Annotated in this window: 106 protein-coding genes, 5 tRNA genes and 2 pseudogenes (2 of these 113 running past the window's edge); 76 read left to right on the forward strand and 37 right to left on the reverse strand. The window is 71.1% G+C overall.

Annotated elements, in window-relative coordinates:
* From IF12_RS0102100 to IF12_RS0102135, 8 genes are all read left to right on the forward strand, one after another.
* Nucleotides 1-123 carry the 3' end of an ABC transporter substrate-binding protein gene (locus tag IF12_RS0102100; RefSeq protein ID WP_081912940.1) on the forward strand. Its footprint begins 1,584 nt before the window's first position, so the window shows 123 of its 1,707 coding nt (coding positions 1,585-1,707); its start codon lies off the left edge, out of view; its stop codon occupies nt 121-123.
* A 381-nt stretch (nt 124-504) separates the two neighbouring features.
* Entirely contained in the window at nt 505-2,208 is a 1,704-nt protein-coding gene (locus IF12_RS0102105; protein ID WP_030144614.1) for an ABC transporter substrate-binding protein, read from the forward strand.
* A 506-nt stretch (nt 2,209-2,714) separates the two neighbouring features.
* Entirely contained in the window at nt 2,715-4,448 is a 1,734-nt protein-coding gene (locus tag IF12_RS0102110; RefSeq protein ID WP_081912943.1) for an ABC transporter family substrate-binding protein, read from the forward strand.
* Between the two features lie 233 nt (nt 4,449-4,681).
* Nucleotides 4,682-5,707 carry an ABC transporter permease gene (locus tag IF12_RS0102115; protein WP_030144616.1) on the forward strand — a complete coding sequence of 342 codons (1,026 nt, stop codon included), beginning with the start codon at nt 4,682-4,684 and terminating at the stop codon, nt 5,705-5,707.
* Nucleotides 5,700-6,608 carry an ABC transporter permease gene (locus tag IF12_RS0102120; protein WP_030144617.1) on the forward strand — a complete coding sequence of 303 codons (909 nt, stop codon included), beginning with the start codon at nt 5,700-5,702 and terminating at the stop codon, nt 6,606-6,608. The genes IF12_RS0102115 and IF12_RS0102120 overlap by 8 nt, the downstream gene beginning before the upstream one ends.
* A gap of 2 nt (nt 6,609-6,610) precedes the next feature.
* Nucleotides 6,611-7,756, forward strand: coding sequence for an ABC transporter ATP-binding protein (locus IF12_RS0102125; protein ID WP_081912945.1), 1,146 nt, complete (start codon nt 6,611-6,613; stop codon nt 7,754-7,756).
* A 5-nt stretch (nt 7,757-7,761) separates the two neighbouring features.
* On the forward strand, nt 7,762-8,796 hold the full coding sequence (locus tag IF12_RS0102130) for an ABC transporter ATP-binding protein (RefSeq protein ID WP_030144619.1): 1,035 nt from the start codon (nt 7,762-7,764) through the stop codon (nt 8,794-8,796).
* Nucleotides 8,797-8,919: 123 nt separating this feature from the next.
* Nucleotides 8,920-9,405, forward strand: a complete 486-nt coding sequence (locus IF12_RS0102135; protein ID WP_133884149.1) for a hypothetical protein — start codon at nt 8,920-8,922, stop codon at nt 9,403-9,405.
* A gap of 42 nt (nt 9,406-9,447) precedes the next feature.
* Here the strand turns inward: IF12_RS0102135 and IF12_RS0102140 are convergent, their stop codons facing one another.
* Both IF12_RS0102140 and IF12_RS0102145 read right to left on the reverse strand, forming a co-directional pair.
* Entirely contained in the window at nt 9,448-9,786 is a 339-nt protein-coding gene (locus IF12_RS0102140) for a hypothetical protein (RefSeq protein WP_030144621.1), read from the reverse strand.
* Nucleotides 9,787-9,989: 203 nt separating this feature from the next.
* Nucleotides 9,990-11,765, reverse strand: coding sequence for an HNH endonuclease signature motif containing protein (locus tag IF12_RS0102145; RefSeq protein WP_030144622.1), 1,776 nt, complete (start codon nt 11,763-11,765; stop codon nt 9,990-9,992).
* Between the two features lie 545 nt (nt 11,766-12,310).
* On the opposite strand from IF12_RS0102145, the gene IF12_RS0102150 reads away from it, so the two are divergent.
* From IF12_RS0102150 to IF12_RS0102190, 9 genes are all read left to right on the forward strand, one after another.
* Nucleotides 12,311-12,393: transfer RNA gene (locus IF12_RS0102150), tRNA-Leu, on the forward strand.
* A gap of 444 nt (nt 12,394-12,837) precedes the next feature.
* Nucleotides 12,838-14,385: a sensor histidine kinase KdpD gene (locus IF12_RS0102155; RefSeq protein ID WP_051703854.1), complete on the forward strand. Its 1,548-nt coding sequence runs from the start codon at nt 12,838-12,840 to the stop codon at nt 14,383-14,385.
* Nucleotides 14,385-14,822, forward strand: coding sequence for a roadblock/LC7 domain-containing protein (locus tag IF12_RS0102160; RefSeq protein WP_035748032.1), 438 nt, complete (start codon nt 14,385-14,387; stop codon nt 14,820-14,822). Before IF12_RS0102155 ends, IF12_RS0102160 begins: the two co-directional genes overlap by 1 nt.
* A complete protein-coding gene (locus tag IF12_RS0102165) occupies nt 14,822-15,193 on the forward strand; it encodes a DUF742 domain-containing protein (RefSeq protein ID WP_030144625.1) in 372 nt (123 codons plus the stop codon). The genes IF12_RS0102160 and IF12_RS0102165 overlap by 1 nt, the downstream gene beginning before the upstream one ends.
* Nucleotides 15,171-15,767: an ATP/GTP-binding protein gene (locus tag IF12_RS0102170; RefSeq protein WP_030144626.1), complete on the forward strand. Its 597-nt coding sequence runs from the start codon at nt 15,171-15,173 to the stop codon at nt 15,765-15,767. The genes IF12_RS0102165 and IF12_RS0102170 overlap by 23 nt, the downstream gene beginning before the upstream one ends.
* 13 nt (nt 15,768-15,780) lie before the next feature.
* The gene (locus IF12_RS0102175; RefSeq protein WP_030144627.1) at nt 15,781-16,338 is read left to right on the forward strand and encodes a GAF domain-containing protein; all 558 of its coding nucleotides are present in this window, start codon (nt 15,781-15,783) and stop codon (nt 16,336-16,338) included.
* Nucleotides 16,339-16,570: 232 nt separating this feature from the next.
* The gene (locus IF12_RS0102180) at nt 16,571-18,322 is read left to right on the forward strand and encodes a bifunctional UDP-sugar hydrolase/5'-nucleotidase (RefSeq protein ID WP_030144628.1); all 1,752 of its coding nucleotides are present in this window, start codon (nt 16,571-16,573) and stop codon (nt 18,320-18,322) included.
* 158 nt (nt 18,323-18,480) lie between these two features.
* Nucleotides 18,481-19,287 carry a Bax inhibitor-1/YccA family protein gene (locus IF12_RS0102185; RefSeq protein ID WP_030144629.1) on the forward strand — a complete coding sequence of 269 codons (807 nt, stop codon included), beginning with the start codon at nt 18,481-18,483 and terminating at the stop codon, nt 19,285-19,287.
* 4 nt (nt 19,288-19,291) lie between these two features.
* A complete protein-coding gene (locus tag IF12_RS0102190; RefSeq protein WP_051703855.1) occupies nt 19,292-19,594 on the forward strand; it encodes a hypothetical protein in 303 nt (100 codons plus the stop codon).
* Nucleotides 19,595-19,601: 7 nt separating this feature from the next.
* On the opposite strand, the gene IF12_RS0102195 is transcribed toward IF12_RS0102190, so the two are convergent.
* A complete protein-coding gene (locus IF12_RS0102195) occupies nt 19,602-21,677 on the reverse strand; it encodes an FUSC family protein (protein WP_030144631.1) in 2,076 nt (691 codons plus the stop codon).
* 153 nt (nt 21,678-21,830) lie between these two features.
* Between IF12_RS0102195 and guaA the strand changes: the two genes are divergently transcribed.
* Together guaA and IF12_RS0102205 are read left to right on the forward strand one after the other, a co-directional pair.
* Nucleotides 21,831-23,375, forward strand: a complete 1,545-nt coding sequence (guaA, locus tag IF12_RS0102200; RefSeq protein ID WP_030144632.1) for a glutamine-hydrolyzing GMP synthase — start codon at nt 21,831-21,833, stop codon at nt 23,373-23,375.
* Nucleotides 23,376-23,406: 31 nt separating this feature from the next.
* Nucleotides 23,407-24,318 carry an NUDIX hydrolase gene (locus IF12_RS0102205; protein ID WP_051703856.1) on the forward strand — a complete coding sequence of 304 codons (912 nt, stop codon included), beginning with the start codon at nt 23,407-23,409 and terminating at the stop codon, nt 24,316-24,318.
* Between the two features lie 97 nt (nt 24,319-24,415).
* On the opposite strand, the gene IF12_RS0102210 is transcribed toward IF12_RS0102205, so the two are convergent.
* Nucleotides 24,416-25,666, reverse strand: a complete 1,251-nt coding sequence (locus tag IF12_RS0102210; RefSeq protein ID WP_051703857.1) for a phosphatidylserine decarboxylase — start codon at nt 25,664-25,666, stop codon at nt 24,416-24,418.
* A gap of 230 nt (nt 25,667-25,896) precedes the next feature.
* Here IF12_RS0102210 and IF12_RS0102215 point away from each other — a divergent pair, with 230 nt between their 5' ends.
* The 4 genes from IF12_RS0102215 (at nt 25,897) to pcrA (ending at nt 31,463) form a co-directional block, all read left to right on the forward strand.
* Nucleotides 25,897-27,018 (forward strand): thioester domain-containing protein, encoded by a 1,122-nt coding sequence (locus IF12_RS0102215; protein WP_030144635.1) that lies wholly within the window; start codon nt 25,897-25,899, stop codon nt 27,016-27,018.
* Nucleotides 27,019-27,412: 394 nt separating this feature from the next.
* The gene (locus tag IF12_RS0102220; protein WP_030144636.1) at nt 27,413-28,540 is read left to right on the forward strand and encodes a Cys-Gln thioester bond-forming surface protein; all 1,128 of its coding nucleotides are present in this window, start codon (nt 27,413-27,415) and stop codon (nt 28,538-28,540) included.
* 240 nt (nt 28,541-28,780) lie between these two features.
* A complete protein-coding gene (locus IF12_RS0102225) occupies nt 28,781-29,047 on the forward strand; it encodes a chorismate mutase (protein WP_035748033.1) in 267 nt (88 codons plus the stop codon).
* Nucleotides 29,048-29,192: 145 nt separating this feature from the next.
* Complete coding sequence (gene pcrA / locus IF12_RS0102230) at nt 29,193-31,463, forward strand: DNA helicase PcrA (protein ID WP_081912952.1); 2,271 nt, start codon at nt 29,193-29,195, stop codon at nt 31,461-31,463.
* Here the strand turns inward: pcrA and IF12_RS23660 are convergent.
* Nucleotides 31,460-32,251: a M23 family metallopeptidase gene (locus tag IF12_RS23660; RefSeq protein ID WP_051703858.1), complete on the reverse strand. Its 792-nt coding sequence runs from the start codon at nt 32,249-32,251 to the stop codon at nt 31,460-31,462. The two genes, pcrA and IF12_RS23660, sit on opposite strands and share 4 nt — an antisense overlap.
* A 251-nt stretch (nt 32,252-32,502) precedes the next feature.
* Nucleotides 32,503-33,492 carry a biliverdin-producing heme oxygenase gene (locus IF12_RS0102240; protein WP_081912954.1) on the reverse strand — a complete coding sequence of 330 codons (990 nt, stop codon included), beginning with the start codon at nt 33,490-33,492 and terminating at the stop codon, nt 32,503-32,505.
* A gap of 317 nt (nt 33,493-33,809) precedes the next feature.
* Here IF12_RS0102240 and IF12_RS0102245 point away from each other — a divergent pair, with 317 nt between their 5' ends.
* The 7 genes from IF12_RS0102245 to IF12_RS0102275 all read left to right on the forward strand — a co-directional run bounded on the left by IF12_RS0102245 (nt 33,810) and on the right by IF12_RS0102275 (nt 38,116).
* Nucleotides 33,810-34,106 carry a hypothetical protein gene (locus tag IF12_RS0102245; RefSeq protein ID WP_030144641.1) on the forward strand — a complete coding sequence of 99 codons (297 nt, stop codon included), beginning with the start codon at nt 33,810-33,812 and terminating at the stop codon, nt 34,104-34,106.
* 25 nt (nt 34,107-34,131) lie between these two features.
* A complete protein-coding gene (locus IF12_RS0102250) occupies nt 34,132-36,663 on the forward strand; it encodes a bifunctional diguanylate cyclase/phosphodiesterase (RefSeq protein WP_051703859.1) in 2,532 nt (843 codons plus the stop codon).
* 97 nt (nt 36,664-36,760) lie between these two features.
* Nucleotides 36,761-36,833, forward strand: a tRNA-Thr gene (locus IF12_RS0102255).
* An 84-nt stretch (nt 36,834-36,917) separates the two neighbouring features.
* A tRNA-Met gene (locus IF12_RS0102260) sits at nt 36,918-36,989 on the forward strand.
* Nucleotides 36,990-37,087: 98 nt separating this feature from the next.
* Nucleotides 37,088-37,258, forward strand: coding sequence for a 50S ribosomal protein L33 (gene rpmG / locus IF12_RS0102265; RefSeq protein ID WP_030144643.1), 171 nt, complete (start codon nt 37,088-37,090; stop codon nt 37,256-37,258).
* A gap of 16 nt (nt 37,259-37,274) precedes the next feature.
* Entirely contained in the window at nt 37,275-37,700 is a 426-nt protein-coding gene (locus tag IF12_RS0102270; RefSeq protein WP_051703860.1) for a MaoC family dehydratase N-terminal domain-containing protein, read from the forward strand.
* Nucleotides 37,697-38,116, forward strand: a complete 420-nt coding sequence (locus IF12_RS0102275; protein WP_030144645.1) for a MaoC/PaaZ C-terminal domain-containing protein — start codon at nt 37,697-37,699, stop codon at nt 38,114-38,116. The genes IF12_RS0102270 and IF12_RS0102275 overlap by 4 nt, the downstream gene beginning before the upstream one ends.
* Here the strand turns inward: IF12_RS0102275 and IF12_RS0102280 are convergent.
* Nucleotides 38,113-39,030 (reverse strand): 3-hydroxyacyl-CoA dehydrogenase family protein, encoded by a 918-nt coding sequence (locus tag IF12_RS0102280; RefSeq protein ID WP_081912957.1) that lies wholly within the window; start codon nt 39,028-39,030, stop codon nt 38,113-38,115. The two genes, IF12_RS0102275 and IF12_RS0102280, sit on opposite strands and share 4 nt — an antisense overlap.
* A 25-nt stretch (nt 39,031-39,055) precedes the next feature.
* On the opposite strand from IF12_RS0102280, the gene IF12_RS0102285 reads away from it, so the two are divergent.
* The 8 genes from IF12_RS0102285 (at nt 39,056) to IF12_RS0102320 (ending at nt 46,766) form a co-directional block, all read left to right on the forward strand.
* A complete protein-coding gene (locus IF12_RS0102285) occupies nt 39,056-39,637 on the forward strand; it encodes a cob(I)yrinic acid a,c-diamide adenosyltransferase (RefSeq protein ID WP_030144647.1) in 582 nt (193 codons plus the stop codon).
* Between the two features lie 160 nt (nt 39,638-39,797).
* Complete coding sequence (locus IF12_RS0102290) at nt 39,798-40,781, forward strand: ABC transporter substrate-binding protein (protein WP_030144648.1); 984 nt, start codon at nt 39,798-39,800, stop codon at nt 40,779-40,781.
* Between the two features lie 101 nt (nt 40,782-40,882).
* Complete coding sequence (locus tag IF12_RS0102295) at nt 40,883-42,397, forward strand: sugar ABC transporter ATP-binding protein (protein ID WP_030144649.1); 1,515 nt, start codon at nt 40,883-40,885, stop codon at nt 42,395-42,397.
* Nucleotides 42,390-43,508, forward strand: a complete 1,119-nt coding sequence (locus IF12_RS0102300) for an ABC transporter permease (RefSeq protein WP_081912960.1) — start codon at nt 42,390-42,392, stop codon at nt 43,506-43,508. Before IF12_RS0102295 ends, IF12_RS0102300 begins: the two co-directional genes overlap by 8 nt.
* Nucleotides 43,505-44,530, forward strand: coding sequence for a hypothetical protein (locus IF12_RS0102305; protein WP_030144651.1), 1,026 nt, complete (start codon nt 43,505-43,507; stop codon nt 44,528-44,530). The genes IF12_RS0102300 and IF12_RS0102305 overlap by 4 nt, the downstream gene beginning before the upstream one ends.
* A gap of 124 nt (nt 44,531-44,654) precedes the next feature.
* Nucleotides 44,655-45,587: an ABC transporter ATP-binding protein gene (locus IF12_RS0102310; RefSeq protein ID WP_030144652.1), complete on the forward strand. Its 933-nt coding sequence runs from the start codon at nt 44,655-44,657 to the stop codon at nt 45,585-45,587.
* A gap of 95 nt (nt 45,588-45,682) precedes the next feature.
* On the forward strand, nt 45,683-46,531 hold the full coding sequence (locus tag IF12_RS0102315; RefSeq protein ID WP_030144653.1) for an ABC transporter permease: 849 nt from the start codon (nt 45,683-45,685) through the stop codon (nt 46,529-46,531).
* A gap of 40 nt (nt 46,532-46,571) precedes the next feature.
* Complete coding sequence (locus IF12_RS0102320; protein WP_035748196.1) at nt 46,572-46,766, forward strand: helix-turn-helix transcriptional regulator; 195 nt, start codon at nt 46,572-46,574, stop codon at nt 46,764-46,766.
* An 80-nt stretch (nt 46,767-46,846) separates the two neighbouring features.
* Here IF12_RS0102320 and IF12_RS0102325 read toward each other — a convergent pair whose 3' ends face one another.
* From IF12_RS0102325 to IF12_RS0102360, 8 genes are all read right to left on the reverse strand, one after another.
* Nucleotides 46,847-47,284, reverse strand: coding sequence for a DUF2550 domain-containing protein (locus IF12_RS0102325; RefSeq protein ID WP_081912963.1), 438 nt, complete (start codon nt 47,282-47,284; stop codon nt 46,847-46,849).
* 2 nt (nt 47,285-47,286) lie between these two features.
* Nucleotides 47,287-47,568 carry a F0F1 ATP synthase subunit epsilon gene (locus IF12_RS0102330; protein WP_030144655.1) on the reverse strand — a complete coding sequence of 94 codons (282 nt, stop codon included), beginning with the start codon at nt 47,566-47,568 and terminating at the stop codon, nt 47,287-47,289.
* Between the two features lie 150 nt (nt 47,569-47,718).
* A complete protein-coding gene (locus tag IF12_RS0102335) occupies nt 47,719-48,396 on the reverse strand; it encodes a Crp/Fnr family transcriptional regulator (RefSeq protein ID WP_030144656.1) in 678 nt (225 codons plus the stop codon).
* 302 nt (nt 48,397-48,698) lie between these two features.
* Nucleotides 48,699-49,895: a MarP family serine protease gene (locus IF12_RS0102340; protein WP_030144657.1), complete on the reverse strand. Its 1,197-nt coding sequence runs from the start codon at nt 49,893-49,895 to the stop codon at nt 48,699-48,701.
* A 30-nt stretch (nt 49,896-49,925) separates the two neighbouring features.
* Nucleotides 49,926-50,594 (reverse strand): CoA pyrophosphatase, encoded by a 669-nt coding sequence (locus IF12_RS0102345; RefSeq protein WP_051703861.1) that lies wholly within the window; start codon nt 50,592-50,594, stop codon nt 49,926-49,928.
* Nucleotides 50,591-51,151, reverse strand: a complete 561-nt coding sequence (locus IF12_RS23665; protein WP_051703862.1) for a TlpA disulfide reductase family protein — start codon at nt 51,149-51,151, stop codon at nt 50,591-50,593. Before IF12_RS23665 ends, IF12_RS0102345 begins: the two co-directional genes overlap by 4 nt.
* Entirely contained in the window at nt 51,148-51,939 is a 792-nt protein-coding gene (gene nth / locus IF12_RS0102355; protein ID WP_231492291.1) for an endonuclease III, read from the reverse strand. Before nth ends, IF12_RS23665 begins: the two co-directional genes overlap by 4 nt.
* A gap of 52 nt (nt 51,940-51,991) precedes the next feature.
* Nucleotides 51,992-53,068: a S8 family serine peptidase gene (locus tag IF12_RS0102360; RefSeq protein WP_051703863.1), complete on the reverse strand. Its 1,077-nt coding sequence runs from the start codon at nt 53,066-53,068 to the stop codon at nt 51,992-51,994.
* Between the two features lie 294 nt (nt 53,069-53,362).
* On the opposite strand from IF12_RS0102360, the gene IF12_RS0102365 reads away from it, so the two are divergent.
* The 5 genes from IF12_RS0102365 (at nt 53,363) to IF12_RS0102385 (ending at nt 59,558) form a co-directional block, all read left to right on the forward strand.
* Entirely contained in the window at nt 53,363-55,873 is a 2,511-nt protein-coding gene (locus IF12_RS0102365) for an SseB family protein (protein WP_030144662.1), read from the forward strand.
* Nucleotides 55,874-55,875: 2 nt separating this feature from the next.
* Nucleotides 55,876-56,238, forward strand: a complete 363-nt coding sequence (locus tag IF12_RS0102370) for a hypothetical protein (RefSeq protein WP_030144663.1) — start codon at nt 55,876-55,878, stop codon at nt 56,236-56,238.
* A gap of 268 nt (nt 56,239-56,506) precedes the next feature.
* Nucleotides 56,507-57,661 carry a Gfo/Idh/MocA family protein gene (locus tag IF12_RS0102375; protein ID WP_030144664.1) on the forward strand — a complete coding sequence of 385 codons (1,155 nt, stop codon included), beginning with the start codon at nt 56,507-56,509 and terminating at the stop codon, nt 57,659-57,661.
* Complete coding sequence (locus IF12_RS0102380) at nt 57,553-58,749, forward strand: dihydrodipicolinate synthase family protein (protein WP_369807671.1); 1,197 nt, start codon at nt 57,553-57,555, stop codon at nt 58,747-58,749. The genes IF12_RS0102375 and IF12_RS0102380 overlap by 109 nt, the downstream gene beginning before the upstream one ends.
* A complete protein-coding gene (locus tag IF12_RS0102385; RefSeq protein ID WP_030144666.1) occupies nt 58,746-59,558 on the forward strand; it encodes a sugar phosphate isomerase/epimerase in 813 nt (270 codons plus the stop codon). The genes IF12_RS0102380 and IF12_RS0102385 overlap by 4 nt, the downstream gene beginning before the upstream one ends.
* Nucleotides 59,559-59,617: 59 nt before the next feature.
* Here IF12_RS0102385 and IF12_RS0102390 read toward each other — a convergent pair whose 3' ends face one another.
* The 3 genes from IF12_RS0102390 to IF12_RS25390 all read right to left on the reverse strand — a co-directional run bounded on the left by IF12_RS0102390 (nt 59,618) and on the right by IF12_RS25390 (nt 61,228).
* Nucleotides 59,618-59,962, reverse strand: a complete 345-nt coding sequence (locus IF12_RS0102390; protein ID WP_030144667.1) for a VOC family protein — start codon at nt 59,960-59,962, stop codon at nt 59,618-59,620.
* A gap of 67 nt (nt 59,963-60,029) precedes the next feature.
* Entirely contained in the window at nt 60,030-60,749 is a 720-nt protein-coding gene (locus IF12_RS25385) for a class F sortase (RefSeq protein WP_133884151.1), read from the reverse strand.
* Between the two features lie 5 nt (nt 60,750-60,754).
* Nucleotides 60,755-61,228 carry a hypothetical protein gene (locus IF12_RS25390; RefSeq protein ID WP_133884152.1) on the reverse strand — a complete coding sequence of 158 codons (474 nt, stop codon included), beginning with the start codon at nt 61,226-61,228 and terminating at the stop codon, nt 60,755-60,757.
* 176 nt (nt 61,229-61,404) lie between these two features.
* Here IF12_RS25390 and IF12_RS0102405 point away from each other — a divergent pair, with 176 nt between their 5' ends.
* From IF12_RS0102405 to IF12_RS0102415, 3 genes are read left to right on the forward strand one after another with little or no spacing between them, the layout of a single operon-like run.
* A complete protein-coding gene (locus IF12_RS0102405) occupies nt 61,405-61,878 on the forward strand; it encodes a 4Fe-4S binding protein (protein ID WP_051703866.1) in 474 nt (157 codons plus the stop codon).
* Entirely contained in the window at nt 61,875-62,366 is a 492-nt protein-coding gene (locus IF12_RS0102410; protein WP_030144671.1) for an NADH-quinone oxidoreductase subunit J, read from the forward strand. Before IF12_RS0102405 ends, IF12_RS0102410 begins: the two co-directional genes overlap by 4 nt.
* Nucleotides 62,367-62,416: 50 nt before the next feature.
* The gene (locus IF12_RS0102415) at nt 62,417-64,078 is read left to right on the forward strand and encodes a DUF885 domain-containing protein (RefSeq protein ID WP_030144672.1); all 1,662 of its coding nucleotides are present in this window, start codon (nt 62,417-62,419) and stop codon (nt 64,076-64,078) included.
* 159 nt (nt 64,079-64,237) lie between these two features.
* On the opposite strand, the gene IF12_RS0102420 is transcribed toward IF12_RS0102415, so the two are convergent.
* Both IF12_RS0102420 and IF12_RS0102425 read right to left on the reverse strand, forming a co-directional pair.
* Entirely contained in the window at nt 64,238-65,122 is an 885-nt protein-coding gene (locus IF12_RS0102420) for a CHAD domain-containing protein (RefSeq protein ID WP_081912973.1), read from the reverse strand.
* Nucleotides 65,123-65,248: 126 nt separating this feature from the next.
* A complete protein-coding gene (locus tag IF12_RS0102425) occupies nt 65,249-66,439 on the reverse strand; it encodes a lytic polysaccharide monooxygenase (protein ID WP_030144674.1) in 1,191 nt (396 codons plus the stop codon).
* A 218-nt stretch (nt 66,440-66,657) separates the two neighbouring features.
* Between IF12_RS0102425 and IF12_RS0102430 the strand changes: the two genes are divergently transcribed.
* The gene (locus IF12_RS0102430; RefSeq protein WP_030144675.1) at nt 66,658-67,116 is read left to right on the forward strand and encodes a peroxiredoxin; all 459 of its coding nucleotides are present in this window, start codon (nt 66,658-66,660) and stop codon (nt 67,114-67,116) included.
* Between the two features lie 70 nt (nt 67,117-67,186).
* On the opposite strand, the gene rdgB is transcribed toward IF12_RS0102430, so the two are convergent.
* Nucleotides 67,187-67,771 (reverse strand): RdgB/HAM1 family non-canonical purine NTP pyrophosphatase, encoded by a 585-nt coding sequence (gene rdgB / locus IF12_RS0102435; protein WP_030144676.1) that lies wholly within the window; start codon nt 67,769-67,771, stop codon nt 67,187-67,189.
* Nucleotides 67,768-68,496, reverse strand: a complete 729-nt coding sequence (gene rph, locus IF12_RS0102440; RefSeq protein ID WP_030144677.1) for a ribonuclease PH — start codon at nt 68,494-68,496, stop codon at nt 67,768-67,770. Before rph ends, rdgB begins: the two co-directional genes overlap by 4 nt.
* A gap of 170 nt (nt 68,497-68,666) precedes the next feature.
* Between rph and IF12_RS0102445 the strand changes: the two genes are divergently transcribed.
* Together IF12_RS0102445 and IF12_RS0102450 are read left to right on the forward strand one after the other, a co-directional pair.
* Nucleotides 68,667-68,748 (forward strand) — tRNA-Leu (locus IF12_RS0102445).
* 198 nt (nt 68,749-68,946) lie between these two features.
* Entirely contained in the window at nt 68,947-69,618 is a 672-nt protein-coding gene (locus IF12_RS0102450; RefSeq protein ID WP_133884153.1) for a hypothetical protein, read from the forward strand.
* Between the two features lie 37 nt (nt 69,619-69,655).
* On the opposite strand, the gene IF12_RS0102455 is transcribed toward IF12_RS0102450, so the two are convergent.
* Entirely contained in the window at nt 69,656-70,564 is a 909-nt protein-coding gene (locus IF12_RS0102455) for a DMT family transporter (RefSeq protein ID WP_030144679.1), read from the reverse strand.
* On the opposite strand from IF12_RS0102455, the gene IF12_RS0102460 reads away from it, so the two are divergent.
* Nucleotides 70,563-71,969 (forward strand): PLP-dependent aminotransferase family protein, encoded by a 1,407-nt coding sequence (locus tag IF12_RS0102460; RefSeq protein ID WP_030144680.1) that lies wholly within the window; start codon nt 70,563-70,565, stop codon nt 71,967-71,969. The genes IF12_RS0102455 and IF12_RS0102460 overlap by 2 nt on opposite strands.
* 77 nt (nt 71,970-72,046) lie before the next feature.
* On the opposite strand, the gene bcp is transcribed toward IF12_RS0102460, so the two are convergent.
* Nucleotides 72,047-72,517, reverse strand: a complete 471-nt coding sequence (bcp, locus tag IF12_RS0102465; protein WP_030144681.1) for a thioredoxin-dependent thiol peroxidase — start codon at nt 72,515-72,517, stop codon at nt 72,047-72,049.
* A 242-nt stretch (nt 72,518-72,759) separates the two neighbouring features.
* On the opposite strand from bcp, the gene IF12_RS0102470 reads away from it, so the two are divergent.
* From IF12_RS0102470 to IF12_RS0102485, 4 genes are read left to right on the forward strand one after another with little or no spacing between them, the layout of a single operon-like run.
* Entirely contained in the window at nt 72,760-73,461 is a 702-nt protein-coding gene (locus IF12_RS0102470; RefSeq protein ID WP_030144682.1) for an energy-coupling factor ABC transporter permease, read from the forward strand.
* A complete protein-coding gene (locus IF12_RS0102475) occupies nt 73,458-73,805 on the forward strand; it encodes a PDGLE domain-containing protein (protein ID WP_030144683.1) in 348 nt (115 codons plus the stop codon). The genes IF12_RS0102470 and IF12_RS0102475 overlap by 4 nt, the downstream gene beginning before the upstream one ends.
* Entirely contained in the window at nt 73,802-74,563 is a 762-nt protein-coding gene (gene cbiQ / locus IF12_RS0102480) for a cobalt ECF transporter T component CbiQ (protein ID WP_035748043.1), read from the forward strand. The genes IF12_RS0102475 and cbiQ overlap by 4 nt, the downstream gene beginning before the upstream one ends.
* The gene (locus tag IF12_RS0102485; protein WP_030144685.1) at nt 74,560-75,312 is read left to right on the forward strand and encodes an energy-coupling factor ABC transporter ATP-binding protein; all 753 of its coding nucleotides are present in this window, start codon (nt 74,560-74,562) and stop codon (nt 75,310-75,312) included. Before cbiQ ends, IF12_RS0102485 begins: the two co-directional genes overlap by 4 nt.
* A 45-nt stretch (nt 75,313-75,357) precedes the next feature.
* On the opposite strand, the gene IF12_RS0102490 is transcribed toward IF12_RS0102485, so the two are convergent.
* The gene (locus IF12_RS0102490; RefSeq protein ID WP_030144686.1) at nt 75,358-76,095 is read right to left on the reverse strand and encodes a thioredoxin domain-containing protein; all 738 of its coding nucleotides are present in this window, start codon (nt 76,093-76,095) and stop codon (nt 75,358-75,360) included.
* A gap of 69 nt (nt 76,096-76,164) precedes the next feature.
* Between IF12_RS0102490 and IF12_RS0102495 the strand changes: the two genes are divergently transcribed.
* On the forward strand, nt 76,165-77,856 hold the full coding sequence (locus IF12_RS0102495) for a copper resistance CopC/CopD family protein (RefSeq protein ID WP_081912976.1): 1,692 nt from the start codon (nt 76,165-76,167) through the stop codon (nt 77,854-77,856).
* Nucleotides 77,857-77,860: 4 nt separating this feature from the next.
* Here the strand turns inward: IF12_RS0102495 and IF12_RS0102500 are convergent, their stop codons facing one another.
* Entirely contained in the window at nt 77,861-78,718 is an 858-nt protein-coding gene (locus IF12_RS0102500) for a TatD family hydrolase (RefSeq protein ID WP_030144688.1), read from the reverse strand.
* A gap of 280 nt (nt 78,719-78,998) precedes the next feature.
* Here IF12_RS0102500 and IF12_RS0102505 point away from each other — a divergent pair, with 280 nt between their 5' ends.
* Nucleotides 78,999-80,120 (forward strand): hypothetical protein, encoded by a 1,122-nt coding sequence (locus IF12_RS0102505; protein WP_030144689.1) that lies wholly within the window; start codon nt 78,999-79,001, stop codon nt 80,118-80,120.
* A gap of 172 nt (nt 80,121-80,292) precedes the next feature.
* On the opposite strand, the gene metG is transcribed toward IF12_RS0102505, so the two are convergent.
* Nucleotides 80,293-82,086, reverse strand: coding sequence for a methionine--tRNA ligase (metG, locus tag IF12_RS0102510; protein ID WP_197034572.1), 1,794 nt, complete (start codon nt 82,084-82,086; stop codon nt 80,293-80,295).
* Between the two features lie 127 nt (nt 82,087-82,213).
* Here metG and IF12_RS0102515 point away from each other — a divergent pair, with 127 nt between their 5' ends.
* The 14 genes from IF12_RS0102515 (at nt 82,214) to IF12_RS0102575 (ending at nt 94,724) form a co-directional block, all read left to right on the forward strand.
* Entirely contained in the window at nt 82,214-83,011 is a 798-nt protein-coding gene (locus tag IF12_RS0102515) for a hypothetical protein (protein ID WP_133884154.1), read from the forward strand.
* A 263-nt stretch (nt 83,012-83,274) separates the two neighbouring features.
* A complete protein-coding gene (locus IF12_RS0102520) occupies nt 83,275-85,410 on the forward strand; it encodes a transglycosylase domain-containing protein (protein WP_166659560.1) in 2,136 nt (711 codons plus the stop codon).
* Between the two features lie 25 nt (nt 85,411-85,435).
* Nucleotides 85,436-86,986, forward strand: coding sequence for a dolichyl-phosphate-mannose--protein mannosyltransferase (locus tag IF12_RS0102525; protein ID WP_030144693.1), 1,551 nt, complete (start codon nt 85,436-85,438; stop codon nt 86,984-86,986).
* Nucleotides 86,987-87,074: 88 nt separating this feature from the next.
* Nucleotides 87,075-87,150, forward strand: a tRNA-Ala gene (locus IF12_RS0102530).
* Between the two features lie 277 nt (nt 87,151-87,427).
* Complete coding sequence (locus tag IF12_RS25395) at nt 87,428-87,811, forward strand: hypothetical protein (protein WP_133884155.1); 384 nt, start codon at nt 87,428-87,430, stop codon at nt 87,809-87,811.
* Nucleotides 87,812-88,385: 574 nt separating this feature from the next.
* Nucleotides 88,386-88,676 carry a hypothetical protein gene (locus tag IF12_RS0102535; RefSeq protein ID WP_133884156.1) on the forward strand — a complete coding sequence of 97 codons (291 nt, stop codon included), beginning with the start codon at nt 88,386-88,388 and terminating at the stop codon, nt 88,674-88,676.
* Between the two features lie 191 nt (nt 88,677-88,867).
* Nucleotides 88,868-89,701, forward strand: a complete 834-nt coding sequence (locus IF12_RS0102540; protein ID WP_030144695.1) for a CPBP family intramembrane glutamic endopeptidase — start codon at nt 88,868-88,870, stop codon at nt 89,699-89,701.
* The gene (locus IF12_RS0102545) at nt 89,698-90,852 is read left to right on the forward strand and encodes a histidine kinase (RefSeq protein ID WP_030144696.1); all 1,155 of its coding nucleotides are present in this window, start codon (nt 89,698-89,700) and stop codon (nt 90,850-90,852) included. Before IF12_RS0102540 ends, IF12_RS0102545 begins: the two co-directional genes overlap by 4 nt.
* Complete coding sequence (locus IF12_RS0102550; RefSeq protein WP_030144697.1) at nt 90,849-91,508, forward strand: response regulator transcription factor; 660 nt, start codon at nt 90,849-90,851, stop codon at nt 91,506-91,508. The genes IF12_RS0102545 and IF12_RS0102550 overlap by 4 nt, the downstream gene beginning before the upstream one ends.
* A gap of 89 nt (nt 91,509-91,597) precedes the next feature.
* Nucleotides 91,598-91,945 (forward strand): hypothetical protein, encoded by a 348-nt coding sequence (locus IF12_RS0102555; RefSeq protein ID WP_030144698.1) that lies wholly within the window; start codon nt 91,598-91,600, stop codon nt 91,943-91,945.
* 12 nt (nt 91,946-91,957) lie between these two features.
* Entirely contained in the window at nt 91,958-92,923 is a 966-nt protein-coding gene (locus tag IF12_RS0102560) for a hypothetical protein (protein ID WP_030144699.1), read from the forward strand.
* Nucleotides 92,920-93,963, forward strand: a complete 1,044-nt coding sequence (locus IF12_RS0102565) for a hypothetical protein (protein WP_030144700.1) — start codon at nt 92,920-92,922, stop codon at nt 93,961-93,963. Before IF12_RS0102560 ends, IF12_RS0102565 begins: the two co-directional genes overlap by 4 nt.
* A 33-nt stretch (nt 93,964-93,996) precedes the next feature.
* Nucleotides 93,997-94,320 (forward strand): YbaB/EbfC family nucleoid-associated protein, encoded by a 324-nt coding sequence (locus IF12_RS0102570; protein WP_030144701.1) that lies wholly within the window; start codon nt 93,997-93,999, stop codon nt 94,318-94,320.
* Nucleotides 94,317-94,724, forward strand: a complete 408-nt coding sequence (locus IF12_RS0102575) for a YbaB/EbfC family nucleoid-associated protein (protein ID WP_030144702.1) — start codon at nt 94,317-94,319, stop codon at nt 94,722-94,724. Before IF12_RS0102570 ends, IF12_RS0102575 begins: the two co-directional genes overlap by 4 nt.
* Before the next feature lie 3 nt (nt 94,725-94,727).
* Here IF12_RS0102575 and IF12_RS0102580 read toward each other — a convergent pair whose 3' ends face one another.
* The 7 genes and pseudogenes from IF12_RS0102580 to IF12_RS24635 form a co-directional block, all read right to left on the reverse strand.
* The gene (locus IF12_RS0102580; protein ID WP_081912982.1) at nt 94,728-95,639 is read right to left on the reverse strand and encodes an alpha/beta fold hydrolase; all 912 of its coding nucleotides are present in this window, start codon (nt 95,637-95,639) and stop codon (nt 94,728-94,730) included.
* 187 nt (nt 95,640-95,826) lie between these two features.
* On the reverse strand, nt 95,827-97,608 hold the full coding sequence (locus tag IF12_RS0102585) for an ABC transporter ATP-binding protein (protein WP_030144704.1): 1,782 nt from the start codon (nt 97,606-97,608) through the stop codon (nt 95,827-95,829).
* The gene (locus IF12_RS0102590) at nt 97,608-99,308 is read right to left on the reverse strand and encodes an ABC transporter ATP-binding protein (protein WP_051703868.1); all 1,701 of its coding nucleotides are present in this window, start codon (nt 99,306-99,308) and stop codon (nt 97,608-97,610) included. The genes IF12_RS0102585 and IF12_RS0102590 overlap by 1 nt, the downstream gene beginning before the upstream one ends.
* A gap of 5 nt (nt 99,309-99,313) precedes the next feature.
* Nucleotides 99,314-101,119, reverse strand: coding sequence for a thioredoxin domain-containing protein (locus IF12_RS0102595; protein WP_231492293.1), 1,806 nt, complete (start codon nt 101,117-101,119; stop codon nt 99,314-99,316).
* 77 nt (nt 101,120-101,196) lie between these two features.
* Nucleotides 101,197-102,003 (reverse strand): hypothetical protein, encoded by an 807-nt coding sequence (locus tag IF12_RS0102600; protein WP_051703869.1) that lies wholly within the window; start codon nt 102,001-102,003, stop codon nt 101,197-101,199.
* Entirely contained in the window at nt 102,000-103,121 is a 1,122-nt protein-coding gene (locus IF12_RS0102605; RefSeq protein WP_030144708.1) for a hypothetical protein, read from the reverse strand. Before IF12_RS0102605 ends, IF12_RS0102600 begins: the two co-directional genes overlap by 4 nt.
* Nucleotides 103,122-103,185: 64 nt before the next feature.
* Nucleotides 103,186-103,335: pseudogene (locus IF12_RS24635) on the reverse strand (DUF255 domain-containing protein); the annotation flags it as partial.
* A 268-nt stretch (nt 103,336-103,603) separates the two neighbouring features.
* On the opposite strand from IF12_RS24635, the pseudogene IF12_RS27115 reads away from it, so the two are divergent.
* A pseudogene (locus IF12_RS27115) lies at nt 103,604-104,083 on the forward strand (DUF998 domain-containing protein); the annotation flags it as partial.
* Nucleotides 104,084-104,176: 93 nt separating this feature from the next.
* On the opposite strand, the gene IF12_RS26450 reads toward IF12_RS27115, so the two are convergent.
* The 3 genes from IF12_RS26450 to IF12_RS0102635 all read right to left on the reverse strand — a co-directional run bounded on the left by IF12_RS26450 (nt 104,177) and on the right by IF12_RS0102635 (nt 106,984).
* A complete protein-coding gene (locus IF12_RS26450; protein ID WP_030144709.1) occupies nt 104,177-104,848 on the reverse strand; it encodes a hypothetical protein in 672 nt (223 codons plus the stop codon).
* 78 nt (nt 104,849-104,926) lie between these two features.
* A complete protein-coding gene (locus IF12_RS0102630; protein WP_030144710.1) occupies nt 104,927-105,631 on the reverse strand; it encodes a lytic transglycosylase domain-containing protein in 705 nt (234 codons plus the stop codon).
* A gap of 69 nt (nt 105,632-105,700) precedes the next feature.
* Nucleotides 105,701-106,984 carry a PhoH family protein gene (locus tag IF12_RS0102635; protein ID WP_030144711.1) on the reverse strand — a complete coding sequence of 428 codons (1,284 nt, stop codon included), beginning with the start codon at nt 106,982-106,984 and terminating at the stop codon, nt 105,701-105,703.
* A gap of 236 nt (nt 106,985-107,220) precedes the next feature.
* Here IF12_RS0102635 and IF12_RS0102640 point away from each other — a divergent pair, with 236 nt between their 5' ends.
* From IF12_RS0102640 to IF12_RS0102660, 5 genes are all read left to right on the forward strand, one after another.
* The gene (locus tag IF12_RS0102640; RefSeq protein ID WP_197034573.1) at nt 107,221-107,487 is read left to right on the forward strand and encodes a hypothetical protein; all 267 of its coding nucleotides are present in this window, start codon (nt 107,221-107,223) and stop codon (nt 107,485-107,487) included.
* A 12-nt stretch (nt 107,488-107,499) separates the two neighbouring features.
* The gene (locus IF12_RS0102645; RefSeq protein WP_030144713.1) at nt 107,500-108,267 is read left to right on the forward strand and encodes a hypothetical protein; all 768 of its coding nucleotides are present in this window, start codon (nt 107,500-107,502) and stop codon (nt 108,265-108,267) included.
* A 218-nt stretch (nt 108,268-108,485) separates the two neighbouring features.
* Nucleotides 108,486-111,275 carry an FtsK/SpoIIIE domain-containing protein gene (locus tag IF12_RS0102650; protein WP_030144714.1) on the forward strand — a complete coding sequence of 930 codons (2,790 nt, stop codon included), beginning with the start codon at nt 108,486-108,488 and terminating at the stop codon, nt 111,273-111,275.
* 12 nt (nt 111,276-111,287) lie between these two features.
* Nucleotides 111,288-111,950, forward strand: a complete 663-nt coding sequence (locus IF12_RS0102655; protein ID WP_030144715.1) for a hypothetical protein — start codon at nt 111,288-111,290, stop codon at nt 111,948-111,950.
* A gap of 102 nt (nt 111,951-112,052) precedes the next feature.
* Nucleotides 112,053-112,225: the 5' end (the start) of a hypothetical protein gene (locus IF12_RS0102660; protein ID WP_030144716.1), read on the forward strand. Its footprint extends 382 nt past the window's final position; only the first 173 of its 555 coding nucleotides appear in the window; its start codon is at nt 112,053-112,055; the stop codon falls past the right edge of the window.

The raw sequence follows: 112,225 nt of genomic DNA on the forward strand, positions 1-112,225 counted from the left end.
CTGCCGCTGTACTCCAGCCCGCTCTCGATCATCTGGAACGCCGCGCTCGTCGAGGGCCCCGGCGTCAACCCGGCCAGCCAGGCCGGACCGCTGTGGAACCTCCGCGAGTGGAAGAAGCCCTAAGGCTCAGGTCCGCATTCCGCTGATTTCGGCGGAATGCGGGTCTGGCCGGAACGGTCCGGAATCCGCGGGAATCGACGTAGTCGGTACGCGACGGTCCGTCCCGATAATTCACTGAATTCCCCCGTGGGGCCGATGCCACATCGGCCCCACGGGCCATTGGGGCCACAGGTCCGCAGGCGCAAAGTCACGAATGCATCACGAATAAACTCCAGTTGGGCCCGTGACCGTGTCAATCCCCTCACCGCTGTGCCAGTGTTTGTCACAACACCGCCGAGGGCGGTAAAGCCTTCCCTTTAAACCTGTTCACCCGGACGCGAGGCATCGGCGCCTTCGCGGCCTCGCGAAGGCCCCTCGGCATCGATATCTGGAGGAGAACACAACATGGCTCTGACCCGTAGAGCTCTCGGCGGCCTGACCATCGGCGGCTCGTCCGCATTCATGCTCGCCGCTTGCGGCGGCAACGACGACAACGGCGGCTCCGGCGGTGCCAAGGAACTGACCTGGGCGATCTCCTCCGCGTGGGAGTCCTGGAACGAGAACACCCTGGCCGGCAACAACTCGTACGGCCACCAGGCGATGTACCCGATGCGCCTCGGCGTCGACGGCAGCACCTCGGGCGACTGGGACGAGAACTCCACCTTCACCCTGAACGACGCCGTCTTCGCCGACGCGCAGGTCATCAGCGAGGCCCCGCTCCAGGTCGAGTACACCCTGAACGAGAACGCCCAGTGGTCCGACGGCGAGCCCGTGCGCCTGGAGGACTTCATCTTCCAGTGGTACGGCATCTCCGGCAACGAGGAGCACGCGAACCAGGAGCAGGCACTCCCGTCCTCCACCACCTGGGGCGCGGCCGTCGAGTCGATCGAGCTGACCGAGGCCGGCACCATCGTCTACACCTTCGTCGAGGGCTACCTCGACCCCGAGTGGATCTACAGCCCCACCCTGTACCTGCCCTCGCACGTCGCCGAGGCCGAGGGCTTCGCCGACTGGCAGACCGACCCGGCCGTCATGGGCAACGCCATCGAGTGGTTCGGCCAGAACCTCTCCGACGTCGTCCTCGGCCCGTGGAAGCCCGTCGACCACAAGCTCGGCGAGTTCGTGATCTACGAGATCAACGAGAACTACCAGGGCTCGGTCAAGCCGACCATCGAGAAGCTCACCCTCCGGGTCGTCGAGGGCACCGAGTCCATCGTCACCGAGCTGCGCCAGGGCACCATCGCCGGCGCGTGGCCGAGCGCCTTCGTGCAGGAGGAGTTCGACAAGGCCGCCGAGGACCCGAACCTCGCGCAGGAGGTCTACGAGGGCGGCGTGTGGATCCACGTCGACACCAACCTCAACACCCCCGCGCTCCAGGACGTGGCCCTTCGCCAGGCGATCTTCACCGCCATCAACGTCGAGGACTCGATCGCCCGCATCTTCCCGGGCACCGACGTCACCCGCCGCCTGAACCACTTCTTCGGCGTCAACAGCCCGCACTTCGTCGACTACCTCACCGAGACCGGCCAGGGCTCGGGCGACATCGACGCGGCCAAGGCCATCCTCACCGACGCCGGCTACACGGGCGCCGAAGAGGGCGAGACCCTGACCGACCCGTCGGGCAACCCGGTCAAGCTGACCATCCGCTTCGGCGACGGCGACGCGGCCCGCACCACTATCTCGGAGCTGGCCCAGGCCCAGTTCGCCCTGTTCGGACTCGAGCTTGAGCTCAAGGCCATCCCCGACGGCGCCCTCGGCACCGTCCTCTCCGAGGGCGACTTCGACCTGGTCGTCTTCGGCTGGTCCGGCAGCCCGAGCTTCGTCTCCGGCCCCGGCCAGTACTTCCAGACCGGCGTCAACTACGGCAACTACTCCTTCGAGGACATCGACGCCGGGATCGCCAAGGTCACCAGCACCACCGACGTCGACGAGTCGGCCGGGTTCGCCAACGAGGTCGAGGCCCTCGCGGTCCCGCTCGCGCTGACCCTCCCGTTCTACGACGAGCCCCAGGGCATCATCTGGAACGAGACCCTCGTCGAGGGCCCGGTCGCCAACGGCAACACGCAGGCCGGCCCGCTGTTCAACGTGGACGAGTGGAAGACCCTGTAAAGGCTCGATGAGCCGAGCGGCGGGGCCCTCGGGCCCCGCCGCTTCAGTGTTCTCCGGGGGTCGGTTACGGCGCGATGGCGTCGCCGTGACGGCACGGAGCGCACCGCCCCACCTTCCCCTCACGCCCCTCGGCAGCCGCAGCGTCGCGGCGGAGATTCCGGCGGCCGCCGGAGCCGGCCCAGCGCCGGCACGCGGCCTCGACGGCGAGGTTTTCCCTGGCAGACACCGAATTTTCCATCCTTCGGAGTTATTCAGGGAATGAACATCACGGGAACGTAACGAACGAAGCTCATCTCTGGTTCGGTCATTCGAAACCCGAGGTTCCCGTGGAAGGCTGTACCTCGCGTCACCCGACCGCCCGCTCAGGCGGTGCCCCCGGGCCCGACCGGCCCTTCGGCCGCGTCCGGATCCGAGCACCCGCCCAAGCCCCGGCTCGGCAGGACACCGCCCCCAGCAAGGTGCCCCGCCCGCCGGCGGTCCAGCGGCGCAAACCCACGAGAGGAACCATGAAGCGACACCACATGGCGGCCGTCGCCGCCTTCGCTTGCACCACCTTGGCGCTCGCCGGCTGCGGACAGGGCGACGTCCAGTCGTCCGGCCTGTCGGACTGCCTCACCGACCCCGCCGGCTGCAACGCCGGCGAGCGGATCGAAGGCGGCGAGATCACCTGGGCCCTCGACGGCTCCTGGTCCGCATGGAACCAGAACACCGCCGACGGCAACAACGCGTACGTCAGCACCGCCCTCGTGGGCATGTGGCCCTACATCGGCCAGTTCGACCCCGACGGCGCCTTCATCGTCAACGAGGGCATTTTCGCCGCCGACCCCGTGCTCATCAAGGAGAACCCCGTCACCGTCGAGTACGCCCTCAAACCCGACGCGAACTGGGGCGACGGCACCAAGGTCACGGTCGACGACTTCATCTACAACTGGTACGCCCGCTCGGGGAACCAGGACCTGTGCAAGGGCTGCACCCCCGCCACCACCACCTACGGCTCGCAGGTCGCCTCCATCACCGGCGAGGGCTCCAAGGTCACCGTGACCTACGTGGACGGCTACTACTCGGCCGAGTGGATGTACGAGGAAGTCCTCTCCGAGCCCGCCCACGTGGCCGAGGCCGCGGGCTTCGACTGGAAGAACGACCCCGAGCAGATGAAGGACGCCGAGGACTACTTCTCCGAGACCGTCCCCACCTGGTCCACCGGCCCCTTCAAGATCGACCAGGCCGTCGCCGGCGACTTCGTGCAGTACGTCCCCAACGAGGACTGGGCCGGCGACACCAAGGTCACCCTCGAGAAGGTCACCTTCAAGGTCTTCGACGGCCTCGACAACATCGTCACCGCCCTGCGCAACGGCGAGATCGACGGCGCCTCCCCGGCGGCGGTCACCTCCGAGTCGATCACGCAGCTCGAAGGCACCGCCGACGTGTCCTACGCGATCGCGGGCGGACCCAACTGGGAGCACGTCGACATCAACACCCGGCACGCGCCGCTGGACGACAAGGTCCTGCGCCAGGCGATCCTCACCGCCATCGACGTCGAGAACATCATCGCGCGCACCTACGCCTACGTGCAGTCGGACATCCAGCGCAAGAACAGCCACCTGTTCCGCAACGGCTCGGAGTACTTCACCGACTACCTCTCGGCCACCGGCCAGGGCTCGGGCGACATCGAGATGGCCCGCAGCATCCTGGTGAACGCCGGCTACGAGTGGGACGAGTCCGACCAGCTGTTCACCCCCGAGGGCGAACCGGTCGAGCTCGACTTCCGCTACTCGGCCTCCAAGGAGTCCCGCCAGGTCACCGCCGAACTCGCGCAGGCGAACCTCGCCGGCCTCGGCATCGACATCGACATCCGGGCGATCCCCGACGCCGACCTCGGCACCGTCCTCGCCGAAGGCGACTTCGACCTCATCGCCTACGGCTGGAGCTCGGACCCGCTGTTCGTCAGCTCGGCCTCCCAGTACTGGAACTCCGAGTCCCAGTCGAACTACGGCGGCCTCAAGGACCCCGAGCTCGACGACCTCATCGCGCAGATCAGCGGCACCCTCGACTACGACGAGGCCGCCGAGCGCGCCAACGCCGCCGTCAAGCACGTCATCGGCGACGCCTACGTACTGCCTATCGTGGACACACCGGTCGCGGTGATGGTCTCCGATAGGTTGGTCAACGTCCGCGACAATTGGGCTTCGCAACAGCGCGCGACGTACAACCTCGCGGAATGGGGGGTCAGCGGTGAATGACGGCCGCTCGGCCGCCCGCCCGCCGCGACGGCCGCGCGGGGCAGCAGGCGCCCCGCACCCGGCCCGCGGGCGGCGGAATGGGGAGTGGAGTGATTTCAGAAGAGTGCCAGGGGCTCACCGACCAGGCCGCAGAATGGGGAGTCAGTGAGCCGTAGGAGACGCCGCGCAGCAGCGCGGCCGGACCGGTCGGCAGGCGAACCGGTCCACAGCAGAGAAACCGTTAACGAGGCATTATGGTTGTATTCATAATCCGGCGCACCCTGATGATGATCCCGGTGCTGCTGGGGGCCACCATCTTGTGTTTTGTCCTGGTCGACGTCGCGAACGACCCCGTCCAGGACAGGATCTTCGAGATTCAGCAGTCCACCGGCGAGCCGGTGCCCCAGTCGACCATCGACGCCCTCGAGTCGGCGTGGTACTACGACCGGTCGGTCCCCGAGCGATATTGGATCTGGCTCACCGGCATCGGTGAGACCAACGACGACATCGGCCTGATCCAAGGCAAGTGGGGCCCCTCCATCGAGGGCACCGCGATGAACATCGGCGACGAGATCTCCGCCCGCTTCTGGATCACGCTCCGGCTGGTCCTGTTCGCCACGCTCGCCTCCATCGGCATCGCCATTCTCTCCGGTGTCGTCAGCGCCGTCAAACAGTATTCGAAGACCGACTACACGCTGACCTTCCTCGGCTTCCTGTTCCTGGCGATGCCCATCTTCTGGCTCGGCCAGCTGTTCAAGGAGGGGGCCGTCCAGCTCAACAAGCTGCTGGGGACCAACCTGTTCCAGACCTACGGCTCGGGCACGACCGGCTTCAGAGGGAACGGGTGGGAAGTCTTCGTCGACGCCCTGCCCTACCTGATCGTGCCCTCCCTGGTGCTCATGCTCGGCAGCTACGCCGCGATCTCGCGGTACCAGCGGGCCAGCATGCTGGAGGTCATGAACTCCGACTACGTGCGACTGGCCCGCGCCAAGGGCGTGCGCAACGGCACCGTCATGCGCCGCCACGCGCTGCGGACGGCGCTCATCCCGGTCGCGACCTTCGCGCCGCTGGCGCTCTCGGGCGCCATGGGCGGCGCCATCGTCACCGAGCGCATCTTCGGCTGGCGCGGACTCGGCGTCTACTCGCTCGACGCGATCAACTCCGGCGACACCTTCGCCGTCATGGCCTACCTGCTCATCTCCGGCGTCGTCGTCCTGATCGGCGTGCTGATCTCCGACATCCTGTACGGCGTGCTCGACCCGAGGATCCGCTATGAGTAACCCCGTTCCCGCGCTCGACGCGGAAGCCATCAACACCAAGGAACGCGGCCAGTGGGAGATGGTGGCCCGCCGGTTCTTCCGCCACCGCGCGGCCGTCATCAGCCTCGTCTTCTTCGTGATCATCGTGGCGTTCGCCTACCTCGGGCCGTTCGTGTGGAAGTGGGACTACAAGATCCACTCGGAGATCCCCTCGTGGGCCTCGCCGAGCCTCGACCACCCCTTCGGCACCGACAAGGCCGGGCGCGACATGCTCGGCGCGATGATGCAGGCGACCAAGCAGTCGCTCAACGTCGCCCTGACCGTGGCCATCGGGTCGACCGTCATCGGCGCGCTCTACGGCGCCGTCGCCGGCTTCTACCGCGGCTGGGTCGACGCGGTGCTCATGCGCATCCTCGACGTGATGTTCGTGATCCCGTTCCTGGTCATCACCGGTGCGCTCGCCGGCGCGATCGACTCCAGCGTCCGCTGGTACCACATGGCGATCATCCTGGCCGTGTTCGGCTGGACCTCGATCGCCCGCGCCGTGCGCGCCGAGGTGCTCAGCCTTCGCGAGAAGGAGTTCATCGAGGCCGCGCGCTCGGCCGGGGGCTCGGACTGGCACATCATCGTCAAGCACCTCATCCCGAACACGATGAGCGTCATCATCGTGTCGGTGACCCTCCAGATCGCGTTCGCGATCCTGTCCGAGACGACCCTGTCGTTCCTCGGGCTGGGCATCCAGAGCCCCGACACCTCGCTGGGCCTGCTCATCCAGGCCGCGGGCGCGTCGGCGTTCAACTCGCACTGGTACTTGTTCTACATCCCGGGTCTCATGATCATCCTGATCGCGCTCACCATCAACTTCATCGGTGACGGCCTGCGCGACGCGATGGACCCGCGACAGACGATGGTGAGGCGATAGCGATGTCGAACATCTCAGTCACCACGGGGAACGGCGCGAGCCGGGCCGTCGGCGCCAGAGGCGACGTCGTCCTCAAGGTCGACGACCTGAACGTGGCGTTCCCGTCCGAGGACGGCCTCGTCCACGCCGTGCGCGGCGTCTCCTACGAGCTGCGCCGGGGCCAGAGCCTCGGCATCGTCGGCGAGTCGGGCTCGGGCAAGTCGGTCACCTCGATGGCGATCATGGGCCTGCTGCCCAAGAGCGCGCAGATCACCGGATCGGCGAAGCTGGAGGGCGAGGAGCTCCTCGGCCTCGGCGACGCCGAACTCTCGCGCATCCGCGGCAAGAAGATCTCCATGATCTTCCAGGACCCGCTGACCAGCCTCAACCCGGTCTACACGGTCGGCTTCCAGCTGTCCGAGGCGATCCGCACGCACTACCGGGACGTGAACAAGGCCGAGGCGCGCAAGCGCTGCATCGACCTGCTCGACTCGGTCGGCATCCCGAACCCGCAGCAGCGGGTCGACGCCTACCCGCACGAGCTCTCCGGCGGTATGCGCCAGCGCGTGGTCATCGCCATCGCCATGGCGAACAACCCGGACGTGATCATCGCCGACGAGCCCACCACGGCCCTCGACGTGACCGTCCAGGCCCAGGTGCTCGAAGCGCTGGAGAAGGCCCGCGAAGAGGTCAACGCCGCGCTCATCCTCATCACCCACGACCTGGGCGTCATCGCCGGTCACACCGACGAGGTCCTGGTCATGTACGCCGGGCGCCCCGTCGAAGAGGGCAGTGTGGACGAGATCTTCTACGAGCCGCGGATGCCCTACACGCTGGGCCTGATCGGCTCGCTCCCGCGCATGGACGAGGACCGGGGCCACCGCCTCACCCCCGTCCACGGGACGCCGCCCTCGATGCTGAACATGCCGCCGGGCTGCCCGTTCCGGCCGCGCTGCCCGATGCATCAGGACATCTGCGCCGAGGTGGAGCCCGAGCTGCTGCCGATCAACGGGACCGGTCACGTGGCGGCCTGCCACTTCTCGGACCAGCTCGTGGACAAGGCGCCCGACGACGTGTTCGCCGCGGTGGCCACGGACCTGGCCGTAGAGGCGGAAGTCGAGGCCGCAGAGGCCGAGGCCGCCGCGATCGCCGAGGAGGAGGACAAGTGAACGCCATGCTCGACACTCCGCAGAACGCGGCCGCGCCCGTCATCGCCGGGAAGGACCTCGTCAAGGAGTTCCCCGTCCGCTCCAAGGGGATCCTGCGCCGCAAGGTGGGCGCGGTCCACGCCGTCTCCGGGGTGAGCCTGGAGATCGGCCAGACCGAGACGCTGGCCCTGGTGGGCGAGTCCGGTTGCGGCAAGTCGACGACCGCGCGCCTGCTGATGAACCTCATTCCGCCGACCGCCGGCGAGGTGATCTACGAGGGCAAGGACCTGACGAAGCTCTCGCGCAACCAGATGCGTCCGGTGCGCCGGGACATCCAGTTGGTGTTCCAGGACCCGATGGCCTCGCTGGACCCGCGCATGACGGTCTTCGAGATCATCGCCGAGCCTCTGCGGGTGCACGGCCTGTTCAAGAACGGCGGTCGCGACCGGGTGAACAGCCTGATCGAGATCGTGGGCCTGAACCCCGAGCACCGCAACCGGTACCCGCACGAGTTCTCGGGCGGGCAGCGCCAGCGCATCGGCATCGCCCGGGCGCTCGCGCTCCAGCCGCGGGTGCTCATGCTCGACGAGCCGGTGTCGGCCCTGGACGTGTCGATCCAGGCGGGCGTGATCAACCTCCTGGAGGACCTCCAGGACGAGCTCGGGCTGTCCTACCTGTTCGTGTCCCACGACCTTTCTGTGGTGCGCCACATCGCGGACAAGGTGGCGGTCATGTACCTGGGCAAGATCGTGGAGGAGGGGACCACCGACCAGCTCTTCGCCGGTCCGGCCCACCCGTACACGCAGGCGCTCATGTCGGCGATCCCGCTGCCGGACCCGCGCAAGGAGCGGACCCGGGAGCGGATCGTGCTCCTGGGCGACGTGCCGAGCCCGTCGAACCCGCCTTCGGGCTGCCGTTTCCGGACCCGGTGCCCGCTGTTCAAGGAGCTGTCGGAGGCCGACCAGTCGAAGTGCATCGACATCGAGCCGCTCCTGCGGTCCGACCACGCGGGCCTGACCCGCGCGGCCTGCCACTTCGCCAAGCCCAAGCAGCTCGTCTGATCCGGTGAAGCCTTTCGGGGCCGCCGCACCGATCCCCACCGGGACCGGAGCGGCGGCCCCGCGGTCTTCCCAGGTGTCGGAAGCGGTTTGCGGCCTCGCCCGCGGCGGTGCGAGACTGCGGTCATGACTGCACCTCCTCCTCCGTACGAACTGCAAGTGAACGCCCTCCTCGCCGAGTTCGGCGACCGGTGGGAGACGCCCGAGGCGATCGGCCGGGTCCGGGAAGGGCTCATCGCGAGGATGCCGGGCTGGCGGATTCCGGCCGCCTACGGGATCGGCACCGCGGACGCTTCGGACGGGTTCACGTTCGCCAAGACCAATGTCGGCGAGCACCCGCTTCCGGCGGCCGTGATGTCGACCGTGCTCGGCCACAAGGGCGGGACGGCCTCGTACCAGCTGCACCGCTGGACTCTGGCGCAGGCCATCCGCCTGCTCGAACCGGCCGAGGTCTGCACCGACTACCAGCACCCGAACCTGTGGGCGTGGCGGCCGATGCTCCAGGAGCTCATCGACGGCGCGACCGTCTACGCGGTGTTCCTGGGGGACCTCGCCGACGAGTCCGATGACCCGGGCGTGGCCGAACTGCGGAAGATCGCCACGCAGGCTTGAGCGAAGCGGCCGGGATGCCCAGTGGGGCGTCCCGGCCGCTCTCTAGTGCACGTTGTAGCGGTTGAGGCAGCCGGTGTGCGCGTACCCGGCTTGGTCGCCCCAGACCGCCCAGATCCAGACCTGCGAGTCATAGGTGCAGGTCCGGTGGTTCCCTCCGACGACGAACGGGACGCACTCGGTGCTGACCCAGGTATCGGCCGGGATCTCGGCGATCCCATCGGCGTTCGCGGACGGCAGGGTCCGGAGCACGGTCGTCCGGCTGAACGTGGCATCGCAGACCACGCTCTCCGGGTTCGCCTCGCCTGGACCGGCCGTCGCGGGAGCCGCCCAGGCCGCCCCGATCGCCAGGACCAGCGCCGCGCTGGAAACGATTCGTCGCATGTGACCTCCTCGTACTGTGACGACGATGCCGCCCCATGCTCGCAGCGGTGCCGTATCGACGTGGCGAAACGGCGGCCGTGTCGGATTCGCGATAGCGGAGCGCCGGTTCGCGGCGGAGGGACCCACGGTCAAAGAAGCGGCGACAAGGGGTGAGGTCTCGGGGCGGTCCTGGAGTTTGGCCGAAAGGGCCGATTCGGTCAGCCTTAAAGCGGCAGCGATGGAAGGGATTCGGGAACCTGACGCTTCGGGCTCCCGCTCAATCCTCGGTCGCTCTTACTGAAGGCAGCGACAAGGGGTTGGGTCCGGGGCGGGCTTTGCCTGTGGCATAGGGGATTCCAGGGCTCCGCCAAGCAAGAAACCGGCGGTGGACATGCTGAGGGGCCCGATCCCTCTCGGGAATCGGGCTTGCGCGGCCTCGATGGTGCGCTTCCCCTCAGCAGTCGCCCGCTGAGGCAGCCTAAGAACGGAGGAGGTCCGGGGTCTTCGCTGAACAGGACTCGTGGTCCCGATTCGCCTGTGTCGCTTGAAGTCTCAGCTACCGCACTGACCAGGACCCTCTCGGGTTCGCCGGTTCGAGCCGCCTCATCGACCACCTGGAACTTCGCTCGGGCCTTCGCGATCGCCGCGTCCATGCTCTTCTCGGCGTACCAGGTCGCGTAGTCCGTGAGTTCCCGCTTGAACGTGGGGGACCACTCGGCATAGTCGTGCCCGTTGGGCAGGTCCTTCTCTTCTTCCCACTCGGCATCGCTTGCGCCACTGGCGGTGTGCACGATCGAGGCGCGGCCGGGGCCGGTCTTCTCGATGCTCCACTTGCCGGTGTGGATGCGGGAGTGGTGGAAGCGGCACAACAGGATCAGGTTCTCGGCGACCGTAGCCCCGCCGTCCGCCCAGTGCTCCAGGTGGTGCGCCTCGGTCCAGGCGACGGGAGCCCGGCAACCGGACCAGGCGCAGCCTCCGGGTTGTTCCAGTTCCAGCTTGTGGCGCAGGGCCACGTTGGGGAGCCGCTTGGCGCGGCCGAGTTCGATCGCCTCGCCGGTGGAGTAGTCGAAGACCGAGGGGATGACCCCGGCCTCGCAGGCCAGCCGCCGGGCCTTCGACACCGAGACGGGCCGACCGTCGAGCATGGGCAGACGCCCGGTCTTCTCGCCGCGCAGGGTCGCCAGGTCGCAGGTCAGGTTGAGCGTCGCGGTGTGGCCGTGCCGCTTGGGCGCGCGAGGGTCGGTGCCATAGGCCGCCGCCATCTGGTGGAGCGCTTCGGCATTGCGGTTCGCGGCGGGAGGCAGCAGGCCGTCTTCATCGGCGTCCTCTTGGCGAGGAGGGGCCACCGCGGTCTTCAGGGCATTGCTGAGGAGCCTGCCGGTGTCGGCGGTGACGCGGCCGTCCACGTCCCACATGCCGTCGGGCCGCTCGTTGACCTCGAACCAGGCGAGGGACTGCTGGCTCATCTCGTCCAGCAGCGCCTGCCGGTCGAACAGCTCGGCGCAGACCCGGTCGAAGTGCTCGGCGAGTTCCGAACGAAGCGAGTGGACGCAGTACTCCCGGATGAGTTCTTCGGGGGTGGCGCAGTGAACCGAAGGGTCGTAAGGAGATTCGACGGGCTCGGGGTAGGGGACCCGGGAGTACACCGCCAGGCCCTCCCTTTCGAGGCGGCGCATCGCGTAGGCGATGGCGTCGATGCGGGCCGCTCCGGAGAGCGCGGCGGCGGTGAGGCGCTTGAACTTGGGGGCGAGCCGGGCGATCGAGGCCATCTGGCCCGCGCAGGAGGCGTTGAAGTCGAAGCACTCCATGATCCAGCCGCGGATGCCCGAGAAGCCGTCGCAGGCCTTGTGGTGACCGGCCGAAGTGTAGGCGATGACCGCTTCGAGAGTGTGAGCCTCGCGCGCTCGGGACTGGGCCGCAAGGGATTCGATCTGGGAGCGGAGGAAGGCGGCTTCGGCGTCCCGGTCTGATCCGTACTGGTTTTCAGACTTGTCCGACATCCTGCTCACTCCTCTCGGGGTTATCCGGTTTTGCAACCTATTGTTGGTTGCTGGCCTGATAAGTCAATGATGCCAGGGGAATGGGGGGATGGCATCACTCAAACGGGCGTAAGGGGGTTGGGGGAGACGTAAGGGATTTCGGGGCTGAGACGGGCACAACCTGAGGTCGGGTGCGGCGCAGGGTGCTTCAGGCGCCGTTGTCGCTGATCGGAAGGCCTCTAGCGTGATCGGACTGCAAGTCGAAGTGCGGGCCGGGTCGCCACTCGCCTCGTTGTCGCCGCCGATTGAACCTTGTTTCCGACGAAGCCGATTGACGGAATATTGACATCGAAACGTTTCAATGTCATTATCCAATTAGGACAAAACAGATAAAGTCAGTCAACGAGTCCCGATCGGCAGCCTGTCCGGTGCCCGAACACCTCCCTTTAGGAGAGCCGCAACTGTCGGGATACCGACACTTGTGTGTCAAAAGAACTGGTGGGGCCCTCGGGGGAATCTCGGGGGGACCATGTCGGCGTTTTACCCGCTAGCGTGGCACCATACGGGCCCGAGTGGTGGAATCTGGTAGACACAGTCGGCTTAAAACCGGCCGTCGTGAGACTTGCGGGTTCAAATCCCGTCTCGGGCACGGGAACGGGGACAACCTGCTGGCCAATGGGATCGGACGGAGTGGGGCCGTCCGGTCCTCGACTTCCGTTCGGGTGAACCTCGCGGTACCTCGGGCCGGGTCCCCTCAGTCCCACCTTCACCTGCGAACCCGTTCCCGCACAACGTGATCGTTGCGCACCACCGCACCGGTGACGCCGGTTGACCGAGTGACGCAGCCATGCTATCCAGTAGACGAGCGCTGCTACCATCCTGTCGAGCAGGGCGGGGGGAGAACGCCGTTTCGATTCTGCTGCAATACGTTTCAAATCTCTGCCATCGCGGAAGTCGATAGGCCCGTGTCGTGAGGACGGCGATGCCCGAAACAGCTCGGTCAACAACGCAAACCTATCAGTTCTCCCGGACTCCGGGTGTTCCTCAGGGCGAGGAGGCCATCGCGGTCGGGCTCAAGTCCCGACTGATCCGATTGGCGCTGCTGCCCATCGGCGTGGCCGTTTTCGCCGGCGCCGGAATCGCGATCTATCTGGTCGCAGCCGCGGCGGACCAACCGGCATGGATGAGCCCGGTGGTGTTCGGCTCCGCATCGGTCCTGCTGCTGCTCACCGGATTCCTCGCCTTCAGCTCGGCGACCAAGATCGAGTCCGATCTGCGGCGCCGGATCGGCGCCGTGCGAAGGTCTACTGTAGAGACTCACTATAAGGTCTGGCAGATCCTCGACGACCTCCAGCGCGCCACCCCTCCCGACCAGCGCTGGTCGGTGCCGCTGCCCAATCCCGGCGTCAGCGCCCGGAACGTGGACGAGACCATCGCCCTCCTCGCCGCCGAGGCCCGCCACCTGCGGGCCGCCGCCGAGTCCGTCGCCGCCCGCAACGTCCAGGCCGCGCCTGCGCAACCGATCGCTCCTGCGGCGCTCGTGTCGCCGCCTCCGGCCCCGATCGCCGCCGCCGCGAACGCCGCCGACGAACCGGGCGTGGGCATCTTCGTCAACCGGGCCCGGCGGCTCCAGGTCCTCGCGCACCGCGAGATCGTCGAACTCGACTTCCTCGAACGCCAGGTCGAGGACCCCGAACTGCTCAAGGGCCTGTTCTCGGTCGACCACCTGGCGACCAGGGTGCGCCGCCACGCCGAGAACCTCGCGGTGCTCGGCGGCGGCCCCTCGCACCGGCAGTGGTCGCGCCCGGTCAACGTCTACGAGGCGCTGCGCTCCTCGGTCGCCGAGGTCGAGCACTACGCGCGGGTCAAGCTCGCGCGCCCGATCGACGGCACCCTCAAGGGCCACGCGGTCGCCGACTTCATCCACCTGGTCGCCGAGCTGATCGAGAACGCGACGCTGTTCTCGCCGCCGAACTCCCAGGTGCTCATCCGCGTCGAGCACGTCAGCGCCGGCATGGCCGTCGAGGTCGAGGACCGGGGCCTCGGCATGGCCAAGGAGGACCGCGAGTTCTACAACGGGATCCTCTCCACCCCCGCGGAGGTCGATCTCGAAGCGCTGCTCGCGGACGGGCGCATCGGGCTCTATGTGGTGGCGCTGCTGGCCCGGCGCCACAAGTTCGCCGTCCAGTTGCAGTCCAACATCTTCGGCGGCACGCAGGCGGTCGTGGTCGTGCCCGAGGCGGTGCTCGGCGGCGAGCGCAGCGTCAACGAGCCCAAGGAGATCGAGGCCGTCGAGCCGAGCCCGCAACTGCCCTCGGTCCGCTTGGGCGGGACCGAGCAGCACTCCCGACCGCAGCCGGTCGCCGGCCCGCGCACCGGCCCGATCGACGCACCCGCCTACGCCCCGAGGGCGATCGAGCCGGCGCGCCCCAGCGAGCCCGACGACCGGCCCGCGCTCCCCAAGCGCAGCAGGCAGTCCCACCTCGCACCGCAGCTGCGCGACGGGTCGCAGCACGGCGGCGCCGGCTCCGAGTCCGGGCACGATCCCGGCCTCATGCGGGCGTTCCAGCAGGGCCAGCACCGCGCCGGCGACCAAGTTTCGGACAGTTCCGTCACTCCGTACCAAGACGAGGAGGCCTGATGGCAGGCGACGAGGCACCGGATCTCAATTGGCTGCTCGCGGGACTGGTGGAGAAGGTCCCGCACGCGCGCAGCGCCCTCCTGCTGTCGACGGACGGCATCAAGAAGGCGTACTCGGGGCTCGACGCCGACCAGGCCGACCAGCTCTCGGCGATCGCCTCGGGCATGTTCTCGCTGGCGCGCAGCGCCGGGGCGCAGTTCGGCTCGACCCCGGGCGTGCGCCAGGTCGTGGCCGAGCTCGACGACACGATGCTGTTCGTCTCCACCGCCGGTTCCGGTGCGGTGCTCGCGGTCGCGACCGATCGCGAGGCGGACGCGGGCCTGGTCGGCTACGAGATGTCCGTCCTCGTCAAGAGCGTCCGCCCGGCCCTGGAGACGCCGGTGCGCCGCCCCGTGGCGCCCAGCGGCGCGGTCGCCAGCGGTGACGCGGCGCTCTGATGGGCGACTCCGCGGACAGGCCGCTGCTCGACGACGAGGCGGGCCCGCTCGTCCGCCCGTACATGGCCAGCGGCGGGCGGACCGCGCCGAGCGCCGCGCTCGACCTGCTGACCCTGGTCTGGGCGACCGGCCGGCTGGGGCCCACGCAGTTGGAGGCCGAACTCGGCGAGGTGCTGCTGCTGTGCCGGGAGCCGATCTCGGTGGCCGACGTCGCCGCCCACATGCGGCTGCCGGCGATGGTCGTCAAGGTCCTGCTGTCCGACCTCATCGAACTCGGCGCGGTCGGGCTCCTCTCGCCCGACCCCGCCGTCGACACCACCGACCGATCCGTATTGGAGGCACTCCTCAATGGCCTACAACGGCGACTGTGACCCCGCCGCCCGCGCCGGGCCGGCGCGCACCGCGATCAAGCTGCTCGTGGCCGGCGGGTTCGGGGCCGGGAAGACGACCTTCGTCGCGTCGGTGTCGGAGATCGAGCCGCTGACGACCGAGGAGACCATCACCGCCGCCTCGGTCGGCACCGACGACCTCACCGGCGTGGGGGACAAGCGGACCACCACGGTCGCGCTCGACTTCGGGCGGCTGACGCTGGACGAGCGGCACATCCTGTACCTGTTCGGCACCCCCGGGCAGGACCGGTTCTGGTTCATGTGGAACGAGCTGTCGGAAGGGGCCTACGGCGCGGTGGTCCTGGCCGACACCCGGCGCCTGGAGGACTGCTTCCCGTCGCTGGACTTCTTCGAGCGGCGGGGGACGCCGTTCATCGTGGCGGTCAACGAGTTCGACGGCGCGCACCGGTACGCGCCCGAGGAGGTCCGGTCGGCGCTCGACCTCGACCCGGGTGTGCCGGTGGTCCTGTGCGACGCGCGCGACACCCGTTCGGCCACGTCCGCGCTGGTCACGCTGACGCAGCATCTGATCTCGGCCGCGTCGGCGGCCGTCTAGTTAGGAGAGACGCATGTCCGATCTGGAGAACGAGTTCCGCCTCACGGTGACCCCGGAGGACCCCGACGGCTCCAAGCGGGCCGCCCGGCTCGCGAAGCTCGGCGCGGTGGCGCAGGCCGATCCGGAGTACGACGACGTGGCCCGGCAGATCCTCACGCTGACCGGCGCGACCTGGGCGGGGGTGAACTTCGTGGGCGAGCACCAGCACCAGTTCTTCCCGGGCATCGCCGGGCCGGGAACGCAGTCGGTCGACGGGGCCGACCCCGAGATCGGGCGCGAGATGCCCGGCGACCACGGCTACTGCGTGTACGTGGTGGCGCGCGAGAAGGCCATGGCGCTCAACAACGTCATGGACTACGCGCGGTTCGCGGGCAACCCGGTGGTGGACGCGCTCGGCATCCGCGCGTACATCGGCGCGCCGCTGGTGGACGAGGAGGGCGCGACCATCGGCACCGTCTGGGCCATCGACGACAAGACCCACCAGTGGGGGACGGTCGACGTGGACGCCATGAAGGAGGTCGCGGCGAAGGTCATGGGCCGCATCCGCGAGAAGGCCGCGGCGGGAGCCTGACCGACCGGGGCGTCCCCTCACGCCCTGAAGCGAGCACGGCATCGACTGCCCTGCAACGACATCGGGGGAGGCGGCGCACCGCCTCCCCCGAACCGTTGTCCGGTCTTCGTGAAGACGTTATGCTGCGTTGATTCGTGTGCAATCGTCCCATGATCGGCTCTAGGGGTTCCCATACCGCCCCTAGGCGCAGCGGCCCGGCCCGCGCCCGATCCATCGACCCCAACGGAGAATCATGCTCAGCATCAGAGGCAAGCGACCGGTCGTGGCCGCCCTCGGCGCGGTGGCGCTCGCGGCGACCACGATCGCCGTCGGCGCCTGGTCCGGCCACGGCGGCCACTGGGGCCCCGGCGGGCCCGGAGGCCACGGCGGCCACCACGGCAAGCAGGTCGAGCTGCAACTGCTCGCCATCAACGACTTCCACGGCAACCTCGAGGCCGACTCCAGCCTCACCTACCCCGGCTTCGAGGAGCCCGTCGGCGGCGCCGAGTACCTCGCCACCCACCTCGCCCAGGCCCGCGAAGGCGAGAAGTACAGCACCACCGTCGCCGCCGGGGACCTCATCGGCGCCAGCCCCTTCCTCTCGGCGGTCTTCGACGACGAGCCGACCATCGAGTCGCTCAACGCCATGGGCGTCGAGGTCTCCTCGGTCGGCAACCACGAGTTCGACGACGGCTTCGAGGAACTCCAGCGCATCATCGACGGCGACGAGCACTTCGACGGCGCCGACTTCCCCTACCTCGGCGCGAACGTCGTCGACGAGGCGACCGGCGAGCCCGTCCTCGACCCGTACTGGGTCAAGCAGTTCAAAGGCGGCGTCAAGGTCGGCTTCATCGGCATGACCCTCGAAGGCACCGGCGACATCGTCTCCAAGGCCGGCATCGAGGGCCTCGAGTTCCGCGACGAGGTCGAGACCGCGAACAAGTACGCCAAGGAGCTCAAGCGCAAGGGCGTCAACGCCATCGTCGTGCTCCTCCACGAAGGCGGCGTGCCCGTCGCCGAGGACACCGGCCACGACTGCGAGTCCCTCGACGGCACCGGCACCGGCATGTCCGGGCCCATCGTCGACATCGCCGAGACCACGAGCCCGCTCGTGGACATCATCATCACCGGCCACACCCACAACGAGTACGTCTGCTCGGTGCCCGACCCGGCCGGCAACCCGCGCATGATCACCTCCGCCTCCTCCTACGGCAAGGTCTTCACCGAGATCGACGCGACCTACGACAAGCGCACCAAGGACATCGTGCGCTCCAAGGTCTCCGGCTCCAACACCGTCGTCACCCGCGACGTCGAGGCCGACCCCGCGCAGACGGCGATCCTCGACGAGTACGGGCCGCTCGCCGAAGAGGCCGGCAGCCGCGTCGTCGGCTACATCGCCGAGGACATCACCCGCGGCGCCACCCGCGCCGAGGAGTTCCCGCTCGGCAGCCTCATCGCCGACGCCCAGTGGTGGAGCACCGCCGCAGAGGACGCCGGCGGCGCCGACTTCGCCCTCATGAACCCCGGCGGCGTCCGAGCCGACCTCCTCTACGACCAGGGCACCCCCGGCGAGGCGACCTACGCCGAGGTGTTCACCGTGCAGCCCTTCGCGAACTACGTCGTCACCGTCGACCTCACCGGCGCCCAGATCCTCGAAGCGCTCCAGCAGCAGCTGCCCAGCGCCGACCGCGACACCACCCTGGTGCTCCAGGTCTCCGAGGGCTTCACGTACACGTGGGACACGACGCTGACCGGCACCGACCAGATCGTCGCCGACTCCCTGGCGCTCAACGGGGAGCCGATCGAGGCCGAGGAGACCTACCGGGTCACCATCAACTCCTTCCTCGCCGACGGCGGCGACTCCTTCTACGTCTTCGCCGAAGGCGAGAACCGCCTCTTCGGAGCCCTCGACGTGGACGCGTTCGAGGACTACCTCGCCGAGTTCGGCACCGAGGCCGACCCGATCGGCGCGCCCGAACTCGGGCGCGTCACCGTCATCGGCTGACCTTCTTCAGAAAACTCTGAACAGCGGCGGAGCAGGGAATGCTCCGCCGCTGTGTCGTGTTCGGTGCATTGACCGGATAGGGTTGGAGTCACCCTTGAACCTTCAACGGAGGACCGCAGGTCATGGCAATGCAGAGCAGAAACTCATCCCTTCGGCACATGGTGAAGACCCAGTACAACGAGCAGCACATGGGTGCCGCGTACGGGCCTTACGGACAGATGACGCAGGCCCCGCAGGTCCAGACCATGCGGATCGACGACGTCGTCATCCGCACCGTGGCCCTCGTCGCCGCCACCTTCGTCTCCGCGATCCTCACCTACTCGATGGTCGCGAACGCGTTCACCACCAACGTCCGCGGCGAGGTCGTCATCACCGACCCGTCGGCGGTCAGCACCGCGATGACCCTCGGCGGCGTCGGCATGTTCGTCGGCCTCGGCGTCATCCTCTTCTCGATGTTCAAGCCGATCACGAACCCGATCGTCTGCTTCCTCTACGCGATCGGCCAGGGCCTCATGCTCGGCGGCGTCTCGGCCTTCTTCGAGGTCCGCTGGCCCGGCATCGTCGTCAACGCCCTGGTCGCCACCATCCTCGTGTTCTTCGGGATGCTCGCGCTCTACAAGTTCCGCATCCTCAAGAACTCCCCGGTGTTCACCAAGGTCATGGTCGGCGCCGGCTTCGGCATCTTCGGCCTCATCATGGTCAACTTCATCGGCAGCCTCGTCGGCTTCGACCTCGGCCTGTTCGCCTCGGACGGCAACGCCAACGCCCTCCAGTGGATCATCGCCATCGGCATCACCCTGTGGGCCGCGTTCTCGTTCATCCTCGACTTCGACATGATCGAGTACTCCGCCAACAACGGCGCCCCCAAGAAGTACGCCTGGGCCGGGGCCTTCGGCCTCACCGCCGGGCTCATCTTCCTGTACTGGAACCTGCTGCGCCTCCTCAGCTACTTCCAGAGCAACTAGCCGGTTGAGCACCGAACTGGAGCGGGCGATCGGGCGCGTCGTCGAAGGCACGCGCCACTGGTCGCCCGCTCGCTGGTCCCCGCTGGCCCCGGCGATGCACGCCCTCGTCCAGGCCCTCGCCGACATCACGGCCGACGCCGAAGGCCGGCCCCGGCGCCCCGTCCCGCGCCTGAGCGGCGACATGCACCTGCCCGACCAGCTCCAGGTGATCGGCCTCGACCTCCTCGACGTCGAACCCGAACTCACCGAACCCCAGCGCCGCGACGTCGACGAGGCGATCCAGACCGCCCGCGCCGCCCTGTTCTAGGCCCCCGCTACGACCAGTCGGTCGAGAGCCGCGCCGAGTCGTCCAAGGCCTCCACCAGGTTGTCCGCCTCCCAGCGCAGCACGTTGCGCCGCGTGCGCGTCGCCCGGTCCTCGATCGCCGCCAGCCGCAGGTCCAAGCGGTGCACCGCCTGCGTCAGATCCACTCCGCTCGGCGCGGCCGTGCCCCGCGCCCGCGCCGCCAACCGCATGTACGCCGCGTCCACCGCGTCCGCGAACGCGTCCACCCCGTCCAGGCCGACGCCCTCCTCATCGCGCCCCAGCGTCGCGTTCACCGCCACCAGCGCCCGGCCCGCCCGCGACAGCGCCGCCTCCACGCCCAGCACGTCCGCCGACAACGGCCCCGGCCCCGCCACCGGCTCGGCCGCGGCCTGATCGGCCGAACTGTTCAACGCCGCCCGCCGCGCCCGGATCCGGTCGATCGCCGCGTGCATCACCTTCCGGTCGTAGTCCGCCGGATGCGCCTGCCGGTCCAGCGACAGCCGCGCGTAGTCGCGGTACGCGTCCACCAGATCCCCCAGTAGGTCGCCGAGCCGCCGGGTCTGCCAGGTCGGCACCAGCACGTAGAACCCGATCGCCAGCGCCGCCCCCACCAGCGTGCACGCGCCCCGGTCGAACGCCGCGAGCACCGGGCTCTCGCCCGACAGGTCGATCTGGAACACCGTGAAGCCCGAGACCGCCGCCGCGAACACCAGCATCGACACCGGCCGCGCCAGGTACGCCACCAGCGCGTAGGCGAGCACGACCAGGCTCAGCCACAACTGCTCGTGCGGCAGCACCAGGCCCAGCAGCGAGGCGAGGACCACGCCGCCGGTGGTCCCGACCGCCCGCGTCGTCCCGCGCGTCAGGGTCCCGGCGAAGTCCGCCTGGAGGACCAGCCACGCCGTCAAGGGCACCCAGTAGCCGTGCCCGGTCGGCCACAGCAGGCCGATGCCCATCGCCAGGGCGATGACGCCGGCGCGCCGCAGCGCGTGGTGGATCACCGGGTCGCGCCGGTGCAGGCGCGAGCGCAACTGCTCGTACGCCTGGCGGGCGGTGCTGGTCGCGTGCGCGAGGGCGGGGTCGCCGATGACTTCGCCGCCGCCGTCGGCGATCCGTTCGGCGAAGCCGCCGGTCTCGTGGAGGGTGCGCAGGAGGCCGCCGATGTCGCTGGGCATGGTGCCGGTGGTGGTGGCCATGGGGTTCTGGGAGAGGCCGTCGAGCAGTTCGTCCCAGTCGAGTTCGGCGGGGCGGCGGGCGGTGATGTTGGCGGCGAAGCGGTCGAGGAGGCGGGCGGCGAGTTGGAGGGCTTCGGAGTAGAAGGCGACGGTGTCGCGGTCTTGGGCGTCGGCGCGGGCTCGGGCGCTGGCGGTGCGGCCGATGGCGTTGGAGACGGCGTAGATCTGGCGGCGGGCTTCGAGGACGGCGGCGGGGAGTCGGCGGCGGCTGTCGAGTTCGCGGGCGGCTTCGAGGAGGGTCTCGGTGCGGAAGGGTGCGTTGGGGTCGGCGGCGAGTGATTGGGCTTCGGCGGCGAGGGCGCGCCAGGCGTCGGCGAGGGTGCGGCGGTCTTCGGCCCACCGGTAGTGGGGCGGGAGGAGGGCCATGGCGGCCTGGACGGCGCCGCCGGCGAGGACGGCCGCGGCGGCGATGAGGGGGGTGGTGCCGGCGGTGACGTGTTCGGAGAGGAAGAACATGAGGCCGGAGACGGTGAAGGTGACGCCGGCGACGTGGGTGACCGAGCCGATGAAGGTGAGGGTGAAGGCGTAGGCGGCCGCGGCGGCGATGAGGAGGAGGGGGTCGGCGATGGCGCCGAGGAGGACGCCGAGGGCGCCGGCGGCGCCGACGAGGATCGGGAGGGTGGGGCTGGTGCGGGTGCCGGGGGTGAGGAGGGCGACGCCGCCGAGCCAGGCGCCCATGACGGCGGCGGGTCCCCAGGCGGGGTCGTCGAGGAGGGCGAGGGCGCTCATGGCGATGGTGATGCCGAAGGCGGCGCGCACGGCGAGGATGGGGGCGGCCTCGCCCGGGGTCCACGCCCGCAGGTCCCGGCCGACCCGGCGGAAGGATTCGGCGACGCCCGGGTTGAGCACGTCGCAAGCTTAGGGCCTGTCGGGCCGGGTCTTCAGCCGCACGCTGTCGCCCGAATGCGCTGTCACTCGGGCCCGCCTTGACCGGGCGTCGCTCCGCACGGCGCCCGCGGGTGTGCGGCGGGTGTGAGGCCGACTACCGGTTACCCTGGTCCCATGCGACAAACGGTGCTGGTGGTCGACTTCGGGGCCCAATACGCGCAGCTCATCGCGCGGCGTGTGCGCGAGGCCAACGTCTATTCGGAGATCGTGCCCTCTTCGATGTCCGCGGCGGAGATGCTCGCGAAGGAGCCGGCCGCGATCATCCTGTCGGGCGGTCCTTCGAGCGTGTACGCCGAGGGGGCCCCGCAGGTGGAGGCGGCCTTGTTCGAGGCGGGGGTGCCGGTGCTCGGCATCTGCTACGGCTTCCAGGCGATGGCCCGGGCCTTGGGCGGGACGGTCTCGCGGACCGGCCTGTCCGAGTACGGCGGCACCGAGCTGGACGTGCTGTGTCCCTCGAAGCTCCTGGAAGGCCTTCCTGAGCACCAGTCGGTGTGGATGAGCCACGGCGATTCGGTGACCGAGGCCCCGGCGGGCTTCGACGTGGTCGCCTCGACCGCGGGAGCGCCGGTCGCGGCGTTCGAGAATCTCCAGTCGCGTCTGGCGGGCGTGCAGTACCACCCCGAGGTGGCGCACACGCCGCACGGCCAGGCGGTGATCCGGCACTTCCTGCACGAGATCGCCGGGATCAAGCCGAACTGGACGAATTCGGCGATCATCGACGAGCAGGTCGCGGCGATCCGCGAGCAGGTGGGGGACCGGCGGGTGCTGTGCGCGCTCTCGGGCGGCGTGGACTCCTCGGTGGCGGCGGCGCTGGTGCACCGCGCCATCGGCGACCAGCTCACCTGCGTGTTCGTCGACCACGGGCTCTTGCGCGCGGGCGAGGCCGAGCAGGTCGAGAAGGACTACGCGCAGTTGACCGGCATCGACGTGCGCTGCGTGGACGTCTCGGAGCAGTTCCTGACCGCGCTCAAGGGCGTGACGGACCCCGAGGAGAAGCGCAAGATCATCGGCCGGGAGTTCATCCGGACGTTCGAGGCCGCCGCGCGTGAGATCGCCGAGGAGCAGGGCATCGACTTCCTGGTCCAGGGCACGTTGTACCCGGACGTGGTCGAGTCCGGCGGCGGCACGGGCACGGCGAACATCAAGAGCCACCACAATGTGGGCGGGCTGCCCGACGACCTCCAGTTCGCGCTCATCGAGCCGCTGCGGACGCTGTTCAAGGACGAGGTGCGCGCGATCGGGCTCGAATTGGGCCTGCCGGAGTCGATGGTGTGGCGCCACCCGTTCCCGGGCCCGGGCCTGGGCATCCGCATCGTCGGGGAGGTCACGCGCGAGCGTCTCGACCTGCTCAAGGCCGCCGACGCGATCGCCCGCGCCGAGCTGACGGCCGCGGGGCTCGACCGCTCGGTGTGGCAGTTCCCGGTGGTGCTGCTGGCGGAGGTGCGCTCGGTGGGCGTGCAGGGGGACGGGCGCACGTACGGGCATCCGATCGTGCTGCGACCGGTGTCGTCGGAGGACGCGATGACCGCCGACTGGTCGCGCCTGCCGTACGAGCTGCTGGCGAAGATCTCCACGCGCATCACCAACGAGGTCGCCGACGTCAACCGCGTGGTGCTCGATGTGACCAGCAAGCCGCCGGGCACGATCGAATGGGAATAGGGATCGAATAAACACGCCGTACAGTTGAGGGATGCAATTCCGGATAGCTGCGTACGGGGAGGTACGTGACGAGAGCGGCCGGGTCCTGCTGACGCGCAGGAAGCGGGCGGGCCGCGAACCGGGCCCCTGGCACCTGCCCGGCGGGCTCATCGACCACGGCGAGCCGCCGAAGCGGGCCGCGGAGCGGCTGGTCGCCGAGCACACCGGTTTCGAGGTGGTCGTCGGATCGCCGCTGGAGGCGGTGGCCGTGGCCAGGCGCGGGGTCCACACGAACGCGATCATCTACGCCGCCGACGTCAAGGACGGCCCGGGCGCGGGCGAGACCGCCGAATGGGTCGACCCCGAGCGGGCGGCGGCCGAGTCGCACTCGCCGTTCGTCTCGGCGTGCCTGGGTCTGGCCGACGAGCGTCTGGCAGGGAGGGTCGAGAAGGCCCCGCAGGAGACCCGCCCGGTCCCGCCGGCGAAGGCGAAGAAGGGCCGCAGGCGGCGGGGGCAGCGCTTCGGCGCGTACGGGGTGGTCGCCGACGGCGACGGCCGGGTCCTGCTCGCCCGGATCGCCGAGGGCTACCCCGGCGGCGGCACGTGGCACCTGCCCGGCGGCGGGGTCGACTTCGGGGAGTCGCCGCGGGCGGCGGTGGCCCGCGAGATCTACGAGGAGACCGGCCAGGACGCCCTGGTCGGCGACCTGCTGAACGTGACGTCGTTCCGGCACCGGCGGGCGATCGGCCCGGAGGGCTACCCGCTGGACTGGCACGGGGTGCGCGCGATCTACTCGGCGACGGTCCCGGACCCGTCGCTGGCGCAGGTGGTCGAGGCGGCGGGCGGCTCCACGAGCGAGTCGCGCTGGTGGGCGGCGGCGGCGCTCGACGACCTGCCGCTGTCGGCGGCCGTCGAGGACGCCCTCCAAGTGGTGGACCTGAAGAACCTCTCCGCGCAGGCCTAGGGCGTGTTCGGGAATCCCGGGCGCTATCCGGCCCGCTTGCCCGCTCGCCGTGTTTTCGGCCTCGCCGATACGACCCCGGTATCGGGAGAGCCCTCCCTCAGTTCCAGCGGGCGATGACCGTCTCGCCGGCGCGCACGGCCTCGCCCGGTACGACCGAGGCTTCGGCGGCGCCGGCGGGCAGGTACACGTCGGTGCGGGAGCCGAACCTGATGAGGCCGTACCGCTCGCCCTTGGCGAGGGCCGCTCCGGGCTTGGTGCGGTTGACGATGCGGCGCAGGACCGCGCCGGTGCGCTGGGCGACGACCACGCGCCCGCGCGGGGTCGCCAGGACGGTGTAGCAGGCGGCGTTGTGCTCGGCCTCGGGCGCGCTGACCTTCGCGTAGCCGCCCTTCTCGGTGAACACGTCCACGACCTCGCCGGCGACGGGGGCGCGGTTGATGTGCACGTCGGTGACCGACAGGTGCGCGGCGATCCGCAGCCATTCGGCGCCGGCGGTGCCGGTCGCGGCCCCGAACCGCTCGTCCACGACCGTCTCGACGGCCATGATGCGCCCGTCGGAGGCGGCCAGGACCACTTCGGGTTCGTCGTCCTCGCCGCGCAGGTCGGCGTCGCGCTGCGGGTCGCGGAAGAACGCGGCCACGGGCGCGGCCGCCAGCGCGGGCACGATCCACGCCTTCGAGGAGGGGCGGAGGCGCTTGGCGGTCCAGGCGGCGCCCAGGAGGAGCCCGGCGGCGATGACGCCGTTGGAGTCGAGGTGCAGGTTCGGGGTGAGGGCCACCGACGAGGCCCGCCAGGCGGGGGCGAGGTCTTCGGCGGGGGCGATCGCGCGCGGCCCGCCCTCGTGCTCGGCCGCGGACCCGATGCGGAGCTTGTGGATGCGCACCGGCGGGAGCGAGCGGAGGATCAGGTCGGTGCCGATGCCGTAGTCGGCCACGAGTTCGGCGATCTCCTCGCGGGCGGGGGCGGTGAGGGTCGCGGCGAAGGAGAGGACGCCGCCGGGCGCGACCTTCTCGCGCAGGAGTGCGATGTCGTCGATGAAGGCCTCGGCCTCGACGGTGACGGGGGCGGCGAGCATGACCTCTTCGGCGGGCTCGGCCTCGGCCAGCGAGGCGACGGCGGTGACGTTCCCGGCCGTCCAGGAGCCCTCGGCGGCCAGCGACCCGCGGAGGTCCTCAATGGAGGCGGAATCGGCGACGACGGTGAGCCGGTCGGCCGGCATGAGCGCTTCGAGCGCGGCGGTCAGCACCGGGTGGCCCCAGGTCGCGCCCACGACCAGGCCGGTCTTCGGGCCCCTCCGGCGAGCGAATTCGTCGGTGATGCCGCGAGCGGCGGCTTTCGAGATCGGCATATCCCCGACTATAGAGCGCCGTCCGGGGCGGCCCGGTCCGCGCTCGCGTGTTGCGGCGTCGAGCGAAAGACGGTCTTGCCCCGTTTCGTCCTCGTACTTTCGGAGGGTTCTCCACATCGTTCGGTCGAGTGGCCGCGCCGCCGCGCGGGGTCCTCTCGTTTCCCCTCTTGTCAGGCGGCTCACGCTGACCCCACACACCTCAAGTCCGCTCCCAGGAGGACCGAAACACGATGAGACTCAAGACGTTCCGCACTCCGATCGCCGCGACCGCGGCGCTCGCCGCCGTCCTCGCGGGCGGCCCCGCCTCCGCGCAGGAGCCGGCCGCGCCGGTCACCGGCGACATCGTCACCTCGCCGGGCCTGGAACTGCGCGGCGAGTTCGACGGCGACCGGTACGACGTGTGGGCCAACGTCCTCGGCCTCAAGCCCCACGGCTCCGAGGAGACCCTGGTGGTCTACTGCATCGACATCCGCACGCCGCTCGACATCGAGCACCCGTACGCCGAAGGCGACTGGGAGGAGTCGGGGGTCGCGAACCTCGAGCAGGTCCGCTGGGTCCTGTTCAACGGCTACCCGAACCTCGGCGCCGCCTCGCTCATCGAGGCCGCCGGGGCCGAGGTGAACGCCGGCTGGAGCGACAAGCGGACCGCCGAGGTCGCCTACGCGGGGACGCAGGCCGCCGTGTGGCACTTCACCGACGGCTGGGACCTGTTGTCCGACAACCCGGTCAAGGGCGGCAACAACGGCGAGGACGAGGCCGTGCTCGCGATCTACGAGCACCTCACCGACGAGCCCGGGCGCGTGCCCGACCCGTCGGAGTTCGTCCTCGACCTCGAAGGCGCCGACGAGGCGACCTACGTGGACGGGCGCTTCGGGCCGTACACGATCCGCTCCAACGCCGGAGCGGTCGCGCTCGGCGCCGAGGGCGCGAGCCTGGAGACCGAGGGCGGCGACGCGGCCGAGTCCCTTGAGGACGGCGAGGAGTTCTGGATCGTCCTCGACGAGGGCAGCAGCGAGGTCACCGTCTCCGCCACCGCGGGCTACGACCTGCCGGTCGGGCGGGTCTTCCTCGCCACCACCGACGAGTCGCTCTCGGGCGACGCGGTCAACCCGGTCCGCGCCGGCGGCTCCCAGAAGCTCATCCTCGCCGAGCCGCGCGAAGGCGAACTGCCCGCCGAATGGCGCTTCGCGCTGGAGGCGCCGCCGACCGAGCGGCCCACCGAGTCCGGCCCGGCCGCCCAGCTGCCGACCACCGGATCGAGCCTGGCCGTGGCCTTCGCCGCGGGGCTCGCCCTCCTCATCGGAGGCCTGACCGCCATGGTCTTCACCAAGCGGCGCAGCGGCGCCCACTAGACCCGACGGACGCGGGCGGGCCCGACAGGGCCGCCCGCTGCCGCGGGAGCGTCCCGAACCACTTCGACCGGTTCGGATCCGGGCGCGCTCCAGCGGTTCCACACATCGCCCGGCGCATGGTGCGGCCGGGACCGGGGAGAGGCGATCAGCCCCGGTCCCGGCCACTCGTGTCCCACGGGAGTCCGATCGTCACAGTCCGCGATGTACGGCGGCGTCCGATATCGAATCGTTATATAGGCGCAGTTCATAGCGACTGCGCCTTTTCCGTTGCGCCGCACGGAAAATCCAGATCACAACCGAAGTGCGCCCCTGTTGCAACCTGCGGGCTGCCGCTAACGTGTCGGAAGAAGATTCAAAGCGACAATCCCTCGGATCAGCAAGGGGACTTCACAGCATGATGACCAAAGCCCTGAAAGGGTCGCTGGCCGCTGCCGCGGGCCTGGCGCTCGCCCTCAGCGGGGCGGCCGTAGGCCACGCCCAAGACGACGACGGAGGCGCCCACACCTCGGCCTCCGGCTCCGTCAGCACCAGCACGGGGATCCAGCTCCGCGGACACGTCGGCACCACCGCCCGGAGCCCGCACGCCTCCCTGATCAGCCTCGACCTGGGCGACGGCGAATCGCGCACCGTGTACTGCATCCAGTTCAACGTGCCGCTCCAGGACGCCTACACCCACGAAGAGCGCGCCTGGGAGGACGTGCCGGTCGAGCAGCTCCCGCTCGTGCTCGGCGTCCTCGTCAACGGCTTCAACGGCTCCAACGCCGCCGAGCTCCTCACCGCCGCCGAAGCCGACGGCGAAGACCTCGAGAGCTACACCGCCGAGCAGGTCGCCTACGCGGGCACGCAGTCCGCGATCTGGTCCCTGACCGACGGCTGGACGCTCAACCCGAACACCGGCGAAGGCAGCACCTTCGGCGGCCCCGGCGTCGACAACGCCGTCACCGCGATCCAGGACTACCTGCTCGCCGAGTCCGAGCCGATCGACGAGCCCGACTTCGCGCCCTACTTCGAGGTCGACGAGTCCGAAGCGGCCGTCGAAGGCACCAAGGTCGGCCCCTACACGGTCCAGACCAACCTCGACGAGCTCTCCTTCACCCAGCCCGACAACGCGACCGTCGTCGACGAGAACGGCGTCGAGCTCACCTCCTTCACCGACGGCCAGACCTTCTACGTCATCCTCGACGAGGAGGCCACCACCTCGGTGACCCTGGAGACCGACACCTACACCTGGACCACCCCGGCCGGACGCACCTTCGTCCCCGTCACCGACAGCGGTGAGAACGTCGAAGGCCAGCGCCTCATCCTCGCCGAGGAGTACCCCAGCACCTACACCCCGGACTTCGACCTCGAGATCACCATCGAGGAAGTCCCCTCCGAGTCGCCCAAGCCGCAGCTGCCGGTCACCGGCGCCAGCCTGACCATGGTCGCCTCCGTCGGCGGCGCGGTCCTGCTCGCCGGCGTCGGCGCGATGGTGCTCATGCGCCGCCGCGCCGCCCGCGCAGACTGGGGCTCGGACGCTTAACGACAAGCGAACACCGCGATAACCGCCACACGCCCGCTGGTCACACCGGCGGGCGTGTGGCATACTTGCCCCGTGACGCAGAGCGCGCGATTTTACTTTTACTACGGCCGGAACCGTCCGAGCCGTAGGTCGTCGCGCTGAACACAGACCTACAGGCCCCGGGCGAACAGCCCGGGGCCTTTTGCACGCCCAGGGCCACCGCCCGGAGTTCGATCCGCATCGTTCTGAGGAGAAGCCCTGATGACCACCACCACGACCGAGGTCGCGACCGAAGAGCTCGGCGAGCTGCGCCAGGAGATCGACGGCCTCGACGCCGAGATCATCCGGCTGTGGCGCCGGCGCGCCGAAGTCTCCAAGCGCATCGGCGAGATCCGCATGGCCAACGGCGGCACCCGCCTGGTCCTCGACCGCGAACGCGCCATCCTCGACAAGTACCGCGAAGCCCTCGGCGAGGACGGCACCCAGATCGCGATGCTCATCCTCCGCTCCGGCCGCGGCCCGCTCTAGCAGGCGCCGAGCGCCGTCGAGGCCCGGGCGGGCCGCCTGAGCGAGAACCACTGCGCGCCCGCTCGGCCCGCAAGCGTCGCCGAGTGCGGCCGGCCCCGTCGGATTTCCGCTCAGACGGCCCCGCCGGGCGGGGCCGCGCCGGAGGATGTCGTACCCGGCGCGGCATAATTGGGACCCTATGAATGACGCAGCGCAGGCACTACTGACCGGTCTCAACGAACCGCAGCGGCAAGCCGTCGAGCACGCCGGATCCCCGCTGCTCATCGTCGCGGGCGCGGGCTCGGGCAAGACCCGCGTCCTCACCCACCGCATCGCCTACCTCCTGGCCGAACGCGGCGCCCACCCCGGCGAGATCCTCGCCATCACCTTCACCAACAAGGCCGCCGCCGAGATGCGCGAGCGCGTCGACGAACTCATCGGCCCGCGCTCGCGGGCCATGTGGGTCCTCACCTTCCACTCCGCGTGCCTGCGGATCCTCCGCCGCGAGGCCCACCGGCTCGGCTGGAAGTCCAGCTTCACGATCTACGACACCGACGACGCCCGCCGGCTGCTCACCCAGATCGTCAAAGACCTCGGCCTCGACTCCAAGAAGCACTCCCCGCGCTGGCTCGCCGCCGAGATCTCCCGGCTCAAGAACGAGCTCATCGGCCCCGACCAGGCCGCCGCGAGCGCCGACGACGCCCGCACCCGCCTCGTCGCCGACGTGTACGGCCAGTACGACGAGCGGCTGCGCCTCGCGCAGGCGGTCGACTTCGACGACATCATCGGCGCCACCGTGCACCTGTTCCGCAGCTTCCCCGAGGTCGCCAAGTCCTACCGGCTCCGGTTCCGCCACGTCATGGTCGACGAGTACCAGGACACCAACCACGCCCAGTACACGCTGGTGCGCGAACTGGTGGGCACCGGCGACGACAAGGCCGAGCTGTGCGTGGTCGGCGACGCCGACCAGTCCATCTACGCCTTCCGCGGCGCGACCATCCGCAACATCATCGAGTTCGAGCGCGACTTCCCCGACGCGAAGACGATCCTCCTGGAGCAGAACTACCGCTCGACGCAGACGATCCTCGACGCCGCCAACGGGGTCATCCGCAACAACACCGAGCGCGGCCGCGAGAAGCGGCTGTGGAGCGACGAGGGCCCCGGCTCGGCGATCCTCGGCCACGCCGGCGACAACGAGCACGACGAGGCCGCGTGGGTCGCGAACCGGATCGACGAACTCGTCGACGCCGGGGACACGAGCTTCGGCGACAGCGCGATCTTCTACCGCACCAACGCCCAGTCCCGCGCGTTCGAAGAGGTGTTCGTGCGCCGCGGCATCCCCTACAAGGTCGTCGGCGGCGTGCGCTTCTACGAGCGCAAGGAGGTGCGCGACATGCTCGCCTACCTCAAGCTCACCGCGAACCCCGACGACACGGTCTCGGCGATGCGCGTGGTCAACGTCCCCAAGCGGGGCGTGGGGGACCGGGCGGTGGCCGAGATCGAGGCGCTCGCGGCGCGGCTGCGGATCTCCTTCCCCGCCGCGCTCCACCGCGTCGACGAGGCCCCCGGGGTCTCGGGGCGGGCGCGCACCGGCATCAAGCGGTTCTGCGAGATCGTCGACGCCGCAACCGAACTCGCCGCCTCGGCGCCGCCGGAGGAAGTGCTCGACAAGCTCATCGCCGACACCGGCTACCTCGAAGGGCTCGAGCAGTCCAGCGACCCCAGGGACGAGGGCCGGGTCGAGAACCTCCAGGAGCTCGTCGCCGTCGCCCACGAGTTCACCGAGCAGGTGGTGCGCGGCACGACCGAGGACGACGAGGCGGACCTCAACGCCGACGTGCCGTCCTTCCTAGAGCACGTGGCGCTCGTCTCCGACGCCGACTCGATCCCCGACCCCGAGGCCGAGGAGGGCGGGGTCGTCACGCTCATGACCCTGCACACCGCGAAGGGCCTGGAGTTCGACACGGTGTTCCTCACCGGCCTCGACGACGGCCTGTTCCCGCACGAGCGGTCCATGAACAAGCCGGGGGACCTGGAGGAGGAGCGGCGGCTCGCGTACGTCGGGCTCACCCGCGCCCGCAAGCACCTGCACCTGACGCGGGCCGGGACGCGGAACATCTTCGGGCAGCCGGAGTACTACGCCGCGAGCCGGTTCCTCGCCGAGATCCCCGGCGACCTCGTCAAGTGGTCCGAGTCGGCGCCGCCGGCGCGCGTGGTGAAGTCGAAGTCGCCCGCGTTCGGGCAGCCGATCGTCATGCGCAATGCCGCCGACATCCCCTCGCTCGACGTGGGCGACCGGGTCACCCACGACAAGTGGGGCCTCGGGCGCGTGGTCGAACTCAAAGGCTCCGGGCCGAGGGCCCAGGCCCGGATCGACTTCGGCGACGGCGAGCCCAAATGGGTGATCCTGCGCCTGGCGCCGGTCAGCAAGCTCTAACGCAGGTCGAGCCCGGCCTCCGCCAGGTAGTGCAGGGGCTCGACCGGCCGTCCGTCCACGTGCACCTCGAAGTGGACGTGGGAGCCGAAGGAGAAGCCGGTGTTCCCCGCGCGCGAGATCTGCTCGCCCGCGTCCACGTACTGGCCCGGCTGCACGAGCACCTCGGAGTTGTGGGCGTAGTAGGTCTCCACGCCCTCGCCGTGGTCGATGATCACGAGGTTCCCGAAGCCCGACTCCCAGCCGGCGTGCTTGACCGTGCCCGGGTAGGAGGCGTAGACCGGGTCGCCGGTGGCGGCGTCGAAGTCGACGCCGTTGTGGTTGCGGCCCCAGCGCTCCCCGAACAGGGAGGTGATGGTGATGTGGTCGAGCATCGGGGTCCACTCGATCTGCGGGGCCTGGACTGAGACCGGCGAGGTCCGCTCGGTCCGCACCGGCTCGGGGGGCGCCTCGGTCGCGGCCGAGGCCGGCGCCGCGTTCGCGGCCGGGGCCTCGACGGCGGTGACGGTCTCAGGGGCGCTCGACTCGGCGGCGAGCGCGGCGATGTCGGCGACCGCCTGGGACTCGGCGGCGGGGCCCTCCTCGGAGGGGAGCCCGGCGGCCGTGGCCATGGCGACGATGGACGCCCCGGCGACCGCCGAGCCGACCACCGCGCTGTAGCGGCGCTGCGATCCGGAGAGGATCGGCGCGAGCTCGGCCGCCCACGAGGCGCGGTGCTGGCCCCTCGTGCGGTGCGGCCGGTTGGCGTGGCGCCTGATCGTATAGGCGCCGACCGGTCCGGTGTCGGACAAGCTTTCCTCCCGCTTGACGGAGCCTGCGGGTCATCGAAGCGCCCCGCCCGGTCGGCGGGCCGTCGACGCGCTCAGGCCGTGGCTGCGCCCATCGGACGGGGTCGCGGGGCCGGGCCGCTGAGCGGCGGGGCTCCGGGGGGCCGACCGTGAGCTTGGCAACCGGGACACCGTAACGCCGCTTGCGCCGGACGGGCGAGATTCGTCACCGCCCGGCGTGTTGCGACAATCAGGGCATTTCGGGAGGGTAGTGCTCAGGCGTTCTCAAGCGCCTCTTTGGATTCGGTGAAGAGCCGGACGATCTCGGGGCGGACCTCGGCGCGCTCGGACAGCGGCGCGGCCCACCGGACGCGCAGGGGCACTTCAGTGCCGTCAACGAGGGCCGCGAAGTCGGCGCCCTCGCCGTCGAAGCCGGTCATGCGCGCCGACTCGGCCGCGCGCTGACCGCCCGCGCCCTGGCAGATGACGAGCGTGTCGGCGGCGTGGTCGGTGTTCATGTGGTGGCAGATCGCGGCGACGACCTTGGGCGCGAACGGGTTCTTGCCGAGACCGGCGGCGAGGCCGCCGATCATCGCGCCGTTGTGGTCGTAGGCGAGGAGGACCTCGTCGATGAGGCGCAGCCGCTCGTCCTCGGGCAGGTCGACCGCGTCGAGCCGGGCCCGGTACTCCTCTTTGAAGGCCTTGGGGCTGGCGATCCCCTCGAAGGAGTAGAAGGCCGCGCCGCGGTCCTCGAAGCCGTAGTTGCGCTTGGCGGCCTTGCCGAACGCCTGCCCGCCGGACAGGTCGCCGAGGTAGCGGGTGTAGGCGTGGGCGATGTAGCCGCCGGGCCAGTCGGCCGCGACCTCGTTGATGCGGTCCACATAGGCGCGGGTCTCGGGAAGCGGCTCGATCCCCGAACGCCACTTGGGGCCCATGAGGAACGCGAGGTCGGCCTCGATGGCGCCCAGGCGCGCGAGCTCGTCGAACACGAACGGCCCGGCCACCGGGTCGGCGGCGAAGCGCGCCCCGGCCGCCTCGATCGCCGCGTAGACGAAGTACTGCTGGGCGTGCCAGCGGGTGTAGTCGTCGACGCTGAGCGAGCCGTCGAAGAGCCGGTCGAACACGCCGGGGGTCTTCTCGGCGGCCTCCTCGGCCGAGGGGTCGAGCCCCTGGTGGCGCGACCACGAGGCCTCGCGGATCCGGGCCGAGAACGGCCGATTCCCGGTGTGCGCCGGGTCGTTCACGGCGGCGGTGTCAGCAGGCATGGGCGGGTTCCCTCTCGAAACGGCGGACCAGGGCAGGGGTAAGGCAAGCCTAACCTATAGGAGCGACCGAGGCCACGCCGACGAATTCCCGACCCGTGAGCGGGCGCTCCGGGCCCATCGGAGAGAATGGTGCGAGCCGCACCCGCCGGTACGGCCGAACCAGAAAGAGCGCGAGAATCACGGTCGCAAGCCTTCCCTACTGCGAGCCGACTGTGGCACCATGGGCTCCTGGTCCCCTTGACAGCACATACTCACACCTCACGGGAGGCCTCGTGAATCCGGTCAGACTACTCAAGAAGCTTGGCTCTGCCATCGCTGTGGGCCTCATCGCTCTCGGGCTGATCGCCGGTACCGCTGCCGCCGCCAACGCCGGAGGCTCCGGTGAGATCGCCCGTGCGGGCGGCGGATCCGGTGAGATCGCGTCGGTCGACTCGGGCGGCGGATCCGGTGAGATCGCCTCCGGCGACGACTCGGGCAGCTCCGGTGAGATCGCCGACGACACCGACGGCGGCTCCGGTGAGATCGCCGACGACATCGACGGCGGCTCCGGCGAGATCGCGGGCGGATCCGGTGAGATCGCTCGTGTGACCGGCGGCTCGGGCGAGATCGCCTGACGCAGCCCTCGAACGTGGACCAGGCATGCCGGTGAGCCGGGAGCAGCACGAGACGCTCTTTCGCGTCATGCCCCCGGTCGTCACCGGCCTCGTCTACGCCATCGGCCTCGGCGGCCTCGTCCTGTACGGCCCGCCGGACACCTTCCCCGCGGTGCAGCTGCTGCTGTTCGTGGCGGCCTTCGCGATGGCGCAGGGCCTGCTCGTCCAGCACCACGCCCGCGGGATGCGGATCTCGTTCAACCTCACCGACATCCCGCTGGTCATCGCGCTGTTCTTCCTGCCGCCGTTCTGGGTCGTGGCCACCAAGTGCCTCGCCTCGCTGCTGTTCTACGCCGGCCGCTACGTGCGCGAGGACATCGGGCTGCTCAAGCCGCTGTTCAACGCGGGGCTGACGACCGGCGGCACCGCGGTCGCGGTGTTCTACGTGCAGTACATGGGACTCGGCGCGGCGGCCGACCCGCGGACCTGGCTGGTCCTGGTGTCGGCCATCATCATCACCGGGCTGTTCACCACGGTGTTCATCTCGCTGATGCTGTACTTCATGTCCGGTTGGGACAGCGTCGTCAAGGCCTGGATCGGGTTCACGCTCACCTTGATCGGCCCGGTCCTCGCCGGCTGCGTCGGCGTCATGTTCCTGGTGCTGCTCGACGCCACGATCTGGGCGTCGCTGCTCATCGGCTTCGTCGTCGTCGCGTTCGTCTACCTCGCGCGCAGCTACATGGCGCTGCGCCGCCAGCGGCAGGTCCTGCGCGAGCTCAACGACTTCACCCAGCTCGTGGTCGACTCGGTGCGCTCCAAGCGGCTCATCGACGCCATGCTCGGGCGCCTGCGGGACATCCTCTCGGCCGAATCGGCCACGGTGTGGGTGCCGCCCTCGGGCCGCTACCCGCAGATCCGGCTCACCTCCGCGCTCGACGACGCCGGGCTCACCGACCTCGACCCGATCCCCGACGCGCTCCAGCGGGGCGTCATGGAATCGGGCAAGGGCGTGCTGCTGAGCCCCAAGAACGGCACCAAGGCCCAGAAGGAGACCCTGGAGGCCGCGGGCCTGCGCGGGGCGATGCTCGTGCCGCTGCGCTCGGGCGACGAGGTCTACGGGTGCCTGTCGGTCGCCGACCGCATCGGCGGTGAGCTCTCCCACTTCGTGCCGGTCGACCTGCAACTGCTGGAGACCATCGCCGCGAACGTCGGCATCGCGGTGCAGAACGAGCGGCTGCTCGACCAGCTGCGCTATGACGCCTACCACGATCCGCTCACCGGGCTCCCGAGCCGCAGGCGCTCGCTCGCCGCCCTCCAGGAGGCCCTGTCGATCACCGTGACCGGCGAGGTCGTCGCCGTGCTCATGTTCGATGTGGACTCGCTGCACGAGATCAACGACGCGCTCGGCCACGAGGCCGGGGACACCGCCCTGCTGGAGTTCGCCGGGCGGCTGAAGGCCCACGCGCCCGCCGGCTCGTTCATCGGCCGCATCGACTCCGACGAGTTCATCCTCCAGACCCGCCTGGCCTCGACCGAGGCCGCGGTGGAGACCGCCCGGCGCCTGCGCACCGAACTCCAGGGGCCCTTCGAGGTCGGCGGGGTCGCGGTGAGCCTCTCGGCCGCCGTGGGCGTGGTCACCCACCCCGACTTCGCCGCCGACGCCGACGAGCTGCTCAAGCGCGCCGACGGGGCGACCCGGCAGGCCAAGCACGCCGCCGACGGCGTGCAGCTGTACCACTCCGGGCTCGAATCGGAGAGCCTGCGGCGCATCGGCCTCGCCGCCGACCTGCGCCAGGCGCTCGACCGGGGTCGGCTCGAAGTGCACTTCCAGCCGAAGGTCCGCCTCGACCGCGCCCTCAGCGCCCCCGGGGCCGTCGTCGGCGCCGAGGCCCTCGTCCGCTGGCCCCACCCCACGTTCGGGCTCGTCGCCCCCGAGGAGTTCATCCCCATCGCGGCCTCGACCGGGCAGCTGGGGCAGCTCACCGAGACCGTGCTCGACGAGGCGCTGCGCCGCTCCGCCGAATGGGCGGGGGAGGACGGGCCGCTGCCGATGGCGGTCAACCTGTCCCCGCGCACCCTCGCGGACGCCGACTTCCCCGACAAGGTCGCCTCGCTGCTGGAGCGCCACGGCGTCCCGGCCGAGCGGTTGACCTTCGAGATCACCGAGGACGACGTGGTCTCGGCCGAGCCGCGCCTGACCCCGGCGCTCGACCGGCTCCACGCGATGGGCGTGCGGCTGTCGGTCGACGACTTCGGCACCGGGTACTCCTCGCTGGCGTACCTGCGGCGCCTGCCGGTCCAGGAGATCAAGATCGACCTGCGCTTCGTGCAGGGCATGGCCACCGACGCCGACGACCGCGCGATCGTGGAGGCCGTGCTGGGCCTGGCCCGGCACTTCGCCATCGACGTCGTGGCCGAGGGCATCGAGGCCCACCAGACCGTCGAGGAGCTGCGGGAGCTGGAGTGCGAGGCCGGCCAGGGCTACTACTTCTCGCGCCCGCTGCCGCCCGACCGGTTCGCCGCGTGGCTCGACGGCCAGGGCGGCGGCAGCGGCCGCAGCCGCCTGCGGGTGGTCTGAGGAGGCGCTGTGGCGCGCACCGCAAGCCGGGCCCCGGGTCGGCCGCACGGCCGCGATCATGTAGTCTTGTCAAGGCCGCGCGGGATACCGGGCGATCGCCCCAATAGCTCAGTCGGTAGAGCGTCTCCATGGTAAGGAGAAGGTCTGCGGTTCGATTCCGCATTGGGGCTCGGAAGCACTTCAAACCGGATTCGGTCGAGTGCTGTACTGCTCACCCGGTAATTTCCGCTCACACAGGGTGGCAGTGAGCGCACGGCGGTGTAGCTCAGTGGTAGAGCAAACGACTCATAATCGTTGTGTCGGCAGTTCGATCCTGCCCATCGCTACTTTTGTAAAGCGTCGACCACCGAGGTATGCTGGTCGACGCTTTTGTTTTGTTCGGAGAACGGGCCGACCGGCCGGTTCGGGTTAGAGGAAGGCACTCATCGTGGCCAAGGCTACCGACGTCCGCCCCAAGATCACCATGGCGTGCGTGGAGTGCAAGGAGCGCAACTACATCACGAAGAAGAACCGGCGGAACAACCCCGACCGGCTCGAGCTCAAGAAGTACTGCCGCCGCTGCAAGACCTCGCAGGTCCACAAAGAGACCCGCTAGTCTTCCCGCCCGGCACATGCTCAACGCTTCGTATGTGGGCCGGTCCTTGCCGACCACCGCGCCGGTGACGATCACCGACGAGTCGGTGACGCGTTTCGCCCAGTCCCTCGGACTGGCCGCCGCGCACCCCGACGGCACGCACGCGTCGCAGGCGGTGCTGCCCCCCACGTACCTGATCTCGCTCACGCTGCCCGCGGCGGACCCGCTCATCGAGGACCCCGAATTCGGGCTCGACTTCAGCCGGGTGCTCCACCGCGAGCAGCGTTTCGCGTACCACCGCGAGCTGACCGCCGGCGCCCAGGTCTCGTGCACCGTGACGGTCGAGTCGATCAAGACCGTGGCCGGGAACGACCTCCTCTCGCTGCACACCGCCGTGGAAGACGGCCTGGGCCTCGCGGCCGAGGTGTGGACCACCCTGTTCGTGGCGGGAGACCCCGCATGAGCCTCGGCGACCTCGCCTCCGACGCGACCGTGTTCACCGCGGCGTTCCACGTGGAGCGGACCGATCTGGCCGCCTACGCCGAGGCCTCCGGCGACCGCAACCCGATCCACCTCGACGAGGCCGCGGCGAAGGCCGCCGGGCTCCCCGACGTCATCGCCCACGGCATGTACACGATGGGCCTGGTCTCCCGGGCCGTCCTCGAATGGCTCGCCGCCTCCGGGACCGACGCGCGGATCACCGCCTTCTCCGCCCGCTTCGCCAAGCCCGTGGTCGTGCCCGCCTCCGGCGGCGCCGACGTCGAGGTCGAGGCGAAGGTGCGCAAGGCCGGCGCGGACGCGGCCGAACTGGCGATCACCGTCACCAGCGGCGGCGAGCGCGTCCTGGCCCCGGCCCGCGTGACCCTCACCGCGTACTAGACCGCAACGGAACGCGGCGCGGGCCCGAGGCCCGCGCCGCTTTCGCGTCGTCCACAGCCTGTGGATAACCCGTAGTCGTAGAAGCCCTTGCCGCTCTTGCGGCCGATCGCGCCCGAGGCGACCATCCGGCGCAGCAGCGCCGGCGGGAAGAACTTCGGGTCGGCGGTGTCCTCGTAGATGTTCTCGGTCGCGTGCGTGATCACGTCGATCCCGGTGAGGTCGGCGGTCGCGAGCGGCCCCATCGGGTGGCCGAACCCGAGCTTGCAGGCCGTGTCGAGGTCCTCGGCCGAGATCACGCCGTCCTCCACGAGCCGCGCGGCCTCGTTGACGAACGCGCAGATGAGCCGCGTGGTCGCGAAGCCGGCCACGTCCCGGTTGACGACCACGCAGGTCTTCCCGGCGGCCTCGGCGAACGCCCGGGCCCGCTCCAGTGCCTCGTCGCTGGTGTGGAGGCCGCGGACGAGCTCGCACAGGGCCATCATCGGCACCGGCGAGAAGAAGTGGGTGCCGACCACGCGCTCGGGACGCGTCGCGGCGGCGGCGATCTCGGTGATCGGGATCGCCGAGGTGTTCGTGGCGAGCACCGTCTCGGGCGAGCAGATCGCCGAGAGTTTCCGGAAGACCTCCTGCTTCACCGCGAGGCGCTCGAAGACCGCCTCCACGGCGATCGCGGCGCCGCCGGCCGCTTCGAGATCGGTGGACACCGCGATCCGGGCCCGCGCGGCCTCGGCCTCCTCGGCGCCCACCTTCCCTTTGGCGACGAAGCGCTCCAGCGAGTGCCCGATCGCCGCCTGCGCGCGCTCCAGAGCGCCCGCGTCCGTGTCGATCAACGTGACGTCGGCGCCGCCGAGGCTTGTGACCTGTGCGATGCCCGAACCCATGAGTCCCGAACCGATTACCGCGACTTGTGTCATGGGGGGAGGCTATATGGTCGGGAGCATGACGGTCAATCTCACCAGGATCTACACCAAGACGGGCGACGACGGCACGACCGGGCTCGCCGACTTCTCCCGGGTCCCCAAGACCCATGTGCGGCTCGCCGCCTACGGCGACGCGGACGAGGTGAACGCCGGGATCGGCGCGGCCCTGGCGCTCCACACCGGCGAGATCGGCGAACGGGAGGCGGCGATCCTCCTGGCGGTCCAGAACGACCTGTTCGACGTCGGCGCCGACCTCTCGACCCCGGTCGCCGAGGACCCCAAGTACCCGCCGTTGCGCATCGACGAGTCCTATGTGGTGCGACTCGAGGGCTGGATCGACGAGTGCAACGCCGACCTGGAGAACCTGCGCTCGTTCATCCTGCGCGGCGGCACGCCCGGCGCGGCGCTGCTGCACCAGGCCTGCACGGTCGCGCGGCGGGCCGAGCGCTCGGTGTGGGCGCTGCTCGACGCCGAGCCCGAGACCACCCACGCGGTGCCGGTGACCTATCTCAACCGGCTCTCGGACCTCTTGTTCGTGCTGGCGCGCAAGGCGAACCCGGACGGCGACGTGCTGTGGAGGCCCGGGGCCTCGAAGGAGTAGACGCCCGCCGCTGCGACGCGTTGTGAAATCGTTACGGCCCCCAGTGGGGCCCCGTGCTTGACGAGAACGGTCACACGGGCCAGGATATGAACGGTAACATGCATGATCGCAAATATCGAAAACCCTCATATCCCCGCGATTTCGAAAGGCGACACCCCACGTGCTCAAGAAAACCCTCGCCGGCATCGGCGCCGGCGCACTCCTGTTCGGCCTCTCCGCCTGCGGCGGGGGTGACGACGGCGACGGCGGCGACGGCCTCATCGTCGGCTTCGCCCAGGTCGGCGCCGAATCCGCCTGGCGCACCGCCAACACCGACTCCGTGAAGGCCGCCGCCGAAGCCGACGACCGCATCGCCGAACTCAAGTTCGTCGACGGCCAGCAGGAGCAGGACCGCCAGATCGAGGCCGTCCGCAACTTCATCACCCAGCAGGTCGACGTCATCGTGCTCGCCCCCGTGGTCGAGACCGGCTGGACCGACGTGCTCCAGGAGGCCGAGGACGCCGGCATCCCGGTCGTGCTCGCCGACCGCGGCGTCGAAGCGGCCGACGAGGACCTCTACGTCACGCGATTGGGCTCCGACTTCACCGAAGAGGGCCGCAAGGCCGGGCAGTGGACGGTCGAGACCTTCGCCGACGACGCCGACGGCACCCGCATCCTCGAACTCCAGGGCACCACCGGCTCGGCCCCGGCCAACGACCGCAAGACCGGGTTCTTCGAGGTCCTCGACGCCGAAGGCCTCGACTACGAGCTCGTCGACTCCCAGTCGGGCGACTTCACCGCCGAGAACGGCAAGTCCGTCATGGAGACCTTCGTGACCACCCACGGCCTCGACGGGATCGACCTGCTCTACGCCCACAACGACGAGATGGGCCTCGGCGCGATCCAGGCGATCGAGGAGGCCGGCTTCGAGCCGGGCGTGGACATCCAGATCATCATCGTCGACGGCTCCGCGGCCGGGTTCCAGGCCGGCGTCGACGGCAAGCTCAACTACATCGTCGAATGCAACCCCGCCTTCGGCGCGCAGCTCATGGACGTGGTGGTGCAGGTCGAGGCCGGCGAGTCGGTCGAGAAGTTCACCCCGGTCGAGGAAGGCGTCTTCACCGCCGACCAGTTCGAGGCCGAACTGCCCAACCGCCAGTTCTGACGGGCCCGCAACAGGTCCGGGCGGGCCGCACGGCCCGCCCGGACGCTCCGCATCCCCAGAGCCGCACCGACGCCGGTGCGCAGAAGCGAAGGTCGAAACCCATGCCCGACATCGTCCAGATGACCGGGATCAGGAAGGACTTCACCGGTGTGCGCGCCCTCGACGGCGTGGACTTCACCCTCAAGGCGGGCGAGATCCACGCGGTCATGGGGGAGAACGGCGCCGGGAAGTCCACCCTGATCAAAGTCCTCACGGGCGTCCACGCCCCCGACGCCGGCCGCATCCTCCTCGACGGGCGGCCGGTCCGGTTCCACAGCCCGGCCGGGGCCCAGGCGGCCGGGATCTCCACGGTCTACCAGGAGGTCAACCTCACCGACAACCTCTCGGTCGCCGAGAACCTCTTCGCCGGCCGCGAGCCGCGCCTCGGACCGTTCATCAACTTCAGGGCCATGCGCCGCAAGGCGAAGGCGCTCCTGGACGACATCGGCATCGACCTCAACGTGGCCGCGCCCCTGTCCTCGTACTCCATCGCCATGCAGCAGCTCGTCGCCATCAGCCGCGCGGTCGACATCAAGGCGAAGGTCCTCATCCTCGACGAGCCGACCTCCTCGCTCGACCGCGACGAGGTCGCCGTGCTCCTCGGCGTCATGCGCCGCCTCGCCGCCGAAGGGGTCGCGATGGTGTTCATCTCGCACTTCCTCGACCAGGTCTACGAGATCGCCGACCGGATGACGGTGCTGCGCAACGGGAGGCTCATCGGCTCCTGGGACACCGCCGACCTCGGCGAGAACGCCCTCATCGGACACATGCTCGGGCGCGAGGCCGCCGAACTCGAGCAGATCGAACGCGTCGCCGCCGCCCACCACGTCGAGGACGAGACGCCGCTGGCCGAGGCGAAGGGCCTGGGCCGCAAGGGCTCCATCGCCCCGTTCGACCTCGCGATCCGCCGCGGCGAGGTCGTCGGCCTCGCCGGGCTCCTCGGCTCGGGCCGCACCGAGACCGCCCGGCTCCTCGCCGGAGCCGACCGGGCCGACGCCGGCACGCTCGAATTCGACGGCAAGCGCCTCACCGGGCACAACCCGCGCACCGCCGCCGCCCGAGGCATCGCGTTCTGCCCCGAGAACCGCAAGACCGAAGGGCTCGTCGGCGACCTCACCGTCGGCGAGAACATGATCCTCGCGATGCAGGCCGCCCGCGGCTGGGCCCGCTCCGTGCCGCCGGCCCGGCGCGAACGGCTCGTCGCCGAGTTCATCGCCAAGCTCGGCATCCGCCCGGCCGACCCCGACATGCCCGTCAAGAACCTCTCGGGCGGCAACCAGCAGAAGGTGCTCCTGGCCCGCTGGCTGCTCATCGAACCGCGGCTGCTCATCCTCGACGAGCCCACCAGGGGCATCGACGTCGGCGCGAAGGCCGACATCCAGCGGCTCGTCGCCGAGCTCTCGGCCGAGGGCATGTCGGTCCTGTTCGTCTCCGCCGAACTCGACGAGGTCACGCGGCTGTCCGACCGGATCGCGGTCCTGCGCGACCGCGAGCTCATCGACGTGCTCGAAACCGAGTCCGAGCGGACGCACGAACGCATCGTGGACACCATCGTCGCAAGGGGCGGCCATGAGTAGCAACGGAAACGGCGGGCGCGCGGCCCTCACCGCGGGCCTCGCGCGCGTGCGCCGAAGCGCCTACCTCAAGCGCCTCATGTGGCCGCTGCTGGTGCTCGCCGCGCTCATCGTCGTCAACATCGCCGTCACCGGCTTCGACTTCATCCTCCCGAGCGTCAACGACGGGCGCCTCGGCGGCGCCTTCGTCAACATCCTGCGCCGCTCCGCGCCGCTGCTGCTCATCGCGCTCGGGATGACGCTCGTCATCGCCACCAAGGGGATCGACCTGTCGGTCGGCGCCGTCTACGCCATCGGCGCGGCCCTGGCCTGCCAGATGATCATGGAGTCGGGGAACCAGTCCTCGCTCGGGCTCGTCCTCACCGCCGTCGCGCTCGCCCTCGCCGTCACCGCCCTCATCGGGGCCTGGAACGGGGTCATGGTGGCGCGCTTCGGCATCCAGCCGATCGTCGCCACGCTCATCTTCATGATCGCCGGGCGCGGCATCGCGCAGCTCATCACCGGCGGCCAGATCCCGACCGTGGACGGCTCCAGCCCCTACACCCGGCTCGGGCGCGGCGCGATCCTCACCGTCCCGGTGCCGATCGTCATCGCCGTCGCGGTGCTCGTCCTGCTCGCTTTGCTCACGCGGCGCACCGCCCTGGGGATGCTCCTCGAATCGGTCGGCGGCAACCCCGAGGCCTCGCGCCTGGCCGGCATCCGCTCCAAGGGGATCACCGTCCTCGCCTACCTCGTGTGCGGCCTGTGCGCCGGACTCGCGGGCCTCATCGGCTCCGCGAACCTCGCCAGCGCCGACGCCAACAACGGCGGACTGTGGATCGAACTGGACGCGATCCTCGCCGTCGTCATCGGCGGGACCTCGCTGCTCGGCGGCCGGTTCTTCCTGCTGGGCACCACCGTCGGCGTGGCGATCATCGGCACGCTCGACGACACCATCATCAACGTGGGCCTGTCCAGCCAGTGGCAGTTCACGGCCAAGGCCCTCGTGGTCTTCGCCGTCGCGCTCCTCCAGAGCGCGCGGTTCCGGGCCTGGATCCTGGGGCCGTTCACCCGCGGGCCGTCCGCCGAGGCCCCACCGGAGACCGATGAACCGAAGGAGGTCGCGGCGCCATGAGCACCGTGCAGCTGACCGAGCGCCCGGCGCGCTCGACCCTCTTCGACGGCCTGTCGCGGTACCTGCCGATCAGCGTGACCGTGGCGCTGCTGGTCGCGCTCTACCTCGGCGGCGTCGCCAACTACCCGAACTTCGGCAACAGCCAGGTGGTAGCGAAGCTCTTCATCGACAACGCCCCGCTCCTGGTGATCGCAGTGGGGATGACCTTCGTGATCCTCTCGGGCGGGATCGACCTGTCGGTGGGCTCGGTGATGGCCTTCTCGACCATGGCGTGCGCGTGGCTGACCGTGGACGCCGGGATCGCCGCGCCCGTGGCGCTGGTGCTCGTGCTCGCGTTCGGGACCGGCTGGGGGCTGTTCATCGGGGCGGTGATCCACCGCTTCGAGGTGCAGCCGTTCATCGCGACCTTGGTGGGGCTCTTCCTGTTCCGGGGCCTGACGCTCCAGATCTCCGACACCGACGTGTCGATGCGCGAGATCGGGTTCTTCCAGTGGGGCATGACCCATGTGGACTTCGGGAACGTGCGCGAGGGCGGGTTCTGGCTGCCGTACCTGTCGTTCGTGGCGATCGCGGTGGTGATCATCGCGTTCGCGGTGCTGCACTACACGCGGTTCGGCCGCAGCGTCTACGCCGTGGGCGGGTCGGAGTCCTCGGCGCTGCTCATGGGGCTGGCGGTGGCGCGCACGAAGATCGGCGTCTACGCGGTGTCGGGGTTCTGCGCGGCCCTGGCGGGGGTGCTGGCGGCGTTCGCGACCAAGAGCGCGAACCCGCTGGCGAACGTCGGCGCCGAGCTCGACGCGATCGCGGCGGTGGTCATCGGCGGGACGCTGCTGACCGGCGGGGCCGGGTTCGTGCTCGGGACCCTCGCGGGGGTCCTGGTGTGGGGCCTGCTGAACACGCTCATCGCCTTCCAGGGGAACCTGTCCTCGTGGTGGGCGCGGATCGCCATGGGCGTGCTGCTGCTCGCGTTCATCCTGTTGCAGCGGGTCCTGGCGCGGTCGGGGGAGAAGCGCCGGGCGTAGTCGCACGTCAGAGGGCCGCTCACCGTTCGGTGAGCGGCCCTCGTCATATCCGGGTTGGCGGAGCACTTCGACAAGATGTAGCATGAGTGCTATCAATCGACAGACCATTGCAACGGAGATGCAGATGGGACACCCCCCGACTTCCGACGGGCCCGCCATCGCCGTATCCGACCTGCGGATGCGCTACGGCGACAAGGACGTGCTCACCGGGCTCGACCTGCGGATCGAGGCCGGCGGCGTCACCGCCCTCCTCGGGCCCAACGGCGCGGGCAAGACCACCACGATCGAGATCCTCGAGGGCTTCCGCGCCCGCTCCGGCGGCGACGTGCAGGTCCTCGGCGTCGACCCCGCCCACGGCGGCGAGGCCTGGCGGGCCCGGCTCGGCGTCGTGCTCCAGGAATGGCGCGACAACGGCAAGTGGAAGGTGCGCGACCTCGTCGGCCACTTCGCCGAGTACTACAGGCCCTACGCCGAGCCGTACGGCGCCGACGAGCTGCTCGACGTGGTCGGCCTCGCCGAGCAGGCCGGGCAGCGGGTCCGGACCCTCTCGGGCGGCCAGCGCCGCCGCCTCGACGTCGCCCTCGGCATCATCGGCAGGCCCGCGCTGCTGTTCCTCGACGAGCCCACCACCGGTTTCGACCCGCACGCCCGCCGCGAGTTCCACGAGCTCATCCACCGGCTCACCGACCTCGACGGGACCACGATCCTGCTCACCACGCACGACCTCGGCGAGGCCGAGAAGCTCGCCGAGCGCATCGTCATCCTCGCGGGCGGGCGCATCATCGCCGACGGATCGCCCGACCAGCTCGCCCGCGCCGCCTCCACCACCGCCGAGGTCAAGTGGGTCCAGGACGGCGCGCTCCAGGTCCACGCCACGGAGGACGCGACCGGCTTCGTCCGCAAGCTCCTGGCGACCGACGAGGGGGCCGTCACCGACCTCCAAGTCCACCGCGCCAGCCTGGAGGACGCCTACCTCGGCCTCGTGGCGGCGTTCGAGAGCGGCACCGCCGAAGCCGGCCAGGCCGAGAAGGCCGTCGACTCCTTCCTCACAAACTGATGGCTCGCAAGCGTCGCCAAGGGGCACAAACTGATGGCTCGCAAGCGTCGCAAGGGGACTCGCACACTTATGGCTCGCAAGAGAGAGGCCACCCGATGAACACCACTTTGCACGAGTACAGGACCGGCTGGAAGCGCGGGCTGATCGAGACGCGCATCTCGGCGACCACGCTCGGCGACGTCCTGGGATTCTTCCTGCCCACGGCCATCGCGATCACGGTCCTGTTCTTCCTGCGGGGCGCCGATTTCGAAGGCGCCCCGGTCTCGCTCGGGTCGATGAACATGCCGAGCCTCATCGGCATGAACATCGTCTTCGGCGGCATCATGGGCATCGTCGGCACCTTGGCGATGGACCGCACCAACGGGACGCTGCTGCGCGCCAAGTCGATGCCCGGCGGCATGACCGGCTACCTGGTCGGCCAGATGGTCTCGACCGCGCTGTACGTCACCGTGGGCGCCGTGATGCTGCTCGCGGTGGGTCTGGCGCTGTTCGAGGGCCTGGACTTCGCGAGCCCGGACCGGTGGCTGCTGTTCATCGCGGTGCTGGTCATGGGGATCGTGTCGGTCTTCCCGATGGGCGCGGTCCTCGGGGCGCTCATCGACAACCCGCGCAACATGGGGCTGGTGATGTTCCCGATCATGGCCATGGTCGCGATCTCGGGGATCTTCTACCCGATCGCCGCGCTGCCGAGCTGGCTCCAGGGCATCGGGCAGGTCTTCCCGATGTACTGGATGGGCCTGGGGATGCGCCATGCGCTGCTCCCGGAGTCCATGGCCGCGGTGGAGATCGGCGGCGAGTGGCGGACCCTTACGATGTTCGCCGTGCTCGCGTTGTGGGCCGTGGTCTCGATGGCGCTCGCGCCCCGGCTGCTGCGGCGCATGTCGCGGCGGGAGTCGGGCTCGGCGGTGGCCGCGAGGCGCGCCGACTTGCAGAGGGACTGGTGATCGAGCCGTGGCCGGGGACGAGGTCTACAACCGCATCGCGATGCTGCGGGCCGAACGGGGCGTCTCGCGCCGCCAACTGGCCGACGCCCTCGGGGTGCACTACCAGACCGTCGGCTACCTCGAACGCGGCGAGTACTCGCCGAGCCTGCACCTGGCCCTGAAGCTCGCCGAGTACTTCGAGGTCCCGGTGGAAGTGCTCTTCTCGACCAAGCCCTTCCCGCGCCTCGGCGCCTGAAGGAGGGGTTCCCGCCCCGCGCTCCGGAGACACCCCGGCCGAAAGGCCGTCCGCAGCGCGGGGCCTCTCCATGCGGAAGGTCAGTCGCGTTCGGAGTAAAAAGCCGCTCCCGGGGGAGCGGCTTCGAGCCAGGAGAGGAAGCCGGTGACGGCCGAGGTGGTCATGGCGAGTTCGACCTCGCCGGTGGCGCTCTTACAGCGCAGGACCGCCACTTCGGGCGGGAAGATCTGGGCCTCGGGCCCGATCGGCTTGCGGCGCTCGGAGACCTGGAGGTCTTCGCGCGAGAGGGTGTAGCGCGGCCCGAACGCCAGGGAGAACATCCGGTACCAGCGGAGGTTGCCGCTCTCGTACACGGCGAAGCCGGGCGCCCAACCGCGCCCTTCCATGTGCCGGGAGAGCCGGGCGGCCATCGCCACCGATCCGGCGCGCGAGAAGAACGAGCGCCGGACGTACGTGAGTACCAGGAACACCGCGACGGCCCCCGCCAGGGCGGCGACGACGAGCAGTGCCTTCAGCATGGTCAGGCCGAAGCGGGGGCGACCGCTTCGGCGGTCTCGGCGAGGATGGTGACGCCGTCGGTGGTCACCGACAGGAATCCGCCTTCGACCTGCCAGGCGAGCTCGCCGCCCTCGAGCGGCTGCACGCGCACGGTGCTGTCGATCCGCAGCTCGCCGAGCAGCGGCTGGTGGCCGGGCAGCACGCCCAGTTCGCCTTCGGTGGTGCGCGCGTAGACGGCCTTGGCCGTGCCCGACCACACCTTCGACTCGACGGCCACGACTTCGACGTTCAGTTGCCCTGCCACAACGCTCCTTCAGCAGACTGCGGGATGGTTACCGGAAGTCTAGACGGCTGCGGGCGCGAACGTCGAATCGCCTGGGGGTGGGGCCGGGGACGTCACCTTGGACGACGAAGGCCCCCGGCGCGGCCGGGGGCCCTGCGATCGATCGATGCCTCAGACGCGGGCGCGCCGAGCCAACCGCTCGGGGTCCATGATGATGACGCTCTTGCCGTCCAGGCGCAGCCAGCCGCGCCCGGCGAAGTCGGCCAGGGCCTTGTTCACCGTCTCGCGGGAGGCGCCGACCAGCTGGGCCAGCTCCTCCTGCGTGAGGTCGTGGGTGACGCGCAGGACGCCGCCGTCGCGAGTGCCGAAGCGGCTCGCCATGTGCAGCAGGGCCTTCGCGACGCGGCCGGGCACGTCGGTGAAGATGAGGTCGGCCATGGAGTCGTTGGTGCGACGGAGCCGGCGTGCTATCACCCGAAGGAGCTGCTCGGCGATCTCCGGCCGGTTCGCCAGCCAGGGCCGCAGCGCGGTCTTCGACAGGCGGGCCAGGCGGGTGTCGGTCAAAGCGGTGGCGGTGGCGGTGCGCGGGCCGGGGTCGAACAGTGCGAGCTCGCCGACCATGTCGGAGGGGCCCATCACCGCGATCAGGTTCTGGCGCCCGTCGGCGGAGCGGCGGCCGAGCTTCACCTTCCCGGACATGACGATGTAGAGACTGTCACCCGGCTCGTTCTCGGTGAAGACAGTCTGGCCCTTGTTGACGTCGATGTACTCCATCTCTTTGATGAGCGACTCGACAGCTTCCGGGTCGACACCCTTGAACAGGGCGGCCCTGGCCAATACATCTTCCATGTCCGTTCGCACCTTTCTTCAACGCACCGCTAGTGCAAGTACTGAGTCTATGCCTCTTGTCCGCATTGCGGGAGCGAGACCCCCGTAAATCCACATGCGCACCGCAGGCGCGGAAATCGACATTCGTATCCGAATGAATGTGTTCCGTCCGTTCCGAGCGTCACGACGTGAGACTCAACGCGCCGCTTCAGCAGGGTGTTCGCTCCGCGGAACGGAACGCGTCGGCGGCGACCGGTACAGCCTACCCGCAATGTGACGTCACGCCCAGCATCAGGCAATGGCGAAAGTCGCGCGGAGACCGCTCAGGTGCACGAACCGGTGCCGACCGGTCCGGTGGACCTGCGGCCGGCATCGAGGACGGATGCGGACTCGGCGATCGTGAGGGCGTATCCGGTCTCCGGATCGTCGACCGCGGCCGCGAAGATCACGCCGATCACCTCGCCGTCGGGATTGAGGAGCGGGCCGCCGGAATTGCCGCCGATGATGTGCGCGTAGAGCTGGTAGACCTCGCGGGTGACCGTGCCGTCGTCGTAGATGTCGGGTCCGGTGACGATCCGCGCCTCGCGGATGCGCGCGGCCGTCGCCGTGTAGGCCCCGCCGCCGGGGTAGCCGAGGACGACCGCGTCGTCGCCCGAGGCCGCGAGCGCCGTCCGCAGCGGCAGCGCCGGGGCGTCCAGGCCCGGGACCGACAGGATCGCCAGGTCCTTGTCGGGCTCGAACACGATCACCTCGGCGTCGTAGAAGTCGCCCTTCGACTCGACGCGGACCGAGTCGGTCCCGGCGACCACGTGGGCGTTGGTGGCCACGAGCCCGTCGGCGTAGACGAAGCTCGACCCCTCGATCTGGCGGTCGCACGAGGGCGCCGAGCCGTGGACCTTGAGCACCGACGCTTCGGCGCCGACCACCAGGCCCGAGGCCGCGAGTTCGGGATCGGGCGGCGGGACCTCGCGGGCGTCGGTCGGGTTGAGCCCGAAGAACACGTTCGGCATCCCCGAGGTGTTCAGCGAGTCGCGCATCGACTCGTAGACGCCCTTGACCGAGTCGGGCATGTACTCGTCGATGCCGCTGACGAGGCTCGAATTGCGCACCGCGCCCGCGACCGCGGGCATGGACGAGCTGGCCAGCGGCGCGGCGGTGACCCACGTGACCAGGAGGACGGCGATGATCGAGACGAGCGGGCCCAGCAGGTGGTCGAGCTTCTTGGAGCCGTTCGACTTCAGGCGCTTGCGCAGCCGGTACCCGATCGCCGTGGCCAGGGCCATGCCGCCGAGCGCGAGCGCGAAGACGACCACGAGCGAGACGACGAGCTTGGTGAGCGCGGCCGCGTAGAAGTCGGCCGCGAACGGGGCGAGCTGCGCGCCGAGGACCGCGCCGCCGAGGAACCCGAGGAAGGTGGTGGCCGAGGTGATGAAGCCCTCGCGGTAGCCGTTGATGGCGAACAGGAGCGCCAGCAGCACGATGACGACGTCGACCATGAGACCGGTGCCGGTCGCGCTCATCCGCCCACCCCGCCTTCTTCTCCGGGGGCGCTAGCGCCCTTCGAGCTCCATGGTCCGACCCGAGTCCCAGGGCCGGGACCAGCCGCCCAACTCCAGGAGCCATGACAGTACCCCGGCCGTGAAGCCCCAAATCAGGGGTACGCCCGGGATCCGGAAGCACGGGCCGCCGCGGCCCGACGGGTAGCGGACCGTGCCGCGCGCGTCCGGATCGGCCAGCAGTGCCAGCGGGACCTGGTGCGCCGCAGCGACTTCGGAGGCCGCCTGCGGGGCGACGGTGTGGGGCTCGCGCCACAGCCCCAGGACGGGGGTGACCGCGAAGCCCGAGACGGGGATCCACAGTGGCGGGAGCGTCGCGCCGACCGCGACGGTGCCGGGGTCGACGGCGAGCTCCTCGGCCGCCTCGCGCAGGGCCGTCGCGGTCGCGTCGGCGTCCTCGGGGTCGGCCGCGCCGCCGGGGAAGGCGACCTCGCCGGGGTGGTGGCGCAGCGTCGCGGCCCGCTGCTGGAGCAGCACCGAGGGACCCGAATCGGCTTCGGACTCCTTGAGCAGCACCAGGACCGAGGCCGAGCGCGCGTCCTCCTCGGCGTGCGGGTGGAAGTGGTCGGCGATGACGCGCATGACCGTCGGCGGTTCGGCCTCGGCCGCGGCCTTGAGCAGCGGCGGCCACCAGTCGGGGCGGGCTCCGTTCGCGCCGGTCACGGCAGCTCCAGACCGAACGCGTCGTTCGCGGTCGCGGTGAGGGCCTCGAAGGTGACGCCCGGTTCGACGAGCAGTTCGGCCACGGTGCCGTCGGGGGCGACGAACGCGATGCCGGGCAGGGCCGGGACGCCGAGTCCGATGCGGACGGCCTCCTCGGGGTCGAAGACCGACGGGTAGGTCATGCCGAAGTCCTCGGCGAACCAGCGGCCCTTGGCCCGCGTGTCGGCCGTGTCGACGCCGAGCACGTCGACCTGGTCGCCGTGCGCCTCGTAGAAGGCCTGCACTTCGGGGGCCTCGTCTTGGCACGGCCCGCACCAGCTCGCCCACAGGACCACCAGGAGCGGCTTGCCTGCGGTGGCGACCGCGGTGGCCGCCTCGTCGCCGAGGCAGTCGAGTTCGAGTTCGCCGACGCCCTCGATCGGGGTCGTGCCGGAGGCGCACGCGACCGACCAGGTCGGCTCGCCCTCGGCCGCCTCCGATGCCGGTGGGGCGTCCTCGGCGCAGGCGGTGAGCGCCAGGAGCAGCGCGGCCGCCGAGGCGGCCAGGGCCCGCTTCACGCGCTCACCTCGTCTCCGGCGAGGCGCAGCAGGTCGGGGATGTTGTCGCCGCGCAGCAGCTTCGCGGCCTCGGCCCGGTCGGTGGGGCCCTCGCCGAAGGACGGGCACTGCGTCGCCAGCAGGCACGCCCCGCACGCCGGCTTGCGGGCGATGCAGACGCGGCGGCCGTGGAAGATGATCCGGTGGGAGAACATGGTCCACTCGCGCGGCTCGATGAGCTTCTGGAGCTGGAACTCCAGCTTCACCGGGTCCTTGCCCTCGACGAGGCCGAGCCGGTTCGTAATGCGGATCATGTGCGTGTCGACGGTGATCCCCGGGATGGCGAAGGCGTTGCCGCGGATGACGTTCGCGGTCTTGCGCCCGATCCCCGGGAGCTTCACCAGGGCGGCCATGTCCTCGGGGAGGGTCCCGCCGTGGTCGGCGACCAGGGCCTTGCCGAGGCCGATGATCGACCGGGTCTTGTTGCGGTAGAAGCCCGTCGGCCGGATGATCGCCTCGACCTCCTCGGGGTTCGCCTCGGCGTAGTCCTCGGCCGTGCGGTACTTCGCGAACAGCGCGGGCGTCGTCAGGTTCACCCGCACGTCCGTGCACTGGGCCGAGAGGATCGTGGCGACGGCCAGTTCGAGCGGGTTCGCGTAGTCGAGCTCGCAGTGGGCGTCGGGGTGGGCCTCGGCGAGGAGGCGGTTGATCCTGCGGGCCCGGCGCTTCTTGGCCAGCTCGCTCTCGGCGGCCTCGCGGCGGGGCCCCCGAGTCGTGTTCCGGCTTGAGCGGGCGTCGGCGGCGGTCACCCCGTCCATGGTACGCGGGCCCGATCCCGGTCCCGGCCTTGCGCGTCGGCCCTCACACGCCGGGCCGCGCCGCGGCGCGCACCCGCGCGCCCCTGGGCCGCGACACGCTCCGATACCGCGCCCGCAGCCGCCGCCGGCCGCGCAGCAGCAGCGCCGACAGGCCCAGCAGCCCGCCTCCGGCCGCCGTCGCGGCCAGGCTCCACGCCGGAGTGAGCGCTGGGCTCGCCTCGGCGGGCGGCGGTGCGGAGACGTCGGCGTCGAGCGCCGCGGCCGCGTCCACCACGCCCGCGCCCAGGCCCGAACCGCCGGGCCGCGCGGTCGCGGTGAGCGCCCGGCGCACCTCGGCGGCGGTCCAGTCCGGATGCGCCGAGCGCACCAGCGCCGCCGCGCCCGACACGAGCGCCGAGGCGAACGAGGTGCCGGTCACCGCCTTGTGCCCGCCGCCGGGCTCGGGCGCCCACAGGTCCGCGCCGGGCGCGGCCAGGTCGGTCGCCTCGCCGGTGATCGCCGTCTGCCAGCGGCGGCCCTCCGCGTCGGTGCCGGTCACCGCGAGCACGTCCGGGACGCGCGCGGGGAACCACACCTCCTCCTCGGGGCCGTCGCCACGCTGGTTGCCGGTGCAGGCCACCACGAGCACGTCGTGGCGCTCGGCGTAGGCGAGGGCCTCGGCGAACTGCGCCGAGTCGTAGTTGCCGCCCAAGGAGAGGTTCACGATGTCCGCGCCGTTGTCCACCGCCCACTCCACGGCCGCGCCGACCATCGCCGAATCGTGGTAGCGGTTCTCGTCGTCGAGGACCCGCACGGGCAGGATCACCGCGTCCGGGGCCACCCCCGGGCGCCCGGAGACGGCGCGCGCGGCGATCAGGCCCGCCACGGCCGTCCCGTGGCCCACCGGGTCGGCCTGGCCGAAGGCCCGCTCGTACACCGGGTCCTGCTCCGAGCCGAAGGCCATGAGCCGCGGCTCGTCGCCCGGGTCGAGATCGACGTAGCTGCGGCCGGGGAGCACCGCCCCCGCCAGGTCGGGGTGGTCGGCGTCCACACCCGAGTCGACGACGGCGACCGTGATCCCCTCGCCGGTGGCCGCCTCCCAGGCGGCGGGGGCGTCGACCGCGGACAGATGCCACGCCACGGGCGAAGACGCCTCCGAAGGGGCACCGCACAGCAAGAGCCCCAGAAGCGTCGCGGCGGCGCCCGCCAAGGCGCGGGAAGCGGTTCGGTCCCTCATGAGAACGGGATCGTCACACAGCGACAGGCCCACAGCGTGGGAATGACACGCGTGCTTCTTTATGAATTCGTTATTCTCGGCCTACTGACGGAAACTTGACAGGCCGCGCGCGTTACGGTGACGATCGCGAGGGGACGCCGCGTTCGCTCGACACCGCCCCATCCAAGACCGGTAGGGGGGAAGGGCTGAGTGGGATCGATGTGGGAACCGAGTAACGAGATCGAGCACCGTCTCCGGGAGGCGCTGCGAGCCGAGGACCAGGACGGATACTTCAGAATCCTGGCGCAGATCGAACTCGTCCTCCCACTGTCCTATGAGGACTCCAATGGCGGGGGCGCGGACACCTGGGCCACGTGGACGACCGACGACCGCACGCACATCCTCGCCTTCACCTCTGAGAGCGCGCTCCAGGTGTGCCTGCGCGACAACGCCGGGGCCTCCCGCCGCGTGGGTTTCACCGCGCTGGCAGGGGCCTGGCCCGACGAGGAGTGGTGGCTCGCGGTCAACCCGGGCCTGCCGATCGAGGGCTACCTCCCGGCGTGGTTCGTCGCCCAGGTCGCCCAGGGCATGACGACCGTCCCGGCCGACCCGGCGCCGCCGACCCCGCCCGCCGAGCAGTACCCGCCGCAGGACCGCTTCTCGGCGGTCGCGCACTCCGACCCGTTCGCGAACCCGATGGCCCCGGCCCCGACCTCGCGCGGCGGCGGCTTCATGCCCCCCGCGTCCGCCCCGGCCCCCCGCGAAGGCGGCAGCTTCATGCCGCCCGCGCCGCCGGTGCCGGACGTCCCGCCCGCGCCGCGGCGCTCCTCCGACCTCAACGGCCCCACCGGCCAGCACTCGACCATCGCGGGGAAGACCTCGGCGGGCCTGCCGCTGCGCCAGCCCCCGGGCGAGAGCGCCCCCGAGCCCGAGGCGTTCAACGGCCACTCCTTCCAGGACGCGCCGCCGAGCCAGCCGCCGGCCGCCGCCTCGCCGCAGTACCCGCCGCAGGGCCCCGGCTCCCAGCCGCCGAGCCACGCCTCGCAGCCGCAGTCGTCCTTCCCGGCCGAGCCGCAGTGGCCCGGCGAGCAGGACCAGTGGCCCGACGCCCCGGACTGGCTGCGCGACCAGCAGCCGGACCCGCTGACGCTGCCGACGCGCGAGCCGGCCCCGCCGGCCGCGCACCCCGAGCCGTACTCCGCGGCCGAGGCCTTCGGCGGCGCCCCGAGCGGCGACGCGTTCGGACCGGCCAACGACGCCTTCGGCGGCTCTCCGGCCGGCCCGCGCAGCGAGGCCTTCGGCGGCCCGCCGCGCCGCGACCCGCAGGCCGCCGGTTCCTTCGGACCGCCGGGCGAGGGCTTCACCGCCGTGAACCGGCCCGGCGAGGAGCCGCCGCGCGACGCCGAGGCCTTCGCCTCCATGTCGAGCGCCTTCGGCCGCCGCGGCGCCGAGCCCGAGCCGGCGCCGAGCCCGGCGCAGCACGCGCCGCGCCCCGTGGAGCTCTCCGGCGAGGACGCCGAGCCGCTCCTGGCCGAGGCCGCCTCCTCGGGCGACACCGCGACTTTCCTCCAGACCCTGCTGTGCGCCAGCGTGGTCCTGCCCGTGGGCGACCCGGCCGCCGCGCACATCCGCGTCGGCGACCCGGCCTTCCGCTGGTCGAGCGACATCGTCGACGGCATCATCGGGATCACCGTCTACACCACCGTCGAGCGGATGGCCGAGCGCGCGGGGGAGGACACCCCGCACACGATCGTGCCGTTCGGCTGGCTCATCCAGCACTGGCCGGGCCAGGACTACGCGCTCTACGTCAACCCCGGGACCGAGGTCGGCGCGAACATGTCCGGCCCCGAGGTCGAGCCGCTCCTGAAGTGGGCCGAGGCCAAGGACCTGCTGACGTTCGCGACCGAGATGGAGCAGCGCCAGGCCGCGGCCGCGCGCCTCTCCCCGGCCCACCGGGTCCAGCCGGTCCTGTGGCAGAAGACCATCCCGCACCACCAGGTGCCGTTCTACCTCGAACGCGGCTACGACCGCGTCGGCGGCTTCGTGCACCCCGCGGACGCGGTGGACCACCTGCGCACCCCCGCCCAGCTCTACCTCGCGCTCGGGCTCATCCGCTCCAGCGAGGACTTCAGCCCCACCGACGACTCGGTGCACGTGCTCCGCTGGATCGGCTACCGCACCGACCTGTACCCGCAGGCCCTCGGCGGCAACGACTTCGCCACGGCCGAGTCCCGCGGCGGCACCATCGTCGAGGCCGGCCCGTTCCGCGGCGACGGCTTCGCGCCCTCGGAGTCGCCCGAGGACCGCATCCCCGAGCACAAGGTGGACTCGGTGCGGCTGCCGCACGCCGCGAAGATCCTCCGGATCGACTCGCGCGGCGAGGTCACCGACATCGCGCTCTACGACGCCGACACCCGCGAGTGGACGCCGGTCGACGGCGCCTTCGGCGGCCCGGCGGCGATCGAGGCGCCCTCGACCCCGGCCCTGCCGGCCGCCCCGGCCTCCGACACGCCGCCGCCGGCCGGACCGACGGGCGAGTCCTACGGCTACGCCGGAGGCGACGGCGCGGGCGGCCCGAGCGCCGGCTACGACGGCGCGGCCGGTTACGACAGCGCGCTCGGCGAGGCCTGGGGCGACGCCTCGGGCCACTACGACCTGGTGCGGCCGGCCCCCGAGGAACGGGCGGCCTCCGTCCTGGACCACAGGGACCGCGAATGGAAGGACGCCTAGCCATGAGGGACGGCTACATCGCCCGCTGGAAGGGCGCCGAGTACGACTCCAGTCCCGACGGGGCCCACGTGCGCCTGTACTCGCCGACCGGCGGGGACGGCTTCGTGGAGGTCGCCGAGGGCCGGTACCGGCGCGGCGTCCCGATCGGGGAGCTCGACGACTTCTTCTACGTGCGCACCGTCTGCACCTGGAGGGGCGAGCCGTTCTTCGTGCTCGGTGCCTCCGGCGACTGGGTGCGCCTGGAGTACCGGGGCGGGCGCGCCGACGTGGCCCGCTCGCTGGGCCTCGAACCGTACGACAACGGGGTGTACCAGATCTGGGCCCCCGCCGAGGAGGTCGGCGAGATCGCCGAGCAGTACCTCTAGACCTCTCGCGTGAACCCCGGTCGGCCTCGACCGGGGTTCCGCTGCACCCGGGAGGCCTTGCGGCGCAAGGCCTGAACACGTTGTATTCATTCTCGTAAATCTGTCGAGCGACCGCTTTCACACCGGAGGGGTTTTGCTGTATGCTTCAGGAAATATAAGAAAGCGTTTGCCTGACTTCAGCGGACGCTTGCGGAGCCGCAACGCGACCTCCCCGGCGAACGCCCGCGGAGCAGCGGACCGGACTAGCTGACTTCTGGAGCAGATCCCTATGGCAGAACGAATCACCGTCGGCATCGCCCTCAACGGGGTGACCGGGCGCATGGGCTACCGCCAGCACCTCGTGCGCTCGCTCCTGGCCATCCGGGACCAGGGCGGCGTGGAGCGCGCCGACGGCAGCGTCATCTGGCCCGAGCTCACCCTGGTCGGCCGCAGCGCCGACAAGCTCGCCGAGATCGCCGGGCGCCACGGGCTGGACAAGTACACCACCAGCCTCGACGAGGCCCTCGGCGACGACTCGATCCAGGTCTACTTCGACGCCCTCACCACGCAGCACCGCCTCGCCGCCGTCAACAGCGCGATCAAGGCCGGCAAGCACGTGTACACCGAGAAGCCCATCGCCACGAGCCTCGAAGACGCCCTCGGCCTCGCCCGCGCCGCCCGCGACGCCGGCGTCAAGAACGGCGCCGTCGCCGACAAGCTGTACCTCCCGGGCCTGCGCAAGCTCAAGCGCCTGGTCGACTCCGGCTTCTTCGGCAAAGTCCTGTCCGTGCGCGGCGAATTCGGCTACTGGGTCTTCGAAGGCGACTGGCAGGAGGCCCAGCGCCCCTCCTGGAACTACCGCGCCGAGGACGGCGGCGGCATGGTCCTGGACATGTTCCCCCACTGGTCCTACGTGTTCGAGGGCACGCTCTCCCCGGTCAAGTCCGTGACCGCCCACGTCACCACCCACCTCCCCGAGCGCTTCGACGAGCAGGGCCGCGCCTACGCCGCCACCGCCGACGACGCCGCCTACGCCATCTTCGAGCTCCAGGACGGCACCGTCGTCCAGATGAACTCCTCCTGGGCCACCCGCGTCGACCGCGAGGAGCTCGTCGAGTTCCACGTCGACGGCACCGAGGGCTCGGCCATCGCCGGGCTGCGCAAAGTCCGGGCCCAGCACCGCGCCCACACCCCCAAGCCCGTGTGGAACCCCGACATCGACCAGCCCATCCCCTTCCGGCGGCAGTGGCACGAGGTTCCCGACAACGAGGTCTTCGACAACGGCTTCAAGCTCCAGTGGGAGGAGTACCTGCGCCACGTCGTGGACGACGCCCCCTGGCACCACGACTTCCTCGCCGCCGCCCGCGGCGTGCAGCTGGCCGAGGCCGGCTACCGCTCGGCCCGCGAAGGCCGCCGCATCGACCTGGAGGACCTCGTCCTGTGACCCGGAAGTTCAACTCCCGCGTGATCTACTCGGCCGCCCACGTGGTCGCCGACCCGCTGGCCGACAACGGCCCCGGCCGCCCCGCCGCCGTCGACTGGGACGCCACGCTGGCCTTCCGCCGGCACCTGTGGGACCTCGGGCTCGGCGTCGCCGACGCCATGGACACCGCCCAGCGGGGCATGGGCCTGGACTGGGAGGCCACCAGGCAGCTCATCCGGCGCTCGGCCGAGGCCGCCGGACCCGACGACCTCCTCGCGTGCGGGGTCGGCACCGACCAGCTCGGCGCCGGACCGGCCACGCTCGACCAGATCCGCGCGGCCTACCTGGAGCAGCTCGCCGTGGTCGAGGACGCCGGAGCGGGCACGATCCTCATGTGCTCGCGGGCGCTCGCCGCGAACGCGAAGACCCCCGACGACTACCGCCGCCTCTACGGCGAACTCCTCGGCGAGGTCAGCGGCAAGGCGATCCTGCACTGGCTCGGCCCGATGTTCGACCCGGCCCTGGAGGGCTACTGGGGTTCGGCGGACCTCGCCGAGGCCGCCGACGTGTTCGTGGAGATCATCACCGAGAACGCGGCGAAGATCGACGGCATCAAGATGAGCCTGCTCGACGCCGAGGCCGAGATCGCCCTGCGCCGCAGGCTCCCCGAAGGGGTCCGCTGCTACACCGGCGACGACTTCAACTACCCGCGGCTCATCGCTGGGGACGAGTTCGGGCACTCCGACGCGCTGCTGGGGATCTTCGACCCGCTCGCGCCGCTCGCCTCGCGGGCCGCGATCAAGCTCGACGAGGGCGACGTGGCGGCCTTCCACGCGATCTTGGACCCGACGGTCCCGCTGGCGCGCAAGGTCTTCGAGGCCCCGACGTTCAACTACAAGACCGGCGTGGTGTTCCTGGCGTGGCTCTCGGGCTTCCAGGACCACTTCAAGATGGTCGGCGGCCTGGAGTCGGCCCGCTCGATCGCGCACTTCGGCCAGATCGTGGACCTCGCGCTCGAAGCGCGGCTGTTCCCCGACGAGGACCAGGCGATCGACCGGTTCAACGCGCTGCTCAAGGTGGCCGGGCAGCCCCCGAGGAGCCTCGCATGAGCGTCCTCGACCGGTTCTCCTTCAACCATGCGACCGCGAAGTTCTGGGACCAGCGCGAGGCCGTGGAGGCCTGCGCGCGCACCGGATCGAAGATCGGCCTGTGGCGCGAACCGGTCCAGGAGTTCGGCCTCGAAGCGACCGCGAAACTCGTCAAGGACGCCGGCGTGGCGGTCACCAGCCTGTGCCGCGGCGGGTTCTTCACCGACCCGACCCCGGCCGCGATCGAGGACAACCGCAGGGCGATCGACGAGGCCGCCGCACTGGGCGCTCCGGCACTGGTTTTGGTCTCGGGCCCGATCCCGGAGGGCGGCACGATCGACTCGGCGCGCGAAGGCGTCAAAGAAGCCCTCGCGCGACTCGCCCCGTACGCGGGGGAGCGGGGCGTGACGCTCGCGATCGAACCGCTGCACCCGATGTTCGCGAGCGACCGGTGCGTGGTCGCGACCCTCGGCGAGGCCCTGGATCTGGCCGCGCCGTTCCCGGCCGAGCAGGTCGGCGTCGTGGTCGACACCTACCACATCTGGTGGGACCCGCAGGTGTGGGACGGGATCGCCAGGGCCGCGGCCGAAGGCCGCATCGCCTCGTTCCAGCTCGCCGACTGGATCACGCCGCTCCCGGCGGGCGTGCTGACCGGGCGCGGTCAACTGGGTGAGGGCTGCATCGACCTGAAGCGGTACCAGGAGACCGTGGACGCGGCCGGCTTCACCGGTCCGATCGAAGTGGAGCTGTTCAACGACACCCTCTGGGCCCGCCCGGGGCAGGAGGTCTTCGACGAGACCAGGGCCGCGTTCGCTCGCGCCCTCGCATGAACTCCGCGGGTGCGGGACCGGGCCGGGGTCAAGCGCCCGGCCCCGCACCCGCGGCCCGCTCACTCTCCTGAGGACACGCAGAACTGGTTGCCGTCGGGGTCGGTGAGGACCGTCCAGGTGAAGGCGCCGCCGGGCGCCTCGTGGTCGCCCACGCGCCTCGCGCCCGCCTCGACGAGGCGGCCCACGGTGGCCTCGGCGTCTGCCGACACGAGGTCGACGTGGACGCGGCCGGGGATCGAGCCCTCGACGTACTGGAAGGACATGCCGGTGGACTCGCCGTCGCCGACGACGACGTACTCGCCCCAGTCCTTGCTGATCTCGGTGCCGAGCGCGGCGGCCCACCACTTGGCGAGCTCCTTCGGCCGCTCGGTGTTCACGGTGACGTTCACGATGCGAAGTTTCATGTCTTCGACGCTATCGGCAAGATGAGACATTTTCGGCCGCTTGGGTTATTCCGCGAGATCGAGCCGTTCAATCCAGGAAGTGCTCGCGGCCGTTGAGCGGGCGCCGCTCGTCCTGCTCGGTCGCCTTCCGGTGCGCCGCATAGCGAGCGAAGACCACGACGTTCTCGGCGTACCCGCCCCGGCCGAATTCGCCGCCGCAGGTGATCAGCCGCAGCGCGGGCACCGCCTCGACCCCGAACACCTCCTCGTACGGCAATCGCCGCTTCGGATACGACTCGGTCCCGGTCACCTCGTAGACCACCACGATCCCGTCCTCGCGGGTCACCTCGATCACGTCGCCCGCCTCCAGCTCCTTGACCGGGAAGAACACCGCCGGGCCGCTCCGGTCGGTGTCCACATGGCCCAGCAGGACCGTCGGCCCGAACTCCCCGGGCGTCGGCCCGTGCTCGAACCAGCCCGCCTCATGGGGCTTGCGCAGCGCCGGAACCTCGAAGTCCCCGTTGCGATCGAGACCGAGCCCGGTCAGCGGGGCGTGGACCCCGACCGCCTCGATGTCCACCCGCGTCGGCTCGGAGCGGCCGAGCCAGTCCCCGCCCGCCGGATCGGCGACCGCGAACGGGTCGTCGCCGAACTGCGGCAGCCGCAGATGCGGCATCGGGACCACACTGCCGACCACGAGACCGAGTCCCCCGGCGAGGAGGATCGCGAGCACCACGGCGGCCACCGGCCGGAACGCCGGCTCCGGCCGGTGGACCGCGGGTTCAGGAGCCCCGCCCGACTCGCCCATGCGGCCTAGGCCGCGGCACTGCTGCGGCGCTTGAGCAGCCACATCCCGGCCGCCGCCGCGAGCACGATCCCCGCACCCGACCACAGGACCGCCGAAGAAGCGTCCGACGCGGTCGAGCCGCCGCCGGTCGCCGCACCCGAACCCGAGGTCACCGTGAACTTCGCCGAGGCGCTGTCCGAACCACACGTCACCAGCACCGTGTACGTCCCGGTCTTCATGCCCTGCGGCACCGTGAAGTTCCCTTGGGCATTGTTGTTGTTGCGCGGCAAGGCGATGCTCACGTCCGTGCCCTCCACGACCGCCGTCGCGTTCTGGTTGCAGTTCGAGGCGAGCGCGTCCACGCGCGTGCCGACCGCTCCCGCCGTCGGCGAGAGCGTGACGGTGATGGCCGCGTTCGCCGGAACGGCCGTGGACAGCACGATCGCGGCGCTGAGCCCGATCGCGGCGAGCATCCCTCGGAAGGGCTGGGGCATTCGCATGGGCAAGGTTCCTCCCCGATCGGCACCGGGAGGCACCCGGTCCCACGTGACGTGTCAATGGCTCACGGTAATGGCCCCCGGCAGGGGCGCACACGGAATCGTGGGAAAACGGGCGCGCGAGCGCGCACGGCTCGTCGGGGCTGGAAAACATCGGTGTCATCTGCCACGATGAGGGCATGAGGCTTCCCGGGAGCGGACTGGTCAGCGGCCTCGCCGCGACCGCGCGAACCGCCGCGCGCCGCGCCGTCACCAGTCAGTACCCCGAGCACGAACCCGAACTGCCCGAACGCTCCCGGGGCGTCATCGCCCTCGAGGAGTCCAACTGCACCTCCTGCATGCTCTGCGCGCGCGAATGCCCCGACTGGTGCATCCACATCGACTCCCACAAGGAGACCGTCGAGGTCGAAGGCGCTGCCCGGCCGCGCCAGGTCAACGTCCTCGACCGCTTCGACATCGACTTCTCCCTGTGCATGTACTGCGGGATCTGCATCGACGTGTGCCCCTTCGACGCCCTCTTCTGGGCCCCCGACTTCGCCTACGCCGAAGGCGACATCCGCGACCTGCTCCACGGCAAGGAGCACCTGGGGGAGTGGATGGCGAACGTCCCGCCCTCGGCGCTGCCCGAGGCGGAGCCGGAGGACGCCGGGTGACGGTCGCCGACGTGCTCCTGATCGCCTTCGGGCTGCTCGCGCTCGGGGCGGCGCTGGCGGTGGTGACGACCGAGCGGATCGTGCGGGCCGGGCTGTGGCTCGCGGTCGCGTTCGCCGGGATCGCCGGGGCCGCCCTGGTGCTCGCCGCCGAGTTCCTCGCGTGGGTGCTCGTGCTCGTCTACGTCGGCGCGATCGTGGTGCTGCTGCTGTTCGCGACGATGCTCACGAAGGCCCCGACCGACCCGTCCGCCGACCTCGACCGGCCGCGCCTGCCGGGGGCCGTGATCGCCGGCGGGGTCGGGCTCGGGCTCGCGGCGGTCGTCACCGCCGCGTTCGGCTGGACCCGCGTCGATCCGGAGGGCGGGGCGGGCGCCGCGGCCGTCGGCGAGGCCGTGTTCGCCGAATGGGTGCTCCCGTTCGAGGTGCTCTCGCTCCTTCTGCTGGCGGCTCTGGTGGGCGCGGTGGCCGTTTCCACACGGAGAACTTGAGCAACAGTCGTGTAACGAAGGTTTGCTAGCCGCGCGGTAAGCTGACGGCCATGAGTTCACCCATCTTCGACCTGGCCGACGAGTACATCACCGCATACGCCCGCCTCCACCCCATGTTCGCCGGCATGGCCGGCATCAAGGGCGACTTCGGCGTCGCCTCGGACCTGGGACCGGACGCGGTCGAGGACCGCGCGCGGCTGGACCGCGAGACCCTCGCGCGCCTGCGCGCCCTGGAGTCGGCCGGATCGGCCGACGACCTGGCCCGGCTCCACATGGCCGAGCGCCTGGAGTCCGGCCTCGCCCTCCACGACGCGGGCGAGTGGCGCCGGGCCCTGCGGGTGCCCTACGGGTTCATCCAGACGCTGTGCTCGTACGTCGACCTCGCGCCCCGGCGCACCGAAGGCGAGTGGCGGGTGCTCGTCGCCCGCATCCGGGCGATCCCCGAGATGTTCGCGACCTGGCGCCAGACCATGAACGCCGGGATCGACGAAGGCCAGACCGTCGCGCTCCTCCAGGTCGTCGAGGGCGCCAAGCAGGCCCGGCGCAACGCCGAGGTGCGCGTGTTCGACAAGCACGTGGACGCCTACGGCGACGGCCCGCAGGCCCGCGACCTCCGCGAGGCCGCCGACGCCGCGTACGCCGCGTTCGCCTCCGCCGCCGAGTACCTGGAGCGCGCCTACGCGCCGCACGCCGCCGCGAAGGACGGCGTCGGCGAGGAGCGCTACCTGCTGCACGCCCGCGCGACCCTCGGCGCCGACCTCGACGCCCGCGACGCCTACGCGTGGGCCTGGGACGAGCTGCACCGCATCGAGGACGAGATGGCCGCCGAGGCCGACCACATCGCCGCCTCGGCGGGTCTGTCGGGCTCGGGCCTCGACGAGGTCATCGCGCACCTGGACGCCACCGAGACCCTCGCCGACCACGAGGCGTACCTCGCGTGGCTGCGCGAGAAGCACCACGGCGCGCTCGAAGCGCTCAACGGCGTCCACTTCGACATCGACCCGCGACTGCTCGAGCTCGACGTCGAACTCGTGCAGGGATCGTCTGCCGGGTCGGCGTACTACACCGGCCCCAGCGAGGACCTCTCACGGCCGGGCCGCACCTGGTGGCCGGTGGCCGAGCGCGAGCGCTTCGCCGTGTGGGGCGAGCTGACCACCGTCTTCCACGAGGGCGTGCCGGGACACCACCTCCAGATCGGGCAGACGAAGGTGGCCGGGGACGGCCTGTCGCGCTTCGCGAAGGTCTTCGGCTCGGTCTCGGGCCACGCCGAGGGCTGGGCCCTGTACGCCGAGCGGCTCTCCGACGAGCTCGGCTGGTTCACCGACCCGGGCACGCGCCTGGGGATGCTCAAGGGCTCGGCGCTGCGCGCCGCCCGCGTCGCCATCGACATCGGCTGGCACCTCGACCTGCCGCTGCCGGCGGCCGAGGCGAAGCGCCACGGCGAGCGGTGGGACTTCGACGTGGCCCTGGAGGTCCTCCAGCAGCGCGGGCGCATCGCCGGGCACCGCGCCCGGCCCGAGATCGTCCGCTACGCGGGCTGGCCGGGACAGGCGATCTGCTACAAGCTCGGCGAGCGGGCCTGGATCGCCGCCCGCGACGAGGCGAAGGCCGCGGCCGGGTCCGATTTCGACATCAAGGACTGGCACACCCGGGCGCTCAACCTCGGGCCCGTGGGCCTGGACAACCTCGCGGCGGTCCTGCGCGGGGAGTGAAGCCGGAGCTTCGGCGATCGGTGACGCGACGAGGCGGGCGCGTGAAAGGCGAGCGCCCGAGCGCGACAACGTGAACCGCGACCGCCGCGGCACCCGCCGGACCGGTCCGGACATGCGAAGGCGGGGCCGGAGTACGACTCCGGCCCCGCCTCCTTCCGTCTACCGCCAGCGGTCGATCATGCCGGTCGTGGTCCGGTCGATCTCCTCGCCGAGCTGGCGCAGGTGCTCCTTCTCCAGGTCCGCCAGGCTCGCGGTGAACCGGTCCGCCCGGTCGGCGCCCGGGAGCCGCAGCAGCCAGTTGCGGGCGATCACCGCCTGCCGGTACTCGGTGAGCAGGTGCTCCAGGTCGGCGACCGGGACGATGACCTCCTCGGCGGCCCGGCCGAGCGCCGGCTCGGCCGCCTCCGCGAGGAAGTGCGCCTCCCGGGCCGCGATGCGGGCCTCGTCGCGCGCCATCACCAGGTCGGTCGCGTAGCTGAGCCTGCCGTACGTGTCGAGCAGGTGCGTTTTCGCCTTCGAGAGCACCCCCATGAGCGAGGAGGCGGGCTTGTCGCCCTCGCGCGTGAAGCGCGCGTGCTCGGCGAACATGCGCACCTGGCCGAGCAGGGCCGCGACCCACGTCTGCGAGTGGACCCGCTCGATCTGCCGGTAGGAGGCGCGCATCTCCTCCTCCAGGGCGTCGAACCACCCCGGGTACTCCGGGACGGTGAGGCCGAGCTGGTCGAACCGGTCGGCGAAGTGGATCCGGAGGCGCTCCAGGTCCTCGGTGTGCTTGAGCGCGGCGAGGAACTGGTCGAGCTCGCGGCCGCCGTGCGGGGTCTGTGCGAACAGGTGCTCGTAGCCGCGGATCGTCGTGCGCAGCCGGTGGATCGCGGCGCGGACCGAGCCTGCCGATCCGGGCGCGTACCGCTCGGTGGCGGCGATCGCGCGGTTGAGCGCGTCGACCTGGTTCGCGATGTACGACCGGATCACGACGCCGGCCGGTGTGGACGCGGACATGGCCCCGGAACGCTCCCGTTCGGCCGCCGCTGCGGATGCTGACATGGCTCCTCCCCCCGAAAGACCTGCTGGACCAAGTATTCCAGCGGGCCCTCGGAGGGAGGAGCGAAGCGGTGAAAATTCGATTGTCGTTCAGGTTCGAGCCCTGCGGCCGTCACCTGCGCGGATCGACTAGCCCGGGATGCAGTCCAGCGCGGGCATGGTCGTCAGGTTGCCGGAGACGTTGAAGCCGAAGCTCTCCGACGAGCCCGAGCTGATGGTCGCGTTCCAGCCCGAGGGGCTGGCCATCTGCATGTCGCCCATCGAGCTGATCGTGGTGTTCCACGAGTTGTCGATGGTGATCCCCGAGTCCGGCGGCCACAGCCAGTGGATCATCCAGTCGCTGACGGGCGCGGTGCCCGTGTTGGTGACGGTGATGTTGACGGTCGCCCCGCCGTTCCACGAGAAGATCGAGGCCTCGGCGGTGCAGGTGGCGTTCGGGTTGCCCGTGGGGTCGTCGGTCGGGTCCTCGGTCGGGTCGTCCGTCGGCTCATCGGTGGGGTCGTCGGTCGGGTCGTCCGTGGTCGGGGGGTCGGTCGGAGGGTTGTTCACGCCGCCGTCGTTGCCGGGCAGGTTGGCGCCCGGGCGCACGCCGGTGACCTCGCCGTTGCCGCCGTCGAACTCGACGTCGGAGCAGGCGTAGAAGTTCTCGCTGGAGTCGGAGCGCACCCAGTGGGTGAAGACCACGTGGTAACCCGACTTCTGCGGGAGCGTCAGGTTGGCGTAGTAGTAGTGGTCGTCCGAGCCCGGGCCGCCGTTCTGCGGCGGGTTCGTGATGGTGGTGAACAGCTCCAGCTCGTCCCAGGTGATGGGCGTGTTCGGGTTCCAGCCGTCCTTGGTGATGTACAGGTCGAACTTGCCGGGGTGGTGCGCCCAGTTGTTGTAGCGCCACTCGACGTTCGCGCCGGCGGTCACGTGGGTCCGGGGCCAGTTGCCCGCGGCGTTGAACGCCGAGAAGTCGTACGGGCCGCGGCCGCCGCCGTTGCAGATCTCGCCGTCGGGGATGTAACCGACGGTCTGGCCCGCGCCGTTGGAGTCGAGGTTCCCGAACCAGTTGTAGAACGCGTTCGGGCCGCCCTGGTTCAGCGCCTGCTGGCACATCGCGTTGGACGGGTCGAGCGCGCCGTTCCCGCTCAGCGCGTCGAAATAACAGAAGTACTGCCGGGAGCCGGGGAACACGGTGGCGCCGTGGGCCTCGGCCTCCTGACCCTTGGTGAACAGCGTCGTGGCGAACATGGCCGCTACAACGGCCAAGACCAGCGACATGACGACGGCGATGCGGCGGCGTCTGCTGCCGAACGCCGTCGAGGCGATGGTGGACATGGAAAACTCCTCTGCCGGTCATGGAGCGCTCCCAACCTGGCCCTGCCGAGCCCGCGCCTACATGTGCGAAACCGTGGATAGTGATCGTGATATTTGAGTGTATCTATATAATGGGGCGGAGTGCAAACGGCCCGGTGCCCGAGGGGTCGCGGCCGTGGAACCCGCGACATCCGCGTCGTCGGAGCGCCTCCCGCTCTCCCGCGGATAGGGTGGGATCCATGGACATCGGAGACACCGCCCCGGCATTCACCCTCGAGGACGAGACCGGCACGCCGCGCGGTCTCGACGAGCTGCTGGAGGGCGGTCCGGTGGTGCTGTTCTTCTACCCGCGCGCCATGTCGGCCGGCTGCACCGCCGAGGCCTGCCACTTTCGTGACCTCGTCTCCGAGTTCAAGGCCCTTGGGGCGCAACCGGTCGGCATCTCCCGCGACGCCGTCGACCGCCAGGCCGCCTTCACCGCCGAGCATTCACTGGGCTACCCGCTCCTGTCGGACCCCGGCGGCGCGGTCGCCGAGGCCTTCGGCTCCCGGCGCAACTTCGCCCTCTTCCCCACCAAGCGCAAGACCTTCCTCATCGGCGAGGGCCGCAAGGTGATCGGCGTGGTCACCAGCGAGCTGAGCATGAACGCCCACGCGGACAGGGCGCTCGCGATCCTGCGCGAGAACGCCGCCGCATAGCGAAAGAGGCGGCCCGAAGGCCGCCCCGTGCAGGTGTCGCAGATGCGGTTCGCGAGTTCGCGGCTGCGATTCAGATTCCGCTCACAAGTTCTCGAAATGCCTTCCCCCGGTGGGAGATCGCGTTCTTCTCCTCGGCGCTCAGCTCGGCGCTGGTCTCCTCGCGCCCCTCCGGGACGAACAGGGGGTCGTAGCCGAACCCGTTGTCGCCCTTCGGGGCCCGGATGATCCGGCCGGGCATCTCGCCGTGGACGACCAGTTCGCGGCCGTCGGGCCACACGATCGCCGCCGCGCACACGAACTTCGCGCCGCGCGATCCGTCCGGCACGTCCGCGAGCTGGTCGAGCAGCAGCGCGTTGTTCGCCGCGTCGTCCTTGGCGCTCCCGGCCCAGCGCGCCGAGAGCACCCCGGGCATCCCGTTGAGGGCGTCCACGGCCAGGCCGGAGTCGTCGGCGATGGTCGCCAGGCCCGTGTGCTTCACCCCGTCGCGGGCCTTGAGCAGGGCGTTGCCCGCGAACGTCAGCTCGGTCTCGGGGGTCTCGGGGTAGTCCTCGACCGCGTCGAGTCCCACGAGTTCGACCTCGGGGGCGGCCGAGGCGAGGATCTGGCGCAGCTCGTCCACCTTGCCCGCGTTGCGGGTCGCCAGGAGCACCCTCACGGGGTCAGGAGGGTACGGGCCTGGAGGCCGGTGAGCTCCTTGCAGCCCTTGAGGGCCAGGTCCAGCAGCGCGTCGAGTTCGGCGCGGTTGAACACCGCCTCCTCGCCGGTGCCCTGGACCTCGACGAAGTCGCCCTCGCCGGTGCAGACCACGTTCATGTCGACCGAGGCCGCCACGTCCTCCTCGTACGGAAGGTCCAGCACCGGGACGCCGCCCACGACGCCGACGCTGATGGCGGCCACCGAGGTCGTGAGGATCTTGTCGGGCTTGCGGGCGAGCTTCTGCTCCTTGAGCCAGGCCACGGCGTCGTGCAGCGCCACGTAGGCGCCGGTGATCGAGGCCGTGCGGGTCCCGCCGTCCGCCTGGAGCACATCGCAGTCGAGCGTGATCGTGTTCTCGCCCAAGGCCTTGAAGTCGATGCAGGCCCGCAGGGAGCGGCCGATGAGCCGCGAGATCTCGTGGGTGCGCCCGCCGATCTTGCCGCGGATGGACTCGCGGTCGGAGCGCGAATGCGTCGAGCGCGGGAGCATCGAGTACTCGGCGGTCACCCAGCCCTCGCCCGAGCCGCGCCGCCAGCGCGGGACGCCGGGCGTGACCGAGGCGGTGCACAGCACGCGGGTGCGGCCGAATTCGACGAGGACCGAGCCCTCGGGGTGGTCGGTCCAGGAGCGGGTGAACTTCACGGGGCGCAGCTCGTCGGCGGCGCGCTTGTCAGGTCGAGTCATCCGCACCAGCCTACGGGAACACACTCGCGTGTGACACACTAGTTGCTGCTCGAATGAGAGCGTCGGCACGTGCGGCGACCGGGCCTACGGCCTGGGATCGCGCGTCCCGGGGCCGGCGGCGGTCCGCCTCCCGGCAGCGATCGGCCCCTCCCGATCGGACGCTCGGCCGCGCGCGAGTGGCGGAACTGGCAGACGCGCAGGATTTAGGTTCCTGTGCCTTCGGGTGTGGGGGTTCGAGTCCCCCCTCGCGCACGCGATGACGATCGGGGCCCGGCGGTGATGCGCCGGGTCCTTTCCCGTGTGCGGCATCGGCGTGGACGCTTCGGGGCGGTGCCTCGGTTGCACGAATCGTCTGAAAAGGAATGAAGGCCACAGATCCTTGCGGTAGGCAACGGAGCGGGCGCCCGAAAAGGTACTTCGAGTGTCAACGCCGACCGAAAGGTGATCTTCATGTCCGCTTTCAAGCGCACCGCACTGGCGGCCGCCGCCGCGGCCGCGGTGCTCCTGCCCGCCACCGCCGCCTCCGCCCAAGACCCGGAGATCCCCGAGGAGGGCTGGGAGTACTCGGCCGCGTGGGACTTCGTGCGGGACGACTACACCGCCGAAACGCAGGCCGCCACCGAGGCACAGCTCGCCGACCACTTCCCGGACTGGAAGTTCGCGACCACGCTGGAGTCGGTCCGGCTCCAGAACTACTTCATCGACGGGGAGAACGAGACGCCCGTCCAGCGCAAGTTCCGGGCCGACTTCGCCGTCCCCGAGACCGAGGAGGCCCTCGAGACCGCGATCTACCTGCCCGGCGGGATCAGCGAGGGCATCCAGGACCTCAGTGGCGGTGAGGAGGTGGACATGCACTACCTGCTGCACTGTTCCGCCGAGGACACCGAGTGCGTGACCGAGGTGCACGCCGACGGGCTGGTCCTGGCGTGGACCTCCGACGGGAGCTACGTCGAGGCCGCGGCGTTCTTCCCCGACGGCTCGGTCGGCTGGGTCTGGTGGGGCGAGGACTACCTCAACGGGACTCCCGACGGCTCCATCGAGGTGACCTCTGAGCAGGTCGCGAAGTTCGCGGCCAACCTCGACACGGCCCCGGTCTGGGCCGCGCTCGAAGACGAGGCGTAAGCGCGTCGACGGCCCCCGCCTTCCGGCGGGGGCCGTCTTATCGGCGGCGCACCGCCAGGCCCGTGCACGCGATGACGGCGAGGCCTCCGGCGACGGTGGTCCAGCCGAGCGGTTCGCCCAGGAGCAGCGCGGCCCACGCGAGGGTCAGGACCGGCTGCGCCAACTGCGTCTGGCTCACCTGCGCCATCGGCCCCAGCGCCAGGCCCCGGTACCAGGCGAAGAACCCCAGGAACATGCTCACCACCGCGAGGTAGCCGAACGCGGCCCACTCGGTCGCCGTGGCTCGCGGCAGTCCCGCCGCGAGCGAGGACGCCGAGGCGAGGACCATGACCGGCGAGGCGAGCACCAGGGCCCACGAGATCGTCTGCCACGGGCCGAGTTCGCGCGACAGGAGCCCGCCTTCGGCGTAGCCGATCGCGGCGGCGAGGACGGCGGCGAACAGCAGCAGGTCGGGCCAGCCGAGACCGCCGAAGCCCTCGGAGTTGAAGGAGGCGAACGCGATCGCGGCGACCGCGCCGAGTCCCGCGGCCGCCCAGAACGCGACCGGCGGGCGCTCGCGGGTGCGCAGCACCGAGGCGACCGCCGTCGCGGCGGGCAGGATCGCGATGACGACCGCGCCGTGGCTCGCGGGCGTGGCGGTGAGCGCGTACGAGGTGAACAGCGGGAACCCGGCGACCACGCCGCCGGCGACGACCGCGAGGCGGGCCCATTGGGTCCCGGTCGGGCGCCGCTGCCGCGTCAGGGCCAGTGCCGCCGCCGCTAGCGCGGCCGCGACGACCGCCCGTCCCGCGCCGATGAGCAGCGGCGAGAAGCCGCCGACGGCGATCCGCGTGAACGGGACGGTGAACGAGAACGCGAGCACCCCGAGCAGGCCCCACCACAGTCCCGCGGGGGTGCGCGATAGCACCGGCGGCGCTTCGAGAGTAGCGCTACTATGTTCCTTCATGTCCAACGATAGCAGTGAGCGGATCGTGCGGGAACTGCGCGAACTCGTCGCCCGATCCGCGCCGGGGGAGCGGCTGCCCTCGACCCGGGCGCTCGTCGCCCGGTTCGGCGCGAGCCCCGTGACCGTGCAGAAGGCCCTGCGGGCCTTGGGCTCCCAAGGCCTCGTCGAGACCCGCACGGGCGTGGGGACCTTCGCGCGCGGCGTGCGCACCGCCCGCCCGGCCGACTACGGCTGGCAGACCGCGGCGCTCGAATCCCCGCGGGCGCGCATCCCGAGGACCCCGACCGCGCTGCGGACCGTCCCGAACGACGTGATCGCCCTCCACTCGGGCTATCCCGACCGCGAACTGCTGCCCGAGCGGCTCGTGCGGGCCGCCTTCAACCGCGCGGTCCGCGGCCCCGCCGCGCTCGCCCGCCCGCCCGCCGCCGGATCGCCCGAGCTCCAGACCTGGTTCGCCGCCGAACTCGGCGACGCCGCACCGGCCGGGGTCGCGCCGCCCGCGCCGAACGACGTCGTCATCGTGCCCGGCAGCCAGAGCGGCCTGAGCTCGGCGTTCCGGGTCCTCGTCGGCCCCGGGCGGCCCCTGCTCATGGAGTCGCCGACGTACTGGGGCGCGATCGTGGCCGCCGCGCGGGAAGGCGTCGAGGTCGTGCCGATACCGGCCGGGCCGGACGGGCCCGACCCGGAAGTGCTCGACCGGGCCTTCGAGCGGACCGGCGCCCGCGCCTTCTACGCCCAGCCGAACTTCGCCAACCCCGGCGGCGCGCAGTGGACGGCGGACCTGACCGAGCGGGTGCTCGACGTGGTCCGCGACAGGGGCGCGTTCCTCATCGAGGACGACTGGGCCCACGAGTTCGGCATCGACGCCGAGGCGGTGCCGGTCGCCGCCCGCGAGGACGGCGGGCACGTGGTCTACATCCGCTCGCTCACCAAGAGCGTGTCCCCGGCGGTGCGCGTGGCCGCCGTCGTCGCCCGCGGACCGGCTCGCGAGCGCCTCCTCGCCGACGCCAGGGCCGAGGCGATGTACGTCAGCGGCGTCCTCCAGGCCGTCGCGCTCGACGTGGTGACCCAGCCGGCCTGGCGCACCCACCTCAAGGGACTGCGCCTGCAACTGGCCTCGCGGCGGGACCTCCTCGCCGCGAGCGTGCGCGAGCACGCCCCGCAGGCGCACCTGGAGCGGCTGCCGCGCGGCGGGCTCAACCTGTGGCTGCGGCTGCCGGACGCGACCGACCTGCCCGCGCTCGTGCGCGCCTGCGACGACGAGGGGGTCCTGGTCGTCTCCGGCGACGAGTGGTTCCCCGCCGAGCCCACCGGGCCGCACCTGCGGCTCAACTACTCGGGATCGGGGCCGGCGGCGTTCCCCGAGGCCGCGCGCGTCATCGGACGCGCGCTCGAACGGTACTGAGCACGGTGCTGAACGGCGTCGAGGCGCGCGGGAACAACCGGGCGCCCCTGCCGAAGCCCCGGGTGCCGCCTGCGCGGCTAGTCGAGTCCGAGGGCCTTCTTCAGGCGTCCCACGTGGCCGGTGGCCTTGACGTTGTACTGCGCCAGCTCGACCGCGCCGGTCTCGTCGATGACGAACGTGGAGCGGATGACGCCCTGCACGGTGCGGCCGTAGTTCTTCTTCTCGCCCCAGGCGCCGTACTCCTCGAGCACCTTGTGCTCGGGGTCGGACAGCAGCGGGAAGGTCAGGCCGTCGTTCTCCACGAACTTCGCGAGCGCCTCGGGCTCGTCGGGGGAGATCCCCAGGACCGCGTAGCCGGCGGCCTGGAGGCTCGCGAGGCTGTCGCGGAAATCGCAGGCCTCCTTGGTGCACCCGGGGGTCATCGCGCGCGGATACGCGTAGAGGATCACCTTGCGCCCCTGGAGGCTCGACAGGGTCAGCGTGTCGCCGGTGTCGGTGGCGAGCGTGAAATCAGGTGCCGTCTCACCAGGCTCAAGTCGTACGTTCACAGGTCGCAACCCTACCGGCCGTCCCTGACAATCGCCTGTGAGCACGCCAGGAGAACCCTGTCCGGCACCCGACTCCGCACTGACCCCGCTTGACGGCGGCACATGTGCTCTTGCAAAATGATTGCAATAGCCCAAAGGTGGGTTGTTGATTCCACGTGTGGGCGCCTTGCATCCGGTAGGGCGGCCGCCAAAACCCGCTCCCCGTGCCCCGCAACCTTCCAGTCGAAAGGCGGCACCCGCCCGTGTCAGACCTGGCGCTGCACATTCCCACCGACGTCGTCAACGGACCCGTCTCCCTCGCCTTCGCCCTCCTCGCGGCCGTCCTCGTCGGCGTCTGCGTCGTCGCGGCCCGGCGCCACCTCGACGACCGGCTCGTCCCGCTCGCCGGACTCGCGACCGCGTTCGTCTTCGCCGCCCAGATGCTCAACTTCCCCGTCGCCGCCGGCGTCTCCGGGCACCTGCTCGGCGGGGCCCTCGCCGCGGCGCTGCTCGGCCCCTGGCTCGGCGCCCTGTGCGTCACCGTCGTCGTCGTCATCCAGGCGCTCCTGTTCGCCGACGGCGCCGTCACCGCACTCGGGCTCAACGTCTTCAACATGGCCCTGGTCTCCACGTTCGTGGGCTACGGCGTGCTCGTCATCGCGCTCAAAGTCCTCCCGCGCACCCGCTGGGGCCTGGGCGCCGCGGCCTTCGCCGCCGCCGTCGTCAGCGTCGTGGCCGCCTCCGCCGGATTCGTGCTCCAGTTCTGGCTCGGCGGCGAAGCGGTCGGGCAGTCCTTCGGCGCCATGGCCGCCGCGATCCTCGGCACCCACGTCCTCATCGGCGTCGGCGAAGGCGTCATCACCGCCGGCGCCGTCACCGCAGTCGCACTCGCCCGACCCGACCTCGTCCACGCCCTGCGCGGCACCCCGCTCGCCCGCCCCGCCGCCCTGAAGGAGACCGCATGAAGACCAAGGGGTTCCTCATCGCCGGGGTCCTCGTGACCCTCGTCCTCGCCGGATTCGTCTCGCTGTTCGCCTCCGCCTCGCCCGACGGGATGGAATCGGTGCTCCTCACCGGCTGCGAGACCGAGGACGGCGAGATCACCGGCGGCGCCTGCGCGCTCCAGGCCGCCGGCGAGCACGAGATCGGCGGGGCCTTCGCCGACTACGGCGTCGCCTTCCTCGACAACGAGGTGCTCGGCGCCTCGCTCGCCGGGATCCTCGGCTCCCTGTTCACCCTCGCCGCCGCGACCGGCCTGTTCTGGCTCCTCGCCCGCGGCAGGCGCGCCCCGGCGGACGAGGGCGCGTGAGCCTGGCCGACGGGCTCTTCCGGCCGGGGGACTCACCGCTCCACCGGCTGCGCCCGCAGGTGAAGATCACGGCGCTCCTGGCCTTCACCTGCGCCGTCGCCGCCACCCCGCGAGAAGCCGTGTGGGCCTTCGGGGTCTACGCGCTGCTCCTCGCGGGGCTGTTCGCGCTCGCCCGCGTCCCCGCGAGCTGGGTCCTCACCCGCAGCCTCGTCGAATCGCCGTTCCTCGTGCTCGCGCTCGCCTTCCCGTTCATGGTCGAGGGACCCGAAGTCAGCCTCGGCTTCCTCACCGCCTCCACCACCGGCCTGTGGGCCGGCTGGAACCTCCTGGTCAAGGCCACCCTCGGCGTCTGGGCGGCCCTGCTGCTCTCGGCGACCACCCCCGTCGCCGGGGTCCTCGCGGGCCTGTCGCGGCTGCGGTGCCCCGAGATCCTGCTCCAGATCACCGCCTTCGCCATCCGCTACGCCCACCTGACCGTCGCCGAGGTGACCCAGATGCGCCTCGCGCGCCTCGCCCGCTGCGACGACCCGCGGTTCCTGTGGCAGGCCGGGGCCCTCGCCCGCGGCCTCGGCGTGGTCTTCATCCGCTCCTTCGAACGCGGCGAACGGGTCTGGCAGTCCATGGCCGCCCGCGGCTACACCGGCCGCCTCCCGCTCGAAGTCGGGCCCGCCGCCGCGAGCGCCCGTCAGTGGACCGCCGCCCTCAGCGTCCCGCTCCTGGTCGCCGCCATCGCCGCCTACACGGCGGTGATCGCATGAGCGCCCTGGAGATCGAAGGCCTGCGGCACGTCTACCCCGACGGGCACCGCGCCCTCGACGGCGTCGACCTCCACGTGCGGGAAGGCGAACGCGTCGCCGTCCTCGGCCCCAACGGCGCCGGGAAGACCACCCTCATGCTCCACTTCGCCGGGCTCCTCACCGCCACCGAAGGCACCGTGCGCGTCGGCGGCCTCCCGGTCGAGAAGAAGACCCTCGCCGAGATCCGCCGCCGCGTCGGCATCGTCTTCCAGAGCCCCGACGACCAGCTGTTCATGCCCACCGTCGCCGACGACGTCGGCTTCGGCCCCGCCAACCTCGGCCTGCGCGGGGCCGAACTGGCCGCGCGCGTCGCCGCCGCGCTCGCCGACGTGGGCCTGGCCGACCTCGCCGAGCGGCCCCCGCACCACCTCTCGGTCGGCCAGCAGCGCCGCGCCGCCCTCGCCGGCGTCCTCGCCATGCGCCCCGACATCGTCGTGTGCGACGAACCGAGCGCGAACCTCGACCCCGCCAGCCGCCGCGACCTCGCCCGCATCCTCCACGCGACCGCCCCGACCCTGATGCTGGTGACCCACGACCTGCCGTACGCGCTGCAACTGTGCGAACGGGCCGTCATCCTCGACGCCGGGAGAGTCGCCGCCGACGGCCCCACCGCCGAGATCCTCGCCGACGCGCCCCTGCTGGAACGCCACCGGCTCGAACTGCCCTTCGGGTTCTCCCTGGAGACGGCCCTGGCCGCCATGCGCGACTAACGCGAAGGGGCGCGGCCCGCAGGCCGCGCCCCATCTTCGCCTCACTCAGGCGGCGTCGACGGCCGCCTGGACCACGTCGGCGAACTTCGCGTTCTCGACCGCCTCGCCGTCCACCCACGCCGTCGGCGTCGCCGAGACGCCCGCCTCCGAAGCGGCGTACGCGGTGGCCTTCTTGACCCAGCCGCGGTACGTCTCCGCCTCCACGCACGAGCGCCACTGGTCGTCCAGACCCACCTCGTCGACGCCGATCGCGATCAGCTCCGCGTCGGTCAGGCCCGTCGTGTTCTCGGCGGGCTGGTTCTCGTACAGCGCCAGCGTGTAGTCGAGGAACTCCTGCTCGCCCGCGTCGGCCGCGCACACCGCGGCCGCCGCGGCCCGGCTCGAGTACTCCGAGCCCTCGCTGAGCCGGTCGAGGATCGCCAGCGGGTGGTAGTTCACCGTCACCGAGCCCTCGTCGAGCCACGCCTGGATCTGCGCCGCGTACGCCGACTCGAACTGGTTGCACGCCGGGCACATGTAGTCGATGAACAGGTCGATCTCCACCGGGCCGTCACCGAGCCGCACCCCGAACGAGTCGGTGACCTGCGCCGCCGGCTCGTTCAACTCGTACTCCGGCTCGCGGTTCATGAGGATGCCGACCACCAGGAGCCCCCCGATGAGCACCACGGCCGCGCCGATGGCCACCCCGAACACGATCTTGCGGCGAGCCGCCTCGGCCGCCTGCTGCCTGCGCAGCGCCTCGGCGGCCTGCCTGCGCTGGGTCTTCCGGTCCGAACCACCCATGGATCTCGTTCAGCCTTTCTCCGGTCCAACACTCGATTTGCGAGGCGGGTTCGAGTACGCTCAGCGGCGATGCAGCACCGTCCAACCAGCCGTACCACCCGTCGAAACCCCAGCGGTCGGCTCCCCGGCACCCGACTCGCACAGCGCCTCGCCTGGTCCGCACTCGCGGCGGCGCTCGTCGGCGTGCTCTGGGCCTCCTCGGCCTCCGCGCACGCCATGGCCACCAGGACCACGCCCGCCTCAGGGGCCGTCCTGGACGCCCCTCCGGGCGAGGTCGTCGTCGAGTTCAACGAACCAGTCACCCCCGTAGACGCGGCCACCGGCGTGGTGGCTCCCGATGGTGACCGAGCTGACACGGGCGTCGAGCGCAGCGAGGACGGCACCGCCATCACCATCGCCCTCGACAGCGCCCCCACCGCCGACGCCGAAGGCACCTACCTGGTGAGCTACCGGGTCGTCTCCGACGACGGCCACCCCGTCTCCGGCACCTTCACCTACTCGGTGGGCGCCGAGACCGAGCCGCCGAGCGCCGAGGCGCTCACCGCCGAGACCGACCCGCTCGTCCAGGCGCTCCTCTACGGCAACCGCTGGTTCGGCTACGGCGCGCTGGCGCTCGCCCTCGGCGCGGGCGTGCTCCTGGTCCTGGGGGCCCGGCCGCGCGACGCGGTGGCCCGGCTCGTCGCCGTCGGCCTGTCGGTGGTCGCCATGACCGCCGTCCTCGGCCTGCCGCTCCAGGCCGCCTACGAGACCGGCACCACCGTCTCCGGGCTCGACGCGGCCGGACTCCAGTCGGTCATGGAGTCCAACATGGGCCTCGCCGCGCTGCTGCGGCTGCTGCTGGTGCTCCTGGCACTGCCGCTCCTGCGCGTCGCCGTCACCGCGGCCGAGGCGCCCAAGCGGACGCTCGCCGCCGGTCTCGCCGCGGTCGGCCTCGGCCTCGCGGCCACGTGGCCGCTCGCCGGGCACCCGATGGCGACCGAGCCGAGGATCGTCGCGTTCATCGCCGACGGCGTCCACCTCGTCACCTCCCTGACCTGGGGCGGCGGGGTGCTCGTGCTCCTGCTGCTGGCGCTGCGCAGAGACGGCGCGATCCCCGACCGCGCGGCCGAGACCTGGGCGGCCCTGGTGCCGTGGCTCGTCGCGAACCTGCTCGTCGCCGGACTCGCCTCGGCGCTGCTGCACATCGACTCGATCGCCGCGCTCACCGACACCCGATACGGGCGCCTGGTGATCCTCAAGACCGCGATCTTCGTCGTCCTCGTCGCCGTAGGCCTGTTCACCCGCCGCGCGCTCCTGCGCGGGGCCGAAGGGCGGCGGCGCCTGCGGATCGCCGCCGGCGTCGAGGTCGCCTTCCTCGCCGTCGTGATGGCCGCGGTCGCGGTCCTCGTGCAGGCCGTGCCGGCCAAGACCGCGCTGCTGGAGACCGAGACGGCCGAGGCCGCCTCCACCGAGACGGCCACCCTCGTGACCACCGACGTCTACGCCGCGCAGGTCGTGCTCGAACCGGGCCGGCCGGGGCCCAACAGCGTCCGCATCCTCGCCGACGACCTCGCGGGCGGGCCGTTCGCGGCCGTCGAATGGGAGGCCGAGTACGGGATGGACGGCGAGGAGACCGAGACGCTGCGGCTCATCGAACTGCGCACCGGCATCCTCGCCGGCGAGGTGAGCCTGCCCGCGGCGGGTCGGTGGGTCTTCACGTTCACGCTGACCGACGCCGAAGGGAACTCCGCGACCGCCGAAGCGGCCGTGGACGTCTCCTGAGGCGTCACCAGCGGCCGAAGGCCGCCTCGGTGTTCGCCCACAGCCGCTCGCACCACGACTCCAGGTCCCGGCCGAGGTGCTCGGCGAGGAAGCGGGCCGTGTAGTTCGTCAGCGCCGGGTGGTTGCGGTACCCGCGCACCGGGACCGGGGCCATGAACGGCGCGTCGGTCTCGACGAGCACCAGCTCGGGCGGGGCCACGGCGGCCGCGTCGCGCAGCCGCTGTGCGTTCTTGAACGACACGTTCCCCGCGAAGCTCATGAAGAACCCGCGCCGCGCGCACTCCTTCGCGAACGCGAAGTCCCCCGAGAAGCAGTGCAGGACCACGCGGTCGGGCGCGCCGTCGGCGTCCAGGACCGCCAGGACGTCCTCGTGCGCGTCCCGGTCGTGGATGACGAGGGCCTTGCCGCGCTCCTTCGCGATCGCGACGTGCGCCCGGAAGGACCGCCGCTGCGCCTCCCGGCCGTCCTCGTCGGTGCGGAAGTAGTCCAGGCCGGTCTCGCCCAGGGCCGCCACGCGCGGCAGCGCCGCGACCGCGTCGATCGCCGCGAGCGCGGCGTCCAGGTCGGCCAGCCGCGGCGCCTCGTTCGGGTGCAGCGCGGCCGCGGCCAGGACCCGGGCGTCGGCCCCCGCGAGCTCGGCGGCCCACCGGGAGGAGTCCACGTCGGTGCCGACCTGCACCACCCGCGCGACCCCGACCGACTCGGCCTCGTCGAGGCGGGCGCGCACCTCGGGCGCGTCCGCCTCAGGTACCGGGACCTCCTCCTCGGCGCCGAAGGTGTCGACCAGGTCGAGGTGGGTGTGGCTGTCGGCGACGGGGAACGGCAGCGGCTCGGGCAGCGGCGCGGGTTCGGATCGGTACACGCCTCAACGATGCCACGGGCGGGCCCCGGGCCCGAACCGGCCGGTACCCGTGCCGCTTGTGGATCAGCGGATATCGATGCGGCCGGCCCGCGCTCCCGAGCCGCACGGGGCGAAACGGACCCGCCGTAACATCTATTTCATTTTCCGGACATCTGGGCCTGACAGCCGGAGCCTACGTTGGCGAGCAGCCGAATCACCGCCTGTGCACACCGACGCCTCCCGGCGAACTCACCTTCCGGCGACATCGCAGTCGCACCGCGCATGACGAATCGAGCCGCACATGACCCGCGACCTCGCGTCCCGCCGCAACCGCGCCGCAGCGCTCCAGCAACGCCGCCCCGCCGTCCCGGTCGACCTGACGCAGCCACTCCAGATCGTCACCGTCGAATGGCAGGGCGAGAAGTACCCCGGCGCGCCCTTCGCCGAGGGCGCCGCATGGGAGCTCTTCTCCGCCCTCCCGCGCCCCGACTTCCTGTCCAACACCAGGCCCGGCAGCGAATACCCGTACCGGCGGTTCGTGCACGCCGGGGAGGTCCTGCGCGACGGCGTGCCCGTGGCCGTGGCCGACGACCGGTCCCTGACCGTCCCGCTCGGGCCCGGCCTCGACCTCGAATACGTCCGGCGCCTCACCCAGACCCCGCACCTCGACCCGGCCGCGCGGGTCCTGCTCGACCGCGTCCGCCGCTCCTCGCCGCTCGCCGCCGGGGACGTGCTGGAGCGGCCGGTCACCGCCGCGCAGATCGTGCGGCTGCTGGAGACCGCCGCCGTCCCCGGCGGGTTCTGCTACCGCCGCAGGGACACCGCGCACCTGCGCACCCCCGCGACGCGCTCGGCGCTCGGCGGCGAGACCGAACCGGGGGACCAGTGGGCGTTCGCGCTGCGCTGGCCCGCGCTCGACCCCGAGGACTACCACGCGCCGGTCGCGCCCGACTACGAAGGCCTGACGGCGATGCCCTCCTCGGACCGGCGCGGGATGCCCGTGCTCGGCACCGGGTTCGCGATCTCGAACGCGCACCTGCTGCCCGAACACGTCACCGCCGACCTGACCGACCTGCCGCTGCCGGAGGGCGCGAAGCTCATCGGCTACACGACGAACGGCACCGAATGCGAGCTGTTCGTCTACACCGACCGGCAGTGGACGCCGCTCGCGCCGGAGGGCACGGTGGACCTGCCGGGCGTGGAACTCGGCCGCGTCCACCAGGTGCGCCGGGTCCTGCGCGAGGCCACGCGGGTGATGTGGAAGGGCGTGACCGGCTCGCTCGTGGACGCCGACGAGGACTGGGCGAGGTTCCGCCTCTCGCGCCCGAGCCCGGAGGTGCTCTCCCGGACCGGGGCCGAGGCGGTGCGACGGGGCGTCTACGAGAAATGGGTCTCCCGAGCCGAGATCGTCTCCGCCATCTGAAAGCACTGCCGTCCGAAAGCTCTGCCACCTGAAAGAAGCGTCTTCTGAGGGAAGCGGCACCGGCCCGGCGCGAGAGCGCCGGGCCGGTGCCGCGTGTCAGACCTCGCGGCCGAGATCACTCAGAAAACCTCGTAGGCGGAGCCCGCCGGGCTCCGCCTACGAGATGCACGCGTCAGGAGTTCAGGCGCTCGATCTCCTCTTCCACGATCGTCGGTTCGAGCTTGGTGAAGACCGGGACCGGCTTCGCCAGCGGCGTCCCCGGCTCCAGCGGGACCGACTCCCACTTCGGGACGTCGGAGTAGTCGCCGGTGAGGATCGGGTACGGCCCGTCCGTCGCGCCCTCGCCCTCGTCGAGGTCGGCGACCTCCTCGATGCGCGGCATCGGCGCGAACACGCCCTCGCCGCCGAGCAGCTCGTGCACCTTCTGCGAGGAGTGCGGCAGGAACGGGCTCATGATCGTCTTCAGGTCCGAGACGGCCTGGAGGACCGTGTGCAGCACCGTGCCCTGGCGCTTGGGGTCCTCCTTCATCTTCCACGGCGCGGTGTCGGCCAGGTACTTGTTCGCCGCGGCCACCGTCTTCATCGCCTCGCCGATCGCCGCGCGCACCTTGTTCTGCCCGATGAGGCCGCCGACCGCGTCGAACGCCCCCGCCGTGGCCGCCAGGAGCTCCCGGTCGACCTCCTCGAGCTCGCCCGGCTCGGGCACGGCTCCGAAGTTCTTCGCGGCCATCGCGACCGACCGGTTCACCAGGTTCCCCCAGCCGGCCACCAGCTCGTCGTTGTTGCGGCGCAGGAACTCCGCCCACGTGAAGTCCGAGTCCTGGTTCTCCGGGCCCGCCGCGCAGATGTAGTAGCGCAGCGCGTCCGGCGAGTACCGCTCCAGGAAGTCGCGCACGTAGATGACCACGCGCCGCGAGGAGGAGAACTGCTTGCCCTCCATCGTCAGGAACTCCGAGGACACCACCTCGGTCGGCAGGTTCAGCTTCCCGAGCGCGCCCGGTTCGCCGCCGCCGGCGCCCTCGCCGTTCGCGCCCAGCAGCATCGCCGGCCAGATCTCGGAGTGGAAGACGATGTTGTCCTTGCCCATGAAGTAGTAGGACACCGCCTCCGGGTCCTGCCACCAGCGCTTCCACGCGTCCGCGTCGCCCGAGCGCCGCGCCCACTCGATCGTGGCGCTCAGGTAGCCGATCACCGCGTCGAACCACACGTACAGGCGCTTGTCCGGGCGCTCGACCCAGCCTTCTAGCGGGATCGGCACGCCCCAGTCGAGGTCGCGCGAGATCGGGCGCGGCTGGAGGTCGTCGAGGAGGTTCTTGGTGAACCGCACGACGTTCGTGCGCCACCCCGTGCGGGTGTCCAGCCACGCGTTCAGCGCGTCGGCGAACGCCGGGAGGTCGAGGAAGAAGTGGTCCTCCTCCACGAACTTCGGCGTCTCGCCGTTGATCCGCGACTTCGGGTCGATCAGGTCGACCGGGTCGAGCTGGCGCCCGCAGTTGTCGCACTGGTCCCCGCGCGCCGAGTCGAACCCGCAGTGCGGGCACGTGCCCTCGATGTAGCGGTCCGGCAGCGTCCGGCCCGTCGACGGGCTGATCGCCCCGAGCGTCTTCTTCTGGAGGATGTAGCCGTTGCCGTAGAGCGTGGAGAACAGCTCCTGCACGGTCTTGTAGTGGTTGCCGGTCGTCGTCCGCGTGAACAGGTCGTACGACAGGCCCAGCGCGTCCAGGTCCTCCACGATGATCCGGTTGTACTTCGCCGCCGCCTCGGCCGGGCGCAGCCCCTCCGCGTCCGCCTGCACCAGGATCGGCGTGCCGTGCTCGTCGGTCCCGGAGACCATGAGGACGTCGTGACCGCGCATTCGCATGTAGCGGGCGAAGACGTCGGCGGGAACCCCGAATCCCGCCACATGGCCGATGTGGCGAGGGCCGTTGGCGTAAGGCCAGGCCAGCGCGGTCAGTACATGAGTCATGCGCCCCATGGTATCCGTCCGGATATCGAGACCGGCACGGTCCGAGGGCCGCCGCGCGACCGCGCCCGACACACTATCCCTGCGCGATTGCGCCCCGCTTCGCCGATTCGGTGATGCAATAACCGGTATGTCTGGAACACACCGCGAGGCCGGCCCCCACTCCCAGCCCCGTCGCCGCCCCGACGAGGGCGGCGAACCCGCCGAGACGGCCGTGCCCGAGGTCCCCGCCAACATCTACGGCCCCGCCGGCCCGGTCGAGGCCGACCCGGACTGGGACCCGTCCCTCCCCGGGGCCGTGCCCCAGCCGCCGCCGAGGGGCGTCGCGCTCTCGCCGCGCGGACCCCTCGGCTCCCAGACCGAGGGCATGGCCGCGATCCGCGCCGTGTGGGAACGCGCCGGCGAGTCCGAGTGCCGGCGCCCCGCCCGCCCCGGGCGCGCCCAGTCCCGCCGCGAGCCCAAGCGCCTCGCCCCGGCCCTGCTCGGCATCCTCGTGTGCGCCTGCCTGCTCATGTTCTTCGCCTGGACCGCCGCGCCCGCCCTGTGGCTCAGCGTCGGCCACGGCCACGAGGGCACCGTCGAGGTCCTCTCGTGCCGGGACGGCTTCGCGCCCTCGTGCGACGGGCACTTCACCGCCGAAGGCTGGTCCAAGGACCTCGCCCTCACCGGCGAGGTCTCCGCCGACGACATCGGCACCGAACTGCCGGCCCGCGCCACCGGCCCCGGCGCCCACAACGCCTACATCGGCGGCAGCGCCGGGCTCCTGCTGCGGTGGGCCCCAGCCCTGGTGCTGTTCATGGCCGCCGCGTTCGCGCTCGTCGCCGTCTCCGGCGCCTCCAGGCTCTACGAGGGACGCTCGGCCGCGATCGGCCTGTGCTGGGCCGCCGCCGGCGCCGTCCTCGCCGCCGCGCTCGCCTTCGCCTGGTGACCTTCCACCGAGGAGCGACGCACCCCCGGTCCGTCCCCGGCCCGCGCCGCCGGGGCATCGTGGGCACGGGTTTCGCGGGCGCGGAAGCGGCGCCGTCACCGGATCGGCTGTAATCGCCCCCACCCGGCCCGGGCGGCCCCGCGTCCGCGCCCGGCGGCGTCGTAGAGTAGGTCAGCCCCCCGGACTCCGCCTGACTCGGCGCTACGCCGCGCCCAATAGCAATGACCGTTCATTCCCCGTTGCGGGGCTTCTCGGGAGACAGCGTGAGCTCAACTTCGAAACCGGTGGCGCAGACCTGGTTCGGACCCATCACCGCGGTGCAGCGGCGCGCGATGTTCGCGCTCCTGCCCGTGGCGGTCGCCTTCGGTCTCGTCGTCGGCCTGGCGTTCCTGCCGATGGCCAGCGGCTTCGGAGGGCTCGCCAAGGTCGGCTCCGAGACGGTGCTGGAGCTGCCCGACGAACTCGTCCTCCCCCCGGCGCCGGAGTCGTCCACGCTGTACGCCTCCGACGGGACGACCGTCATCGCGACCTTCGGCGACCAGTACCGCGTCCAGCTCGAGTACGACCAGATCCCCGAGACCACGATCGAGGCGCTCGTCGCCACCGAGGACTCCAACTTCTTCGAGCACAACGGGGTCGACCCCGAAGGCGTCATGCGCGCCCTGGTCACCAACATCGCCGACGGCAGCACCTCCGAGGGCGCCTCGACCATCACCATGCAGTACGTGCGCCAGGTGCTCTCCTACACCGCGACCACCCCGGCCGAGGTCGCGGCGGCCAGCGAGGTCACCATCGACCGCAAGGTCAAGGAGATGGGCTACGCGCTGGCCCTCGAAGAGGAGATGTCCAAGGAGGACATCCTCACGAACTACCTGAACACGGTGTACTTCGGCAACGGCGCGTACGGGATCGGGGCCGCCGCGCAGGTGTACTTCGGGAAGGTCCCGGCCGATCTGACGGTGGACGAGTCGGCGATGCTGGTGGGGCTCATCCAGTCCCCGTCGACCTACGACCCGATCAACGGCTCCTCGGAGGCGGCGAAGGTCCGGCGCGACCACGTCCTCAACCGCATGGTCGCCGTCGGCTACCTCACCTCGGCCGAGGGCCGCGAGGCCAAGTCCGAGGACCTGAACCTCAACCCGCAGCGGGCGAACAACACCTCCGGCGGCGCGATCGACTCCGACTACGGCTTCTTCGTGGACTACTTCGAGAAGTGGTGGGAGCAGCAGGCGGACTTCGGCCAGACCGAGGCCGAGCGCACCGCGCGGCTCTTCCGCGGCGGCTACGAGATCGTCTCGACCCTCGACGTGGCGCTCCAGGACGCCGCGCAGGAGGCGGTCGAGAAGCAGCTGGCGACCGGTTCGGAGTTCGCGCTCGGGTCGGTGGTCGTGGAGCCAGGGACCGGCGCGATCCAGGCCATGGCCGTCAACCGCAACTACTCCAACGACGTCTCCGGCAACGGCCCCAACACCTCCGGCGACGGCAAGGGCTCCTACCCGAACACCACGAACCCGCTCCTGAGCGGCAACTCGGCGGTGCACGGCTACCAGGCGGGCTCCTCGTTCAAGATGTTCACGATGCTCGCGGCGCTCGAAGCGGGGATGCCGCTGGACACCACGATCTACTCGCCGTACCAGTACACGTCCAAGTACGTGGTCGGCGACGGCTCGGCCTCCTGCGGGAACTACTGGTGCCCCAAGAACGCCTCCGCCTCGGCGGTCGGGGACTACAACATGTGGACCGGGTTCGGCTCGTCGGTGAACACCTACTTCGTGCAGCTGGCCGAGCGGGTGGGCGTCGAGCACTCGATCGACGTGGCCCAGCGGCTCGGGATCCAGTTCCGCAACCCCGACGACCTCAACTTCGCGAGCAAGACCCCCGAGACCTACGGCCCGTTCGTCCTCGGCGTCACCCAGACCACGCCGCTGGACATGGCCGCGGCGTACGCGGCGCTGCCGGCGGACGGGGTCTACTGCAAGCCGAACCCGGCGGTCTCGGCGGTCACCGGCACCGGCGGGCAGATCGCGTTCGAGAGCGAGTGCAACCAGGCGATCAGCGTCGAGGTCGCCCGCGCGGCGGTGGACGCGGCTCGCTGCCCGACCGGGTACGGCGCGTCCAAGAGCAGCTGCTCGGGGACCGCCCCGCAGGTCGGCGCGGCCGTCGACGGGCCCGTCGCGGGCAAGACGGGCACGACGGACTCCAACTCCACCAACTGGTTCGTGGGCTTCACCCCGAACGCGGCGGTGGCCGCGTTCGTCGCCGACCCCGACGGGCCGCAGAACTACGTCGGCAAGTCGAACCTCGGCAAGCCCGCGAACGCGAGCGCGGACATCCTCGCCGCCCAGTGGGAGCTGAACGGCGAAGGGGACTTCACGCCCCCGACCGAGCTGGTGCACTGACCTCGGAGGCTCTAGACTCACCCCGGTGAGCGACACCGCAGTCCGGCCCGAGCTCCCGCCCGCCGATTGGCGGCCGACCCCGCTCCCCGGCCCCACCCCCGCCGTCGAGGGCCGCCTCGCGAGCACCCTCCCGGACGACGGCCGCCGCGCCCTCTGGGTGACCCTCGCCGTCACCGGGATCGCCGCGGTGCTGCGCCTGCTCGGCCTCGATCACCCCAAGGGCCTCATCTTCGACGAGGTCTACTACGCGCAGGACGCCCACTCGATGCTCGCCCACGGCGTCGAATGGGACCCCGGCGCGGACGGCTCGGCCTACGTCGCGCACCCGCCGTTCGGCAAGTGGCTCATCGGCCTCGGCGAATGGTCCTTCGGCTACGACGAGACCGGCTGGCGCATCGCCGCCGCGGCCGCGGGGGTCATCGGCGTCGCGATCCTCGTGCGCCTCATGCGCCGCCTCACCGGCTCGACCCTCCTGGGTGCGACCGCCGGGCTCCTCCTCGCCGTCGAGGGCAGCCACCTGGTGCTCTCGCGGACCTCCCTGCTCGACATCTTCATCGCCACGCTCATCCTCGCGGCCATGTACTGCCTGGTGCGCGACCGCGACTGGCGCCGCGCCGGATGGGCCGCCGCGATCGACGCGGGGCTCGACGTGCGCCGCGAGCGGCCCCGCCTGGGCGCGCCGTGGTGGCGGATCGGGTGCGCGGTGCTGTTCGGACTCGCCATGGGCACCAAGTGGAGCGCCCTGTGGTACATCATCGTCGCGATCGTCCTGTTCATCGTGTGGGACTGGCGTCTGCGCGCCGATGTGGGCGCCCGCAAGCCCTTCCGCGACACCGTCATCTACGAGTTCGGCCAGAACCTGTGGTTCGGGCTGCTGGCCATCGGCGTCTACACGCTGTCTTGGGCCGGCTGGTTCCTCAACGACACCGGCTCCTACCGCCACTGGCTCGCCGACCAGGGCCGGTCCGAGCCGCCGGTGGTCGGCGCGCTGGTCAACTGGTGGCAGTACCACGTGAGCGTGCTCAACTTCCACGAAGGGCTCTCGTCGGAGCACGCCTACCAGTCCTGGCCGTGGCAGTGGCTGCTGAACCTGCGGCCGGTGGTCTTCTACTGGACCTCCGACGTCGACTGCGGCGCGAGCCAGTGCGCCGGCGAGATCCTCCTGCTGGGGACGCCGCTGCTGTGGTGGACCTTCCTGCCGGCGACCCTCGCGCTCCTGCTGTGGGCGCTGCACAAGCGCGACTGGCGGGCCTGGTTCCTCCTGGCGGGCATCGGAGCGGGCATCCTGCCGTGGTTCTTCTACCCCGAGCGGACGATGTTCTTCTTCTACACCGCCCCGGCCGTCCCGTTCTTCATCGGAGCGGTCACCTGGGGACTGGGCGTCATCGTCGGCCGCCACCGGCGCGGCGAGCTCACCGTGGGGTCCCCTGAGCGGCGCCTGACAGGCGCGCTCATCGCAGGGGCCTTCGTGGCGGTGATCGTCCTGTGCTTCGCGTACTTCTGGCCGATCTACACCGGCGACGCGATCCCCCGCGAGGAGTGGAACGCCCGAATGTGGCTCGACTCCTGGATCTAGGGTTCGCGATCACCCCCCGGGCCGAGACCCGGCCCACACCGCACCCGCGCGGGCCCGCGGCGCCGCTGTGCTAACCTTGTCGCCGCTAGGGGCTTTGGCGCAGTTGGTAGCGCGTCTCGTTCGCAATGAGAAGGTCAGGGGTTCGAATCCCCTAAGCTCCACCATAAGGTCTGGCTTTGAACCCAGACCAAATGAACATCGTTGTCGTAAGCGGCACCAGCCTTCGGGCTGGTGCCGCTTTCGCGTGCCCGATCGCGGTGAGCTTTTCGGCGGGCCAGCCGGCGTGGCCGAGGCGTTCGATGATCTGGTTCTCAAACGAATCGAGTGCTTGTGCGGGGTTGTGAGGGGGTTGACCCTCACAACCTGACTGCTGCTCGGCACCACCGCCATGGTTGGCTGGTTCGAACCTCGAACTGCACTACGAAGGGGCAGAGCTTCACGATGACCGGACAAGACCGATCTGCGTTCGAAAGTGGTCACCCACTGCCGACGGAGGTCATCGCGACCCTTCAGGTGCTTCTCGCGGGAGCGGACCCCAGCTTCACCGCGCTGCGTGCCCAAATCCCGTTCGCCAGGGTCGTCGGCGGCTGTCCCTGCGGCTGTCCTTCCGTCGGCATAGAGGTCGATCGACTCGCGATCGGACCGGCACCATCGAGATCGAGTCCGATCGCATCCGGCTGGTATGGCGATCAAACACACGATGTAGTGCTGTTCACCGAGGACGGCTATCTTTCGAGTCTGGAACTGAACTCCGTCTCCGACGACGTGCCGACGACATGGCCGGCCCCCGCGATTCTCGAACCAGACACTCGCCGCCCTACTTGATGCTCGAATGTGTGGCCCGATCTCTGAGCAGGCGGTCGGTGATCTCTTCGAACGGCCCTGGTCAACGACGACGGCCCCGCAGGTGACATGCCCGGCGAGTCGCGTCCGGGTGGCAGGGGCTCGGTGCGTCGAGCGCGTCCAGAATTCGCCGAAGCCCTCGCCTCGCTCGAGCGGCAGCCGACCTGCGGTATCCAGAGTTCCGTCAGGGGCTGCGTCAACCTCTGGCGCATGATCGCTCATTAGGCTTCTGGGGAGCCGGCACCTCGAGCAGGTGAAGCGGAACGGCTAGTTTGACCGAGTGCTGAATCCCCCTCAAGAAGCTCGGCGGCGACGGCTTCGCTTCGCGGTCACGACCTGTCTGATACTCGCCTGGCTCGTGACTTTGATGTGGCTTTGGGGCGAGGCCGGTATGGCCTGCGCGTATCCCGACCCGCACCCCGGTGGTTGTCCCGATGACGAAGTTCGTGCTCGCCTTCGCTTCGATCGCTGGTTCGGACCAGTGCTGCTCGTTGGACCGGTCACGATGCTGGCGGTGTGGGCGTGGCTCTGTGCTCCTGGACAGAGGTACCAGCCCTTGTGGTACCTGCTGGCGATCATCCTGTTCTGCGCAGCGCCGGGCCTGCTTGTGGACGCTGCATCCTCGGGATTCGCTGCGGTCGACCATGCCGGCACGCCCACGGGTGCCGGGCAACTCGCCATCGAAGTGAAACTCGCTGTCGGGGCCGTCGCCGCAATCGCCGCTCCGGCGGGACTGGCGTTCATCACCGCTAGCCGAGGCCACCGGGTGTACGCCCAAGTTTGGACGACCGTTTCGGTTCTCATCGCGGCCATGGTGGTGGTGATGATGTTCTCCGTTTCCGTTTGAACAGAGCCGTGATCGCGATCAGCGAGCTGTACGGAGAAGGCGTTCGATGAGACTCGGCCGGGTTTCCGGGTTGTCCCCCGTGCGAGCTACGTGCTGGTGAGCACTTCACGGTGACGACGCCGGGCCCTGGGATCCGTAGCGTTCCTTTCAGCCGCGGCACCCCGGCCGCGGACCTGATGTAAGGAGTCTCCATGAGACTGGTTTGGCAGCTTCTGGCGGTCGCGGCGATCAGCCTCGCCGGCGGGTGGCCCATGATGGCCTTCGGCGACGACCCGTGGATCGCATTCGCCATCGGCACCGCCACCGCCGTGCTCGCCGTCGTCGTCTACCGGTGGATCGTGCGCCTCACCGAACGTCGCCCCGTGGTCGAACTCGCCCGCGAAGGCGCGGTCGCCAAGACCGGCTTCGGCGCCCTCATCGGCGCCATCATGTTCGCGCTCGTCATCCTCAACATCGCCTTCCTCGGCTCCTATCAGGTCGACGGCCTCGGCGCCCCCATCGGCATGATCGGCCTCCTCGGCTTCATGGCCGCCGCCGCCGTCACCGAAGAGCTCATGTTCCGCGGCGTCCTCTTCCGCGTCGTCGAGCAGTGGGCCGGCACCTGGATCGCCCTGACGCTCACCAGCGTCGTCTTCGGACTCGTCCACCTGGGCAACGAGAACGCCACCCTGTGGGGCGCCATCGCCATCGCCATCGAGGCCGGCGGGATGCTCGGCGCCGCCTACATCGCCACCCGCAACCTCTGGGTCCCCATCGGCGTCCACTTCGGATGGAACTTCGCCGCCTCCGCGATCTTCAGCACCGAGGTCTCCGGCAACGGCACCCCCAAGGGCCTCCTCGACGCCGCCACCTCCGGGAATCCGCTGGTCAGCGGCGGCGACTTCGGTCCCGAAGGGAGCCTCTACGCGATCGGCTTCGGCATCCTCCTCATGCTCGGCTTCCTCTGGCTCGCAAAGCGTCGCGGCCGCATCGTGCCCCTCCGACGCGCCGCCCGCGCCGAACTCCTCGCTACACTGCCCCGGTGATGGATCTCCGGCGGATCCCGGAGCGGTGGCGCCGACTCGACGTCACCCTCCGGGACCTCCCCCTCGGGCTCGCATTCGGCGCCGCCTCGTTCCTGCCGATGCTCCGCGGCCACGAGACGCAGGTCGGCGACCTGCCCGCGAGTCCCTTCGGCCCCATGACGATCGTGGTGCTCGCCCTCCAATGCCTCCCGCTCGCGCTGCGCCGGCGCGCACCCGCCGTATGCCTCGGCCTCGTGTCGCTCGGCTTCGTCATCGCCTCCCTCGGCAGCCACCACACGGCCGCCGCCACCGCGGTCCCGATCGCCCTGCTGAGCGCCGCCGCCCACATGGAACGCCACCGGCGGACCGCCATCGCCGTCCTCTCCGCCGCCTACGTCGCCCTGTCGTTCGCCCTGGTGCGGCTCGGATCGACGGAGGGCCCCGAGGGGTTCGCCACGTTCTACCTCCTGCTGGCCCTCTCCTGGGGCATCGGCGCCTGGCTGCGCTCGACGCGGGCCGTCGAGGCCGAGCGCCGCCGCCACGTCGCCGAGGCCACCCGCACCGCCGAACGCACCCGCATCGCCCGCGAACTCCACGACGTGGTCACCCACCACGTGACGGCGATGGTCGTCCAAGCCGAGGCCGCCCGGTACCTCACCGCCTCGCCCGACCGGCTCGACCAGGCCCTGTCCGCCGTCAGCGACACCGGCCGCAGGGCCACCGCCGACCTGCGCCACCTGCTCGGCCTCCTCAACCCCGACCACGGCACCGAGCCGAGGACCCCGCCGGTCGGCAGGCTGCTCACGCTCGTGGAGCAGACGCGGCGCGCCGGCCAGCCCGTCGAGTTCACCGAGGAGGGCAGCCCGGTCGAGACCACCGGAAGCGCCGACCTCGTGGCCTACCGGGTCGTGCAGGAGGCCTTGACGAACGCCCTCAAATACGCCCACGGCAGCCGCACCTCGGTGCAGGTGCGCCACCGCGAGAAGGAGATCACAGTGGAGGTCAGCACCGACGAGGCGCACGCGCGCGGCCCGGTCCAGGACGGCGGCGGCCGGGGCCTCGCGGGCCTGCGCGAGAGGGTCGATGTCCTCGGCGGCGACTTCAGCGCCGGAGCGCGCACCGGCGGCGGCTTCCTCGTGCGGGCCCGCATCCCCGCCGGGAGCGCGTCGTGACCTCGCCGATCCGCGTCCTCGTCTGCGACGACCAGATGCTGGTGCGCACCGGCCTGGTCACCATCATCGACGCCCAGCCCGACCTCGAGGTCGCCGGCGAATGCGGCGACGGGCAGGCCGCGGTCGACCTCGCCGGGAGACTGCGCCCCGACGTGGTGGTCATGGACGTGCGGATGCCGGTCCTCGACGGCATCGAGGCCACCCGGATCCTCGCCGGCGCCGGCGTGAGCGACCCGGTCAAGGTGCTCGTGGTGACCACGTTCAACCTCGACGAGTACGTCTACGAGGCGCTGCGCGCCGGAGCGAGCGGGTTCCTGCTCAAGGACGCGCCCCCTTCGCAACTGCTGCACGGCATCCGCACCGTGGCCACCGGCGCGGCCCTGCTCGACCCCGAGGTCACCCGCCAGCTCGTCGGCCGCTACGCCGCCCGCATCCGCCCCACCGACACCGCCGCGGGCGACCTGCCCCTGACCCCGAGGGAACTGGAGGTCCTGCTGCTCATCGCCGACGGCCTCTCCAACGGCGAGATCGCCGCGCGACTGGTCATCAGCCCCGAGACGGTCAAGACCTTCGTCTCGCGCATCCTGACCAAGCTCGGCTTGCGCGACCGCGTCCAAGCGGTCGTCTACGCCTACCGCCGCGGCCTGGTCGCCTGAGTCGCCGGGCGCGCACCGGTCCGTGGCCGAAGGTTCCTATGATGCAACGCAGGTGCCGATCGCACCGCAGTCAAGATTGGAGACTCCCCTTGGTAGTCCAGGACATCGAAGCGATGGACCAGTCCCGCGACCGCATGTACCAGCTCGCCGACGACGCCCTCACGCTCAAAGAGGCCGCCGCCGACGCCGACCCCGAGTTCGGCACCTGGGGACCCTTCCTCGGCGCCCTGGTCGGCATCGCCTACAGCGGCTTCGTCAGCTGGCAGGTCTCCTCCCTCATGGAGGACGTCCCGGCGGCCGTCGCCGCGCACGGCATCCGGCTCGACGCGTGCGCCCGCGCCTACCAGGAGACCGACGACGACATCGCCGCCCAACTCGACATCGTCTCCAGCTCGCTGGACGACGTCGCCGCCATGGTCCAGTCGCAGATCTGCTAGCGGGGACCTGACATGAGCGACCTCGGCTACGCCAACGAGGACTACAGCATGGACGGGATGGTCGGCGACCAGCCCGACACCGACTTCCTGTCCCTGAACTCCGTCGAAGACGGCATGGGCATGACCGCGTACGGCGCGGGCAAGAACCTCTACGACTCCTTCCAGGGCGAGGACGTCGACATCGTTAAGGCCTCGGCAGCGACCGTGGAACTCGGCGCTCAAGCGGTCGGCTGGATCGCCGACCCGATCGGGGCCCTCATCGGCAACGGCCTCGACTTCCTCATCGCCGTCATCCAGCCGCTGGAGGACATCCTCGGCTTCGTCACCGGCAACCCCGACCGCCTCCAGAACGCGATCGAACGCTGGAACAACATCGAGCAGGCCTGCTACGCGCTCGCGCAGGAGGTCCAGCACGTCTCCGACGCCGGCCTCGGCGAATGGGACGACCAGGCCTCGGTGATCGCCAAGCAGCGCATCAGCGAACTGGCCGACGCCATCGGCGGCATCGGCGTCAAGTCCGGCACCTGCCAGCACTGGCTCGCGGTGGCCCAACTGCTCGCGCAGACGCTCCAGGAGGTCATCAAGTCGATCATCTCCAGCTTCCTGTCGCAGCTCATCATGACCTGGCTGGCCGCGCTGGCCGCCGCCGCGGTGACCTTCGGCGGCTCGACCGCCGCGGCCGCGTCCTGGACCTCCATCATGTCCGCCAAGAACATCATGCAGGCCACCAAGACCATGAAGACCGGCGTGAACATCTCGGAGATGCTCATGAAGTCGATCAGCAGCGTCACCTCCGACCTCGCCAAGGCCGGCGGGGTCCTCGAGAAGATCAAGACCGTGGTGCCGATCGTGACGGCCACCGCCAACAACCAGGCCTCCCGCACCGAGAACAACCACTCGAACGCCGGGAACCAGCCCGACGGCACCGACTACGGCGGCCAGGGCTACAGCGATATCTCCGGCGCGATCCACTCGTGAGGCGTTTCAAGGTTCGCGCCGAAGGCTGGGAGGCGCAGGCGCATCCGCTCGCCGAGCACCGGGTGGTCGCCGGCGGCGCCGGCCGGCCCGGTCCGGACTGGGGCGTGCTGCGCCTGCGGCTCGGGAAGATCGGCGAGGGCGGTCCCGTCAAAAGCAACCACAGTAAGCCCGACACGTGGGTCTACCCGGGCACTCCCGTGGTGCTCGTGGACGGGAGGCCGTGCGTGCAGGGCTACGGCCTCGTCGACGTGGAACTGCCGGCCGGCCCGCACGATGTCGAAGTCCAGGGGGGCGGTTCACGCGGTTGGTGGCGCGTCGAGTCCGGTCCGAACTCGGTGACCGAACTCGACTTCGTCAACGACTTGTACTATGACCGCGCTTCGGGGAAGCACTGGTATTTCGGCCCGGCGCTGTCGCGTCACAATCGCAGGAAGATGCGTTCGGCCCGGCGCGACCAGCCGTGGCTGCCGCTCGGTGTGAACCCGCCGCTGGAGCGGGCAGCCTCGCTCGCGCCGATGGGGGCGTCCCGGCCCGAGGTCCCGGCCGGATTCGGTCTGCTCGTGCTCGACCTGCGCTGGGAGCTCGTGTGGCAGCGCCTGGCGCACCCCCAAGGCACCGGGCAGGTGCAGATGAAGCACTACGGCGAGCCGCGGCCCTCGAAGCGGCGCCCGTGGCTGGACCGGCCGACGCTGGTGATCGACGACGTCGAGGTCGAGGCCCGCTGGGCGCGGCTGTGCGTGCCGCTGCGGCCCGGGCGGCACCACCTCGACCTGGCCGTCCCCGACGGTTCGTCCGAGGACCACGGGTTCGCCACGCTCCAGGAGACCGTCGAGGTCGCCGCGGGCGAGGTCCGCCGGTCCACTTTCACCGCCGAGGTCGTGCAGCTCCACGACGACGAGAAGTACCGGCTCTACGTGATGGAGCTGACGAGCGAGGGCCACCGCCCGGCGAAGCGGCTCCCGCCGTACCCGGCGAAGCGGCCTCCCTTGCGCCGCATGGACGGCGAGGACCGCCAGCACCGCCCCTACAGCGTCATGTGAGGACCGCGAGCGCCGGTCGGATACCGTACTTCCATGAACCAAGAGCGGAGCTTCCCGGACCTGGGATTCATGAGGAGCCTGGTCGAACAGGCAGAGGCGGAAGCGATCTCGGAGGACGGCATGGTGCGCGTGGTCGCCGGACCCGGCGGCCAGACCAAGGAGATCGACCTGCGGAACCACGCGTTCGAGATCAGCGGCGTGGAACTGGGCGAGCTCATCGTCTCGACCATGCGCGCGGCGCACGCGAACCTCCAGCGGGACCTGTCCGAGGCCGTCAGCCGCGCGACCGGTTTCGACGTCAAACCCCAGGCCTTCGGCGGCGGGCTCTCGCCCGTGGCCGGCGAGGAGCGGTCATGAGCGACGGACGCGGACCCGCCGAGGTGCCGAACCTCGACCAGATGATGGCCAGGCTCGACCAGATGCAGCGCGAGGCCGAGCAGACCCTCGCCAAGTTCGAGGAGCTGCACGCCGACATGGAGGAGGTCGAGGCCGTGTCCGAGGACGGCCTCATCAGCGTCCGGCTCGACGCGGACGGCCAGGTCGTCCACATCGGCATCGACGAGCGGGCCATGCGCCACCGCCAGACGCTCGGCCGCGCCGTGCTCGCGGTCGTCGCCGAGGCGAACGCCGCGTACGGGGTGCAGATGTCGGAGATGGCCCAGGCGCTCAACGGCGGCGCGTTCGACGTCAAGGGCATGTTCGACCGGTACATGCCCGAGCACGTGCGCGACCGCGCCGACCGGACCCTCGGCCGCGACTGACGCTCAGGCCGCGACGGGGACCCTTGCGGCCCTGAGGTCCTCGGCCGCGTTCGCGTAGGGGAGGCCTTCGAGGGGCTCCTCGGCGAAGAAGCGGCTCATGAGGTCCACCAGCTCGGCCGGGCGCTCCAGGTGGATGAGGTGGTCGGCCCGGCTCATCTCCACGAACCAGCTCTCGGGGCACGTCAGCGCGAGTTCGCGGCACAGCCGGGGCGGCGTGAGCGTGTCGTGCTCGCCGGTGGTGAAGAGCGTCGGGACCATCGGCGGGATCGAGGTGTCGATGAGCTCGCGCGACAGCAGCCGGTTCGTGTTGGCGATGAACTTGGCGATGTCGCCCTCGTCGGCGGTGCCGAAGCGCAGCGACAGGATGCGCCGGACCACCGCCGCCGAGGCGATGTCGACGCCTTCGCCGTCGCTCATGAGGGCGTCCACCGCCGCGGGCCCGAAGCGCTCCCGCGGGCCCGAGACCGCCAGGTCTACCGCCTGGCGCATCATCGGGCGCGCCCGCGGCGGGATGCCGCTCATCGTCCCGGCCAGCACCATCCGCGCGATCCGGTCCGGGTGCGTCTGCGCCAGCCGGTAGCCCACCGACGTGCCGTAGGAGCCGGCGAACAGGTTCACCCGCTCGATGCCCAGGTCGTCGAGCATCCGCACGAGGGCGCGCGCGGGGACCTCCGGGCCGAGGTAGGGCGGCAGCAGGTCGGCCGCGCCCCAGCCGGGCAGGTCCGGGCAGATCACGTCCGCGGCCGCGAGCATCCCCTGCTCGACGCGGCCCCAGTCCTCCTTGCGGTGCAGGGCTCCGCCGACGAGGACGACCGGTTCGAGCCGCGGCGCCGCCGAAGGCGTCGCGCGCGACCAGAACGTGTAGCCGGCCATCCGATGCTCGTGGACGGCAGGGGGGAAGGTCGTGCGCGGCATGGAGGCTCCCGTTCGAGGTTCGCGGCGCCGAAGGAGGCGCCGGAGATACGGGACTCCACGCTAGTGTCTGAAATGCGAATTTCTGGTATTTTGTACGCCAGTGAGCGTATGTCGGCCGTTCGAGTGATACGCCGGAAAGGCGGAGGGCCCGGGGCGACGCCCCGGGCCCTCCGTAGATGCTGGTCCTCTAGGCGGCCACGCCCTTCCAGGCCCACCACAGGCTCGCGTAGGCGCCCTCGGCGGCCAGCAGCTCGGCGTGGCTGCCGGCCTCGGCGATGCGGCCCTCGCGGACCACCGCGATCCGGTCGGCCGACTCGGCCGCCTGGAGCTGGTGCGCGATCGCGATCACCGTGCGCCCGTTCAACGCGGCCGCGAGCGAGGCCTCCACGTTCCCGGCGCTGCCCGGGTCGATCCCCGCCGTCGCCTCGTCCAGGATCACCACGTCCGGGTCGGCCAGGATCACCCGCGCCAGCGCCAACTGCTGCGCCTCGGCCAGGTTCAATTCGTGGTGCTCCTCGCCGAGCATCGTGTCCAGGCCCTCGGGCAGGTCGGCGACCCAGCGGGCGTCCACGGTCGCCAGCGCCGCGTACAGGGCCGCGTCGCCCGCCTCGCCTTCGTCGCGCGCGTCCGGATCGGTGACGTCGAGCGCGAGGTTGAGGTTCTCGCGCAGCGTCGCGGTGAACACGTAGTGCTCCTGGGTCACCAGGATGACCTTGCGGCGCAGCACTTCCAGCGGGATGTCGGCCACGGGCGCGCCGCCGAGGGTCACCGATCCGCGGCGGGGCCGGTCGATCCCGGCGATGAGCCGCGCGATCGTCGACTTCCCCGCACCGGAGGGGCCGACGACGACCAGGCGCTCGCCGCGGCGCGGGTGCAGGCTCAGTCCGTGCAGCACGTCGGGCCCGTCGCCGTACCCGAAGGTCACGTCGTCGAGGCGCACTTCGGCGCCCTCGGGCGCGGCCTCGCGGACCTCGTCGGGCATCAGGTGCACGCCTTCGACGCGGGCCATCGCGGCCCCGCCCATCTGGAATTCGCTGAGCGACATCATCGACCGGAACACCGGCCCGTCCAGGCGCAGCGTCAGCATGGCCACGGCCACGACCTCGCCGACGGTCACCCAGTCGTTGAGGAACCACACGCCGCCCACGACGGTCACGACCACCGCCGGGGTCAGGAACGTGAGGTCGGTGGCCGGGAAGAACCAGGTCTGCAACCGGATGATGCCCTTGAGCCGGCCCATGTGGGTCTCGGCCCGCGCGTAGCCGGCCTCGCCGCGTTCGGCCTGCATCCGGTACGCCGCGACGGTCTGCGACCCGGCCGCCGAAGCGGTCAGGGTCTCGGCGATCTCGCTCATCGCGGCCCGCTCGGAGAGGAACACCGGGCTCGCCAGCCGCAGGTACCGCTTGGCGGCGATGATGAACGCCGGTGCGCCCGTGAGGAACAGCAACCCCAGCAGCGGGTTGACGATGAACGCCGCGACGGTGAGCACCACCAGTTCGATCGCGCCGATGGCGACCTCCGGGCCCGTCTTGCGCAGCAGCTCGGCCACCGCGCCCACGTCGCCGGAGGTGCGGGTGGCGAGGTCGCCGGTCCCGGCGCGCTCCACGGTGCCCAGCGGCAGCCGCAGCACCCGGGCGATGAACGACTCGCGCAGCTTCGCGGCCGCGCGCTCGCCGAGCCGGTAGCCGAGTTTGCGTCCGGTGCGCAGCAGGAGGAGCTGCACGATCACGCAGCCGACGATCGCCCCGCACACCAGGTCCACCCGGGAGGCGGTCCAGCCCGTGCCGATGCCGTCGATGACGTCGCCCAGCATCACCGGCAGGGCCGCTCCGGCCCCGGCCGCGAGCACGTAGAGGGCGACCACGCCGGCGAACGCGGCCCGGTCCTCCACGATCAGGCGCTTGACCGCCCCGAAGATGGCGGCCCGGTCGGCCACTGGCAGGCGACCGGCGGTCTCGTTGGCGCTCATCAGGACTCCTGTCGCGAAGTGAGGCTGCGGTACTCGCCGTGCTCGGCGAGCTCGGCGTGGGTGCCGGAGGCGCGGACCTTCCCGTCGACCATCCACACCACCCGGTCGGCCCGGCTCAGCCACAGCGGCGAAGCGGTCACGACCGCGGTCGTGCGCCCGGCGCGGGCCGCGGCGACGCGCTCGGCGATGAGCGACTCGGTGTGGGCGTCCACCGCCGAGGTCGGCTCGACGGCGAGGAGGATCTCGGCGTCGGCCGCGAGCGCCCGCGCCAGGCGCAGCCGTTGGCGCTGGCCGCCGGAGAGGTTGCGGCCGCCGTTGGTGATCTCGCCGTCGAGGGTCGATCCGAGGCTGGAGTAGACGTCGGCGGCGCAGGCGTCCTCGATCGCGGCGAGCGCCTTCGCCTCGTCGATGCCGGCCGAGCCGACCCGGAGGGTCTCGCCGAGGCTCTGGGCGAACAGGTAGTCGTCGCGCAGCAGCAGGACCCGCTCGCGGACCTCCGCCAGCGCGAGCGAACCGAGCGGCGAGTCGCCCCATCGGGCCTCGGAGTCGCGGTAGCGCGCCAGGCGCTCCATGGCGGCCTCGGTGGGCTTGGCCTCGGCGCTGACGACCACCGACAGCAGCCCGGGCGTGATCGACAGGCCCGAGGCGGGATCGACCAGCGGTCCCCGCGCGCCCGCGCCGGTCCCGTCGTCGGCGACGTCGCTGCGGGTCTTGAAGAACGCGGTGAGCCGCCGGGAGGCGACCTGCGCGGCGATCACCGACTGCGCCATGCCGATCATCGCCCCCGAGTGCTGGGCCACGAGCGCGGTGATGCCGAACGCCGCCGAGAGCTCCCCGACGGTGATCGACCCCGTCAGCGCCAGGCGCGCGCCGACCCAGGTGACCGCGGCGATGAGCGCCAGCGGCAGGCTCGAACGCAGGCCCTGCACCCACGAGTCGGCCCGCGCCACGCCGTAGCCGGCGTCGCGCAGATGCGTCGAGGCGACCTTGTACCGGCGCGAGAACTGCGCCTCGCCGCCGACGCCGCGCAGGACCCGCAGCCCGCCGACCACGTCGCTCGCCTGGCCCGTGAGCGTCGCGACCGAGGAGCGGTAGGCGATCTGGTGGTGCTGGAGCCGGCTGAGCACGGGCCCGACGACGAACCCGATGAGGACCACCCCGACCAGCGCCGTGACCCCCAGCGCCGCGTCGGCCCGCCACAGCAGGACCGTGCCGACCGCCGTCATCACCAGGCCCATCCACCCGAACCCGAGCTGGAAGATGAACGAACCGGTCTTGTGCGCGTCCTCGGTCGAGAGGTTCACCATCTCGCCGGGGGAGATCGCGCCCCGCACGCCCGTCCCGGCCCGGTTGAGGTGGTCGGTCAGGTTCCGCACCGTGCGCACCCGCGCGTGCGACTCGGCCATGAACAGCGCCCGGTAGCCGGCGACGAACACCCACGAGGAGGCGATCGCGACCGTGCCGAGCACGATCGACCACGGCAGCAGCGGCTCGGTCGTGCCCGCCAGCAGCACCTCGTCGATGACCTTCGCGATGGCCCAAGGCAGCAGCACCCAGGCCGTGCCCGAGACGCTGAGCAGCCCGAACCCGAGCATCACCAGGCCGGTGTGGGCCCGCGCGACCGAGACGAGGTACCGCCACGGATCGGCGGGCATGTCCCGGACGGACGGTCGGGGCGGGCGCAGCGGGTTCGGGTTCACAACTCTCAAACGTAAGCGGCGCGCTTGCCGAGCGGCAAGGCGATTTCCCACCCGGGCCGGTGTGATTCGACCCGCAGATTCCCGTGCCCGGCGGGTAACTCGCCGCTCTGCGCGCGCACCAGCGCCTCGGCCGCCGAGTGCAGACCCGCGGTGAAACGCGGATTCGCCGTCATCACCGGCTCGGCCCGCGCGATCGCCCGCCACGCGTCGTCCTTGTACGTCTCCTCGCCCGTGACCTGCCAGGCCTCCAGCAGCGCCGACGCCGCCAGCGCCCAACCCGAGGCCGTCGGGCCGTCGTGCACGTCCGCCGGGCGCGTCACCAGCGACTCCGCGTCCGAAGCCGTGTCGTGGAACCCCCCGAGGCCGTCGCCGAAACGCTCCCGGACCTGCTCCAGCAGCGCCCGCGCCGGAGCGATCCACGCCCCGCCGAGGCGCAGGAACCCGATCGCCACCGCCGCGTAGTCCTCCAGAATCCCCGGCGCCTCCGAGACCGCCCCGTCGAGCGAGACCCGCGCCAACCGGCCGTCCTCGCCCAGATGCAGGCGGACCAGCAGCTCAGCGGCCCGCTCGGCCGCCAGCAGCGCGTCCCGCGCGCCCGTGCGCGAGCCGTACTCCGCCAGCGCCGCGATCGCGAGCCCGTTCCACGCCGCGACGACCTTGTCGTCGCGGCCCGGCTGCGGGCGCTCGCGCCGCACCGCCGCGAGCCGGTGGCGCACCGCCGCCCACCGCGCCCCGTCCTCGGGATCCTCAGGCAGCTCCAGCACGTTCGCGCCGTGCTCGAAGTTCGGATTCGCCGCCTCCACCCCGAACACCCCGGCCGCCCAGGCCGCGTCCTCGCCGAGGACCTCCTCGAGCTCGGCGTACGTCCACGCGTACGTCAGGCCCTCCACGCCGTCGGTGTCGGCGTCGAACGCCGCCGCGAAACCGCCCTCGGCGGTCGTGAAGTGCTCCAGCAGGAACGCCGCCGTCTCATCGGCGACCCGCGCGAACAGCTCGCCCTCCCCGTACAGCCGCGAGTACAGCCACAGCAGCTCGGCGTTGTCGTACAGCATCTTCTCGAAGTGCGGCACGCTCCAGGCCTCGTCGGTGCTGTAGCGCGCGAACCCGCCTTCGAGCTGGTCGTAGATCCCCCCGCGCGCCATCCGCTCGGCCGTCAGCCGCACATGGTCGAGCAGTGAGCCGTCGCCGGAGCGCACGTACGCGTCCAGCAGGAACCGCAGCGCCGGCACGCTCGGGAACTTCGGGGCCGTGCCGAACCCGCCGTGGACGGTGTCGGCCGAGGCCAGGAGCGTCGCGGCCGCCGCGTCGAGCATCCCGGTGCGGATCGGCGGCGCCGGCGGGCACGGCCCGTCCAGCGGGCATGCCACCGTGACGTCGGCGAACGCCGGACCGCCCTGCGCGCTCGCCTCCACGATCGCCGAACCCTGATGGCGCAGCTCCTCGCGCTGGCCCGTCCACGCGCTGTGCACCGCGTCGAGCAGCCGCAGGAAATGGGACTTCGGGAAGTAGGTCCCGGCGAAGAACGGCGTCCCGTCGGGGAAGGCGAACACCGTCATCGGCCACCCGCCCTGGCCCGTGATCGCCATCGTGGCCTGCATGTAGACCGCGTCGAGGTCCGGGCGCTCCTCGCGGTCGACCTTCACCGCCACGAACCGGTCGTTGATCGCCGCGGCGACCACCTTGTCCTCGAACGACTCGTGCGCCATCACATGGCACCAGTGGCAGGTGGAGTAGCCGATCGAGATGAGCAGCGGCACGTCCCGGCGCTCGGCCTCGGCCAGCGCCTCAGGACTCCACTGCCGCCAATCCACTGGGTTGTCAGCGTGCTGGCGGAGGTAGGGCGACAAGGCTCCGGCAAGGTGGTTCATCCCACCAGCCTCCCACAGCTTCAATCAAGCGTCCCAAGGCTCTCCAAGAGGTCCTCGACCAGGGCGCGCATTGATTCGGCCACAATTTCCGGGTCCTCCACTCCCGCTGTGGCCGCGATTGCGAGGCGAATGAGGACCTCCTCTGGGTCGGTCCGCAGGAATTCGACCGCCGCTCGAGTGACACCCGCTGTCAGCACATGATCGACGAGCTTGCGGAGCATGTCCGCGAGCATTTCCGGCTCTGACGTCTGGAGGAGACGGAACACGTCGAGCCCGTCCTTCGGCTGCAGGCGGTCAGCGGTGGCTGCCCGCTCGCGAATCTTGGTCAGCTTTGCAATGAGAAGAGCGGTCGGCCCGGCCGCCCGGATGGTGAACACCCGGGGGTCGGCTTCGGGTTCGAATGAGCGGATCTCGACCGGATCGTTGTCGATCAGCGCGGGTTCGAGACCGGCGGTCTTCCGTGCCGCTTTGTTGCCGTGCACACCCAGTCGCGCCCCTCTCCGGCCGCCGGTGTTCGACATCTGCTCCGCGGCGACCATCAGATCGACGCGCACGCCGTCGGTCCAGCTCCAGGTGCCGGGTATGACGAGGAGTTCGAAACCGGCGTCGACGAGTGCCTCGCCGATTCGCGGGTCGTCGCTCAACAGCGTCGCGTCGATGGCCAGATCGGCATCGGTGGTCGTCGGCGCGATTGCCGAGCCGGCGCTCCCGGTAAGGAGGTAGACCGCTTGGGCGCCGACGAGCACGAGCGCGTCGAGCTGCGCTTCGAGGGCTTCGAGCGCGTTGAGGAGCGCGCGTCGGGCCGCTGTGTACTCCTTGCTCGTCACAGGGTCCACTCCTCGTCCTGCTCCGCTAGGACTTCGATGAGCTGGCCGGCTTCCTCGGGGCCGCGGCCGGGGCTGGTGAGCAGGTCGACCACGGTCTGGCTCGGCGCGGTGTAGGTATGCCCGCCGTCCTTTCGGGCGCCTCGGAGGACGAGACGATCGAACGGTTCCAAGAGCAGGGCATTGGCGGTTCGTCCGGCATCACGCAGGCGAAGCTCTCGCTTGAGGCGGGGCACTTCGCTTGAATACACCGCGAGCAGCGACAGCGGTGTCACCGCCGTCGTGCGTTCCGGCAGGTAGTGGCGGAGCGCCGCGGATCCACCCAGAACATGCGGCAGGTTTCGCTCGGCGAGTTGCTCAATCAACCAGTCGAGACCGCGGGGGACGAGAACCGACGTCGAATGGTTGGTCGTCGTCACGCCGTAATCGCGGGCCCACGCCTGTGCGAGCGACTGCTTGTGGACACGGCGGACCGTAGCCTGCTCATCGCGGTCGACCAGATGTTGCTCAGCGAGGTATGCGAGCACCCGGGCGCTGGTCGCGGTCCCCACACCGGCATGTTCGGCCAGGGGTCGCACTCGCGTGTCGGGGGCCCCGTCCAGCAACGCCCGGACGACGCGGGCCGCGCTCGGCCCGCGGAGCGATTTGAGGCGTCTGTGGTCGGTTCTTGGAGAAGGGTCTCGCTCCGCCCCGCTGCGGCTGATGAACACTGCCGGCTCATCAAGTTCGAGACGCATGTTCCCACTGGCGTCGTACCAGCCGACGCCGTGCTCTAGGAGCAGCTCTCGAGCACGTGGCGACAAGAAGTTCGACACCACGACCCGGTTGAGTCCGTTCGGAAATCGGTCCTGAAGCGCCGTCGCCAGCGATTCCAGCTGCGCTACGGCGCCGAGGACTGTGCGTGGATCGGCGTGGTGCTTCACCTCGACCAGGAGGGCCACGTGTGTTCCGGCGGGAGTGGCGATGGTGAGGACCAGGTCGGCACGTCTGGCAGACTCCTGGTGCTCCAGTCTCGCTTCACGGTGCGCCTCCAGCGTCCAGGTCGCGGGGAGCAGCGTTCGAAGCTCCTGCTCGAAGGCGTCAAGCAGCGATGTCTCGCTTTCAGGGCTGATCCGCGTCATGCGGATCAGTATATATTGCGGATCAGCTCAGATGGTGGGGCCGGAACGGCAGTCTCGACTACCGGTGGCAGGTGGAGTAGCCGATCGAGATGAGCAGCGGCACGTCCCGGCGCTCGGCCTCGGCCAGCGCCTCAGGACTCCACTGCCGCCACGCCACCGGATTGGCGGCGTGCTGGCGCAGGTACGGGGACAGGGCTCCGGCCAACTCGTTCACCCCCCAAGCCTCGCACACCGCGTCGGCCCGCGGCCTCCGGCGCAGGCGAAGGTAGGGCCAGCCGTACCGCCGACCGGGTGCAGGCTGGGGTGGGGATTCGGGTGCGCGCGTCACTGATTTCGGGGCCTGAAATCGCGAGTCTTATTGCATGGTTTCATTTGCCCCCGCGGGGAACAGGGCCGACCGGGCCCAGGCACCCGATCCGACGTCAGTCCTCAATGGATTCGCTTTCGCCGGGTACGCGGCCCTCGCCGCCGGACTCGTCGCCATGCTCGTCCTCCACGCGACCTCGGGGCTCAACCCCCTCTACGCGGTCGTCAGCGTCCACCTCTACACGCCGCTCGGCTGGCTGCTGCCGGTCGCACTGGGCCTGTTCGCCCTCGGCGGCTGCTCGTTCGCGCTCTGCGCCCGCGTCGCCGGCGCCCCGCGCTGGCTGCCGTGGACGCTGTACACGTGGGCCGCGTTCATCAGCGTCGTGGCGATCGTGCCCTCGGACCCGATGGGCGTGGAGCACTTCTCGGCCGGCCACTTCGTGCACCGCTACGCGGCGTTCGCCGCGTTCTGCACCATGGCGGTCCTCGGGATCGTCCTGGGCCGGTGGCTGCGGCGAAACGAACCGGGGGAGCGGCGCAACGCGCTCGCCTCGGAGGTCTGCGGCTGGTTCTCGATCGCGGTGCTGACCTTCACCTCGGCCCCGTACGTGCTCGAGTGGTTCGGCGTCGGCCGCCCGTGGTGGCTGGAGATGGGCGGGCTGCTCCAGCGCCTGACCGTGGCCTCGGGGCTGGTCGCGCTCGTGGTCGTCGGCCGCTACCTCCAGCGCCGCACCGCGGCCGAGCCTCCGTCAGTAGAAGCCCTCGGCCTCGGACTTCGCCCAGGCGCCGCACGGGTTGCTGTAGCGGTTGGCGATGTAGCCCAGGCCCCAGCGGATCTGGGTGACCGGGTTGGTCTGCCAGTCGTCGCCTTCGGAGGCCATCTTGGACCCGGGGTAGGCCTGGGGGATGCCGTAGGCGCCGATCGAGTTCGCCGCGAGCTCGTTCCAGCCCGACTCCTTGGTCCACAGCCGCTCCAGGCAGGCGAACTGCTCCAGGTCGAAGCCCCAGTCGAGGGTGATCGCGCAGCCGGTGGCGCGGTTCCCGGAGTACTCGCCGCAACTGGACGGTATATCCACTGAGGTCGGGTTGGTGTTCCTCGCGGCCTCCTCGGCGGCCCGGTCGGCGTCGGCCTGGGCGTCGTCGAGGCCCGCGGCCTTGTCCATCGCGTACTCGGCGACGGCCTCGGCCTTGACCGACACGTCGGCGCCCGCGGTGGCCGCGATGTAGTCGAGGTGGTGGCCGCGGATCTCCTCGTAGGCGGCCTCGGCCTCGGCCTGCTGCTCGGCGGCGGCCTGGCTCGAGTGGGCGGCGTCCTCCTCGGCCGGGTCGTCGGAGACGGCCATGACGGCGATGACCGCGCCGAGCGCGAGGACGAGGACGGCGGCGATCCTGGCGGCGTGCCGGGTCAGTCGGGGGAGCATGTGCGACTCCGGGGTGGGAGTTGGGGGAGGAGCGGACCGGGGCGGACGGTGGGCCCGCCCCGGCTCGGTGCGTTCAGGCTAGTACCAGCCGACTTCCTCGGAGTGGTTCCAGGCCGAGCAGGGGGTGCCGTAGCGCCCGGCGATGTAGCCCAGGCCCCACTTGATCTGCGTGACCGGGTTCGACTCCCAGTCCGAGCCCTCGGAGGCCATCTTGGAGCCGGGGAGGGCCTGGGGGATGCCGTAGGCGCCGATGCCGTTGGCGGCGTACTCGTTCCAGCCGGACTCGCGGTTCCACAGGGCCACGAGGCAGCCGACCTGCTCGAGGTCGAAGCCGCGCTCGACGGCGAGCGCGCAGCCGGTGGCCTTGTTGCCGGAGTACTCGTCGCAGCTGGAGGGGATGGCGACCGAGGTCGGGTTGGCGTTCGCGGCGGCCTCGGCTTCCGCCGCGGCGGCGGCCTCCTCGGCCGCTTCGGCCGCCTGGTCGGCGTCGGCCTGGGCGCCGTCGAGGCCTTCGGCCTTGCTCAGCGCGTACTCGGCGACGGCCTCGGCCTTCACCGACACGTCGGCCCCGGCGGTCTCGGCGATGTAGTTGACGTGCAGGTAGCGGACCTCCTGGTACGCCGACTCCGCCTCGGCCTGCTGTTCGGCGGCGGCCTGGCTGGGGTGCTTGGCGTCGAGCTCCGAAGGGTCGTCGGTCACGGCGTTGACGGCTATGACGGCCCCCAGTGCGAGGACGAGCACGGCGGCGAGTTTCGCGCCGTAACGGGTCAGCAGTGGGATCATTCGCTCTACTCCTGTGTCCCGGGCGTCCGTCCACAGACGCCCGGGACACAGCATGCCAGAGCTGCCCGGTCAGCCTTCCAGCAGGTTGGTGACCATCTCGGCGATCTCGGAACGCTCACTGCGCGTGAGCGTCACGTGGGCGAACAGTGGGTGGCCCTTGAGCACGTCGATGACGCTGGCGACGCCGTCGTGGCGCCCGACGCGCAGGTTGTCGCGCTGGGCCACATCGTGGGTGAGCACGACCTTCGACCCCTGCCCGATGCGCGAGAGCACCGTCAGCAGCACGCCGCGCTCCAGCGACTGGGCCTCGTCGACGATCACGAACGCGTCGTGGAGGCTGCGCCCGCGGATGTGGGTGAGCGGCAGGACTTCGAGCATCCCCCGTTCGAGCACCTCGCTGATGACGTTGTCGTCGGTGACCGCCCCGAGCGTGTCGAACACCGCCTGGCCCCACGGGCTCATCTTCTCGCCCTCGGTGCCGGGCAGGTAGCCCAGCTGCTGGCCGCCGACCGCGTACAGCGGACGGAAGACGATGACCTTCTTGAACAGCTCGCGTTCGAGGACCTGCTCCAGCCCGGCGCACAGCGCCATCGCGGACTTGCCGGTGCCGGCCTTGCCGCCGAGCGAGACGATCCCGATGTCGGGGTCCAGCAGCAGGTCGATGGCGACGCGCTGCTCGGCCGAGCGGCCGTGGATCCCGAAGGCCTCCCGGCCGCGCACGAGCTGGATCTTCTTGTCGACGGTGACGCGCCCGAGCGCCTTGGAGCTGTTGCCGTTGAGCACGAGCCCGGTGTGGCAGGGCAGCTCCACGTCGTGCGGCAGGTCGGCCTCGCCGCCGTCGAAGAGGACGTCGATCACCTCGTCGGCCACCGACAGCTCGGCCATGCCCGACCAGGTCGGGTCCACCGCCTGCCCGTGGCGGTACTCCTCGGTGGGGATGCCGACCGCGGAGGCCTTGACCCGCAGCGGCATGTCCTTGGTGACGAGCACCGCGTCGGCGCCCTCCAGGCCCAGGGCCCGGGTGACGGCGATGATGCGGGAGTCGTTGGTGTCCACGGCGAAACCGGCCGGAAGCCCGGAGGTGTCGACGTGGTTGAGCTCGACCCGGATGGAACCGCCGTGGTCGCCGATGGCGATCGGCTGGTCGAGGCGCCCGTGCTTGATGCGCAGTTCGTCGAGGCGCCGGAGGCACTCCCGGGCGAACCAGCCCAGCTCGGGATGGTGACGTTTGGCCTCAAGCTCGCTGACTACGACGAGCGGGATGACCACGTGGTGTTCGTCGAACCGTGAGAACGCTCCTGGATCTGATAGCAGAACCGAGGTGTCGAGGACGTAAGTGCGCTGTGTAGACACGGTCGCCTCCCGGGTGTCGATGTTTGGGGGCGTCGCCCGGTTACGGCTCGTAAGCGTCGCCGAGGCTACCCCGTTGGTACTCACACTCTAGTTGGGAGGTGCGTCACTTCGCCACCGCTAAATGCATCGAAAGCAACACTGGTTGTCACGGCAGCGTCGGAAATCCGACAAAGCAGACACGCCGCGTTATCTCACGATCACGGAAAGTGGACGGTTTCTCAGTGAGAATGAGCATCGTGTCAACCGTGAGCGTCGCCGAACTCAAGTCGGCCATCGCCGCCGCCCTCCAGCAGGTCCGCGACGGCCAGGCCGCCATATCCGCCGCCAGTCAGAACATCGAGTCCGCCCAGGGGAGCCTGGGCGCGGTCACCGCCGGGTCGGGCCACGACGCCGTCGCCACCGCCCAGGCCGCGCTCGCGCAGGCCGCCACCGAACTGGAGCAGTCCCTGGCCGCGACGTTCGCGGCCGCCGAGCAGGCCGAGGCGTACGCCGCGACCCTCTAGAACGGAGACCCTGTGGACGTCGCCGCCCTCGCCGGGACCCTCAAGGCCTTGGCCGCCGACCTCCCCGCGCCCGCCTTGGACACCGCCGACCAGTGCTTCGAGGCCGCGGAGGCCGAACTCAAGGAGGCCTCGCGCGAGTCGAGCGGCGAGATCGGCCTGCACCGGCTCGGCGCCGCCCGGGAACGCCTCGGCAGCGCGCGCACCCGCCTCGGGGAGGCCGCCGAGGCGATCGAGGACTACCTGGAGGCGATCGGGGCCGGAGGCGCCGCGGGCGCGGTCGCGCAGTCGGCGCCGAGGACCGGGCCGGCGCCGAAGGCCGCGCCGGTCGACCCGCGCCAGTGGTGGACCGACCGGATCAACCACCTGTGCGACCGCACCGGCTCGCCCGACCCGCAGCAGGTCCCGCCCACGCGCCTGTTCAACGAACTGCTCAAAGCCGCGGGCGACGGCAACGCCGAGGCGTACTGCAAGCGCCTGCGCGACGCCGGACCGCAGACCGGGGTCAAGCTCCCTGGCCTGGCCTGGCCGCTCGTGCGCACCATGGCCGCCGAGCACCTCGGCCGCACTCCGACCGCCCGCGACGTGCCGGAACTGCGCGACAAGTGCGCCGCGAAGATCCGCTCGCTCGTCCCGAAGGCCGAGTCCGACCAGATCGGCGCGGCCCTCGCCTCGGCCTGCACGCTCGGGCGCGGCGCCGAGTCGAACGACGCCGCGGTCACCGCGGCCGTGGGCCCGGCCCTGGTGGCGGCCCTGCACCGCCTGCCGCGAGAAGGACGGTGAACCGTGCCCGCCGAACGACCGACCGGACCCGCGCCGCTGCGTTCGCGACCCCGCGAACCGAGGGAGCGGAGCGGCCTCGCGGAGTCCGAGGAGCGCTCTGACGCGGGTCTCCGCGAACGGCGAAGCCCGGGCCATGCGGCGCGCCGATGGTCGCCCCGGACCGCGCGGACCGGTGGACGGCCCATGACCACTCACGGAACCGAGCGGAAGGCCCGAACATGAGCAGTTGGCGCAGACGACTGGTGGCGGCCATGGGCGACGAACTCGCCCGCGCCCGCGGCGAGGCCCGACTCCTCGCCGAACGGACCGCCGCCGCGGCCGAGGCCGAACACGCCAATGCCAAGCGCGCCATCGACGAGGCCGACCGCAAGCAGACGCAACTGCGCGGCATCCACCAGAAGATGATGGACACGCTCGAGTCCCGCAAGTCCGCCGCGGTCCGAAGCGGCCACGAGGCAGCTCAAAAGGCGGCAGCGGCCGCCGCCTCCGGCGCAGCCGGTGCGAAGTGGACCGACTGGCGGCCCGAATCCGCCCTCGGCCGGGGCCCCGCCCCGAGGCTCCGCATCGGCGAGATCGCCGACAGAGCCTCCGAAACTCCCGGCCCGGCCTCCTCGCTCCTACCTTCTTTCCCTCCATCCAGCACTAACGCCACTGTCGACACCGCAGTCCGGATCGGAACCGCCATCCCGGAAGACGAAGCACCGGACGCGTTCGCCGGTGCCGGACCCTTCCCGGCCTCGGGCGCACCGAGCATGGAAGCGACTGCGCTCCCGGCGCTCGTGCCGCTGCTCGACCGGGCGCATATTCGCATCGATTCCGATGCGGCCCAAGCACTTCCGGGTCTGCTGCTGCGCGCGGTCGGGTCCGTGCCCGCCGGGCTCGTGCGCCTCCACGTCTACGACCCCGAGCAGCTCGGCGGGTCCCTGTCGGCCTTCGCGGCCCTCGGCAAGGCCGGACTGCTGTCCTCCGTGGGCCCCTCCGGGCTCCGCGAGGCCCTCGACTCCCTGGTCGAGACCGTGCGCCGTGTCAACGCCGATGTGCTCGCCGGCGAGCACGCCTCCCTCGCCGACCTCGCCGCCGCCACCGGCCGCCGCCCCGAGCCCTGGCGCGTCCTCGTGCTCCTCAATGCCGACCTCGCCACCTGGCCCGCCCACGACCAGGCCCAGCTGGCCCGCCTGCGCCGCACCGGCGTCGCCGCCGGCGTCCACCTCGTCATCGTCGGCGACGACACCGCCGGACCCGCCGACCTGCCCCGCCTCACCGCGAACCGCTACACCGGCCTGCCCGACACCGCCCTCCGCCTCGACCCCCCGCCGCCCCTGCCCGCCGTCACCGAGACCTCCAAGGCCATCGCCGAGAAGCACCGCGCCGGAAGGGAGCCCGCGCGCCTGGTCGACCTCCTCCCGCAGCGTCTGTGGTCGGCCTCCTCCGCCACCGGCCTCAGCGCCGCCATCGGCGAGACCCCCGCCGGCGACGTCGCCCGGCTCGCCCTCGGCGACAACCCGCCCCACGCCCTCGTCGGCGGCCCCTCCGGCTCCGGCAAGACCAACCTCCTCTACGCCTGGATCGCCGGACTCGCCTCCCACTACAGCCCCGACGAACTCGCGCTCTACCTCCTCGACTTCAAAGAGGGCGTCTCCTTCGCGCGCTTCGCGTCCGGGCGCCGCGACCCCACCTGGCTCCCGCACGTGCGCCTGGTCGGCGTCAACATCAACGACGACCGCGAATTTGGCCTCGCGCTCCTGCGCCACCTCAAGGAGGAGCTGCGCCGCCGCGCCGAGGCCGCCAAAGCCCACGAGGCCACCAAGCTCGAAGAACTCCGCGCCGCCGACCCCGAGGGCCACTGGCCCCGCATCGTCGCCGTCGTCGACGAGTTCCAGGTCCTGCTCGAAGCGCGCGACGCGGTCACCGACGAGGCCGTGCAGCTCCTCGAAGACCTCGCCCGCCGCGGGCGCAGCCAGGGCATCCACCTCGTCCTCGCCTCCCAGGACATCGCCGGGATCGAGGCCCTGTGGGGCCGTCCGAGCCTGGTCGCCCAGTTCACCCTCCGCATCGCCCTCCCGAAGGCGCGACGGGTCCTCGCCGAGAACAACCACGCCGCCGACACCGTGCCCCGCTTCCACGCCGTCGTCAACGACGAGTCCGGCCACACCGGCGCCAACAAGACCGTGGCCCTGCCCAACGCCGGGCACGCCGACGCCTGGGAGCCCCTCCAGCAGCGCCTCTGGGAGGCCAGGCCCGCCGCCAACCGCCCGCCCGCGCTCTTCGACGGGGACCTCGTCCCCGACCTCACCGACGCCGCCCCGCCGCCCGAGACCGCCCTGCTCGGCCAGACCATCGACGTCGCCTCCCGCGGCGCCGCCCTCGCCCTCCACCGCGCCCCCGGCCGCAACCTCGCCGTCCTCGGCACCCGCGCGACCGAGGCCGCCGACGTGCTCGCGGCCGCGGCCCTCACCGCGGCCCGGGGCCAGCGCGTCGGCGTCGACCTCTGCTGCCTCGAACCCGACGCGGCCTCCTCCGCGCTCGCCCTCGCCGCCGCCCTCGAAACCGAAGGCGCCGAGGTCGACTGGCACGACGACCTCGGCTCGCTCTGCAAGGACTGGGAATCGCGCTGCGACGGGACCCTGCGCCTCAACCTCGTCTACGCCGTCGACGCCGGCTCCGCGCGCCTCGACGCCCCCGAGAGCGCCGGGCTGCGCGCCATGCTCATCGACGGGCCCGAACGCCACCTCCACACCCTCGGCTGGTGGCGGTCGGTGCCGCGCCTGCGCGAGGACCTCGGCGGCTTCTCGGCCCGCTTCGACGCCGTGGACGCCTGGCTCGCCCTCGACGTGCAGGGCCCTGAACTCGCCCCGCTCTCGCCGGCGAGCGGCGGCCCCGCCTGGTACCCGCGCGAGCGGCGCGGCCTGTACTTCGACCGCGCCCGGCACCGCGCCCCGCAGGTCGTCATCCCGTACCGCACCGCCGCGATGCTGCCCAGGCCCGAGGCCGTCCTCGACCTGCCATAGAGAAGAGGCGCCATGCCGACCGACACCGACTACCAGGACGCCCTCGCCGCCTACCTGAAGGAGCGCGCCGACGCCGACGCCGAGATCCGCGCCGCCGACGCCGCCTACCGCGCCGAGACCGAACGCCTCGCCGCCGCGGTCGCCGCCGCCAGGGCCGCCCGCGACGGGGCCGACCGGACCGCGGCCGAGGCCGCCGCCCTGGTCAAGGAGACCGACGCCGCGGCCGGCGGCCTCTGGCGGTCCCTCGGCGACTTCGTCGGCCACCGCCGCACCGGCGCCGCCCCCGCGCCCGGCGCCCCCGACCCCGCGCCGGACACCGAACGCGTGCGCGCCCGGCTCGAACGCTCCGGTCGCCTCCTGGACCTCGCCCGCCAGGGTGAACTGCCCATCGAGGCGCCCCGGCACACCGAGGCGACCGCCGCGGTGATCGGCGCCGGGATCGGCGCGTTCGCCGTCGCGGTCGCCCTGTGGATCCTGCGCGAGGACTCGGCCGTGCGCCAGGGCGCGGCGGCCATGACGCTCTTCCTCGGGCTCGCGACCGGCCCGCTCGTGCTCGGGATGTGGCTGTCGTGGCAGTACCGGGTCCGGCCCCGGCCGGGCCAGACCCTCGCGTGCGTCGGTGCGGCGGTGGTCGCGGTGTGCGCCCTGGCGGGCGTGTTCATGCGCGGGCTGTGACGGCGCCGGGCGGTTTATCCTCTTCGGCGACGCCCTCGGTTCGTGCGGCTTGCCTCGATGGGGTACACCTGGAGCGTCATCGAAACGTGAGGAGACCCGTCAATGGCCGCCAACGACGACACCGGCTCGTGGCACTACGGACCCCTGCCGTCCACTGACGACGCCCCGGCGTGGATCTACGGGATCGTCCCCGACGGCTGGATCGCCGGGATGCCGGAGGTGACGGTCGACCGCGACGAGATGATCATCATCTGCCCCCTGCCGACCCCCGACCA

The organism is Glycomyces sp. NRRL B-16210 (assembly GCF_000719515.1).
In the GTDB taxonomy this organism is placed as follows: Bacteria; Actinomycetota; Actinomycetes; order Mycobacteriales; family Micromonosporaceae; genus Glycomyces.

What these genes read in the sequence shown, in the direction of transcription:
- IF12_RS0102515 (WP_133884154.1), top strand. Translation starts at nt 82,214, where the DNA reads ATGTCTGGAACACACCGCGAGGCCGGCCCCCACTCCCAGCCCCGTCGC.
- IF12_RS0102650 (WP_030144714.1), top strand. Translation starts at nt 108,486, where the DNA reads ATGAGCAGTTGGCGCAGACGACTGGTGGCGGCCATGGGCGACGAACTC.
- IF12_RS0102570 (WP_030144701.1), top strand. Translation starts at nt 93,997, where the DNA reads ATGAACCAAGAGCGGAGCTTCCCGGACCTGGGATTCATGAGGAGCCTG.
- IF12_RS0102125 (WP_081912945.1), top strand. Translation starts at nt 6,611, where the DNA reads ATGTCGAACATCTCAGTCACCACGGGGAACGGCGCGAGCCGGGCCGTC.
- IF12_RS0102560 (WP_030144699.1), top strand. Translation starts at nt 91,958, where the DNA reads ATGAGCGACCTCGGCTACGCCAACGAGGACTACAGCATGGACGGGATG.
- IF12_RS0102270 (WP_051703860.1), top strand. Translation starts at nt 37,275, where the DNA reads ATGCTCAACGCTTCGTATGTGGGCCGGTCCTTGCCGACCACCGCGCCG.
- IF12_RS0102655 (WP_030144715.1), top strand. Translation starts at nt 111,288, where the DNA reads ATGCCGACCGACACCGACTACCAGGACGCCCTCGCCGCCTACCTGAAG.
- IF12_RS0102175 (WP_030144627.1), top strand. Translation starts at nt 15,781, where the DNA reads ATGTCCGATCTGGAGAACGAGTTCCGCCTCACGGTGACCCCGGAGGAC.
- IF12_RS0102495 (WP_081912976.1), top strand. Translation starts at nt 76,165, where the DNA reads ATGCAGCACCGTCCAACCAGCCGTACCACCCGTCGAAACCCCAGCGGT.
- IF12_RS0102605 (WP_030144708.1), bottom strand. Translation starts at nt 103,121, where the DNA reads ATGACGCGGATCAGCCCTGAAAGCGAGACATCGCTGCTTGACGCCTTC.
- IF12_RS0102240 (WP_081912954.1), bottom strand. Translation starts at nt 33,492, where the DNA reads ATGCCTGCTGACACCGCCGCCGTGAACGACCCGGCGCACACCGGGAAT.
- IF12_RS0102160 (WP_035748032.1), top strand. Translation starts at nt 14,385, where the DNA reads ATGGCAGGCGACGAGGCACCGGATCTCAATTGGCTGCTCGCGGGACTG.
- IF12_RS0102340 (WP_030144657.1), bottom strand. Translation starts at nt 49,895, where the DNA reads ATGAGCGCGACCGGCACCGGTCTCATGGTCGACGTCGTCATCGTGCTG.
- IF12_RS0102135 (WP_133884149.1), top strand. Translation starts at nt 8,920, where the DNA reads ATGACTGCACCTCCTCCTCCGTACGAACTGCAAGTGAACGCCCTCCTC.
- guaA (WP_030144632.1), top strand. Translation starts at nt 21,831, where the DNA reads ATGCGACAAACGGTGCTGGTGGTCGACTTCGGGGCCCAATACGCGCAG.
- IF12_RS0102460 (WP_030144680.1), top strand. Translation starts at nt 70,563, where the DNA reads ATGTCCAACGATAGCAGTGAGCGGATCGTGCGGGAACTGCGCGAACTC.
- IF12_RS0102140 (WP_030144621.1), bottom strand. Translation starts at nt 9,786, where the DNA reads ATGCGACGAATCGTTTCCAGCGCGGCGCTGGTCCTGGCGATCGGGGCG.
- IF12_RS25385 (WP_133884151.1), bottom strand. Translation starts at nt 60,749, where the DNA reads ATGGGCGAGTCGGGCGGGGCTCCTGAACCCGCGGTCCACCGGCCGGAG.
- IF12_RS0102375 (WP_030144664.1), top strand. Translation starts at nt 56,507, where the DNA reads ATGGCAGAACGAATCACCGTCGGCATCGCCCTCAACGGGGTGACCGGG.
- IF12_RS0102285 (WP_030144647.1), top strand. Translation starts at nt 39,056, where the DNA reads ATGACGGTCAATCTCACCAGGATCTACACCAAGACGGGCGACGACGGC.
- IF12_RS0102580 (WP_081912982.1), bottom strand. Translation starts at nt 95,639, where the DNA reads ATGCCGCGCACGACCTTCCCCCCTGCCGTCCACGAGCATCGGATGGCC.
- IF12_RS0102145 (WP_030144622.1), bottom strand. Translation starts at nt 11,765, where the DNA reads ATGTCGGACAAGTCTGAAAACCAGTACGGATCAGACCGGGACGCCGAA.
- IF12_RS0102430 (WP_030144675.1), top strand. Translation starts at nt 66,658, where the DNA reads ATGGACATCGGAGACACCGCCCCGGCATTCACCCTCGAGGACGAGACC.
- IF12_RS0102315 (WP_030144653.1), top strand. Translation starts at nt 45,683, where the DNA reads ATGAACACCACTTTGCACGAGTACAGGACCGGCTGGAAGCGCGGGCTG.
- IF12_RS0102120 (WP_030144617.1), top strand. Translation starts at nt 5,700, where the DNA reads ATGAGTAACCCCGTTCCCGCGCTCGACGCGGAAGCCATCAACACCAAG.
- rph (WP_030144677.1), bottom strand. Translation starts at nt 68,496, where the DNA reads ATGACTCGACCTGACAAGCGCGCCGCCGACGAGCTGCGCCCCGTGAAG.
- IF12_RS0102455 (WP_030144679.1), bottom strand. Translation starts at nt 70,564, where the DNA reads ATGAAGGAACATAGTAGCGCTACTCTCGAAGCGCCGCCGGTGCTATCG.
- IF12_RS0102170 (WP_030144626.1), top strand. Translation starts at nt 15,171, where the DNA reads ATGGCCTACAACGGCGACTGTGACCCCGCCGCCCGCGCCGGGCCGGCG.
- IF12_RS0102540 (WP_030144695.1), top strand. Translation starts at nt 88,868, where the DNA reads ATGAGACTGGTTTGGCAGCTTCTGGCGGTCGCGGCGATCAGCCTCGCC.
- IF12_RS0102215 (WP_030144635.1), top strand. Translation starts at nt 25,897, where the DNA reads ATGAGACTCAAGACGTTCCGCACTCCGATCGCCGCGACCGCGGCGCTC.
- IF12_RS0102415 (WP_030144672.1), top strand. Translation starts at nt 62,417, where the DNA reads ATGAGTTCACCCATCTTCGACCTGGCCGACGAGTACATCACCGCATAC.
- IF12_RS0102425 (WP_030144674.1), bottom strand. Translation starts at nt 66,439, where the DNA reads ATGTCCACCATCGCCTCGACGGCGTTCGGCAGCAGACGCCGCCGCATC.
- IF12_RS0102165 (WP_030144625.1), top strand. Translation starts at nt 14,822, where the DNA reads ATGGGCGACTCCGCGGACAGGCCGCTGCTCGACGACGAGGCGGGCCCG.
- IF12_RS0102220 (WP_030144636.1), top strand. Translation starts at nt 27,413, where the DNA reads ATGATGACCAAAGCCCTGAAAGGGTCGCTGGCCGCTGCCGCGGGCCTG.
- IF12_RS0102300 (WP_081912960.1), top strand. Translation starts at nt 42,390, where the DNA reads ATGAGTAGCAACGGAAACGGCGGGCGCGCGGCCCTCACCGCGGGCCTC.
- IF12_RS0102405 (WP_051703866.1), top strand. Translation starts at nt 61,405, where the DNA reads ATGAGGCTTCCCGGGAGCGGACTGGTCAGCGGCCTCGCCGCGACCGCG.
- IF12_RS0102385 (WP_030144666.1), top strand. Translation starts at nt 58,746, where the DNA reads ATGAGCGTCCTCGACCGGTTCTCCTTCAACCATGCGACCGCGAAGTTC.
- IF12_RS0102105 (WP_030144614.1), top strand. Translation starts at nt 505, where the DNA reads ATGGCTCTGACCCGTAGAGCTCTCGGCGGCCTGACCATCGGCGGCTCG.
- IF12_RS0102115 (WP_030144616.1), top strand. Translation starts at nt 4,682, where the DNA reads ATGGTTGTATTCATAATCCGGCGCACCCTGATGATGATCCCGGTGCTG.
- IF12_RS0102305 (WP_030144651.1), top strand. Translation starts at nt 43,505, where the DNA reads ATGAGCACCGTGCAGCTGACCGAGCGCCCGGCGCGCTCGACCCTCTTC.
- IF12_RS0102630 (WP_030144710.1), bottom strand. Translation starts at nt 105,631, where the DNA reads ATGATCCCACTGCTGACCCGTTACGGCGCGAAACTCGCCGCCGTGCTC.
- IF12_RS0102575 (WP_030144702.1), top strand. Translation starts at nt 94,317, where the DNA reads ATGAGCGACGGACGCGGACCCGCCGAGGTGCCGAACCTCGACCAGATG.
- IF12_RS0102130 (WP_030144619.1), top strand. Translation starts at nt 7,762, where the DNA reads ATGCTCGACACTCCGCAGAACGCGGCCGCGCCCGTCATCGCCGGGAAG.
- IF12_RS25395 (WP_133884155.1), top strand. Translation starts at nt 87,428, where the DNA reads ATGACCGGACAAGACCGATCTGCGTTCGAAAGTGGTCACCCACTGCCG.
- IF12_RS0102325 (WP_081912963.1), bottom strand. Translation starts at nt 47,284, where the DNA reads ATGCTGAAGGCACTGCTCGTCGTCGCCGCCCTGGCGGGGGCCGTCGCG.
- IF12_RS0102490 (WP_030144686.1), bottom strand. Translation starts at nt 76,095, where the DNA reads ATGGGTGGTTCGGACCGGAAGACCCAGCGCAGGCAGGCCGCCGAGGCG.
- IF12_RS0102505 (WP_030144689.1), top strand. Translation starts at nt 78,999, where the DNA reads ATGACCCGCGACCTCGCGTCCCGCCGCAACCGCGCCGCAGCGCTCCAG.
- IF12_RS0102210 (WP_051703857.1), bottom strand. Translation starts at nt 25,666, where the DNA reads ATGCCGATCTCGAAAGCCGCCGCTCGCGGCATCACCGACGAATTCGCT.
- IF12_RS0102205 (WP_051703856.1), top strand. Translation starts at nt 23,407, where the DNA reads ATGCAATTCCGGATAGCTGCGTACGGGGAGGTACGTGACGAGAGCGGC.
- IF12_RS0102180 (WP_030144628.1), top strand. Translation starts at nt 16,571, where the DNA reads ATGCTCAGCATCAGAGGCAAGCGACCGGTCGTGGCCGCCCTCGGCGCG.
- IF12_RS0102185 (WP_030144629.1), top strand. Translation starts at nt 18,481, where the DNA reads ATGGTGAAGACCCAGTACAACGAGCAGCACATGGGTGCCGCGTACGGG.
- IF12_RS25390 (WP_133884152.1), bottom strand. Translation starts at nt 61,228, where the DNA reads ATGCGAATGCCCCAGCCCTTCCGAGGGATGCTCGCCGCGATCGGGCTC.
- metG (WP_197034572.1), bottom strand. Translation starts at nt 82,086, where the DNA reads ATGACTCATGTACTGACCGCGCTGGCCTGGCCTTACGCCAACGGCCCT.
- IF12_RS0102250 (WP_051703859.1), top strand. Translation starts at nt 34,132, where the DNA reads ATGCCGGTGAGCCGGGAGCAGCACGAGACGCTCTTTCGCGTCATGCCC.
- IF12_RS0102365 (WP_030144662.1), top strand. Translation starts at nt 53,363, where the DNA reads ATGTGGGAACCGAGTAACGAGATCGAGCACCGTCTCCGGGAGGCGCTG.
- IF12_RS26450 (WP_030144709.1), bottom strand. Translation starts at nt 104,848, where the DNA reads ATGCTCCCCCGACTGACCCGGCACGCCGCCAGGATCGCCGCCGTCCTC.
- IF12_RS0102295 (WP_030144649.1), top strand. Translation starts at nt 40,883, where the DNA reads ATGCCCGACATCGTCCAGATGACCGGGATCAGGAAGGACTTCACCGGT.
- IF12_RS0102275 (WP_030144645.1), top strand. Translation starts at nt 37,697, where the DNA reads ATGAGCCTCGGCGACCTCGCCTCCGACGCGACCGTGTTCACCGCGGCG.
- IF12_RS0102420 (WP_081912973.1), bottom strand. Translation starts at nt 65,122, where the DNA reads ATGTCAGCATCCGCAGCGGCGGCCGAACGGGAGCGTTCCGGGGCCATG.
- IF12_RS0102370 (WP_030144663.1), top strand. Translation starts at nt 55,876, where the DNA reads ATGAGGGACGGCTACATCGCCCGCTGGAAGGGCGCCGAGTACGACTCC.
- IF12_RS0102280 (WP_081912957.1), bottom strand. Translation starts at nt 39,030, where the DNA reads ATGACACAAGTCGCGGTAATCGGTTCGGGACTCATGGGTTCGGGCATC.
- IF12_RS0102225 (WP_035748033.1), top strand. Translation starts at nt 28,781, where the DNA reads ATGACCACCACCACGACCGAGGTCGCGACCGAAGAGCTCGGCGAGCTG.
- IF12_RS0102585 (WP_030144704.1), bottom strand. Translation starts at nt 97,608, where the DNA reads ATGAGCGCCAACGAGACCGCCGGTCGCCTGCCAGTGGCCGACCGGGCC.
- IF12_RS0102310 (WP_030144652.1), top strand. Translation starts at nt 44,655, where the DNA reads ATGGGACACCCCCCGACTTCCGACGGGCCCGCCATCGCCGTATCCGAC.
- IF12_RS0102485 (WP_030144685.1), top strand. Translation starts at nt 74,560, where the DNA reads ATGAGCGCCCTGGAGATCGAAGGCCTGCGGCACGTCTACCCCGACGGG.
- IF12_RS0102335 (WP_030144656.1), bottom strand. Translation starts at nt 48,396, where the DNA reads ATGGAAGATGTATTGGCCAGGGCCGCCCTGTTCAAGGGTGTCGACCCG.
- IF12_RS0102450 (WP_133884153.1), top strand. Translation starts at nt 68,947, where the DNA reads ATGTCCGCTTTCAAGCGCACCGCACTGGCGGCCGCCGCCGCGGCCGCG.
- IF12_RS0102390 (WP_030144667.1), bottom strand. Translation starts at nt 59,962, where the DNA reads ATGAAACTTCGCATCGTGAACGTCACCGTGAACACCGAGCGGCCGAAG.
- IF12_RS0102320 (WP_035748196.1), top strand. Translation starts at nt 46,572, where the DNA reads ATGCTGCGGGCCGAACGGGGCGTCTCGCGCCGCCAACTGGCCGACGCC.
- IF12_RS0102110 (WP_081912943.1), top strand. Translation starts at nt 2,715, where the DNA reads ATGAAGCGACACCACATGGCGGCCGTCGCCGCCTTCGCTTGCACCACC.
- pcrA (WP_081912952.1), top strand. Translation starts at nt 29,193, where the DNA reads ATGTCGTACCCGGCGCGGCATAATTGGGACCCTATGAATGACGCAGCG.
- IF12_RS0102475 (WP_030144683.1), top strand. Translation starts at nt 73,458, where the DNA reads ATGAAGACCAAGGGGTTCCTCATCGCCGGGGTCCTCGTGACCCTCGTC.